101 protein-coding genes and 1 pseudogene are annotated in these 98,827 nt (G+C 70.8%); 63 read left to right on the top strand and 39 right to left on the bottom strand.

The genetic code is table 11. From position 1 onward, the window contains the following. The 4 genes and pseudogenes from ACGFK0_RS24755 to ACGFK0_RS24770 all read left to right on the top strand — a co-directional run. Positions 1–424 (top strand): annotated as a pseudogene (locus tag ACGFK0_RS24755) (hypothetical protein); the annotation flags it as partial. Between the two features lie 291 nt (positions 425–715). Then, a complete protein-coding gene (locus tag ACGFK0_RS24760) occupies positions 716–1,378 on the top strand; it encodes a hypothetical protein (RefSeq protein WP_392908620.1) in 663 nt (220 codons plus the stop codon). 50 nt (positions 1,379–1,428) lie between these two features. Continuing rightward, entirely contained in the window at positions 1,429–2,382 is a 954-nt protein-coding gene (locus tag ACGFK0_RS24765; protein ID WP_392908622.1) for a hypothetical protein, read from the top strand. 165 nt (positions 2,383–2,547) lie between these two features. Next, positions 2,548–3,969 carry a hypothetical protein gene (locus ACGFK0_RS24770; RefSeq protein ID WP_392908624.1) on the top strand — a complete coding sequence of 474 codons (1,422 nt, stop codon included), beginning with the start codon at positions 2,548–2,550 and terminating at the stop codon, positions 3,967–3,969. Positions 3,970–4,081: 112 nt separating this feature from the next. Here the strand turns inward: ACGFK0_RS24770 and ACGFK0_RS24775 are convergent, their stop codons facing one another. Beyond that, positions 4,082–4,975 (bottom strand): hypothetical protein, encoded by an 894-nt coding sequence (locus ACGFK0_RS24775; protein ID WP_392908626.1) that lies wholly within the window; start codon positions 4,973–4,975, stop codon positions 4,082–4,084. A gap of 456 nt (positions 4,976–5,431) precedes the next feature. On the opposite strand from ACGFK0_RS24775, the gene ACGFK0_RS24780 reads away from it, so the two are divergent. Next, entirely contained in the window at positions 5,432–6,571 is a 1,140-nt protein-coding gene (locus tag ACGFK0_RS24780) for a helix-turn-helix domain-containing protein (protein WP_392908628.1), read from the top strand. 252 nt (positions 6,572–6,823) lie between these two features. After that, positions 6,824–8,041, top strand: a complete 1,218-nt coding sequence (locus tag ACGFK0_RS24785) for a helix-turn-helix domain-containing protein (RefSeq protein WP_392908630.1) — start codon at positions 6,824–6,826, stop codon at positions 8,039–8,041. 148 nt (positions 8,042–8,189) lie between these two features. On the opposite strand, the gene ACGFK0_RS24790 is transcribed toward ACGFK0_RS24785, so the two are convergent. Then, on the bottom strand, positions 8,190–8,678 hold the full coding sequence (locus ACGFK0_RS24790; protein WP_392908632.1) for a hypothetical protein: 489 nt from the start codon (positions 8,676–8,678) through the stop codon (positions 8,190–8,192). A gap of 1 nt (position 8,679) precedes the next feature. Here ACGFK0_RS24790 and ACGFK0_RS24795 point away from each other — a divergent pair, with 1 nt between their 5' ends. Then, positions 8,680–9,420, top strand: a complete 741-nt coding sequence (locus ACGFK0_RS24795; RefSeq protein ID WP_392908634.1) for a hypothetical protein — start codon at positions 8,680–8,682, stop codon at positions 9,418–9,420. 25 nt (positions 9,421–9,445) lie between these two features. Here ACGFK0_RS24795 and ACGFK0_RS24800 read toward each other — a convergent pair whose 3' ends face one another. The 4 genes from ACGFK0_RS24800 to ACGFK0_RS24815 form a co-directional block, all read right to left on the bottom strand. Then, a complete protein-coding gene (locus ACGFK0_RS24800; protein WP_392908636.1) occupies positions 9,446–10,093 on the bottom strand; it encodes a TetR/AcrR family transcriptional regulator in 648 nt (215 codons plus the stop codon). A gap of 137 nt (positions 10,094–10,230) precedes the next feature. Further along, positions 10,231–10,890 carry a TetR/AcrR family transcriptional regulator gene (locus tag ACGFK0_RS24805; RefSeq protein ID WP_392908638.1) on the bottom strand — a complete coding sequence of 220 codons (660 nt, stop codon included), beginning with the start codon at positions 10,888–10,890 and terminating at the stop codon, positions 10,231–10,233. An 81-nt stretch (positions 10,891–10,971) separates the two neighbouring features. Beyond that, positions 10,972–11,670, bottom strand: a complete 699-nt coding sequence (locus ACGFK0_RS24810; RefSeq protein WP_392908640.1) for a lytic transglycosylase domain-containing protein — start codon at positions 11,668–11,670, stop codon at positions 10,972–10,974. A 71-nt stretch (positions 11,671–11,741) separates the two neighbouring features. Beyond that, positions 11,742–12,332, bottom strand: coding sequence for a MarR family winged helix-turn-helix transcriptional regulator (locus ACGFK0_RS24815; protein ID WP_392908642.1), 591 nt, complete (start codon positions 12,330–12,332; stop codon positions 11,742–11,744). A 325-nt stretch (positions 12,333–12,657) separates the two neighbouring features. On the opposite strand from ACGFK0_RS24815, the gene ACGFK0_RS24820 reads away from it, so the two are divergent. From ACGFK0_RS24820 to ACGFK0_RS24870, 11 genes are all read left to right on the top strand, one after another. Then, the gene (locus ACGFK0_RS24820) at positions 12,658–13,461 is read left to right on the top strand and encodes an MlaE family ABC transporter permease (RefSeq protein ID WP_392908644.1); all 804 of its coding nucleotides are present in this window, start codon (positions 12,658–12,660) and stop codon (positions 13,459–13,461) included. Then, complete coding sequence (locus tag ACGFK0_RS24825) at positions 13,461–14,315, top strand: MlaE family ABC transporter permease (RefSeq protein WP_392908646.1); 855 nt, start codon at positions 13,461–13,463, stop codon at positions 14,313–14,315. Before ACGFK0_RS24820 ends, ACGFK0_RS24825 begins: the two co-directional genes overlap by 1 nt. Beyond that, positions 14,312–15,352, top strand: a complete 1,041-nt coding sequence (locus tag ACGFK0_RS24830) for an MlaD family protein (protein WP_392908648.1) — start codon at positions 14,312–14,314, stop codon at positions 15,350–15,352. Before ACGFK0_RS24825 ends, ACGFK0_RS24830 begins: the two co-directional genes overlap by 4 nt. Beyond that, positions 15,349–16,428: an MCE family protein gene (locus ACGFK0_RS24835; protein ID WP_392908650.1), complete on the top strand. Its 1,080-nt coding sequence runs from the start codon at positions 15,349–15,351 to the stop codon at positions 16,426–16,428. Before ACGFK0_RS24830 ends, ACGFK0_RS24835 begins: the two co-directional genes overlap by 4 nt. Next, positions 16,428–17,450: an MCE family protein gene (locus ACGFK0_RS24840; protein ID WP_392908652.1), complete on the top strand. Its 1,023-nt coding sequence runs from the start codon at positions 16,428–16,430 to the stop codon at positions 17,448–17,450. The genes ACGFK0_RS24835 and ACGFK0_RS24840 overlap by 1 nt, the downstream gene beginning before the upstream one ends. Next, a complete protein-coding gene (locus ACGFK0_RS24845; RefSeq protein WP_392908654.1) occupies positions 17,450–18,535 on the top strand; it encodes an MCE family protein in 1,086 nt (361 codons plus the stop codon). Before ACGFK0_RS24840 ends, ACGFK0_RS24845 begins: the two co-directional genes overlap by 1 nt. Further along, positions 18,535–19,644, top strand: coding sequence for an MCE family protein (locus tag ACGFK0_RS24850; protein WP_392908656.1), 1,110 nt, complete (start codon positions 18,535–18,537; stop codon positions 19,642–19,644). The genes ACGFK0_RS24845 and ACGFK0_RS24850 overlap by 1 nt, the downstream gene beginning before the upstream one ends. After that, positions 19,641–20,939, top strand: a complete 1,299-nt coding sequence (locus ACGFK0_RS24855; RefSeq protein WP_392908658.1) for an MCE family protein — start codon at positions 19,641–19,643, stop codon at positions 20,937–20,939. The genes ACGFK0_RS24850 and ACGFK0_RS24855 overlap by 4 nt, the downstream gene beginning before the upstream one ends. Positions 20,940–20,961: 22 nt before the next feature. Further along, entirely contained in the window at positions 20,962–21,954 is a 993-nt protein-coding gene (locus ACGFK0_RS24860; RefSeq protein WP_392908660.1) for a hypothetical protein, read from the top strand. A gap of 105 nt (positions 21,955–22,059) precedes the next feature. Then, positions 22,060–22,554: a MarR family winged helix-turn-helix transcriptional regulator gene (locus ACGFK0_RS24865; protein WP_392908662.1), complete on the top strand. Its 495-nt coding sequence runs from the start codon at positions 22,060–22,062 to the stop codon at positions 22,552–22,554. 487 nt (positions 22,555–23,041) lie between these two features. After that, on the top strand, positions 23,042–24,229 hold the full coding sequence (locus ACGFK0_RS24870; RefSeq protein WP_392908664.1) for a trans-sulfuration enzyme family protein: 1,188 nt from the start codon (positions 23,042–23,044) through the stop codon (positions 24,227–24,229). On the opposite strand, the gene ACGFK0_RS24875 is transcribed toward ACGFK0_RS24870, so the two are convergent. Together ACGFK0_RS24875 and ACGFK0_RS24880 are read right to left on the bottom strand one after the other, a co-directional pair. Then, positions 24,220–25,383: a DUF5925 domain-containing protein gene (locus tag ACGFK0_RS24875; protein WP_392908666.1), complete on the bottom strand. Its 1,164-nt coding sequence runs from the start codon at positions 25,381–25,383 to the stop codon at positions 24,220–24,222. The genes ACGFK0_RS24870 and ACGFK0_RS24875 overlap by 10 nt on opposite strands. Before the next feature lie 73 nt (positions 25,384–25,456). Further along, the gene (locus ACGFK0_RS24880; RefSeq protein ID WP_392908668.1) at positions 25,457–26,236 is read right to left on the bottom strand and encodes a lysophospholipid acyltransferase family protein; all 780 of its coding nucleotides are present in this window, start codon (positions 26,234–26,236) and stop codon (positions 25,457–25,459) included. Between the two features lie 135 nt (positions 26,237–26,371). Here ACGFK0_RS24880 and ACGFK0_RS24885 point away from each other — a divergent pair, with 135 nt between their 5' ends. Next, positions 26,372–27,223 (top strand): hypothetical protein, encoded by an 852-nt coding sequence (locus ACGFK0_RS24885; RefSeq protein WP_392908670.1) that lies wholly within the window; start codon positions 26,372–26,374, stop codon positions 27,221–27,223. Positions 27,224–27,242: 19 nt separating this feature from the next. Here the strand turns inward: ACGFK0_RS24885 and ACGFK0_RS24890 are convergent, their stop codons facing one another. Beyond that, on the bottom strand, positions 27,243–27,920 hold the full coding sequence (locus ACGFK0_RS24890; protein WP_392908672.1) for a uracil-DNA glycosylase: 678 nt from the start codon (positions 27,918–27,920) through the stop codon (positions 27,243–27,245). Positions 27,921–28,169: 249 nt separating this feature from the next. On the opposite strand from ACGFK0_RS24890, the gene ACGFK0_RS24895 reads away from it, so the two are divergent. After that, positions 28,170–29,630, top strand: coding sequence for a wax ester/triacylglycerol synthase family O-acyltransferase (locus ACGFK0_RS24895; RefSeq protein WP_392908674.1), 1,461 nt, complete (start codon positions 28,170–28,172; stop codon positions 29,628–29,630). Positions 29,631–29,663: 33 nt separating this feature from the next. Here ACGFK0_RS24895 and ACGFK0_RS24900 read toward each other — a convergent pair whose 3' ends face one another. Beyond that, the gene (locus ACGFK0_RS24900) at positions 29,664–30,659 is read right to left on the bottom strand and encodes a hypothetical protein (RefSeq protein ID WP_392908676.1); all 996 of its coding nucleotides are present in this window, start codon (positions 30,657–30,659) and stop codon (positions 29,664–29,666) included. An 82-nt stretch (positions 30,660–30,741) separates the two neighbouring features. Next, positions 30,742–31,650, bottom strand: a complete 909-nt coding sequence (locus ACGFK0_RS24905; RefSeq protein WP_392908678.1) for an NAD(P)/FAD-dependent oxidoreductase — start codon at positions 31,648–31,650, stop codon at positions 30,742–30,744. Positions 31,651–31,714: 64 nt separating this feature from the next. Between ACGFK0_RS24905 and ACGFK0_RS24910 the strand changes: the two genes are divergently transcribed. After that, on the top strand, positions 31,715–32,287 hold the full coding sequence (locus ACGFK0_RS24910; RefSeq protein ID WP_392908681.1) for a helix-turn-helix domain-containing protein: 573 nt from the start codon (positions 31,715–31,717) through the stop codon (positions 32,285–32,287). Between the two features lie 16 nt (positions 32,288–32,303). Next, a complete protein-coding gene (locus ACGFK0_RS24915; protein ID WP_392908684.1) occupies positions 32,304–33,584 on the top strand; it encodes a nitrate/nitrite transporter in 1,281 nt (426 codons plus the stop codon). Here ACGFK0_RS24915 and ddaH read toward each other — a convergent pair whose 3' ends face one another. The 3 genes from ddaH to ACGFK0_RS24930 all read right to left on the bottom strand — a co-directional run bounded on the left by ddaH (position 33,585) and on the right by ACGFK0_RS24930 (position 35,394). Further along, positions 33,585–34,415 carry a dimethylargininase gene (gene ddaH, locus ACGFK0_RS24920; protein WP_392908840.1) on the bottom strand — a complete coding sequence of 277 codons (831 nt, stop codon included), beginning with the start codon at positions 34,413–34,415 and terminating at the stop codon, positions 33,585–33,587. A gap of 140 nt (positions 34,416–34,555) precedes the next feature. Beyond that, the gene (locus tag ACGFK0_RS24925) at positions 34,556–34,852 is read right to left on the bottom strand and encodes a hypothetical protein (RefSeq protein ID WP_392908687.1); all 297 of its coding nucleotides are present in this window, start codon (positions 34,850–34,852) and stop codon (positions 34,556–34,558) included. 29 nt (positions 34,853–34,881) lie between these two features. Further along, complete coding sequence (locus ACGFK0_RS24930) at positions 34,882–35,394, bottom strand: ATP-binding protein (RefSeq protein WP_392908689.1); 513 nt, start codon at positions 35,392–35,394, stop codon at positions 34,882–34,884. 147 nt (positions 35,395–35,541) lie between these two features. On the opposite strand from ACGFK0_RS24930, the gene ACGFK0_RS24935 reads away from it, so the two are divergent. Continuing rightward, entirely contained in the window at positions 35,542–36,846 is a 1,305-nt protein-coding gene (locus tag ACGFK0_RS24935; RefSeq protein WP_392908692.1) for an XRE family transcriptional regulator, read from the top strand. Positions 36,847–36,874: 28 nt separating this feature from the next. Here ACGFK0_RS24935 and ACGFK0_RS24940 read toward each other — a convergent pair whose 3' ends face one another. From ACGFK0_RS24940 to ACGFK0_RS24950, 3 genes are all read right to left on the bottom strand, one after another. Beyond that, positions 36,875–37,246: a hypothetical protein gene (locus ACGFK0_RS24940; RefSeq protein ID WP_392908694.1), complete on the bottom strand. Its 372-nt coding sequence runs from the start codon at positions 37,244–37,246 to the stop codon at positions 36,875–36,877. Continuing rightward, positions 37,243–37,587, bottom strand: coding sequence for a hypothetical protein (locus ACGFK0_RS24945; protein WP_392908696.1), 345 nt, complete (start codon positions 37,585–37,587; stop codon positions 37,243–37,245). Before ACGFK0_RS24945 ends, ACGFK0_RS24940 begins: the two co-directional genes overlap by 4 nt. Before the next feature lie 99 nt (positions 37,588–37,686). Further along, positions 37,687–39,240 carry a PucR family transcriptional regulator gene (locus tag ACGFK0_RS24950; RefSeq protein ID WP_392908699.1) on the bottom strand — a complete coding sequence of 518 codons (1,554 nt, stop codon included), beginning with the start codon at positions 39,238–39,240 and terminating at the stop codon, positions 37,687–37,689. Positions 39,241–39,268: 28 nt separating this feature from the next. Here ACGFK0_RS24950 and ACGFK0_RS24955 point away from each other — a divergent pair, with 28 nt between their 5' ends. The 3 genes from ACGFK0_RS24955 to ACGFK0_RS24965 all read left to right on the top strand — a co-directional run bounded on the left by ACGFK0_RS24955 (position 39,269) and on the right by ACGFK0_RS24965 (position 42,369). Next, entirely contained in the window at positions 39,269–40,615 is a 1,347-nt protein-coding gene (locus ACGFK0_RS24955) for an NAD(P)/FAD-dependent oxidoreductase (RefSeq protein WP_392908701.1), read from the top strand. Positions 40,616–40,720: 105 nt separating this feature from the next. Next, the gene (locus ACGFK0_RS24960; RefSeq protein WP_392908703.1) at positions 40,721–41,701 is read left to right on the top strand and encodes a DUF2637 domain-containing protein; all 981 of its coding nucleotides are present in this window, start codon (positions 40,721–40,723) and stop codon (positions 41,699–41,701) included. A 59-nt stretch (positions 41,702–41,760) separates the two neighbouring features. Further along, positions 41,761–42,369, top strand: a complete 609-nt coding sequence (locus tag ACGFK0_RS24965) for a hemerythrin domain-containing protein (RefSeq protein ID WP_392908705.1) — start codon at positions 41,761–41,763, stop codon at positions 42,367–42,369. A gap of 49 nt (positions 42,370–42,418) precedes the next feature. Here ACGFK0_RS24965 and lpdA read toward each other — a convergent pair whose 3' ends face one another. Then, positions 42,419–43,822, bottom strand: a complete 1,404-nt coding sequence (gene lpdA, locus ACGFK0_RS24970) for a dihydrolipoyl dehydrogenase (protein ID WP_392908708.1) — start codon at positions 43,820–43,822, stop codon at positions 42,419–42,421. A 289-nt stretch (positions 43,823–44,111) separates the two neighbouring features. On the opposite strand from lpdA, the gene ACGFK0_RS24975 reads away from it, so the two are divergent. The 4 genes from ACGFK0_RS24975 to ACGFK0_RS24990 all read left to right on the top strand — a co-directional run bounded on the left by ACGFK0_RS24975 (position 44,112) and on the right by ACGFK0_RS24990 (position 47,811). Next, positions 44,112–44,717, top strand: coding sequence for a hypothetical protein (locus ACGFK0_RS24975; RefSeq protein ID WP_392908710.1), 606 nt, complete (start codon positions 44,112–44,114; stop codon positions 44,715–44,717). Between the two features lie 137 nt (positions 44,718–44,854). Further along, positions 44,855–46,189, top strand: coding sequence for an MFS transporter (locus tag ACGFK0_RS24980; RefSeq protein ID WP_392908712.1), 1,335 nt, complete (start codon positions 44,855–44,857; stop codon positions 46,187–46,189). 90 nt (positions 46,190–46,279) lie between these two features. Next, the gene (locus tag ACGFK0_RS24985) at positions 46,280–47,389 is read left to right on the top strand and encodes a family 2 encapsulin nanocompartment cargo protein polyprenyl transferase (RefSeq protein WP_392908715.1); all 1,110 of its coding nucleotides are present in this window, start codon (positions 46,280–46,282) and stop codon (positions 47,387–47,389) included. Positions 47,390–47,559: 170 nt separating this feature from the next. Next, positions 47,560–47,811 carry a hypothetical protein gene (locus tag ACGFK0_RS24990; RefSeq protein ID WP_392908717.1) on the top strand — a complete coding sequence of 84 codons (252 nt, stop codon included), beginning with the start codon at positions 47,560–47,562 and terminating at the stop codon, positions 47,809–47,811. A gap of 140 nt (positions 47,812–47,951) precedes the next feature. Here ACGFK0_RS24990 and ACGFK0_RS24995 read toward each other — a convergent pair whose 3' ends face one another. Next, the gene (locus tag ACGFK0_RS24995; RefSeq protein ID WP_392908720.1) at positions 47,952–49,103 is read right to left on the bottom strand and encodes an ABC transporter substrate-binding protein; all 1,152 of its coding nucleotides are present in this window, start codon (positions 49,101–49,103) and stop codon (positions 47,952–47,954) included. A 267-nt stretch (positions 49,104–49,370) separates the two neighbouring features. Between ACGFK0_RS24995 and ACGFK0_RS25000 the strand changes: the two genes are divergently transcribed. Genes ACGFK0_RS25000 through galT form a run of 4 tightly spaced genes read left to right on the top strand, consistent with a single transcriptional unit; the run spans position 49,371 to position 53,823 of the window. Next, positions 49,371–51,758 carry a nitrate- and nitrite sensing domain-containing protein gene (locus ACGFK0_RS25000; RefSeq protein ID WP_392908722.1) on the top strand — a complete coding sequence of 796 codons (2,388 nt, stop codon included), beginning with the start codon at positions 49,371–49,373 and terminating at the stop codon, positions 51,756–51,758. A gap of 6 nt (positions 51,759–51,764) precedes the next feature. Then, positions 51,765–52,145, top strand: coding sequence for a DUF742 domain-containing protein (locus ACGFK0_RS25005; protein WP_392908724.1), 381 nt, complete (start codon positions 51,765–51,767; stop codon positions 52,143–52,145). Further along, the gene (locus ACGFK0_RS25010; protein WP_392908726.1) at positions 52,126–52,758 is read left to right on the top strand and encodes an ATP/GTP-binding protein; all 633 of its coding nucleotides are present in this window, start codon (positions 52,126–52,128) and stop codon (positions 52,756–52,758) included. Before ACGFK0_RS25005 ends, ACGFK0_RS25010 begins: the two co-directional genes overlap by 20 nt. A 12-nt stretch (positions 52,759–52,770) precedes the next feature. Further along, positions 52,771–53,823 carry a galactose-1-phosphate uridylyltransferase gene (gene galT, locus ACGFK0_RS25015; protein WP_392908728.1) on the top strand — a complete coding sequence of 351 codons (1,053 nt, stop codon included), beginning with the start codon at positions 52,771–52,773 and terminating at the stop codon, positions 53,821–53,823. A gap of 3 nt (positions 53,824–53,826) precedes the next feature. Here galT and ACGFK0_RS25020 read toward each other — a convergent pair whose 3' ends face one another. Next, positions 53,827–55,284 (bottom strand): hypothetical protein, encoded by a 1,458-nt coding sequence (locus ACGFK0_RS25020; RefSeq protein WP_392908730.1) that lies wholly within the window; start codon positions 55,282–55,284, stop codon positions 53,827–53,829. Between the two features lie 163 nt (positions 55,285–55,447). On the opposite strand from ACGFK0_RS25020, the gene ACGFK0_RS25025 reads away from it, so the two are divergent. Beyond that, positions 55,448–56,353, top strand: coding sequence for a WD40 repeat domain-containing protein (locus tag ACGFK0_RS25025; protein ID WP_392908732.1), 906 nt, complete (start codon positions 55,448–55,450; stop codon positions 56,351–56,353). A 27-nt stretch (positions 56,354–56,380) separates the two neighbouring features. Here the strand turns inward: ACGFK0_RS25025 and ACGFK0_RS25030 are convergent, their stop codons facing one another. Genes ACGFK0_RS25030 through ACGFK0_RS25040 form a run of 3 tightly spaced genes read right to left on the bottom strand, consistent with a single transcriptional unit; the run spans position 56,381 to position 59,453 of the window. Further along, the gene (locus ACGFK0_RS25030; protein ID WP_392908734.1) at positions 56,381–57,181 is read right to left on the bottom strand and encodes a sugar phosphate isomerase/epimerase family protein; all 801 of its coding nucleotides are present in this window, start codon (positions 57,179–57,181) and stop codon (positions 56,381–56,383) included. Next, positions 57,178–58,305, bottom strand: coding sequence for a dihydrodipicolinate synthase family protein (locus ACGFK0_RS25035; RefSeq protein WP_392908736.1), 1,128 nt, complete (start codon positions 58,303–58,305; stop codon positions 57,178–57,180). Before ACGFK0_RS25035 ends, ACGFK0_RS25030 begins: the two co-directional genes overlap by 4 nt. Beyond that, positions 58,302–59,453: a Gfo/Idh/MocA family protein gene (locus ACGFK0_RS25040; protein ID WP_392908738.1), complete on the bottom strand. Its 1,152-nt coding sequence runs from the start codon at positions 59,451–59,453 to the stop codon at positions 58,302–58,304. Before ACGFK0_RS25040 ends, ACGFK0_RS25035 begins: the two co-directional genes overlap by 4 nt. Positions 59,454–59,637: 184 nt before the next feature. Here ACGFK0_RS25040 and ACGFK0_RS25045 point away from each other — a divergent pair, with 184 nt between their 5' ends. Beyond that, positions 59,638–60,696, top strand: coding sequence for a LacI family DNA-binding transcriptional regulator (locus ACGFK0_RS25045; RefSeq protein ID WP_392908740.1), 1,059 nt, complete (start codon positions 59,638–59,640; stop codon positions 60,694–60,696). Positions 60,697–60,803: 107 nt separating this feature from the next. On the opposite strand, the gene ACGFK0_RS25050 is transcribed toward ACGFK0_RS25045, so the two are convergent. Beyond that, entirely contained in the window at positions 60,804–60,929 is a 126-nt protein-coding gene (locus tag ACGFK0_RS25050; protein WP_392908742.1) for a hypothetical protein, read from the bottom strand. Positions 60,930–61,074: 145 nt separating this feature from the next. Between ACGFK0_RS25050 and ACGFK0_RS25055 the strand changes: the two genes are divergently transcribed. Further along, entirely contained in the window at positions 61,075–61,602 is a 528-nt protein-coding gene (locus ACGFK0_RS25055) for an NADAR family protein (RefSeq protein WP_392908744.1), read from the top strand. Here the strand turns inward: ACGFK0_RS25055 and ACGFK0_RS25060 are convergent. Next, a complete protein-coding gene (locus tag ACGFK0_RS25060; RefSeq protein WP_392908746.1) occupies positions 61,570–62,364 on the bottom strand; it encodes an ATP-binding protein in 795 nt (264 codons plus the stop codon). The two genes, ACGFK0_RS25055 and ACGFK0_RS25060, sit on opposite strands and share 33 nt — an antisense overlap. Positions 62,365–62,542: 178 nt before the next feature. On the opposite strand from ACGFK0_RS25060, the gene ACGFK0_RS25065 reads away from it, so the two are divergent. Further along, entirely contained in the window at positions 62,543–63,412 is an 870-nt protein-coding gene (locus tag ACGFK0_RS25065; protein ID WP_392908748.1) for a helix-turn-helix domain-containing protein, read from the top strand. Next, positions 63,409–63,633, top strand: a complete 225-nt coding sequence (locus ACGFK0_RS25070; RefSeq protein WP_392908750.1) for a DUF397 domain-containing protein — start codon at positions 63,409–63,411, stop codon at positions 63,631–63,633. Before ACGFK0_RS25065 ends, ACGFK0_RS25070 begins: the two co-directional genes overlap by 4 nt. Positions 63,634–63,693: 60 nt before the next feature. Here the strand turns inward: ACGFK0_RS25070 and ACGFK0_RS25075 are convergent, their stop codons facing one another. Both ACGFK0_RS25075 and ACGFK0_RS25080 read right to left on the bottom strand, forming a co-directional pair. Further along, complete coding sequence (locus ACGFK0_RS25075; RefSeq protein WP_392908752.1) at positions 63,694–64,557, bottom strand: hypothetical protein; 864 nt, start codon at positions 64,555–64,557, stop codon at positions 63,694–63,696. Then, positions 64,554–65,126 carry an RNA polymerase sigma factor gene (locus ACGFK0_RS25080; protein WP_392908754.1) on the bottom strand — a complete coding sequence of 191 codons (573 nt, stop codon included), beginning with the start codon at positions 65,124–65,126 and terminating at the stop codon, positions 64,554–64,556. The genes ACGFK0_RS25075 and ACGFK0_RS25080 overlap by 4 nt, the downstream gene beginning before the upstream one ends. A gap of 321 nt (positions 65,127–65,447) precedes the next feature. Between ACGFK0_RS25080 and ACGFK0_RS25085 the strand changes: the two genes are divergently transcribed. The 8 genes from ACGFK0_RS25085 to ACGFK0_RS25120 all read left to right on the top strand — a co-directional run bounded on the left by ACGFK0_RS25085 (position 65,448) and on the right by ACGFK0_RS25120 (position 74,854). Continuing rightward, complete coding sequence (locus ACGFK0_RS25085; protein WP_392908756.1) at positions 65,448–65,828, top strand: hypothetical protein; 381 nt, start codon at positions 65,448–65,450, stop codon at positions 65,826–65,828. Next, positions 65,825–66,181, top strand: coding sequence for a hypothetical protein (locus ACGFK0_RS25090; RefSeq protein WP_392908758.1), 357 nt, complete (start codon positions 65,825–65,827; stop codon positions 66,179–66,181). The genes ACGFK0_RS25085 and ACGFK0_RS25090 overlap by 4 nt, the downstream gene beginning before the upstream one ends. Before the next feature lie 240 nt (positions 66,182–66,421). Then, positions 66,422–69,811: an AAA family ATPase gene (locus ACGFK0_RS25095; RefSeq protein WP_392908760.1), complete on the top strand. Its 3,390-nt coding sequence runs from the start codon at positions 66,422–66,424 to the stop codon at positions 69,809–69,811. A 62-nt stretch (positions 69,812–69,873) separates the two neighbouring features. Further along, on the top strand, positions 69,874–70,260 hold the full coding sequence (locus tag ACGFK0_RS25100; RefSeq protein ID WP_392908762.1) for a phage holin family protein: 387 nt from the start codon (positions 69,874–69,876) through the stop codon (positions 70,258–70,260). A gap of 37 nt (positions 70,261–70,297) precedes the next feature. Continuing rightward, on the top strand, positions 70,298–71,164 hold the full coding sequence (locus tag ACGFK0_RS25105; protein ID WP_392908764.1) for an aldolase: 867 nt from the start codon (positions 70,298–70,300) through the stop codon (positions 71,162–71,164). 53 nt (positions 71,165–71,217) lie between these two features. After that, on the top strand, positions 71,218–71,778 hold the full coding sequence (locus tag ACGFK0_RS25110; protein WP_392908766.1) for a 2Fe-2S iron-sulfur cluster-binding protein: 561 nt from the start codon (positions 71,218–71,220) through the stop codon (positions 71,776–71,778). Next, complete coding sequence (locus tag ACGFK0_RS25115; protein WP_392908768.1) at positions 71,775–72,752, top strand: FAD binding domain-containing protein; 978 nt, start codon at positions 71,775–71,777, stop codon at positions 72,750–72,752. The genes ACGFK0_RS25110 and ACGFK0_RS25115 overlap by 4 nt, the downstream gene beginning before the upstream one ends. Beyond that, entirely contained in the window at positions 72,749–74,854 is a 2,106-nt protein-coding gene (locus ACGFK0_RS25120) for a xanthine dehydrogenase family protein molybdopterin-binding subunit (RefSeq protein ID WP_392908770.1), read from the top strand. Before ACGFK0_RS25115 ends, ACGFK0_RS25120 begins: the two co-directional genes overlap by 4 nt. 45 nt (positions 74,855–74,899) lie before the next feature. On the opposite strand, the gene ACGFK0_RS25125 is transcribed toward ACGFK0_RS25120, so the two are convergent. Next, complete coding sequence (locus ACGFK0_RS25125) at positions 74,900–75,145, bottom strand: DUF2630 family protein (RefSeq protein ID WP_392908772.1); 246 nt, start codon at positions 75,143–75,145, stop codon at positions 74,900–74,902. A 119-nt stretch (positions 75,146–75,264) separates the two neighbouring features. On the opposite strand from ACGFK0_RS25125, the gene ACGFK0_RS25130 reads away from it, so the two are divergent. After that, positions 75,265–75,678: an STAS domain-containing protein gene (locus tag ACGFK0_RS25130; protein ID WP_392908774.1), complete on the top strand. Its 414-nt coding sequence runs from the start codon at positions 75,265–75,267 to the stop codon at positions 75,676–75,678. Between the two features lie 19 nt (positions 75,679–75,697). On the opposite strand, the gene ACGFK0_RS25135 is transcribed toward ACGFK0_RS25130, so the two are convergent. Then, positions 75,698–76,297 (bottom strand): RDD family protein, encoded by a 600-nt coding sequence (locus tag ACGFK0_RS25135; RefSeq protein WP_392908777.1) that lies wholly within the window; start codon positions 76,295–76,297, stop codon positions 75,698–75,700. A gap of 58 nt (positions 76,298–76,355) precedes the next feature. Further along, on the bottom strand, positions 76,356–77,576 hold the full coding sequence (locus ACGFK0_RS25140; RefSeq protein ID WP_392908779.1) for a PucR family transcriptional regulator: 1,221 nt from the start codon (positions 77,574–77,576) through the stop codon (positions 76,356–76,358). A gap of 97 nt (positions 77,577–77,673) precedes the next feature. Between ACGFK0_RS25140 and ACGFK0_RS25145 the strand changes: the two genes are divergently transcribed. The 3 genes from ACGFK0_RS25145 (at position 77,674) to ACGFK0_RS25155 (ending at position 80,531) form a co-directional block, all read left to right on the top strand. Further along, positions 77,674–78,525 (top strand): SGNH/GDSL hydrolase family protein, encoded by an 852-nt coding sequence (locus ACGFK0_RS25145; RefSeq protein ID WP_392908781.1) that lies wholly within the window; start codon positions 77,674–77,676, stop codon positions 78,523–78,525. A gap of 38 nt (positions 78,526–78,563) precedes the next feature. Continuing rightward, a complete protein-coding gene (locus ACGFK0_RS25150) occupies positions 78,564–79,361 on the top strand; it encodes a maleylpyruvate isomerase family mycothiol-dependent enzyme (protein ID WP_392908783.1) in 798 nt (265 codons plus the stop codon). A gap of 105 nt (positions 79,362–79,466) precedes the next feature. Next, a complete protein-coding gene (locus ACGFK0_RS25155) occupies positions 79,467–80,531 on the top strand; it encodes a hypothetical protein (protein ID WP_392908785.1) in 1,065 nt (354 codons plus the stop codon). A 32-nt stretch (positions 80,532–80,563) separates the two neighbouring features. On the opposite strand, the gene ACGFK0_RS25160 is transcribed toward ACGFK0_RS25155, so the two are convergent. Beyond that, a complete protein-coding gene (locus ACGFK0_RS25160; RefSeq protein ID WP_392908787.1) occupies positions 80,564–81,061 on the bottom strand; it encodes a nuclear transport factor 2 family protein in 498 nt (165 codons plus the stop codon). Then, positions 81,058–81,273, bottom strand: a complete 216-nt coding sequence (locus ACGFK0_RS25165; RefSeq protein WP_392908789.1) for a hypothetical protein — start codon at positions 81,271–81,273, stop codon at positions 81,058–81,060. Before ACGFK0_RS25165 ends, ACGFK0_RS25160 begins: the two co-directional genes overlap by 4 nt. Positions 81,274–81,496: 223 nt before the next feature. Here ACGFK0_RS25165 and ACGFK0_RS25170 point away from each other — a divergent pair, with 223 nt between their 5' ends. Continuing rightward, a complete protein-coding gene (locus ACGFK0_RS25170; RefSeq protein WP_392908791.1) occupies positions 81,497–82,402 on the top strand; it encodes an IclR family transcriptional regulator in 906 nt (301 codons plus the stop codon). Between the two features lie 20 nt (positions 82,403–82,422). On the opposite strand, the gene ACGFK0_RS25175 is transcribed toward ACGFK0_RS25170, so the two are convergent. Then, positions 82,423–83,022 carry a flavin reductase family protein gene (locus ACGFK0_RS25175; RefSeq protein WP_392908793.1) on the bottom strand — a complete coding sequence of 200 codons (600 nt, stop codon included), beginning with the start codon at positions 83,020–83,022 and terminating at the stop codon, positions 82,423–82,425. A 321-nt stretch (positions 83,023–83,343) separates the two neighbouring features. On the opposite strand from ACGFK0_RS25175, the gene ACGFK0_RS25180 reads away from it, so the two are divergent. The 8 genes from ACGFK0_RS25180 to ACGFK0_RS25215 are packed head-to-tail and all read left to right on the top strand — an operon-like array spanning position 83,344 to position 92,327. After that, complete coding sequence (locus ACGFK0_RS25180; RefSeq protein ID WP_392908795.1) at positions 83,344–84,213, top strand: alpha/beta fold hydrolase; 870 nt, start codon at positions 83,344–83,346, stop codon at positions 84,211–84,213. Further along, the gene (locus ACGFK0_RS25185; RefSeq protein ID WP_392908797.1) at positions 84,210–85,946 is read left to right on the top strand and encodes an FAD-binding protein; all 1,737 of its coding nucleotides are present in this window, start codon (positions 84,210–84,212) and stop codon (positions 85,944–85,946) included. Before ACGFK0_RS25180 ends, ACGFK0_RS25185 begins: the two co-directional genes overlap by 4 nt. Then, entirely contained in the window at positions 85,943–86,962 is a 1,020-nt protein-coding gene (locus ACGFK0_RS25190) for a 2Fe-2S iron-sulfur cluster-binding protein (RefSeq protein WP_392908799.1), read from the top strand. Before ACGFK0_RS25185 ends, ACGFK0_RS25190 begins: the two co-directional genes overlap by 4 nt. A 21-nt stretch (positions 86,963–86,983) precedes the next feature. Next, positions 86,984–88,168, top strand: a complete 1,185-nt coding sequence (locus tag ACGFK0_RS25195) for an acyl-CoA dehydrogenase family protein (RefSeq protein ID WP_392908801.1) — start codon at positions 86,984–86,986, stop codon at positions 88,166–88,168. Between the two features lie 41 nt (positions 88,169–88,209). Continuing rightward, on the top strand, positions 88,210–89,118 hold the full coding sequence (locus ACGFK0_RS25200) for a VOC family protein (protein ID WP_392908804.1): 909 nt from the start codon (positions 88,210–88,212) through the stop codon (positions 89,116–89,118). A 4-nt stretch (positions 89,119–89,122) separates the two neighbouring features. Beyond that, entirely contained in the window at positions 89,123–90,610 is a 1,488-nt protein-coding gene (locus ACGFK0_RS25205; RefSeq protein WP_392908806.1) for an FAD-dependent oxidoreductase, read from the top strand. Further along, entirely contained in the window at positions 90,607–90,738 is a 132-nt protein-coding gene (locus ACGFK0_RS25210; protein WP_392908808.1) for a hypothetical protein, read from the top strand. Before ACGFK0_RS25205 ends, ACGFK0_RS25210 begins: the two co-directional genes overlap by 4 nt. 8 nt (positions 90,739–90,746) lie before the next feature. Continuing rightward, the gene (locus ACGFK0_RS25215) at positions 90,747–92,327 is read left to right on the top strand and encodes an AMP-binding protein (RefSeq protein ID WP_392908810.1); all 1,581 of its coding nucleotides are present in this window, start codon (positions 90,747–90,749) and stop codon (positions 92,325–92,327) included. On the opposite strand, the gene ACGFK0_RS25220 is transcribed toward ACGFK0_RS25215, so the two are convergent. The 3 genes from ACGFK0_RS25220 to ACGFK0_RS25230 form a co-directional block, all read right to left on the bottom strand. Next, positions 92,324–92,488, bottom strand: coding sequence for a hypothetical protein (locus ACGFK0_RS25220; RefSeq protein WP_392908812.1), 165 nt, complete (start codon positions 92,486–92,488; stop codon positions 92,324–92,326). The genes ACGFK0_RS25215 and ACGFK0_RS25220 overlap by 4 nt on opposite strands. 171 nt (positions 92,489–92,659) lie before the next feature. Then, positions 92,660–93,070, bottom strand: coding sequence for an ATP-binding protein (locus ACGFK0_RS25225; protein ID WP_392908814.1), 411 nt, complete (start codon positions 93,068–93,070; stop codon positions 92,660–92,662). Further along, positions 93,067–93,384 carry a hypothetical protein gene (locus ACGFK0_RS25230; protein ID WP_392908816.1) on the bottom strand — a complete coding sequence of 106 codons (318 nt, stop codon included), beginning with the start codon at positions 93,382–93,384 and terminating at the stop codon, positions 93,067–93,069. The genes ACGFK0_RS25225 and ACGFK0_RS25230 overlap by 4 nt, the downstream gene beginning before the upstream one ends. A 125-nt stretch (positions 93,385–93,509) precedes the next feature. Here ACGFK0_RS25230 and ACGFK0_RS25235 point away from each other — a divergent pair, with 125 nt between their 5' ends. The 3 genes from ACGFK0_RS25235 (at position 93,510) to ACGFK0_RS25245 (ending at position 95,111) form a co-directional block, all read left to right on the top strand. Beyond that, positions 93,510–94,352: a helix-turn-helix domain-containing protein gene (locus ACGFK0_RS25235; RefSeq protein ID WP_392908818.1), complete on the top strand. Its 843-nt coding sequence runs from the start codon at positions 93,510–93,512 to the stop codon at positions 94,350–94,352. 22 nt (positions 94,353–94,374) lie between these two features. Next, complete coding sequence (locus ACGFK0_RS25240) at positions 94,375–94,575, top strand: DUF397 domain-containing protein (RefSeq protein ID WP_392908820.1); 201 nt, start codon at positions 94,375–94,377, stop codon at positions 94,573–94,575. 128 nt (positions 94,576–94,703) lie between these two features. Then, complete coding sequence (locus ACGFK0_RS25245) at positions 94,704–95,111, top strand: HEPN domain-containing protein (protein ID WP_392908823.1); 408 nt, start codon at positions 94,704–94,706, stop codon at positions 95,109–95,111. Between the two features lie 169 nt (positions 95,112–95,280). Here ACGFK0_RS25245 and ACGFK0_RS25250 read toward each other — a convergent pair whose 3' ends face one another. The 3 genes from ACGFK0_RS25250 to ACGFK0_RS25260 all read right to left on the bottom strand — a co-directional run bounded on the left by ACGFK0_RS25250 (position 95,281) and on the right by ACGFK0_RS25260 (position 98,458). Continuing rightward, entirely contained in the window at positions 95,281–95,574 is a 294-nt protein-coding gene (locus ACGFK0_RS25250; protein ID WP_392908825.1) for a hypothetical protein, read from the bottom strand. 25 nt (positions 95,575–95,599) lie between these two features. After that, complete coding sequence (locus ACGFK0_RS25255; protein WP_392908827.1) at positions 95,600–97,417, bottom strand: toxin glutamine deamidase domain-containing protein; 1,818 nt, start codon at positions 97,415–97,417, stop codon at positions 95,600–95,602. 744 nt (positions 97,418–98,161) lie between these two features. Beyond that, the gene (locus ACGFK0_RS25260) at positions 98,162–98,458 is read right to left on the bottom strand and encodes a hypothetical protein (RefSeq protein ID WP_392908829.1); all 297 of its coding nucleotides are present in this window, start codon (positions 98,456–98,458) and stop codon (positions 98,162–98,164) included. Between the last annotated feature and the right edge of the window lie 369 nt (positions 98,459–98,827).

Consider the following 98,827-nt stretch of genomic DNA (forward strand, 5'->3'; position numbering starts at 1 on the left):
GGCGGTGTACGCCAAGGTCGAGTACGCCGGCTCCTTCGAGATGCCGGTCAGCAGCGACTTCGTGATCAACATCGGGCTGAAGGTCCGGCTGATCAACCCGTTCCTCGGGAGCCACTGCACGGTCGGCACCAACGACAACCCGATCAACGTGAGCCTGACCACCGGGACCACCAGCCCGCCCGCCCCCAACACCCCCATCACCGGCGAGAGCATCTCGATCGTGCGGTCGGACCCGCCGCCCGAGGTGCTGCAGGCCAAACACGTCGGCAACTCGTTCGCGGTGCCCGGCGCCAAGGGCTGCGTATTCGGCGGCGGCATCGCCGACTGGCTCGTCAACCAGATCGGCGGGTTCCCCTCGCCGGCCGGCGAGAACACGATGATCCAGAACGAGTACATCGTCTCGAAGAACTACACCCAGCTCTGACCTGGAGCCTGCCCGACCGGTCCGTGCCCGCGGCGACCCCGCGGGCACGACACTTCCTCCGAACGCGAACGTAAGAGCCACCCAAGAGCAAGTACGACCAGGGGATCGCGGTCTACCCCATCACCTGACACCCCACAGGAAGGAAACGGCCGACGTGTCACAAAGGAGGTAGCGCGATATCCGGTCCTCTCGAAGAAGGGCCATCGACTCAGCGGGCGCCGACATCTTGCTCGGCGGGGCACTCGCCCCCGGTCGCAACGAAGCGAAGCACAGCGTGGAAGGGAGCCTGCCATGCGCTACAAGGAGAGCACGGTCCTCGGGACCACAGCGGCGGCCGTGCGACGTTTCTCTGCACGCCGAGGGGTACTGGGAGCGGTCGCATTGGCGGCTGCCTCCGTGTACGCGCTGCTCCCGGTGAACGCCGCGGCGGCGAAGTTCACGTCTTGGACGGTGACGCCAGGTGGACCGGCGAGCCTCGGCGGCCCGATCTCGATCGGCCCCTTCTCCTGCCCGAGCTGGGGACTCTCGGGGTCGTTCATCTCGGGAACCGGCCTGCCCGGCAACGGGCTGCTTACGATCACGTCCGTAAACGGCTCGGGTCCGTGTAGCGATGGGGTGAACTCCGTATCCGTCTCCCCTGGAAACCTCCCCTGGTCGTTCAATGCCGTGAGCTATCAGAGCGGCGTGGCCGTCGGCAACGTCAGCGATGTGAGCCTGTCGCTGCAGTACGGCTTCCTGTGCATCGCGACGGTGACGGGACCGGGGAGCGCGCCGGGAACCATCGATGCCTCCTACAGCAATGGCTTCGGCTCCGCCGCGCTCACGCTTGCCGGTGGCAATATGGAGGTCACGGCCGCGAGCGGTTGCGATCCAACGGTGATCAAGGTCGGTGACCCGATGCCGGTCTATGCGAACCTTCACGTAACTCCTGTCCAGACGATCACGAGCCCCTGACACCCGCTCACAGTTCTGCCGCCACGAATGCTGGAGAGCAGCATGGAGAGTTGTTCAGCGATGGGGCCTGGTTCTACTTCGGTTCGGTCACAGCCGGGGCGCAGTTGGTGTTGCTGGGGACGCTGGCCGCCGGGGTCCGGTTCGTCCATATCGGTGCGCCGGGCGCAGGAGCGGTGCTGATCGGGACGGGACTGGGCGCTCAGGTCTTCGGCGCGTCCACCGATGTGTGGATCGTGCACATCGCGATCGTGCGGCCCGGCGGTTTCCCGATCGATTTCGCGGAGGCCGTCCAGGTCATATGCCATTTCGCGCTGCTGACCACCGCGGTCGGCGGGGCGCTTCTGGCGCTGGCCCTTCACCATCGCTATGACGGACGCCCCGAACTGGCCGGGCCGTCCGGCGCCGAGCCCCGGATGGGGGCCCGCACGGCGTCCGCCGGCGCGGCGGCGACCCTGGTGTTCGTCCCGGCCGCCCACCTGGACACGGTCAAGGGCGGGTTCAGCGTCACCGCATGCTGGCTGCTGCTGGCGGTGGGCCTGGCGGCGGCGGCCCTGGCGGGGCTCCGCGCGGCGGTCGGTACCGTCGTCGCGTCGGCGATCGTCGTAGGGGTCTCCGCCGTCCTTCCGGGGAAGCGCGGGATGCGACCATTTCGATTGATGGCACTTACCGCTGTCGGGGGAGTCGGCCCTGGCTCCCGGGGCCGCGGCTGGGGCATCAGGGGCTTGCAACAACGAAGCCGCACCGAAGACGGCGAGGCTGTCCATGACAATGAGGCAGCGCTGGTGCACGGCGAGTCCTCCTCACCGGGAGTGGTCATTGGCGTGCGAAACGCGTTCGCATTCCATGCGGCAGATCGAAGCGATCCGAACACGCGATGGCCAGGTCGTCAACCAACCGGACACCGCCATCACTCGTTGACAATTGAAGGGCCGGCGTGGTCTTTGATTCTATCAGCCAATAATAATGTACGTCCGTTTCCCGGCAGTGATTTGGTGCGGGAATGACCGGGCGGGTTAGCCTGCGTACGTTGACCGTTCTGCGACTGCCCGGCGAGGGACGGTGACCCGATGCCGGACCACGGAGAAGCTTCCAAACTTCTCCCGTGAAGGCGATACATGCCGTCGACGTCCGGTCACCCCCCAAAGTGTCACGAAATGCGGGTGGGCAGCATGAAGAGTTCCGCAGCGCCTGCGAAGACGGCGTTCGAGCCGAGCCGGCCCTGGGTGATCGGGGCGGTTCTGCTGTGCGCGGTCGGCACGCTCGGGACGGTGGTCGTCGCTGCGTCGCCCGGGCACGAGAGCGGGAGCGACATCGGAAGCGGCATCGGGAGCGAGGTCGGTCGCGCGGCCGGGTTCGCCGACGTGTTCCGCATCCATCCCGGCCTGGTGTCGGTCGAGGCGGCCGCCGTGATCGCGGGGGTGACCGTCGCCGGGATCGCGGCGCTGTGGTGGTCGCCGCGTCGAGCCTGGCCGTGGCTGCTGGTCATGGGCGTCGTGCTGACGATCCCGGGAGAATTCGTGGACCTCATGTCGCCGCCGGAACCTATTCACCCCAGGTGGCCGCAGGAAACGGCCGGGGACAGGGACTGGCTCATCTACGGGTCCGTCACGGCAGGGGCGCAGTTGGCGCTGCTGGGGACGCTGGGCGCGGGGCTCCGGCTCGTCCACATCGGGGCGGCGGGCGTGGGGGCGGTGCTGGTCGGCGCGGGTCTGGGCGCCCAGGTGTTCGGCGCGTCCACCGACGTGCGGATCGTGGAACTGATGCTGCTCCGCCCCGGCGTCTCTGCGTCCGGCGTCCAGAGCCTCCTGCATGACGGGATGCTGCTCGCCGCCGTCGGTGGGGCGCTGCTGGTGATGATGCTGTACCGCCGCTACGACGGGCGGCCCGAGCTGGCGGCGCCGTCGTCGCGTGCCGAGCCCGCGATGGGGCGCGGCACGGCGCTCGTGGGGGCGGTCGCCGCCGCGGTGTTCGTCCCGGCCGCCTTCATCGGCGACGACGAGTTCGACGTGGCCGCCTCCGCACTGCTGCTGGCGGCGGGTCTCGTGGCGGCCCTCATCGCGGGTCGCCGGGCGTTCGCCGGGACGGCTGTCGCGTCGGCGGTCGTCGTCGGGATCTCCGGTCCGACGGATGCGCTGATCCAATCGGCCGAACCCATCGGCATGTGGTTCTGGATCGCGGTCGGAGTGGCGGCAGGGGCGGCCGCCGCGTTCCCGTCCTGGCGGCGCTGGACGGCCGTGGGCGCGTGCGGGCTGTGCGGTGCGGCGCTTGCGGTGACGATGGTGATACGTCCGGACGAGACGACCGTGCTGATGCTCGCCCTCCTCGCCGCCGGCACCGCCGCGATCGGTTCGCTCGGGGTGTGGCTCGCCAGGGACGGGCGGCTGCCCGTCGTGCTGGGGCCGCTGGTGTTCGCGACGGTCACCGGCGGCTGCAGCCTGCTCGCGCACTGGCAGGGACCCGAAAGGCGCGGGACCGGTGACGATCTGTTCCGCGAGCCCGGTCACCTCTGGGTCTACACCGCCCTGCTCCTGGCGGCGGCGGTGGCCTTCGCCGCCCTCGAACGGCTGAGGGCGCGGCCCCGGTCGGACTGAGACCGCGCCCGGAGCCGACGATGTCGCGGCGCGGATCCCAGCCGTCATCGGACTCACCCGGTCACTGCGATGGCCGGCCTCGTTCGCCTTCGCGTACGAGGCCAGTTGCCCGTCAGGTGAAGATCTCGTGGAGCGACTCGGCGGTCACCGCGTGGCGGGCCCAGGCGTGGATCTGTTCGAGGTTTTGGCAGGAGCTGATGCGTTCCCTGACGTCGTCGTCGATGGTGAAGCCGCGCGACTCAAGGACGATGAGGAGCAGCTCGATCTCTCCCTCGACCCTGCCCTTGGCTTCGCCCTCGGCCCGGCCCTCGGCCCGGCCCTCGGCGATGTGCTTGAGGGCGAAGTCGCTCTTCCACTCGTAGACGCCGGCCTGCATGATCTCCTCCAAGCAGTGTCGTGCGGCGGCGGAGAGCTGCGACCGCACGTAGTCATGGTACAGCTCGCCCCTGTCACGGTCCGTGACCTCCAGGGCTTCGGCGAAGGCCGTCAGGATGGCCCTCTGGTCCGGGCCGTCGGCGTGCGCGACGGTACTCAGGATCGCCAGTTCCGGCAGGGACCGGGCTTTCTCCAGGTCGGTGACGGCGGGTGCTTCGGTGAGGTTCAGCACCCAGGGGCGCAGCACCCAGCCTTGATGCCCGCTCTCGATCGGTTCACGGCACCATGCGGTGGTGTTCTCGTCCGGGCACAGCACCAGCAACGTCACCGGGCACTCGCGGCGGGCCCGGAGCGTGGACAGATAGACGGGCCAGCTGAAGCGCTTGCGCCGGTCCGGTTTGAGCTGGACCTCGACGACGATCGCGAGATCCGGGCGCTTGGGGTCACCGAGCAGGACGGTCGAGTCGCATCGGTATTCGGTCGGGTTGCAGTCGGTGAGCGTCTCCGATCCCAGTGATATCTGTTCGTACTCGGGGGGCTTGATTCCGGACACCGCCTGAAGGAGTTCCGGGGCCAGCGCGGGCTGGTTCCGGAACAGGTCGAGCGGTACCTCGTGTTCGACGGAAGGCACGAGGTGGACGCTATCCGTGTTCATGTCACCACGAAGGGCGAAAGTCGTTACGTGGGGCATTGAGGTAGATGTTCGGCGATGTCCCCGTTCGTGGTGCGGGTGGCGTCGGCTCTCCGCCGGTCCTGAACACCGTGCGGCATGTCCCGGGCGGTAACGATCTGGGTGCGGGCCGGGCGTCGAGTTTATCGTCCGGTGATTGACGTGGACGGCCATTTGCTCGCCAAGTGAGCGTGAGTGTGGTGGGCGGGGCCGTGTTGGCGCAGATTACTCCGTAATGAACGCGTGGATAAGCCCGTACAGACTGTGAAAGTTTCTCAGGAATGGTGCGCGGTGGACGCGGCTGGGTTACGTTTCTTTGCATCGTTCCTCTATCGGCGCGAAGGAGGATGGACGATGACGGGGACCCTCGCTGGGCGAGGGCGTCCGGGGCCGGTCCCGCCACAGGTGATCGCCATTTTGAGTGCCGAGCTGCCGTCCCTCGCCGAAGAGATCATCGGTGAGGTCAGGCGTTCGGTGCCCGAGGACGCGCGGCAGGGCGGGAAGGTGCGGCAGCCGACCATCCGGGCCAGCGTGGAGCAGGTCATGGCCGCGTTCGTCGACCAGGTGACGGGGATGGGCGACACCCACGAGCACCGCGACGAGCTGTGCCGGGAACTCGGGCGCAGCGCGGCGTACGAGGGGCGCAGCCTGGACGCGCTGCAGGCCGCGTACCGGGTCGGGGTCCAGGTCGCGTGGCGGCGGGTCGCCGACGTGGCGCAGCGGCGGCGGCTGCCGTCGGGGGTGATGACGCAGCTCGCCGACGCGCTGTTCTCCTACATCGACGAGCTGGCCTCGCTGTCGGTGCAGGGGTATCTGGAGGCGCGGTCGCGGTCGGCGGACGAGCTGGCGGGGGAGCACCGGCGGCTGCTGCGGATGGCGCTGCGTTCCGGCGCGCCGGGCGGCGCGCTGGCGGAGGCGGCGGAGACCGCGGGCTGGCCGCTGCCGGAGGAGGCGACGCTGGTCGCGCTGCCCGCCGGGGCGCGGTGCGTCCGGGCGGCGCTGGACGAGGACGTCCTCGCCGACCTCGGCGACGCCGAACCCCATCTGCTGGTGCCCGGCCCGTTCGACACGGCGCGCAGGCAGATGCTGGTCAACGCGCTGCCCGAACGCCGGTCCGCGGTGGGGCTGACCGTCCCGCTGGCGGAGGCGGCCCATTCGCTGCGGTGGGCGCGGCGGGCGCTGGCGCTCGTCGAGGCCGGCGTTCTGGAGGACGCCGGTCCGACGATGTGCGAACGGCATCTGCTGGAGCTGTGGCTGCTGTCGGACGAGGCGCTGCTCGACCAGCTCTCGCGGCGCCAATTGGGGGCGCTGACGGGGATGAGCCGGACCCAGCGATCTCGCATGACCGAAACCCTCGGTGCGTGGCTGGAGGCACAGGGAAACGCGGTCGAAACCGCCCGGCGGCTGCGCGTGCATCCGCAGACGGTGCGGTACCGGATGCGGCGCCTCAGCGAGACGTTTGACGAGCAACTGGCCGATCCGGCGTCGCGTTTCGTACTGGACGCGGTGCTCCGGGCGCACCGGTTGCGGCAGGTGCGGAGGCCGTCAATGCGGTGAGTAAAACCACGCCGGACGGTGCGTACCTGTACTAACAACAGTGAGTGATTTTACTTTCTATTTGCCTTGAGGTGCGGTGTATTCGATCTACCTTCGGTGTGTCTCAGTTCACAGCCTGTCGGGGGCGCACAGGGGTCCCCGCTCAGTGCGCTCTTGGCGTTTCCGTAGTAGAGCCGTTCGTCCGGGACGCCGGGTGCCCCCGCCCGGTCACACGCCAGGACCCGTGACGGCGGCGTTCTCGGAGGTGTCCCGATGACAAGGACGCTCACGCCGGGGGCGGTGCAGCCGCGGCCGAGGCTGCCACGTCGCCTGGCGTTGATGATGCGCCCGGAGCTGCCCACTCTCTCCAAAGAGATCATTCATGAGGTGCGGAGGTCGATCCCCGAATACGGCAGGCCGATGCAGGGTCCGTACGTCGAGGCCCTGCAGATCGGCGTCGAACGGGCCCTGACCGACTTCGTCGAGCAGGTCGCCAACCCCCGCGCGCCGCGCGAACGCTACCGCGAGACCTATCGCAGGCTCGGCAGGTTCGAGTCCCAGGAGGGCCGCACGCTCGACACGCTGCAGGCCGCGTTCCGCATCGGCGCGCAGGTGGCGTGGCGCCGCGTCATGAAGGTCGGCCCTCGCCGGCACCTGTCCAGCGACGTCATGGCGCAGCTCGCCGACGCGCTGTTCGCCTACATCGACGAGCTGGCCGCGCTGGCACTCGAGGGCTACATGGAGGCGCAGCCGGATGGGGAGGTCGAGGCGCACCGGCGGCGACTGCTGGAGCTGCTGCTGCGGCCCCTCGGCTCCCACCGCGTCCTGTCCGACGCCGCCGGGCGGGCGCAGTGGCCGATCCCGGAGGAGATGATCGCGGTCGCGGCCCCGTCCGGTGCCCCGTACGTCCGGGCGGCCATGGACGATGACGTGCTCGCCGACCTCACCGCGGAAGAGCCGTTCCTGGTGGTACCGGGCGGACTGACCGCCGAGCGGAGACGGGCGCTGCTGCGGGTGCTGCCCGAGGGGCGGCTCGTCGCGGGCCCCAGGGTGCCGGTCGACGGCGTCGCCGACTCGCTGCGCTGGGCGCGGCACGCGCTCAGGCTGGTGGACGCGGGCGTCCTGGGCGACGGCCCGGTGACCGACTGCGACGATCACCTCATCACGCTGTGGCTGCTGTCGGACCAGGCCCTCGTCGACCGGCTCGCGCACCGGCATCTCAGCGAGCTGGCGGAGTTCCCGATCCGGCAGCGCGACCGGCTGATGGACACCCTGCGCGCGTGGCTGGTGAGCCGCGGCACCGCCGCCGAGGTCGCCGAGGAACTGAACATCCACCCGCAGACCGTCCGCTACCGGATGCGGCAGCTCGAAGGCATTCTGGGCGACCGGCTGAACGATCCCGACGGGCGTTTCGCGATCGAGGCCGTGCTGCGCGCGACGTCGCTGCGGCGCCGTGCCGCGGAAGGCGCCGGCGACGGTCGGATGAACTGATCCTTTTCGTCCCGGCGTCCTCCTTCCGGAGGGCGCCGGGACCCGTTCCGGTGGGCAGCAGAAAAGGCTCACTCGTTGATAATCGATGAATGCCGGGACGCCCGTTCATGAGCAGTGGGCTATGACATTGCCAGGCGGCCTTGATTGCCTATTCTCCGCATGCTTCCATCCAATTCAGAGCAATTCGCGGGATGGTGCGACGGGGTGGAGGTGCGATCAGGGTGCGCTCACGTTCGGCGCGTTCGTTCCTGGCGGGACTCGGCGTGATGGCGCTCATCGGCCTGACGGGCGTGCACCCGGTGTACGCGGACACCACCCCCGCACCCACCGCGACCACCACCGCGACGCCGACCGAGACTCCCACGGAGACGCCGACCGAGACTCCTACGGAAACGCCCACCGAGACTCCGACTGAGACACCGACGGAGACGCCGACCGAGACTCCTACGGAAACGCCCACCGAGACTCCGACTGAGACGCCCACGGAGACACCGACGGAGACGCCCACCGGGACACCGACCGAAACCCCCACGGAGACGCCGACGCCGGCCCCGACCGACCCGCCGGGGACCCCGGGCACTCCGAGCAAGCCCAAGACCCCCGTGCTGTCTCTCGGGCTCACGGTGTCGTCGGCCACGATGCGTCCCGGCGGTTCGGTCACCGCGACGGTCGAGGTGTGGTCGGCGCACGCCACCGCGCAGAGCACCGTCCTTCGGATGTCGGCCTCGGACGCCTCGGTGAGCCCGCGGACGCAGAACCTCGGTGCCGTCGGCGGCGGCGGGGCCGCGGCGATCGCGACCGTGCGCGCCCCGTCCGGTGCCGAACCCGGCATCGTCACGGTGAAGGCCGCCGTCTCCGCGGCCAAGGCGAGGAGCGTGTCCCGCAGCTACAAGCTGATCATCACCGACTCCACCGGGGCCCCGCCGCCGGGGGTGAGCCTGGCGAGCCTGCCGCCCGGCGTCCCGCCGCTGACCCCGTCCGACTTCAACCCGCTCAAGGGGATGAAGGGACCGCAGGTGGCGCTGCCCCCGGTCGCCTCACCGCAGATCGCGGCGAGCCCGATGCCGCTGGTGCCCGTCGCCGGCCTGCGCACGATCGAGGACGAGATGTTCACCGTGCAGCGGCTCTCCGCCCTGCAGGCGGGCTTCCTGGCCGCGATGACGGCGGCGGTGACGCTGCTGCTGCTCCGGCTGCGGCTGGCCCGCCGCGCCTACACCGTGCGGATTCCGCTGCCGCGGGCCCAGCGCAGGCGCCTGCTGCACACGGGCAAGCGGCTCACCGCGGCACGCCTGCGCGCGCTTCCACCGCAGCCCGCACGGGTGCGTCCCGTCCGGCTCGTCTGGCTGCCCGTCAGGCCGGCCCGCGCCGCCCGCCTCTGAACGCGCCTTCAGACGCGGGCACCGGTCACTTGCCCGGGGCGAACATGGGGCGGAAGCCCGCGATGAGCTGCCGGATCACCGGACGCTGCTCGGCCGGGGTACGGCCGCGCAGGTCGTGGATCGGGTCGAGGCCGTCGTAGTACGGCGCGAGCGCCAGGAACGGCAGGATCGTCAGGATCAGCGTGGCGAGGACGTCGAGATCGGCGTCCTCGCGGATCGCGCCCTCGGCCTGCCAGAGCTGCAGCGTCGGGTGGACGACCTGCAGGTAGTGCTGGTTGGCGGTGTCGCGGACGACGGAGCGGACGCTGTTGTCGAGTTCGAAGTTCGTCGCGGCGGTGACGCCGCGCTCCAGCGGATGGTCCGACATGTACTCGGTCCAGTCGCACAGGACGTCGAACAGCCACTCGTCGAAGGACTGGTCGAAGTCGATCCGCTCGATGCGGCGCTCCATTTCCTCGCGGATGCGGCGGGACGTCTCGTCGCAGACGAACGCGAAGAACTCCAGCTTGTCGCTGAAGTACTGGAACAGGGAGCCCTTGGCGATGCCGGCCTCGCGCGCGATGGTGTTCAGGCTGCCCGTCGAGTACCCGTTCTCCCCGAACTCGCGCATCGCCACCTCGAGCACCCGCTCGCGCTTGGCGACGTTGAGGCGGAACCAGGTGGACGTTGGCATGGACCCTTCGACTTTCCGTCAGGAACCGGTAACCCGGTGGTCAAGGATAACGGTCCGTCGCGTCCCGTGTGACCCGAAAGGTCACCCGCGCACCGCCCGTCCGCCGGTGCCGGTCCCCCCACCAGGCCGATCGCGGTTCAGTGGGCCAGCCGGATCAGGATGCGGCACACCTCTTCGATGATCTCCGTGGCCTCGGTCTGGCTCTCGGCGGTGGCGATCTCCCGTCCGGCCTCGCCGATCACCGTGGTCAGCACCAGGCTGAGCACCTGCTCGGGCCGGCCCGCCGGGTCGCCGGCGGAACCGCGCAGCAGCTTGGTGTTCTGCGCGATCCAGTGCTGGGCGCGGCTGCGGCGCATCAGCGACGACCCGGACGGTCCCTCGCCGTCGAGGAACAGCCGCGCCGCATCCCGCCGCTCCCAGCACACCAGGAGGTAGGCGCGGGCGCCGGCGATGAACAGCGCGATCGGGTCGGACTCGCCGTCCTTGCGCGCGGCGGACACCGCCTGCGCCGCGGCCCCCTCCTGCTCGCCGCTCAGGTCCTCCCACAGCGCCACGTACAGACCGGCCTTGCCGCCGTAGTGGTGGTAGAGGCTGCCGACGCTGATGCCGGACCGCTCGACGATCTCGGCGATGCCCGCGTCGGCGTAGCCGCGGTCGGCGAAGACCTCCAGCGCCGCGGTCAGCAGGGACTGCCGGGTGGCGTCGGCCCGCGCCCACTGGCGGCCACCGGTCGCACCCTCGCCGCCGTTGCCGGCCTCGCCCGCGCCGTTCGCCTGCCGCACCCTGCTCGTCCGCATCCCTCCATGGTGCCAGGCCACGCGCTCCCGCACGGGGTATAGCGCCTCTGGGGGCCGGACGAGCGGCTCGGAGCGTGCGGCTCAGTACCAGTTGTGCGACTGCCAGAACGACCACGCGCCGCACGGGTCGTCGTAGCGGGCCTTGATGTAGCCGAGCCCCCATGCGATCTGGGTCGGGGAACTGGTGCGCCAGTCGGATCCGGCGCTGGCCATCTTGGTGCCGGGCAGCGACTGCGGGATGCCGTAGGCGCCGCTGGACGGGTTCTCGGCCCGCTCGTTCCAGCCGCTCTCGTGGTTCCACAGCGTCAGCAGGGACGGCCAGCAGCGGTCCCACCCCTTGAGGGCGTTCATCTTCTTGCCGTACGCCTTGTTCTGCTTGGAGCTGGGGTTGGACTTGGCGAGCCGCTCCCGCTCCTGCTGGGCCTTCAGCTTCGCCCGCGCCTTCGCCTCGCGCTTGGCCTTCTCCTTGAGCCGCTTCAGCTCGCGCTGGTGCTGCTCGTAGGCGCGCTTCTTGGCCGCGGCGACCGCGTCGGCCGCGACCGGGTCCATGTCGGACGCGGACGTCAGCTTGGCGAGCATGTCGTTGGTCGACAGCCCGGCGGCGGCCATCTTCGGGGGCTTGGTGCCGTCCTTGACGAACCTGTCGATGTCCACCAGGACGACCGCCGCGCCGATCGCGCCGATCGCGACGATCATGATCGTGACGTTGCTGGTCAGCGCCCGCAGCAGCCGCCGCTTGCCGGTGCCGGGGCTCCTGCGCGTGCCGTGACTCTTTGGCATGGGGGAAGACTGCCTATCGCCCGGGGTCGATGTCCTCGAAGAGGAAGTACGCCGACAGGGTCGCACACGGTTCACCCATCGCGGTGCCCCCGGTGCCGTCCCGCGCCGGGATTCAGCAGCTCCACGTCGCCGGCCGCCAGCCGCGCCGGCTGCAGAGCCTCGAAGATGTCGCGGTGCATCCCCTCGAAGGGCTCCAGCGCCCCGCCGGGCGCCTCCAGCGCCAGGCCGACCTCGTTGACCCGCTCCCGTCCCGCGGCGGTGACTTCGACGAGCGTCGCGCGCCGGTCACGGGGATGCGGGGTGCGGGTGACGAGCCCGGCCGCCTCCAACTGGTCGACGGTGAGCTTCACCGTCGTCGGATGCATCATCAGGACCCGGCCGAGCGTGCTCAGCCGCGCCCGGCCCCGGGTGGACAGGGCCAGGGTGGTCAGCAGGAAGTAGCCGGTCCGGGTGAGGTCCAGCCGTTTCAGCTCGACGTCCAGTGCCTTCGTGAGCAGCTGGTTGAGCCGCCCCACCGCGCAGATCGCCATGAACGGCCAGGGTCCGCCGAGGAGCCCCTGCCCCTCCCAGCGGTCCCGGACGCCCATGACGAGCGGGTCGACACCGTCGTCCATCTCGGGTTTCACGTCCTCTATCGCGCCTCGTCGCGCCTCGGTTCGCACCGGCCGATCGTAGCTTCGGACAAATCAACATGTAAGTACTCGCTTCTTAGACCTTCTTCCAATAGAGTGCCTCAGATCACAGGCGGTACCCGAGTGCTTGCAAGGGCGCGCGGCATCGTGTGTGATCCCGGTCTCGGCCGAGACCACCGTGGCGCGCGCGAACGAGCAAGAACCTGGGCGCCGCCTGTGGGCCGGTCGAAGCCGGTGCATCGGATGAGCGCCGACGTCCGAGAACGAAGGAGGCTGGAATGGCCCTTCCTCAACCCCGTTCCGGGGGCCCGCCCCCCGGGAGTGACCGGCCCCCCTCGGGGGAGGTCGCCGGCTGATGGCCATGAGCCTGACGAAGGCCCCAGACCTGGCACGCAGACGCGTCGGGCGCGCGCTCGACGAGACCGGGCTGCTGTGCGTGACCCTCCTGGAGGGGCTCCGCCGCAGCTGGGACATCCGCCAGTGGTGGGGCGAGTTCATCGAGCAGTGCTGGTTCCTCGCCCGCGTGACGAGCGTCCCGGTGATGCTCATCGCGGTGCCGCTCGGCGCGACCATCTCGCTGCAGGTCGGCGACATCGCCCGGCAGCTCGGCGCGCAGTCGGGCACCGGCGCGCTGCTGACCGCCGCCATGATCCAGCAGGTGGCGCCGCTGGCCGCGGCGCTGCTGGTCTCCGGCGTCGGCGGCTCGGCCATCACCGCCGACATGGGCGCCCGCAACATCCGCGACGAACTCGCGGCCATGGAGGTCATGGGCATCAACCCGATCCACCGCCTGGTCACCCCCAGGCTGTGGGCCGCGAGCATGGTGTCCGGGCTGCTCTGCTCAGTGGTGATCCTGGCGGGCGTCCTGGGCGGCTACTACTTCAACGTCATCCAGCAGGGCGTCAGCCCCGGAGCGTTCTTCGACGGCGCCACCACCCTGCTGCAGTTCTCGGACCTGCTGATCACGCTGTTCAAGGCGTGGGTGTTCGGGTTCATCGCCGCCGCCGTCGCCTGCTACATGGGCATGAACTGCGACTACGGCCCCGTCGGTGTCGGCCGCGCCGTCAACAGGGCGGTCGTCGTCACTTCGATCGTGGTGTTCGCGACGAACTACATCCTCACCATGATCTACCAGGTCCTGTTCCCCCCGAGGTTGTGATGGTCGCCATTTCCCCCGTCCGCAAGCTGGGCCGTGCCGTCAGAGGCCGGACCGCGGGCCTCGCCGCGTCGGCCGATCTGCCGGTCTTCCTCGGCCGGGTCCTCTACCACCTGTTCGTCGACATCATCTTCCGGCGCAAGTACGGCAAGACGCTCGCCAAGCAGGTCAGCGACATCACCGTCGGCGTCGGCGCGCTCGTCATCGGCGGCGGCATGATCTTCGTGATCGCGACGATGTCGCTCGCCACCGGCGCGATGGTCGGCCTCCAGGGCTATCCCGGTCTGGAGCGCATCGGCGCGGAGGCGTTCACCGGGCTGATCGCGAGCTACTCCAACGTCCGCGAGGTCACCCCGATCATCGCGGGCGTCGCGCTGGTCGCGCAGGTCGGCACCGGCTTCACCGCCGAGATCGGCGCGATGCGGATCTCCGAGGAGATCGACGCGCTGGAGGTCATGGGCATCAACTCCCTGGCCTACCTGGTGTGCACCCGGGTCGCCGCCGGCGTCATCGCGCTGGTGCCGCTGTACCTGGTGTCACTGTTCATGGCGTTCTTCGCCACCAGGTTCATCACGATCCAGTATTTCGGTCTTTCGCCCGGCATCTACGACTACTACTTTCACCTCTACCTACCGCCGATCGACGTGTTCTACAGCGTCATCAAGGTCGCTGTGTTCGCCTTCATCATCATGTTCATCCACTGCTACCGCGGCTACTACGCGGCCGGCGGCCCGGTCGGCGTCGGCGTCGCCGCCGGTCGTGCGATCCGGGAGTCGACCATCCTGATGATCCTCATGAACCTGGTCCTGTCGTACATCTTCTGGGGCCACGGCAGCACAGTGAAGTTGACCGGATGAGCGAGGAGACGCTGTCCAGCCGCTCCCGGACGATCTTCGGTCTGGTGGGCGCCGGCGTCATCGCGGCCGCGGCGGCGTTCGTCGCCGTGGGCACGACGCCGTCGCACGAGGGCTCCACCTACTTCAACGCGACGTTCGGGCGAGCGGGCCAGGGCCTCGACCCCGGCAAGTCGGATGTGAAGATCCGCGGCATCGCGGTCGGCACCGTCGACGAACTCACGCTCGACGACTCCGGCCGCGTCAAGGTCCGGTTCCGGGTCGACGAGGGCGTCAAGCTCGCCGACACGACGGCCGCGGCGATCGAGCCGGTCTCGGTGTTCGGCCCGAAGGACCTCGCGCTCAACCTCGGCGCGCACGAGGTGACCGGCCCCTACCTGAAGGACGGCGGGACGATCGCCAAGACGGAGGATCCGGAGGAGCTGTCCGAAACCGCCTGGCCCGCCTACAAGCTCACCAAGGCGATCAACCCGGACGAGGTGGCGACGATCCTGCACACGTTCGGTGCCGGCCTGTCCGGGCAGGGACCGGCGCTGCGCCGGACGATCGACAACGGCGCCACGGTCGTCGACGCGACGTACCGGGACCGGGCGGCGATCAACGCGCTGCTGAACGACATCAACGGCCTGTCCGGAACGCTCGGCCCCCGCGGCGACACGATCGTCCGCATCACCACCGACTTCACCAAGCTGGCGCAGGTCATCAACGAGAAGCCGGACAAGATCGAGCAGCTGCTCACCCAGACGAGCGAACTCGGCGACAAGGTCGGCAACTCCCTGCACGACCACGGCGCCAACCTCGGCAGGATCGTGGACGGCGGCGGTGACGCCCTCGCGGTGGTCAACGACGAGCGCCGCAACCTCCCGGTGCTGATGGACGGCCTGATCGGCTTCTTCGCCCTGCTGTCGCGGATCATCCGCGTCCCCGGCCCCGAGGGCACGGTGATCGCCCAGGCCCGCGCAACGCTGCCGCTGGACCTGTGCCAGATCTTCATCGACGTCTGCTCACCCACGCAGAACAACAACGGGGGGCGGCCATGAGCACGCGGCTGCGCGGCAAGACCGCGCGCGGGCCCGACCACGCGACGCTGCTCAAGTTCGTGGTGTTCGTGGTCCTGACCACGCTCCTCACGTTCTACATCGGCCAGATGATCCTCGGCACGAGCTTCAAGGACCGCTACGCGCTGACGGCCACGTTCGACGACGTCACCGGCCTGCTCGAAGGCGACGACGTGAAGGTCGCCGGAACACCCGTCGGGCGGGTCCAGGGCATCGAGGTCGTCCGGGGCAAGGCCGTCGTCGAGATGGAGGTCGACAAGGGGGTCCGGATCCCGGACGACTCCACCGCCGCGATCCGCTGGCGCAACGTGATGGGCCAGCGGGTGATCTACCTGGAGCCGGGCAGGAGCGGGAAGAAGCTCGGCGACGGCGGCCGCGTCCCGCACACCCGGTCGGTGGTGGACCTCGGCGCCATCGTCAACGCCCTCGGCCCGCTGACCCGCAACCTGGACCCGAACCAGCTCAACAAGATCCTGTTCTCGTTCACCCAGGCGCTTGAGGGCAACGAGCAGAACATCTCGCAGCTGACGAACAACCTGGACGCGCTGCTGCAGACGTTCGCGGTCCGCAAGAAGACCATCGAGGGGATGATCGAGAACTACGAGACGGTGAGCCAGGCGGTCGCGAAGCGGGACCAGCAGATCGCCGCCAGCGTCGACAACCTCCAGTCGCTGACGAAGGTGTTCGCGAACAACCGCACGCTGCTGGAGAACGCGGTCGTGGAGATCTCGGGCGTCACTACCAACCTCAACGCGGTGCTCGGCGGCCAGGACGCGCAGCTCGCCCGCATCATCGGCAACCTCGGCGAGTTCGCCGAGACGTTCCGGCTCAACGTCGACCAGCTGGAGAAGATGGTGCAGCAGCTTCCGCTGACGCTGCGGCAGCTGTTCGCGTCCACGAACGGCGGCCACTACCTGCGCTCGAACGCGCTGTGCCTCAACCTCGTCCAGGGGCCCTGCCCCTTCGAGATGGAGCTGCCGAGGGCGCCAGGGACCGACAAGCCCACCCCGGACGAACTCGCCAAGCTGCGGAAGATGCTGCAGGGGGGTCGCGGCTGATGGCGCTGAAATCCCTGCGGGACGTCAACCACAAGATCGTCGCGATCGTCACCCTTACCGCGCTCGGCGCCGCCTGCGTGTTCGCCTTCGCCGTCGGCCAGCTGCACCTGTTCGACCGCGGCTACTCGATGAGCGGTGAGTTCAGCGACCTGTCCGGCCTGAAGAAGGGCCAGGACGTGCGGGTCGCCGGCGTGAAGGCGGGCCGGATCACCGACGTGCGGCCCGACTTCCGGCGCGGCAAGGTCATCGTCACCTGGCACGTCGACGCCGGAATCGACCTCGGGCCGCAGACCAGGGCCGAGATCCAGACGACGACGCTGCTCGGCGGCCGGTACCTGCGGCTCGCGGGCCCGGTCGCCAAGCCCTACATGGCGGACGTGCCGGAGTCGAAACGGCGGATCCCGCTGTCGCGCACCAGCGTCCCGTTCACCGTCCCGGAAGCCCTGGAGGGCGCGCAGAACATCGTCGGCAAGCTCGACCAGGAGAGCATCGACAAGCTGCTCACCCAGGTCAACAAGATCGAGTCGCCCGGCGCGAAGAAGCTGCACCGCGTCCTGACCAACGTCCAGGAACTGTCGCAGATGCTGAACGACTCCTATCCCCAGATCGAGAAGCTGATCGAGAGCAGCAAGACGATCACCGGGACGCTGGCGAGCAAGGACCAGCAGCTCCGCGAGATCATCGACGCCAGCCAGGTGCTGCTGGACACGCTCGTGAGACGCCGCAACGAGCTGGCCGCGACGATCGGGCAGGGCAACCGGACGGTCCAGACGCTGTCCAACGTGATCTCCCAGAACCAGAAGAAGCTCGACAAGCTGCTGGACAACCTGCACCTGCTCACCACCCGGCTGGCACCGAACATGGACGCGCTGAACACCAACTTCTCGCTGCTCGGGCCGACGTTCGCGCAGGTCGCCAAGCTCAAGGGCAACGGCGCCTGGGTCGAGGGCCTGCTCGTCGGGCTCGGCCCGCTCCAGCCGCCCGGCCCGCACTCCACGCCGCGGCACCCGGGAGGCAACTGATGAGCCGAGCCATCGGACGCACCCCCACACCCTCCGGCGAAAGCAGCACGCCCTCCGGCAAGAGCAGGGGGAGGGGAATCGCCGTCGCGCTCTGCCTCACCCTCACCGCCTCCCTCGGCGGCTGCTCGCTCGCCCCGTCCGGCGGCGAGCGCACCATGGTCGTCTACGTCCCGAAGGCCCGCTCCTTCTACGAGGAGTCCAAGGTCAAGGTGATGGGCGCCGACGTCGGCCTGGTCGACAAGGTCGAGAACCAGGGCGACAAGGTCAAGGTGACGTTCCACCTGGACGGGGACATCCCGCTCCCGAAGGGCGTGCACGCGTCGATCGTCCCGCTGAACCTGATCGGCGAGCGCAACCTCGTCCTGCACCCGGCGTGGAAGCCGGGGCAGCCGAAGGAGACCGCGGACGTGATCCCGATCGAGCGGACCCACGTTCCGGTCGAAGTGGACGACGCGCTCAAGTCCTTCACCAACCTCGCGAACGCGCTCGACCCGACGAAGATGCAGACCGCGCTCGGCACCGCCGCCGGCAACCTCGGCGGCAACGGCAAGCAGTTCAACGCCACCCTCGAACAGAGCGCCCGCCTCGTCGAGAACGTCGCCGGGCAGGACAGGGAGCTGATCCAGGTCGCGCAGAACCTCAGCCGCCTGGCCGGGGTGGTGCGGGGACGCGAGCAGGTCCTCGGCACCCTGATCCGCGACTTCGGTGAGGCGTCCCGGGTGCTCAGCGCCGAACGCGGCGACCTGCAGCAGCTCATCAAGGGCATCCTCGAACTGTCGAAGAACGGCGACAAGCTGCTCCAGAAGTACAAGGGCAAGCTGCCGTACGACCTGGCCGTCCTCACCAGGGCCGCGCTGATGCTCAAGGGCAACGCCAAGCAGGTGGCGCAGCTGGTGAACGCGCTGCCCGCCATCGGTGACGCGCTCATCGGCGGCTACCACGATGACGACAAGTCGCTGCACATCAGGTTCGCCACCGACGCGTTCGTGCGGACGTGGCTGAAGGGCCTGATGGACACCGACGAGGTCGGCTGCCCGCTGCCCCCGCCCAACTCCAACTGTCCCTGGGATAACGGAGGCAACTGATGAGCAGAGTCACCGCGGGAGGGCGGACCTCCGCACCCCCCGCGACAAGCAGGGTGATCCTCATGCTCGTCGCCGCCGTGGCGCTGGCGGTCTCGGGCTGCTCCTACCAGACGGCGGGCGCCCCGAAGGGCGACCTCACCCTGACGGCCACGTTCAGCGACGTGCAGCAGCTCGTCGCGGGGCACAGCGTGAAGATGTCCGACATCACGGTCGGCACCGTCACCAAGGTGGAGCTCGACGGCTACCGGACCAAGGTGACGCTGTCCATCGAGGACGACATCAAGATCCCGGAGGGCACCGGCGCCGAGATCAAGGTGACGTCGCTGCTCGGCGAGAACTACGTGGAACTGCAGATGCCGCCGGGCACGAGCATGAACCGCGGTCCCTTCCTCGCGGACGGCGCGGCGATCGCCCAGACCAGCGTCCAGCCGTCGTTCGAGCAGGTCGTCGGGCAGGCCGGGCCGCTGATCGAGGCGCTGGCCGGCGACGACGTCGCGACGGTCGTCAATGCCGGGGCCACCGCACTGGACGGCAACGGCGAGAAGCTCAACAAGACGATCGCCCAGGCGGGCAGCCTGCTCAAGATGTTCACCCAGCAGCGGCGCGAGCTGGGCGAGTCCATCGACCGGTTCGCCCGGCTCGGTGAGTCCCTCGCCAAGGGCGGCGACGCGCTGGACCAGGCGCCCGTCGAGCTCGAACGCACCACCCGGCTGCTGGACGACAACAAGGAAGAGATCATCAAGGCGGTGGACCGGCTCACCCACCTGGCCCGCGAGCTGAACGACAAGGTCCTGGAGCGGCGCATCGGCCGGTTCCGCGCGCTCCTGAGCGACCTCGACCCCGTCCTGCGGGATCTCGGCAACAACCGCAAGCGGCTCACGGAGCTGGTGAACGGCCTGGAGACCTTCTCGCGGAAGCTGCCCCTGGCGAGCTATGACGGCCAGCTGCTGCTCTACCCGATCCTGCGGTTCGTCTGGCCGGACGGGTCGCCGGTCATCCCGGGGGTCGACTACCCGGCCGGGCCGGCGAGCACGAGCAGCACACCGATCCCGAAGGGGCTCGAGAGCGCCCTGCCCGGCATCGAGAAGATCCTGGAGCGGCCTCGATGAGCACACGAATCACGATCAACCTGGCGGTCTTCGCCGCCCTCGCAGTGGTCATGGTGGTGTGGGCGTTCAACAACGTCGTCCGGTTCGACTTCATCGACCGCCCGTACCAGATCACGGTCGAGTTCGAGTCCTCGCCGGGCCTGCACCCGAACTTCGAGGTCGACTATCTCGGCCTGCGGATCGGCAAGATCGATTCGGTGGACCTGGTGAAGGACAAGGTCGTCGTCCGGCTGGACATCGAACGCGGCGTCAAGATCCCGCAGGGGGTCACCGCCGCCGCGGCCCGCAAGTCCGCGGTCGGTGAGCCGGTGGTCGAGCTGACCCCCGCGCCCGGCAAGGCCGGCGCGCCGCCGATGGAGCCGGGCGCGCGGATCCCGGTGTCGCACACCAGCGTCCCGCCGAAGTACGGCGACCTGTTCGGCGCCGTCATCGACAGCCTGAAGGCCATCGACCCCGACGACGCCCGGGTCGTCACGCACGAGCTGGCCGAGGGCTGGTCGGGGCGCGAGGAGTCCCTCCGCCAGATCATCAACGGCGGCGACCAGCTGACCGCCACGTTCGCCGAGAACACCGAGCTGCTGGACGGCCTGACCAACGACCTCGCCAGGATCACCCACGTCCTGAACCAGAACCGCGGGTCGCTCGGCGCCGGGGTCGACAACCTGGCCGCGCTCACCACGGCGCTCAGCCAGGTCCGCGGCGAGCTCGCCGAGCTGCGCGACGACGGGCCCGGCCTGCTCGCCACCGTCAACGACCTGCTGGACAAGACCGGCCCGAACTTCGAGTGCACCGTCGACGTGCTCGGCAACTGGGGGCTGAGGAGCCACAACCCCACGCTCCTGAGCGACCTGCGCGAGACGCTCAGGAAGGCACCGAAACTCGCGGTCGTCCTGGACAACGTCGTCGGGCTCGACGAGGGCGCACCCGTCCTGAACGTGTTCTTCGAGCTCACGCTGAACACCCCGGCGGCGCTGGAGTACAAGTACCCGCTGCCGCAGCCGCAGACGGGCAAGATCCCGAACTGCCCGGACGGCAGGTCCCCGGCGGTGACGGAACAGGAGCCCTACAAGGCCAAGGGGACGGGCGACACGATCCCGACCCACGACCCCGCGATCGACCAGCGGAAGGTCCAGGCGGAGAAGGCCGCGAACAACGAGGACTCTTCTGACGGGCCGCCGATGTGGCTAGTGTACGTTCCCCCGATCATCGCCCTGTTGGTGCTGATCAGGGTCATGATGGGCTCGGTGCCCGTGCTCTCCCGCCTGACCGGCCGTCTGCGCCGGGACAAGGACTGACCCAACCTCTAGGAGTTCCGAAGTGACAGCCAAGACCGGCAAGGACGAGGCCGACGAGGTCGAGGCGGTCCCGGCCGAGGCGGAGACCGAGGAGACCGAGGCCGCGCCGAAGCCGGCGCGGCCGGCCGCCAAGCGCAAGCGGCGGGTGCGGGTGATCGAGGTCATCGACGACGAGGACCTCGACGAAGTCCTGGAGGCCCTCGACGCCGAGGACGCCGCCGAGGCGGAGGAAGAGGCCGAGGAGGAGCCCCCGGCCCGTCCCGCCAAGACAGTGAAGACGGCGAAGACGGCGGTCAAGCCCGCCGCGAAGCCCCGTCCCAGCCGCCTCGAACCGCCGGAGGAGGCGGACGAGGACGCGGAGGAGGCGCCGAGGAAGGCGCCGGCCCGCGCGAGCGCGGGGACCTCGGGGGACGCCGCGTCCCAGCCGATGATCTTCGGTCTCGGCATGACGCAGGCGATCGTGGCCGTCGTCCTCGTCGCGCTGCTGGCGAGCCTGGCCATCTGGCAGTGGCGGAGCGCGAGCGGACTGTCGGCGGAGAAGGAGGACCGGGAGGCCGTGAGCAAGGTCGCCGCCTCGTACGGCGACGTCGCGCTCAACTACAACGCGCAGAACTACCAGTCGCAGATGGACAAGGCGCAGAAGCTCATGGGCGGCGACCTCCTGGAGAGCTTCAAGAGCACCACGCTCCCCAGCCTCGGTGAGACGTTCAAGAGCAACCCCGGACTGGCGCTGACGTCCAAGACCAACCAGGTGTTCGTGGGAAGCGTCGACAACAAGTTCGCCACGGCCGTCGTCATGGTGGACATCGACGTCAAGACCAAGGACGGCGCCACCTCGGCCCCCGCCACGCTGCTCCGGCTGGCCCTCGCCAAGATCGACGGCGAGTGGAAGGTGACCAAGCAGTACGCGTCCGGCGCCAACGACCAGAACCAGGGGCAGGGCCCGCTTCCGACCCCGACCGGCGGCGCGTCCACGTCGCCGGCCCCGGACAAGAGCGAGAAGCCGGGCGACTGAGGGTTCCCCGGACGGCACGGGCGCCCCGCACGGAAGGTGTGCGGGGCGCCGCGCGTTGTGCTGATGGAGGAGTCCGGGGGACGGAGGCGCGGCATCATGTCGACCGTGACGAGGCAGGACGGACACGGGACGGACACGGTCGTCCCGGACGGGGTGGTCCACGACTTCGGTGTGCTGCTGGGCGCGGCCGCGGTTCTGGAGCGGATCGCGGGGCGCGAACTGGAGCGCCGCTGCGGTATCCGGCACGCCGTGTTCGAGGTGCTGCTGAAGCTGTCGGGCGCCACCGGCGGCCGCCCGCGGACGATGGGCGATCTGGCCGGTGAGCTGATCCTGACCAGCGGCGGGATGACTCGGATCATCGACCGGATGGAGGAGGCCGGCCTCGTCCGCCGTGAGCCGGCGCCCGGTGACCGCCGCCGCCAGCTGGTGGAGCTGACCGCCGCGGGCCGCGCGAAGCTGGACGAGGCCCTGCGGGTCCACGCCGAGACGCTCCGCGAACACTTCGCCGGCCCGCTGACCGGCGACCAGCGCCGCGTTCTCGTCGACGCCCTGAGAACACTCCGGACCACGGCCCGCGAAGAGCTCGGCACCCTCCACTGATCAGCGGGAGTAGTGCTCCACACCAGCTGCTCGTCGCAACTGGGGGTCGCGCAGGTCGAGGTCGACGACGCGGCGGCTCCCGTTCGCGGAGCCTGTCAGTGATCTCCACGGTCTCCGCCGCGTGTACCGGCGCCTGTTCGCCCGCGCCACCCCGTAATGACCCGTAGTACATGCCGCCCCGGCCCCGGACATACGTATCGATTTTGGCGGTGGTCTCCCGGATGGCGGGCGGGGGTCTCGGTGGGCGATGCTCAGGTCTCCGGCCGAGGGACGCCGAGCGTCACCCGACCGGACGGCCCCGATCACCGGCTCGCCCTCGCGGGGTGGGAGAGCCGGTGGCGGGGAACCGTGCCGGGGCGCCGGGGGCCGCCGACGCCCACGGCCGGGCCGGTGGTCCGGCGCCGCGGGGGCGTGCCGGGGGCGTGGTCCGGGCCACTGGTGACAATTGGCCGTTCCGCTGCGGCGGGTCTCGCCGCAGGCTGGAGACATGACCGGACACCATCCGCAGACCCGCGCCGTCCACCCGCCCGTGATCTCACCGGCGGGCAGCCACCCGCTCGGCATGCCGATCTACCAGGGCCACCTGTTCTCCTTCGACGCCGCCGACGACCTCGCCGCCGCGTTCCAGCGCCCGGACGAGGCGTTCTTCTACGCCCGGATGGGCAATCCGACCGTCCGCTCGCTCGAACAGGCCGTCACCGAACTGGAGGGCGGCGCCGGGGCACTCGCCACCGCGTCCGGCATGGGCGCGATCAACGCCGCGCTGATGGGGCTGCTGCGCAGCGGCGACCACGTCATCGCGCAGACCGCCCTCTACGGCGGCACGTACGCGCTGCTCCAGGGCCTCGCCGAACGGTGGGGCGTCGAGGTCACCTACATTCCCGGCGACGACCCCGCCGAGGTGCGCGACGCGATGCGTCCCACCACCCGGCTCCTTTACCTGGAGACGATCGCCAACCCCACCACGCACGTCACGGACCTGCCCGCGTTCACCGCGGCCGTCCGCGGCACGGACGTGCTGACCGTCGTCGACAACACCTTCGCCCCGCTCCTCTGCAAGCCCATCGGCCACGGCGTCGACGTCGTCGTCCACTCGACGACGAAGTACCTCGGCGGGCACGGCGACGTCATCGGAGGCATCGCCGTCTTCGCCGACCCGGACCTGCACCACCGCGTCTGGGCCCACGCCCTGGAACTCGGGTCCGTCGCCGACCCGTTCGCCGCGTGGCTGACCCTGCGGGGGCTCGCCACCATGCCGATGCGCGTGGCCCGCCAGAGCGCGACCGCGCTGGATCTCGCCGGCCGTCTCGCCGCGCACCCGTCCGTCTCCCGCGTCCACTACCCGGGACTCAGCGACCATCCGCAGCACGAGGTGGCGCGGCGGGTCCTGCCGGACGGAGCCGGCGGCGTCCTCGCCTTCGAACTGGCCGGCGGCCGCGACGCGGGCGGCGCCTTCTCCGAGGCCGTCCGGCTCATCGGCCTCGGCCCGTCACTCGGCGCCGTCATGTCGCTGGTCATGCACCCCGCGAGCACGTCCCACCGGCAGATGGACGCGGAGTCCCTCGCCGCAGCGGGGATCGGCGAGGGAACCGTGCGCCTGTCCGTCGGCCTGGAACACCCCGGCGACCTGTGGGCCGACATCGAGCAGGCCCTGGGCAAGGCCGGTCAGAGGTAGAAGCCGGTCGCGGAGGCGGGGGCGTCCTCGTTCTCGGGGCGCTTCTCGCCCTTGCGGAGCGCGACCAGCTCGGCGAGCGTCGCGCCCTCCGCGCCGATCTCGCCGGGCGCCGCGTCCGTGCCGTCCAGCCACGACACCGCCTCGGCCTGGGTGAGCCGGCCCACCTCGATCTGCGCGAGGCACCGGCCGGGGCGGACGACCGCCGGGTGCAGCATGGCGAGGTCCTCGTTGGTGGTGATGGCGACGAGGACGTCCCGGCCCTGCCCGAGCATCCCGTCGGTCAGGTTGAGCAGCCGCGACAGGCCCTGGCCCGTCGACTGCTTGGCCTCACCGCGGATCAGCTCGTCGCAGTCCTCGAGGATGAGCAGCCGCCAGCGGCGGTTCTCGTCCTCGTCGTCCCCGACCGCCACCTCCATCAGGTAGGCGGGCGTGCCGAACAGCGCCTCCGGGTCGAGCACGCAGTCGGACTGGCACCAGCCGTTCCAGGCGCGGGCGAGGGCGCGCAGCGCCGTGGTCTTGCCGGTGCCGGGCGGGCCGTGCAGGAGCAGCAGCCGCCCCGACACCTCCTCGCGGGTGAGGCTCATCACGTCGTCGAGGGCCTCGGCGACCGGCGCGGTGTAGTTGCGCCGGATGTCGTCCCACAGGTCGGCGGTGATCGCGCGCTCGCTGCGCACCGGGCCGTGCGTGCCCATGTGCCAGAAGCCCATCTCGACGCTGGACTCGTCGGCCTTCGGCGGGTCGGTCGCGTCCTTCACCGACTCTTCGAGGACGGACTCGGCCATCTCCTCGGTGACGGCGGACACCGCGACGTACGCGACGCCGCTCTTCCACCGGTTCGCCAGCAGGGTCCAGCCGTCGCCCTCGGCGAGCACCGACTCCTTGCCCTTCTCATGCGCGACCCGCACGAGCCGGGCGCCGTCCGGACGCAGCGGCGCGTCGGCCCGGACGTGCTCCAGCCGCGTCGAACGCGACCACGGCTGCTCCCCGGACGCGAACGGGCGCAGCGACAGCACGTCCATCACGTCGGCCGGCGAGTTGTTGTCGCTCAGGTTGAAGACCACGGGCAGCGTCGACTCGGGCCCCGGGTCGGTGACGTTCTCCCGGGGGCCGACGAGATGCAAGAACTCCTGGGTCCTCTCCTGCGACATGGTCATGCCATTGATGATCAGGGCAGGCGGCGGACCGCGTCCACCGAATAAGCCGGGCGACGGGCATCGGGCGCCCGCGTCAGGAGCCCTCCTGAGCCTCCCGCGCCTCGCGGGCCGCCTTGCGGGCCTCCGCCTCTTCGAGGTCGAGCTTCTCGGCCTCCTCCGGCGTCGGCGCCGTCCCGCCGAGGTAGGCGGGCTGCCACCACGTCTCGTCCGACTGCGGGACGTCGGGGTACTCGCGCTGCGCCCTCTCCAGCAGCTCCGACATCCGGGCGTGCAGGTCGCGGGTGACCTGCTCGTAGTCGTCGCCGCGCTTGGGGTACATCGGCTCGCCGACCAGGATCGTCACCGGTACGCCCCGTTGCAGCAACCGCCGCTTGCGGCCTTTGGTCCACAGCCGCTGCGGGCCCCAGATCGCGACCGGGACCAGCGGTACCTTGCCCGCGACGGCCATCCGCACCGCGCCGCTCTTGATCTCTTTCACGGTGAACGAGCGGCTGATCGTCGCCTCGGCGAACACCCCGACGATCTCTCCGGACTTCAGCGCCTTCAGCGCCGCCGCGTAGGACGAGGCGCCGGCGTTGCGGTCCACCGGGATGTGGTGCATGCCGCGCATCAGCGGCCCGCCGATCCGGTTGTCGAAGATCTCCTTCTTGGCCATGAACCGCACCAGCCGCTTCGCCGGATGCGCGGCCAGGCCGGCGAAGATGAAGTCGAGATAGCTGACGTGGTTGCTGACGAGCACCGCCCCACCGGTGCTGGGGATCTGGTCCGTTCCCTCCAGACGGATCTTGATCTTCAGGGTCTTGAACACCCCGAGAGCCGTCTTGATCACCGGCGGGTACACGATTTCGGCCATGGGAGCACCGTACTTGAGCAGCTCATGATCAGCGAGTGCGGGCGGGGATCGCGATGGATCACACAACGGGCCCGAACTCTGAGAAGGTGGGGTTGTGACGTGATCCGCTGATGGGTGAAAGGGGATGAGCACCATATGGAACCGTTGGACGCGGCGGCGGACGTGCACGCGCTCATCCGCGACGTGCTCCCCGCCCTGGCGCCCAGCGCCTGGTTCGACTCCGGTACCTCCGAGGTGGTGCTGCCCGTGGGCCGGTCCGAGGCGCGGGCCTCCAGCTGGACGGTACTGGAGCGCTGTGCCCGCGAGCCGCGGTCGGCGTGGCCGCAGGTGGTGGACGAGTGGGTGCGCGAGGTCGGCGACCGCGCGTTCCTCGCGGTCGGTGAGATGGAGCTGTTCGGCGACGTCCGGGAGCTGCTGCGGCTGCGCATAGTGCCCAAGCTCGCGCCCAGCGACCGTGAGGGCCTCGTCGTCGTCCCCGCGGGGGACCATTTCGACGCGATGGTGATGATCGAGCATCCCCGCTACGGCGGCCCGCTCACCAAAGCGCGCGCCGGGCTCCTCGGCCTGCACAAACTCGGCTACGTGATGACGAACACCCACGACCGCGAGCTGGCCGACGTCGCCGTCCGCACCCAGCCGCTGCTGCCGGGCCGCAACGTCCGCGTCGTCACCAAGCCGGGCAGCCGCTACGTGTCGGCGCTGCTCAGCGAGGTCGACCAGTTCCTCCCGGGGCCGAACGAGCACGGCGCCCTCGTCGGCGTCCCGTGCCACAGCACGCTGCTGCTGTACCCGATAACGTCCGCGGCGGTCCGCGAGGTCCTCCCCGTGTTCGCCGACGTCGTCCGGGAGATGCACGCCGACGCCGACGACCCGTGCGCCCCCGGCGTCTACTGGAGCCATGGCGAACGCCGCCTGACCCCCCTCCCCGCGTCCCCCGAGGGCTCCGCCGAGTTCTCGACCCTCCTGCACCGCCTCCCCGAGGACTGAACCTCGGCCCGTTCGTGGGTTAAGGCAGCTTCCAGTCCACCGGGGGTGCGCCCTGCTGCTCCAGGAGCTGGTTGGCTCGGGAGAAGGGGCGGGAGCCGAAGAAGCCGCTGTCGGCGGAGTAGGGGCTCGGGTGCGGGGACTCGACGCACGGGACGCCGCCGAGCATCGGCTTGAGGCTGCGGGCGTCGCGGCCCCACAGGACGGCGACGAGGGGGCCGCCGCGGGCGGCGAGGGCGCGGATGGCCTGCTCGGTGACCTCTTCCCAGCCCTTGTTCCGGTGCGAGCCGGGCTTGCCCGGCATGACGGTCAGCGACCTGTTGAGCAGGCAGACGCCCTGCTCCGTCCACGGGGTGAGGTCGCCGCTGGACGGCTCCGGATGGCCGAGGTCGTCGCAGTACTCGCGGAAGATGTTGACCAGGCTGGCGGGCAGCGGGCGGACGTCGGGGGCGACGGAGAAGCTGAGGCCGACGGGGTGACCGGGCTTCGGGTAGGGGTCCTGGCCGACGATGAGGACGCGCACGCCGTCGAAAGGCTGGGTGAACGCCCGCAGGATGTGGTTCCCCGCGGGAAGGTAGCGGCGTCCGGCGGCGACCTCGGCGCGCAGCCAGTCGCCCGCGGCGGCGATCGTGCCGGCGACCGGTTGCAGCGCGGTGGCCCAGCCCGCTTCGACGATCTCCGGGAGTGGTCGTGCCGTCATGGCGCACCACCCTAGTGCGATGATCATGGCATCGTCGGCTTGATCGGGCATGTGAAGTTATCTGACCGCATTAGGCCGGAAGAAAGCAAAATCTTTACAGGCTTTCTTGAAACCGGCAGATGAACCCGGTGAAACGCCCTGTTAAGTGCTGGTTACTTCCTATCGGCCCACGTTGACCTGCACTCCAGAACGGCATAACTCCTTGGAGGTAGGGCAGGCGCACGCAGGACGAGCGGACGGGACGAGAGCATGAGCCAGCTGACCACCGTGGACGCCACCTTCCTCCACGCCGAGACCGCGACCACCCACGCGCACATCGCCGGGCTGGGCATCGTCGACGCGGGGACGTGCCCCGGCGGCCGGCTCACGGTGCCGCTCGTCGCCGAACTGGTCCGCGGCCGCGCGCACCTGGCCGCCCGCCCGCTGCGGCAGCGGCTCGTCCAGGTGCCGCTGGGCCTCGACCACCCCTACTGGGAGGACGACCCGGACTTCGACCCCGAACGGCACATCACCGAGATCGGGCTCCCGTCCCCCGGGACCGACCGGCAGCTCGCCGACATCGTCGGGATGCTCCACGAACAGCCCCTCGACCGCTCCCGCCCGCTCTGGGAGATGGTCCTCATCCAGGGCCTGCACGGCGGCCGGACGGCCGTGTACGTCAAGGTGCACCACGCGGCCGTCGACGGCGTGATGGCGGCCGAGACGCTCGCCGCGCTGCTGGACCTGTCGCCCGAGCCCCGCGACCTGCCCGCCGACGAGTCCGCCCCCGCCCGCGCGCCCGGCACGGCCGGCATGCTCGGCGCCGGGCTGCTGAAGACCGCGCTGCATCCCGTCCGCAGCGCCCTGTCGGTCGCGCGCACGGCCCCGTACCTCGACGAGATCCCCGGCCTCGCGTCCATCCCCGGGGTCGGGCTGATGTCGGCGGCCGTGCAGGGCGCGCTGCGCCGCCCCGGGCTTCCGAGGACGCCGCGCAAGAGCGCCCCGCCGACGCCGTTCAACCGGCCGATCGGCCGCCGCCGCTCCGTCGCCTGCGGTGAGCTTCCCCTGGACGAGATCAAGCAGATCAGGCGGGGACTCGGCGGCAGCGTCAACGACGTCGTCATGGCGCTGTGCGCGACGGCGCTGCGCAAGTGGCTCGACAAGCGCGGCGACCTGCCGGACCGCCCGCTCGTCGCGGCCGTCCCGGTGTCGCTGCGCCGGGGCGGCGCCGCGGCGCAGCCGGGCAACCAGGTCTCGATCATGACGACGACGCTCGCCACGCACGTCCCCGACCCCGCCGACCGGTACACCGCCGTCCGGTGCGACATGGACGTCGCCAAGCGGCGGTTCGTCGGCTCGTCCGGGAGCTGGGTGCGGGAGATGAGCGGCATCCTCCCCACGCCCATCGCCGGCGCCGTCACCCGGTTCGCCCTGCAGGCCGCGCCGGCGATGTCGCTGCGCCCGGTCAACCTGCTCATCTCCAACGTGCCGGGCCCGCAGTTCCCGCTGTACCTGTGCGGCGCGAAGGTGCTCGACTACTACCCGATCTCCGTCATCTCCGACGTCAGCGGCGGCCTGAACATCACCGTCTTCTCCTACGACGGCAAGGTGGACGTCGGCATCGTCGCCTGCCGCGACCTCGTCCCCGACCCGTCGGAGATCGTCGACCACCTGGTGGACGCGCTGGACGAGTTGAAGGGCCTCAGCCGCGAGGCCCTCGACGAGGGCTGAACACACTTCGCCTGGGGGCGGCCCCGAGAACCGTCAGTGTGCACCGAGCGTCCGCCGGTGCCGCCACGCCAGTTCCAGCGCGGCGGCGCCGGCGGGCTGCACGGGCTCCGGAATCGTCCCGCCGAACGGCGCCATCGACACCTCGCCCTCGTCGTTGACCGCGACCAGTCCGCCGAAGAGGTCGCCGAACACGTCGCCGTCGATGACGACGACGGTGAGGAGGTCGAGCGCGAACGTCAGCGGATCGACGCCGAGCCCCAGGAGGTACGCCCGCAGATCCCCCCGCTCGCGGGCCGCGGTCATCGCCCGGTGGAAGGGCCACTCCTCCTGGACGAAACCGTCCCCGTAGTTCTCGTCCATTCCGAGCAGTTCTTCGGCGTACTCGCGGACCATGCACGGCCACAGGCCGGGCGGCTCGTCGCCGAGCGGCTGGAAGACCCCGACCGGCATCACGTGGTGGAGGCCGCCGGCGTGCGCGACCTTCGCCGGGTCCCGCCGGTGCAGGACGTACGACCCGGTGGTCGTGACGGTCACCGTCGTGATCGCCGTCAGGGCCGCCCGGCGGGTCAGGTCGCACGGGTCGCCGACCCGGCCGCGCAGCGGCAGCCCGTCCACCCCGGCCGCCAGTTCGTGCGCGACGGACTCGCCGACGTTCACGCCGTCGAAGTACCGGGCGGGACCGAACCGGAGCACCGGCGGGCGGGCGGCGAGGAGACGGTGGCTCGGGCGGTCCTCGAAGAGCCTGGGCGGCGCGAGCGCCGCCATGGCCTCCGCGTACGTGCGGTGGCCGCCGGGCAGCCCGTCGGACGGGTCGGCGACGGCCGGAGCGGCGGGACGCGCGTCCCACTCCAGCCGGACCGACTCCAGCGGAATCGGCACGGCCGGAATCCACTCCTCGCGGCACAGCAGCGACGTCCCCGCGACGCGCGGCGCGTCCGGATACAGCCCGCCGGCCACCTCCCCGAGCAGACCGCGCGCGGCGTTCAGCGCCGCCCGAACCTCGCGCCACCGCCGCTCATCCCCTCGCACCCCGCCACCGTAAACGTTGACCCGCGGCGCGTCGCCCTTGCGACCGGCTTGGCGGCACGCCGCGGGTGAACGGGGTCCGGGGTCAGGCGGGCAGCTTCTCGGCGATCTCCGCTTCGATGAGTTCGAAGTTGATCATCGCGGCGGCGGTCGCGCCTGCCGCGGCGGCCATGATGACCTGGCCCCTCGGGTTGACGACGTCGCCCGCCGCCCACACGCCGGGAACGCTGGTCCGCCCGGTCGGGTCGGCCTTCACGAAGCCGTCCTCACCGGTCTCGCAGCCGAGATCGGCCAGCGGACCGGCCTTCGCGACGAACGTCGGGGCGACGAACACGGCGTCGCAGCCGAGGACCGAGCCGTCGTGCAACTCGATGCCGGTGACGCGGTCGTTCTCGATGACGACGCGCCGGGCATCGCCTTCCACGACGCGGATGCCGCGCACGTCCAGGCGGGCGGAGTCCTCCCCGTCCGGGGCCTTCCGCGTAAGGAAGGTCACGTCCGGCGACCACTGGCTCAGCAGCGTCACCTGGTGCACGGACTGCGGGGACGAGGCCAGCACGACGAGCCTCTTGTCGCGGACCTCCCATCCATGGCAGTACGGGCACATCTGTACCTCGCGGCCCCACCTCTCCTGAAGGCCGGGGACATCGGGCAGGACGTCGGTCACGCCGGTGGTGACCAGGAGTTGCCGGCCCTTGAGCCGGGTGCCGTCGGCCAGGGTGACGGCGAAGCCCTCGGCGGCGTGCTCGACCCGTCCGTCGATGATCTCGCCGCCGTAGCCGCGCACCTCGGTGCGGCCGGTCTCCCGCAGGAGCGCCGGCGGCATCCCGTCGCGGGTGAGGAACCCGTGCATGTGCTCGGCGGTCGCGTTCCGCGGCTCGCCCGCGTCGACCACGGTGACGCTGCGGCGTGCGCGCGACAACACGAGGGCGGCGCTCAGCCCGGCCGGGCCGCCGCCGATGACCAGTACGTCTCGTTCAGCTGTTTCCGTCATGCCGGGAGGATGCGCGACGGCCCGCCGACTTGACAAATGTCTTTGCCGATCCTGCAATGAGCGCATGGAGACCACGGAAGACGTCCTGGCCGAGGTGGGGCCGAGGCTCAGGAGGCTGCGGCAGGAGAGGAACGTCACGCTGGCCGCGCTCGCCGAGGCGACCGGCATCTCGGTGAGCACGCTGTCGCGGCTGGAGTCGGGCAAGCGGCGGCCGAGCCTTGAGCTGCTGCTCCCGCTCGCGCAGGCCCACCACGTTCCGCTGGACGAGCTGGTCGGCGCCCCGGAGGTCGGCGACCCGCGGATCAGGCCGCGCCCCCGCACGATGCACGACATGACCGTCCTGCCGCTGTCCAGGCGACCCGGTGGCCTGCAGGCGTTCAAAATGATCATCCCGGAGCGGACGCCGCCGCCCGAGCCGAAGACCCACGAGGGCTACGAGTGGCTGTACATCCTGAACGGGCGGCTCCGCCTTCACCTGGCGGGCCGCGAGCTGATCCTGGAGCCGGGGGAGGCCGCCGAGTTCGACACCCGGCTGCCGCACTGGTTCGGCGGCGAGGGCGGGCCGGTCGAGGTGCTCAGCCTGTTCGGGCCGCAGGGGGAGCGGATGCACCTGCGGGCCAGACCCCGGCAGAAGTGACATAAATTGGCTATCCGTGCAGACCGCCCAACCTCCCCTGGATCCCCCGGGTAAACAGAAGGCCGCCCCGATCGCGTGGGCGCTGTGGGGCATCGGCGTCCTCGCCTACGCCGTGGCGGTACTGCACCGGACGTCCTTCGGCGTCGTCGGCCTGGACGCCGTCCACCGCTTCGACGCCTCCGCCGGCATCCTCGCGTCCTTCACCGTCCTGCAGCTCCTCGTCTACGCGAGCATGCAGATCCCCGTCGGGCTCATGCTCGACCGCATCGGCCCGCGCCGGATGGTCGCGGGCGGCGCGCTGCTCATGGCCGCCGGGCAGGCGCTCATGGCCGTCTCCACCGACATCGGCACCGCCGTCGCCGCCCGCGTCATGGTCGGCGCGGGCGACGCCATGACGTTCATCAGCGTCCTCGGCATCGTCGTGACCTGGTTCCCCGGCCGGTACGTCCCGGTCGTCACGCAGTTCACCGGCCAGCTCGGCCAGCTCGGCCAGATTCTCAGCGCGATCCCGCTGGTCGCGCTCCTGCACGGGCCCGGCTGGGGCACCGCGTTCGGATCCGCAGCCGCCCTCGGCGTCCTCATCGCCGTGCTCGCCTTCGCCACCCTCCGGAACGGCCCGGCCCGCGCCGACGTGCCGACCCTGCGCGAGACCGGCGCCAACCTGGCGGGGGCCTGGCGGCACCCCGGCACGCGACTCGGCCTCTGGTCGCACTTCGTCACCCAGTTCTCGTCCAACACGTTCGCGCTGATGTGGGGCTACCCGTACCTGGTGTCGGGGCAGGGGATGAGCCACGCCGCCGCATCCACGCTGCTGACGTTGTTCGTGCTGGTCAACGTCGTGTCCGGGCCGTTCATCGGACGGCTCGTCGCCCGCTACCCGCTGCGCCGGTCATGGCTCGTCCTCGGGATCGTCGGGCTCAACATCGCGGCCTGGGCGGCCGTCCTCGCCTGGCCGCCGCCCGCGCCGACGTGGCTGCTGGTGCTGCTCATCCTGTGCGTCGCGCCCGGTGGGCCCGGCTCGATGATCGGCTTCGACTACGCCCGGACGTTCAACCCGCCCGGACGGCAGGGCACCGCCACCGGCATCGTCAACGTCGGCGGCTTCTTCGCCTCCCTGGTCACGATCCTGCTGATCGGCATCGTCCTGGACGCCCTGTCGCCGGACGGGGAGTTCACGCCCGAGGCGTTCCGGGCCGCGTGGACCGTCCAGATCGGGATCTGGGCGATCGGCATCGCGGGCGTCCTGCGGACCCGCACCCTGGCCCGCCGCCACCTCGGCCTGACCGGCCGCCGGTGATCAGGCGCGCAGCTCCAGCGTGCAGCACTTGGGCCCGCCGCCCGCCTTGCGCAGCTCCGACAGGTCCACCGGGACGGGCTCGTACCCGCGGCCCCGCAGCGTCCCGATCAGCTCCGCCGCCTCCGCGTTGATGACGACGTTGCGCCCGTCGCACACGGCGTTGAGGCCGAGCACCGCCGCGTCGCCCTCACCCGCGAGGATCGCGTCCGGGAACAGCCGCTCCAGCACCGCGCGGCTGCCGGGCGAGAACGCCCCCGGGAAGTAGGCCACGTTCCCGTCCCCGAGCGGGAACAGCGCCGTGTCCAGGTGGTAGAACCGCGGATCGACGAGCCGGAGCGTCACCACGGGCCGCCCGAGGAACTCCTGCGCCTCCTGATGGGCCGCCATGTCCGTCCGGAACCCCGTCCCGGCCAGGATCACGTGATCCAGCGTGAGGAAGTCGCCCTCGCCCTCATTCGTGTGCCGCGCCTCCAGGACGTCGGCGAACCCGTTCTCCTTCAGCCACCCGGCGTAGGCGGGCCCCTCGGCGTGCCGCTCCGGATGCGTGAACCGCGCCCCGTACACCCGTCCGCCGACCACCAGCGCGCCGTTCGCCGCGAACACCATGTCGGGCAGCCCCTCGATCGGCTCGATGAGGCTCACCTCGTGCCCGAGCGCCAGATACGCCGCCCGCAGCGCCTCCCACTGCTCCACGGCCTTCCCGGCGTCGGCGCCGCGCGCCGGGTCCATCCACGGGTTGATCGCGTACGTGACGGCGAAGTGCTCCGGACGGCACATCAGAAAGTGCCGCCGCAGCGCGGTGCGGGCAGTGCTCGGCTCCATTGCCGGCATGACGCTCATGCGTGTCTCCAGGGGAACGTCCGAAGGGATCGACTCAATCGGAAGCCTAGGAACAAAGCGCCTACGATCCAATGCGCCAATCTTGCTCTGAGCTGGCACTTCGTTGCGTGTTTCCCCTGAAAGAGCGCTATTCATTGCGCGGCTCCGCCCGCACGCCGCCCGGCGTCCGCCAAGGCCCTGCCGACCCAAGGCCCGAGCAGCACCCGCACTCCCTCCGCCCCCCTCACAGGATCGGCGCACGGCCCCAGAAGCACCCCCGCCGACGACCGGAACCACGCCGCCCGGCCACCTCCGGCGTCCGGGACGAGGACCACGGCGACGCTCTCGCCGACCACCGGCACCCGAGCGTCCACGACCCGCAACAGCGGCTGGCCGTCCGTGATGCGCAGCGTGCACGTCCAGCCGTCGTCCGCAAGGACGCTCGCCAACCGCCTCAACCGCGCTTCCGCAGGCCCCGTCACCGAGACGTACTCCTGGACAGGACGCGCTTGAGAACCGGCGCCTCGGACTGTGGTTCGAGCACCTCCAAGACCTGCGTCCACCACACCGTCTTGCCGCCGCCGGCCCCGGGATGCCAGCCCCAGCGGTCCGCGCATCCGGCGACCACGGCCATGCCCCGGTGCCCCTCATCGGTGTCGGACGCCGCCACGAGCCGAGGGAACCCCGGCTCCGGGTCGGTCACGTCCACCCGGAGCCGCCCGTCCATCAACCGGACCCGAACCCACACCACGCCACCGGCCCGCAGCTCGGCCCGCACATGCCGCACGGCGTTGGTGACGACCTCGGACGTCAGCAGCACCGCGACATCGATGTCGGCCTCCGTGACACCCCACCCGGCCAGCGCCTCCCGCACAGCCCGCCGAGCGTCCCCCGGCGCCCGCTCGTCCAACCTCCACACATACGTCCGCGCGCCCTGACGCGCGCGCGTGATGCCGCCCCGCCTCAGCGTGGTGTTCCGGTGTTCGTCCATGGTCGCCCTCTCGTCTTCTCGGACGCGGGACGTGCAGTCCCGCTTTACTCAGTGAAACCGTGCGCACACGGACCGAGAAAGGCGACAATGGAGGCGTTGGAGGGACACAAGTCCGCCCCGCCTCCCCGGTCGAAGGGTGCCCATCCCATGACTGATCAGCCACGTCCCCATTGGGCTGCACGTCTTGAAGCCGAACGCCGTGCCCGCGGATGGGGTCCGTTCAAGGCGGCCCGCCGTCTCTACGCGGCCGCCGGCATCGACCATCCCGACCTGAGCCAGGTCAAGAACCTCTCCCGGCAGATCAACCGCCACGAGAAAGGAGAGGTCTTCCCGGCGGACTGGGGTTCGGCCTACGCCACCGCGTTCGGAATGGAGGAAAAGGACCTCTTCGGGCAGGGATCGACCGATCACCCGATGGGTACCGTAGACCCAAGCCCTATTCCCGACGATGGGGACGACGACGTGAAACGCCGCGCCGCACTCCAACTGCTCGCAGCCCTCGGCGCCGGAACGGCCGTCCCGCCGGGAACCCTGGAACAGATCCTCTCCAGCATCGACCGCGCGACCGGCCAGACCGCCGATCTGGCCGAATGGGAGCGTGCCGTCCATGAGTACGGCCAAAAGATCATGGTCCGGCCGACCGGGGCGCTAATCGGCGATTTGACGGCCGACATCATCGCCGTGGGACAACTGCTCGAACAAGTTCGTGCCCCGCAGGAGCAGGCCGGACTACTCCGCGTCAGCGCGGGACTGTCAGGCCTCTTGGCGATCGAGTTGGGCGATGCCGGTGAAGAACGTTCCGCCCGGATAACGTGGGTCGCCGCCCGCCGCGCCGCCGACGCGTCTGGCGATCGTGACCTGCAAGTATGGACGCGCGGCAGAGCGGCGCAGGACGCGTTCTGGGCGCGACGGCCATGTCAGGTTGTCGACGCTCTGACCGATGAAGCCATTGCCATCGCTGGTGGCGTGCCGTCTGCCGGGTTGGCCCGCGCGCACGTTGCACGCGCATATGTCGCGGCGGACCGGGGTGACAAAGGCCAGGCCCGCGCCTCGCTGGACAACGTCAAGGGCACGCTCGACTACCTGCCGCACCGGACCGAGCAGACAGTCCTGGAATTCCGTGAGAGTCAGATGCGGTGGGCTGAGTCTTATGTGTTCAGCCAGCTGGGTGACAACCAGGTGGACGAGACGCTCGCGCAAGCTACGGCTCTCTACCCGCGAACCGCCCAGGGGCCGATTATGAACCTGAACGTGATGAGAGCGATGGCACTCGTGAAGGCCAGGGAGATCAACGCTGGCCTTCAAAGTGCTGTGGCCACCCTGCATAACCGACCGGAAGCCGTGACCGCCGGTACCAGGCACCTCGCGGGCCAGATGCTCTCCGCGCTCCCCGACCAGGCGCGGGTCCTGCCGACGGCGCGGGAGCTGCGGGCCCTCACGTCCGCCACCTGAGTGACCGTGCGGAGCGCTCGTCAGCAGCCTAGGCGGGGAGCGTGAACGACAGGTTCGCGGCGGAGTGGTGGTGGATTCGCTGGCGGCCGTTGTGGATGCGCATGCGGAAGGACTCGGGGCCGGGACGGTCCGCTTGCCGCCACGCTTCCCAGACGGCCTTAACGGCGTCCCATAGCCGTAGCGGACCGGCTTGCTGGACGCGCCACCCCCCGTCGTCCGGTGCGAGGGTGGCGGCGGAGCCAGATGTGACGTCTGTGACGTGCATGGCATCCCCGGCCGTCACGACTTGCGCGTTGGGGACGGCGAGCTGGGCGAGGAACCGTCCGAAGAAGCCCTCCTCGGTCGCCTCATCGAGGCGTTCCGGGCTATGCCGGACGGGACGGGCCCAGGGCGATTTCAAAGTCGTCGGCGACGGATTGTTGTGACGCTATGTGAGCATGAGTAGTGGGGCTGCGCGGTCGTGGTGCGGCCGATCTTCTGGACGGTTTCGGTGATCTTGGTGATGCCGTTGATGGCCAGGGCGCCGAGGGCGAGGTTGCGCAGGGCGGCGGTGTTGCGGGGGCCGTTGCCCAGGTAGGCCTGCTGGTCGCCTTCTTGCCACACGGTGTCGCGGGGCCGGTGCTCCAGGTTCTCGATCGACCAGTGCCCGCGGGTGCTGGTGTGGAAGTCTGCAAAGCCGACCCGGCAAGAGGCCGATGTGGTCCGAAAGCCGCGCTCCCCTTTAACGTCCCGTGAGAGCACGGCCGCGCAGGGCAACGCTTCACTCGGAAGCCACGGATATGGGGATGGTGGCCACGGCTGTGCTCGGCGATGCCTGCCGATGGTTACGCCACCCACGTCTTAAACACGGCTCGCGTGGTTGTGGAGGGCGTTTAGTTGGAGGCGTAGGGCTAGGCGGGTTTGGGGGGACGACAGGTCTAGCGGGGTTACCTCGGTCATTCTTCGTAGGCGGTAGCGGAGGGTGTTGGGGTGGACGTCCAGGGCCTGTGCCGTGCCCTTCGGGTCGCCGTAGTGGTCGAGCCAGGCGGCGAGCGTGGGGAGGAACGACGTGCCGTGGGTCTCGTCGTGGGTGCGTAGGGCGGGGAGGGGGCCGCCGAGCAGGCCGAAATCGGTTCCCATGGCTTTGCGGGCGCGTTCGAGCACTACGGCGTCCCAGGCGTCCTCCAGCAGGATCAGGCCGGGGGTGAGGCGGCCCGGCGTGACGAGGGCGGCCAGTTCGGCGGCTTCGGCTCGGGAGCGGGGGAGTTCGGTGTGGGAGTCGGCGGGGCCGCCCGCCGTTGCGTACAGGTTGGGGTCGTGTGCGCGGACCTGGGTGAGGACGTGGTGCAGCCAGGGCATCGATCCGGCGTCCGTCGCGTGCGGGCGGTCGGTCAGGACGGCGTAGAGGGCGTCGTCGAGGTCGACGAGGAGGGGGCGGTGCCAGCCGAAGCGGTGGGTGATCGCGTCCCACAGGTCGAGGTGTTGCCGGGTGTCCTCGGGTTCGCCGAGGGTTGCGAGGGCCACCACCCGCCAGGGCGGGGTGGGGGCGGTGACCTCGGCGCCGTCGCGGAGAGCGGCGCGGAGCTGGTCGTCCGACACCCGGCGGGCCACCCCCGCCTCGGCGCGCAGGCGCAGCAGGTGCAGGGCCAGGACGGACGCCAGGTCGGTGAGCCGCTGGACGCGGTCCGGCGGGATCGGCGTGCGGGCCACGGCCCAGATCGAGCCGAGCCATTCGCCGCCGGCCCGGACGGGGATGACGAGGCGGGGCAGCATGCCGTCCGGGCCCTCGGGGACGAGGACGGGGTCGCTTGAGCGGGCCAGTCTGCGGAAGACGCCGGAGGCGCGGAGGTGCGCGGTGACCTGGGGCGGTACGCGGCGTCCCACGATGGTGGAGACGCGGGCCGGGTCGGTGGTGTCCTGGCGGCCCGAGTACGCGAGGACGCGTGAGCGGGCGTCCTCGATGGTCACCGGCGCGTCGGCGATCTCGGCGGCCGTGTCGGCGAGCGCGTACAGGTCGTTGTGGACGCCCTGCGCGCCGGGCGGCCCCGGGAGGGGCGCGTAGGCGCGGTCGATGGCGCCGCGCACGAGCCAGACGACGTGCGTCCAGGACGTGTCGGGCTGCAGTTCGATGAGCGCCGGCCGCAGCCTTCTCGCGGCCGCCGTGACCTCCGGGGCGCCGGCCAGGGGAGCTTTCAGGACGACGCCGTCCGCGCCCGCCGCGTCGGCCCGTTCGAGGAGGGCGACGGCGGCGGCCGGGCCGGTCACGCCGACGCCGAGGACGATCTCGCCCGGCTGCCCGGCCGGTTCGCCCGGTTCGGCCAGGACGACGTCGTGCACCTGCGCGTCGTGGCCGTCCACGACCATCCGCAGCAGCCCCGGGCCGAGGGATTCGACGAGGTCGGTCAAGCTGATCATCCGGCGTCCCCCTTGTGCTTTTCACACTATGCGGCTCGCCTCGGTTGGCCGAACGCGACAGAGACTCCGTTCCTGTGGCGGGCGACCATCGAAGTGTCGTTCATCACAAGGGGAGGAAGGCATGGCTCTCGACACGCGTCCGGGCCGAGTCGCCGTCGTAGGCGCCGGGATGGTCGGTCTGTCCACCGCCTGGTTCCTGCAGGAGCACGGCGCCGACGTCACCGTGTTCGACCGGCGGGACGTGGCCGCGGGTGCGTCGTGGGGCAACGCCGGCTGGCTGACCCCCGGCCTGGCGACGCCGCTTCCCGAGCCGGCCGTCCTCTCCTATGGCGTGCGCGCGGTGCTCAGCCCGTCGTCGCCGGTCTACGTCCCGCCGAGCGCCAGCCCGCGCCTGCTCAGGTTCCTCGCCGGGTTCGCCCGGAACAGCACGGCGCCCCGGTGGCGGCGCGCGATGGAGTCGCTGGTGCCCATCAACGACCGGGCACTGCCGAGCTACGACGCGCTGATCGAGGGCGGCGTCAGGGCGAAGACCAACGACGCCCGGTCGTTCCTCGCCGCGTACCGGACGGCCGATGAGCGCCGCGTGCTGCTGGAGGAGATCGAGCACATCCGCGAGGCCGGGCAGACCCTGGAGTACGAGGTTCTCAGCGGGTACGAGGCGCGCGGGGTCGAGCCCGCCCTGTCCGACGAGATCGGCGCGGCGGTCGTGCTGCGAGGGCAGCGTTTCATCGACCCCGGCGAGTTCGTGCACGCCCTCGCCGACTCCGTCCGCGACCGGGGCGGCAAGATCCGGGTGGGCGCGGACGTCGGCGACATCCGCGACGAGCCCGGCGGCGTCGCCGTCCGCACGACGGGCAACGACTTCGAGACGTTCGACACGGTGGTCATCGCGAGCGGTGTGTGGCTCGGTGAACTCGCCCGGCGCTTCGGTGTCGGCGCCCTCGTGCAGGCCGGTCGCGGCTACAGCTTCAGCGTGCCGGTGGACCGCGTCCCGGACGGCCCGGTGTACTTCCCGTCCCAGCGGGTGGCGTGCACGCCGCTGGGCGACCGGCTGCGCGTGGCCGGGATGATGGAGTTCCGCCGTCCCGACGCGCCGCTCGACCCGCGCCGGATCAAGGCGATCGTCGAGGCCGTCCGACCGCTGCTGCGCGGCGCCGACCTGGACGACCGGCGCGACGAGTGGGTCGGGTCGCGTCCCTGCACCCGGGACGGCCTGCCCCTGATCGGCGCGACCCGGTCGCCGCGGGTCTTCGCCGCGGGCGGGCACGGCATGTGGGGCATCACGCTCGGACCCGCCACCGGGCGCCTCCTCGCCGACCAGATCGTCACCGGCGAGCGGCCCCCGGAGCTCGCCCCCTTCAGCCCACTCCGCTGACGACCTGGGGGTTTGGGCGGTTCCGACGCTTTCGTCCGGACGGGACGTTCCGGCGCGCTACCTTCACTGGGTGATCTGGACACCCCAGTGGCGGGAGGGACGCCGATGGACGAGGTGCGCACGGCCACCGCACCGCTGACCACCGCACCGCTGACCACCGTGCCGCTGACCCGGGCGCAGAGGGTCCTGGCCGGGGTCGGCGGGCTGTTCTTCGCCGGGCTCGCCGCCCTGGGCGGCTACGGCTCGTTCGCCTCCGTCCGGGACGTCGCCGAGCCGTGGTTCGGTGCCCAGGCGTGGATCGTCCCCGCCGGGGTCGACCTCGGCATCCTCGCCCTGGTCTCGGTCGCGCTGCTGCTGGAATGGCTGGCCATGCCGATGCCAGCGCTGCGCTGGATGGCGTTCGCGTTCACCGGCGCCACGGTCTGGCTGAACGTGTCGGCCGCGCACGGCGACGCGACCGGAATGGTGATGCACGCCGCCATGCCGATCCTGTTCATCACGTTCATCGAGGCCGTCCGGCACGCCATCCGCCGCCGCGCCGGCATCGCCGCCGGAACCGTCCGCGAAGGCATTCCGGTCGCCCGCTGGCTGCTCGCCCCGTTCTCGACGTTCCGGCTGTGGCGCCGCATGGTCCTGTGGCAGATCACCTCCTACCCGCAGGCCCTCGTCGCCGAACAGCGCCGCCGCCACGCCCTCGCCCTCCTCGGCGACCACTACGGCCGCACGTGGAAGACCGACGCCCCCGCCGACATCGTCTGGATGCTGTCCGACGGTGTCATGCTCGACCAGGCGTTCACCCGCGTCAGCGAACTCACCGCACCGAAACCCGAGAAAGAGGACGTCCCGGCGCCACCTCCCCGCCGCCGACCGCAGCGCAAGGCCCCGCCGCGCAAACCGGCCCGGCAGCAGATCCCGCGCAGCGTCGCCACCGACAACGAGGCCCGCGCCCTGTCCATCATCGACGCCGAACCCGGCATCACCGGCGCCGAACTGGGACGGCGGCTCGACATCAGCTCCCGCCAGGGCCAGCGCCTCCTCAGCCGCCTGACCCGCCCCGCCCCGGCCTCGACGTCTCAGGCGTCCTGAGCCGTCACCTTTCCTCCTCGTGCTCCGTCAATGCGGTGAACCCACGAGGAGGAGAGATCGTGAGCAAGCTGGACATGACCCCGATGTACGTGATGCACGACGCGCTGAGGCGTGAACTGGAGCACCTCGCCAAGGCCACCGCCCGCATGACCGGCGACCCTCGCCGCGTCCTGGCCGCGGCCGCCGGATGGGAGCTGTTCAAGAAGTCACTGCACATCCACCACACGTCCGAGGACGACGCCCTCTGGCCGGTCATGCGCGAAACCCTCGCGTCCCGTCCCGACGATTTGGCCCTCCTGAACGCGATGGAGGAAGAGCACGCCGCCGTCGACCCCATCATCGAGGCCATCGACTCGGGCACCGACCCCCTGGGCGACCTGGTGGACGCCTTGACGACGGCTCTCACCGCCCACCTCAAGCACGAGGAGAAGGAGGCGCTGCCGCTGATGGAGGCCACCCTGACCCTCGAACAGTTCCAGCACTTCGGCCAGGTCCACGGCAGCCGGGTCGGCCCCGACGGCCCGCGCATCTTCCCGTGGCTCCTGGACGGCGCGAGCGACGAGGTGACCGCCAAGATGCTCGCCGCGCTGCCCGACCCGGTCCGCGCCACCTTCGAGACCGACTGGCGCCCCGCCTACAACGCCCTCGACCGCTGGGCGACCTCCTAACCCCGCTCACCCGGCGTGCCCGCACCCCCGGGCACGCCGGACGGTGAGGTCAGAGGTTGATCATGTGGCCGGCCAGGCCGTGGACGGCTTCCTTCATGGCCTCGCCGAGGGTGGGGTGGGCGTGGACGTTGCGGGCCACCTCGTTGACGGTGAGGTCCCACTGCTGCGCCAGGGTCAGTTCGGGCAGGAGTTCGGTGACCTCCGGGCCGATCATGTGGGCGCCGAGGATCTCGCCGTACTTGGCGTCGCTGATCACCTTGACGAACCCGTCGCCCTCGCCCATGCCGAGCGCCTTGCCGTTCGCGCTGTAGGGGAACTTGGCGGTCTTGACGTCGTAGCCCCGCTCCTTGGCCTGCGCCTCCGTCCAGCCGAAGCTCGCGACCTGCGGCTGGCAGTACGTGGCGCGGGGGATCATCACGTACTCCAGCTCCATCGTCTCGGCGTCGCCGATGGTCTCGGCCGCGACGACGCCCATCGCCTCGGCGGCGTGCGCGAGCATCAGCTTCGCGGTCACGTCGCCGATGGCGTAGATGTGCGGGACGGACGTGCGGCAGCGGCCGTCCACGTCGATGGCGCCGCGCTCGGTGAGCCGGACGCCGGTCTTCTCCAGCCCGTAGCCCTCCACGTTCGGCTGGAACCCGATCGCCTGGAGCACCTTGTCGGCCTCGATGACCTGCTGGGCGCCGTCCTTGCCGGTGACGGTGACCTTCACCTTGCCGCCGGAGTCGTCGATGGCGTCCACGCGGGTGGAGGTCAGCACGTCCACGCCGAGCTTGCGGTACCGCTTCGCCAGCTCCTTGGACACGTCCGCGTCCTCGTTCGGGACCATCCGGTCGAGGAACTCGACGATCGTGACCTTCACCCCGTAGTTGTGCAGGATGTAGGCGAACTCGACGCCGATGGCGCCCGCGCCCGCGATGACGATGCTCTCGGGCAGCTCGGAGCTGAGGATCTGCTCCTCGTAGGTGACGACGCGTTCGGACAGCTCCGTGCCCGGCAGCAGCTTGGTGTGCGCGCCGGCCGCGATGATGCAGCTGCCGAAGGTGACGGTCTCGCTGGAGCCGTCCGCCCGGTCGACCCGCAGGGTGTTCGGGTCGGTGAACGTGCCCCGGCCGTCATAGGACGTGATCTTGTTCTTCTTCATCAGGAACTGGACGCCCTTGACGAGCTTGTCCGACACCTGGCGGCTGCGCTGGTGGGCGACGCCGTAGTCGAACGAGACCCGCCCCTCGACGTTGATGCCGAAGGTCTGCTGCTCCCGGGTGAAGATGTGCGCCAGTTCGGCGTTGCGCAGCAGCGCCTTCGAGGGGATGCAGCCGACGTTGAGGCAGACCCCGCCCCAGTACCGCTCCTCGATGATCGCCGTCTTCAGCCCGAGCTGTGCCGACCGGATCGCGGCGACATATCCACCCGGGCCCGCGCCCAGGACCACGACGTCAAAGTGTTCGCTCATATCCATGGACGATATTCGGCGCCGCCGTTACTCGCATCCCGGCGGCGCGGGGGACCCGTTCCGGATGGGTGCCGTTCGTGAGGCGGATGTCACCTGCTGTTAGTGTTTCAGTGGCCTTCCGCTGGTCAGTGATCCCGGAAGGCGGGGCGGCGCGCGAGCGGCGCGAGCCCCTACCGTCCCGGCCGTGGAGCCCGGTGGCGTCCCACGAGGAACCGCCCGTCGAGCCGATGGAACACCGTGCCACGGCCCGGTCGTTGTCCCCGTCCTGAGCTGAGTGGAGGAAAGACGAGTGCGGATCCCGAAGCGCGTCAACACCGTCCTGGACTGGATGGAGCAGCACTATCCCGCGCTCGGTGTGGTCGTCGCGCTGGTCGTGGTCGCGCTGCTGGCGACCCTCGTACCGTCGTCGGTGGGCGTCCCGGCCGCCTGCTTCATCCTGGGGCTCGCCGCAGGTGGTCTCGTCGTGCACGTGCGGTCGAGCCGCCGCGTGGCCCGGGCCCGCGCCGAGATGGACAACCTGCTGCGTGAGAACGGTGCGCTGCGGCACCGCAACACCGTCCTCGCCAGCGGCGTGATCGCCCGGGAGGCGCAGGAGACGCAGGCGCTCGTGGCGATCCCCGAGGACGACCTGCTCGACGGGGACGGGGCCGGGGACGGGAACACGCAGAGCACCGCAACCCTCGACGAGCTCCTGGGCGGTGATCCGCAGAGCACCGACGAACTGCCCGACGAGTTCGGCGACCCCGGCGAAGCCGGCGAGGCGGACGACGGCGCCGTCGACCGGCGCGACGACGATCCCCAGCGCACCATCGTCCTCACCGAGCTGCCGGACGATCTCTTCGCCGAGGTCGCCGAGGACGCCGAGGACACGGCGAGGAACTCCCGGAGGGCGTGACCGCGCCGTTCCCCTGAGTGATCGGGAGCCCGTGACCGGAGTTAGCTTTACCGATCTTCGGGCAGGTGGAGCCCGTGGGGACGCCGACGAACGCACACTCCGGAGATGGGCCGGTCCGGGACGGCGCCGGTGTGAACATGACGAAGGACGAGTCCGATCCCGAGGCCGTCCGCAAGGCCGTCGTCGCGTCCGCGATCGGGAACTGCATCGAGTGGTTCGACTTCGGCGTGTTCAGCGCCGGGGTGATGACGGCGATCGTCGGCAACGTGTTCTTCCCGGGCGGCGAGTCCGGTGCGACACTGCGCTCGTTCGCGCTGATCGCGGCGGCGTTCATCGCCCGTCCGTTCGGTGGGCTGTTCTTCGGCCCTATGGGCGACAAGCTGGGCCGCAAGCGGGTGCTGGCCGCCACGATCCTGCTGATGTCGGGTTCCACGTTCCTGATCGGGGTGCTGCCCGGATACGACACGATCGGGATCGCGGCGCCGCTGCTGCTGCTCGGCGTCCGGCTGGTCCAGGGTTTTTCGACGGGCGGCGAGTACGGCGGCGCCGCCACGATGATCGCCGAGTACGCGCCGACGCACCGGCGCGGGTTTTTCGGCAGCTTCCTGGAACTCGGCACGCTGGTCGGCTACATCCTGGGGGCGGGGCTCGTCTTCGGCATGGACCTGCTGCTCAGCGAGGAGGCGATGTACGGCTGGGGCTGGCGGATCCCGTTCCTGATCGCGCTCCCGCTCGGCGTCGTCGGCCTCTACGTCCGGACGCGCATCGAGGACACCCCCACCTTCCAGCGCATGGAGGAGGCGGGCCAGAAGTCCCAGTCGCCGCTGAAGGACACGCTGACGCACTACTGGCGCGTCATCCTGATGCTGATCGGGATCGTGTTCCTGCTGAACGTGGCGGACTACACGCTGCTGACGTTCATGCCGTCCTACCTCGTCGACTACCTGGAGATGAACGACAACACGGCGCAGTTCATCACCATCGGGGTCGAGGCGGCGATGATCACGGTGATCGTCCCGCTGGGCGCGCTGTCGGACCGGATCGGCCGCAAACCGCTGCTGATCACCGCGGCGGTCGGCTACATCGTGCTGGCGTGGCCGGCGTTCGCGCTCATGCAGACCGGCGACCCGCTCGGCGTGGCGGCCGGCTACACCATCATCGGCGGTCTGCTGGTGCTGATCCTCGCGGTGATCGCGGCGACGTTCCCGGCGATGTTCCCGACCAGGGTGCGATACGGCGCGTTCGCGATCGGCTACAACATCTCCACGTCGCTGTTCGGCGGGACGGCGGCCGTGCTGATCGGCTCGATGATCGACTTCACGGGGTCCAACTACATTCCCGCGTTCTACATCATGTTCGCCGCGATGGTGGCGCTGTACCCGATCCTCAAGATCCCGGAAACGGCCAGGGTGCCGATCGAGGAGGCCGGGGAGAAGCTCGCCCCGGAACCGGCGGGTTCCGGGGCGAGGTAGCGCGCGAAGGGTCATGGCTCCTTGCGATCAATAGATCACCGTCTGTAGCCTCGCCGTTCGGTGCCGCCCGGCCGAAGGAGAGGGGACGACATGCCCGTCTGGGGAGACGACCCGGCGGTGCTCCGCTGCGACCACCGTCCACCAGCCCCCACCCACCCAGCCTCCACGCGCCCAGCCCCCGCCCGGATCCGCCCGGCGGCCGAGGTGCTCGGCTGGAGCCGCCGCCTGCTCCAGCCGGCCCTGCGCGACGCGGTCGAGACCCTGCCGGAGGCGGCACGCGGCATCGCCGCCTACCACTTCGGCTGGCGCGACGAGCGGGGCCGGCCCGCCGCGGACGGGGGCGGCAAGACGATCCGTCCCGCGCTGACGCTGCTGGCGGCGGAGGCGGTCGGCGGTACGGCCGCCGCCGCGCTGCCCGCGGCCGTCGCGGTCGAGCTGGCGCACAACTTCTCGCTCCTGCACGACGACGTGATGGACGGCGACCTCACCCGCAGGCACCGGCCGACCGCCTGGAGCGTCTTCGGCGCCAACGCCGCGGTCCTGGCGGGGGACGCACTGCTCGCCGCCGCCTTCGAGGCGCTCGCCGGCGAGCCGTCCCCGGTCGTCGCCCCCGCCGTCCGGAGCCTCAGCCGGTCCGTCCTCGACCTGATCGCGGGCCAGGGCGCCGACCTCGCCTTCGAGGGACGCTCCGACGTGACGCTCGACGAATGCCTGGCCATGGCGGGCCGCAAAACCGGTGCGCTGCTCGGCGCGGCCTGCGCGCTGGGCGCGGCCTACGGCGGCGGCACCACCGATCAGAGTGTCCGCCTGCGCGCCTTCGGTGAACGGCTCGGCCTCGCGTTCCAACTCGTGGACGACCTGCTCGGCATCTGGGGCGACCCGGAGGTCACCGGCAAACCCGTCCACTCCGACCTGCACAGCCGCAAGAAGTCGCTGCCCGTGGTCGCCGCCCTCACCTCGGCCACCCCCGCCGGCGACGAACTCGCCGCGCTGTACCTCCGCGACGACGCACTCACCGGCGACGACCTCTCCCGTGCCGCCGCCCTCGTCGACGCCGCCGGCGGCCGCACCTGGGCCGCCACCCAGGCCGCCGCCCTCCTCACCCAGGCCGTCGCCGCCCTCGACGCCGCCGGCCTGGTTCCCGCCGCCGCCGCCGAACTCCGGACCCTCGCCCGCCTCATCGCCCACCGGGATCACTGACGCGGCCTGTACCGCTGCCGTGCCCCTGGATCCCGCCGACCCAGGACGTCGCCGAGAACGGTCCCCGCGCGGTCAGCGCCCCGAGACCGGCGCGTACTGCGTCCAAGCGCGAGGGCGGAACGATGAAGCCGCCCTCGTGATCGATCATTTGTTCGAGTAGTGTTCGTGCCGTGCAGGCGAACCGGGCGGGCAGCACCCGCGAACACGTGCCGTTCCTGTGCCCGGCCGGGCATCGGCTGGACGGGGGGCGGGTCCTGGTCGGCTGGTCGCCGTGCGTGTGCCCGCCCTGCGACGAGCGGGGCCGCGGCCTGCGCGGCCACCGGACCTACCTCTGCCTCGACTGCAAGGACGAGCACGTCACGACCAAGTGCTACCTGCCCCACCACGTCCCTGCCAGGGGTGCCGCGTACCGCTGGCCGTGACGCGGGTCCCGCCGCGCGGACGCCCTGCCCCGGCGGCCGGTCTCCGTCAGACGCCGCGTTCCTGGGCGACCTGCGCGCGGACGGCCGGTACGACCTCCTCGGCGAAACGCCTGATCTGTTCCCGTGCCGCCCTGCCGTGGTCAGCCCTTGATCTGCGTCCAGGCCTGGGCCCAGCGGGAGTACTCGACGCACGTGTTGCCGCGGTCGTCCCCGCAGTCCTTCACCGGGGTCTTCCAGAACGCGAGGCGCTTGTAGAACTCGGGGTCGCCCACGTGGTAGGTCGAGCAGAAGCCCTTCGCGGTGTACTTGCACGCCTCGGGGTTGGCGGGCGCCTCACCGAACCACTGCGCGACCTCGGCCTGCACCTTCGGCTCCGTGATCCAGTTCATCCACTTGTACATGCAGGTGGGATGCTTGGCCTTCGACGAGATCATCCAGGTGTCGGACCATCCGGTCGCGCCCTCCGACGGGAGGGTCGTCGCGACCGGCGTCTTCTCGGCGAGCGCGAGGTTCGCGGTGACCTGCCATGCGGTCCCGGCGTAGTTGTAGCCGCTCTTGAACGACTGGAGTTCGTCCAGGTAGTTCGCCCAGTACTGGTTGACCATCGGGCGCTGCTGCTTCAGCAGGTCGACCGCGGCCTCGAACTGCTTCTCGTCCAGTTCGTACACGTCGGTGATCCCCAGGTCGGGGCGGTGCGCCTTGAGGTAGAGCGCGGCGTCGGCGATGTAGATGGGGGAGTCGTAGGCGACGACGTGCCCGGCGGCCGGGGAGTCCTTCTCCCACACCACGCTCCAGGACGTGGGGCGCTGCGGGATCTTGTCGGTGCGGTACATGAGCATGTTCGCGCCGTAGCCGTGCGGGACGCCGTACATCTGGCCGCCGACGGAATTGTACGGCTGGTTCTTCAGGTAAGGGGCGATGTCGCCGTAGTTGGTGAGCAGCCCCGTGTTGACCGGCGCGACCAGCCCGCCGTAGATGAGGCGCAGGCTCGCGTCGCCGGACGCGGAGACGCCGTCGTACCGCCCGGTCTTCATGAGCGCGACCATCGAGTCGGACGTGTCGGCCACCTTCGTGTGGACCTTGCAGCCGGTCGCCTTCGTGAACGGGGTGACCCAGTCGACGGTCTTGTCGCTGGAGCCGTCCTCGGCGTACCCCGTCCAGGCGACGAGGTCGAGCCGGCCTTCGGGAGGGCCGACCTGCTGCAGCATCGGGATGTCGGGCGGCGCGGCGCGTTCCGCGGGGCCGTCGCTGCACGCGGCGGTCAGCGCGGCGACCGTGGACAACGCGCCCACGGCGAGCGCGCCACGCGACCACCCGGTGCGGGACCGTCGGGGGAGCTTTTCTGTCGCGGGTGGAGTACGAGCCATCACGGTGAGGCATCGTAGGGGTATTTCGGACCGTCCGTGCGTACAAACTGTGATGATTCGGAAACTGTCGACACATGGCGGCGTACCGATCTAGGCTCTTCTCCGTCCCGTGCGGCCCCTCCGGCTCCGCGCGCACCCCCGTCCCCCGTCCCCGCCGCCCCCGTCGTCCATACGAGTGAAGGTTCAGTCGCAGTGCCAAAACGAGGCCGCCCCGCGGAACCGGCCGCCGATGACCGGCGCGCTCCCAAGGCCGGGCGGTTGCGCTCCATCCGCTTCAAGGTCGTTCTCATGGTCACCGTGTCGGTGGTCTCGCTCGGCGGGCTGTGGGCCTTCGCCGCGAGCATCGCCCTCGGGGAGGGCCTCAACCTCCGGCACGTCAAGACCGTCCAGGACCACTACGGGTACCCGTCCGGCGCGCTGGGCAGCGCGCTGCAGGCCGAGCGGCGGCTGACCCTGGTCTACCTCGGCAGCGCCGCGGAGGGCGACCGGGCCGCGATGGAGTCCGGCCGGCTGGTCACCGACAGGCAGGCCGACCTGTTCCGCCGGCTGGCGGGCGACGAGGGCGCCCGCGCCGCCGCGCCCGCCGGCGCCCGCGGGCTCGCCGACCGGATCCTCACCGAGCTGGACGGCCTCGACGACCGGCGCCGCGCCATCGACACCGGCAAGACCGGCCGGGGACGCGCGTTCACCGACTACACCGCCCTGCTCACCGACGTCGGATCCCTGCAGGGCTCGCTCGCCACGCTGGACAACTCGCAGGTCGCCAAGGACGCCCGCAACGAAGCGGCGCTGGCCCGCGCCCGCGAGGCCCTCGCGCAGGAGGACGCGCTCCTCGCCGGCGTCCTCGCCGCCGGGCGGATGACGCCCGACGAGCACGCCCGTTTCATCCAGCTCGTCGGGACGCAGCGCGCCCTCTACGAGTTCGCGGCGTCCGAGCTGCGCTCCGCGGACCAGACCTACTACCAGCGCGTCGTCGGGATGCCCGAGTACGGCCGGCTCCGGACGCTGGAGGACCGCTTCGTCGAGTCCGGCCGGCTGTCCAAGTCCGCGACCGGCTCCGGTGTGCTGTGGAAGACGACCGTCGGATCCAACCTGACCCGGCTGCGCGGCCTGGAGCTGGCGGTGTCGGCGGGCGCCGAGAAGCGCGCCGAGCCGATCGCCGACGGCATCATCACCCGCGTCGTCGTCGCCGGCGTGCTGGGGCTGCTCGCCGTCGCCGCCTCGCTGGTCATCGCGGTGTGGGTCGCGCGCTCGGTCATCCGGGAGCTGGCGCGGCTGCGCCGCGAGGCGATCGACCTGGCCGACGTCCGGCTGCCCGGAGTGATCCGGCGGCTGCGCCGCGGCGAAGAGGTCGACGTGGCCGCCGAGGCGCCGCCGCTGTCGTTCGGCACCCGGGAGATCGCCCAGGTCGGCGACGCGTTCAACGCCGCGAGGCGGACCGCGATCCAGGGCGCGGTCGAGGAGGCCGTGCTCCGCCGCAACGTCAGCGACGTGTTCGTCAACCTCGCCCGGCGCAGCCAGACGCTGCTGCACCGCCAGCTCAAGCTGCTGGACTCGATGGAACGCCGCATCGAGACGCCCGACGACCTCGAAGACCTGTTCCGCGTCGACCACCTCGCCACCCGCATGCGCCGGCACGCCGAGGGCCTGATCATCCTGTCCGGGCAGGCGCCGGGACGCGGCTGGCGCAGCCCGGTCGCGATCGTGGACGTCGCCCGCGCCGCCGCGTCCGAGGTCGAGGACTACACCCGGGTCAACGTCACGCCGATGGCGCGCGCCGCGATCGTCGGGCCCGCCGTCGCCGACGTCATCCACCTGCTCGCCGAGCTGATCGAGAACGCCACCGCCTTCTCGCCGCCGCACACCACCGTCCAGGTGCACGGGCAGGCCGTCTCGCACGGCTTCACCCTGGAGATCGAGGACCGCGGCCTCAGCATGGACGAGCTGAACCTCGCCGCCGCCAACGAGCGGCTCGCCACCGCCGCCGAGTTCGACCTGTCCGACAGCACGCAGCTCGGCCTGTTCGTCGTCGCCCGGCTCGCCCGCCGGCACGGCATCAAGGTCACGCTGCGGACGTCCCCGTACGGCGGGATGACCGCGATCGTGCTGCTGCCCGAAGACCTCGTCGCCCCCGACGACGGCGACCCGGGGCAGCCCGCGCCGGCGCTCGCGACGCGCCGTGCCGAGGACGCGCTCGTCCCCGTCGGCACGGTCGTCGGCGGGCGGCACGCCCTCAAGGCCGCGCCGCCCGTCCAGCCCGACCGATTCGCGGAACCCGCGCAATCCGCGCAATCCGTGCCGTCCGCCCAAGCCGCCCCCGAGCCGAGAGTGCCGCGCTCGCCCCGGGAGGTGCGACGGCGCTCCGCCGGATCCGGTGCCGCTCCGCGGCCGGCGCTGCCCAAGCGCGTCCGGCAGGAGAACATGGCGTCCCAGTTGCGCGACGCGCCCGCCGCGCCGCAGCCCGCCGCGGAGCCGCGCGCCACCCGGACACCCGAGGAACTCCGGGCGATGATGTCGTCCATCCAGCAGGGCGTGCGGCGCGGCCGCGCCGAGGCCCTCGACAACGACGAGGACATGTGACGGGCCATGACGGGTCCTGGCAGCCAGTGGCTCGATGACGAGGCCGGGCCGATCGTCCGCTCGTACGCGCTGACCCGCGGCCGGGCCAGGTCGGCGACCGGCGAGCCGTTCGACATGATCACGATGGTGTCGACCCTGGCGCAGCCCAGGTCGGGCTCGCCCGGCATCGGCCCCGAGCACCTCGACATCCTGGAGATGTGCCTGCGGCCGCAGCCGGTGGCGGAGATCGCCGCGCGGCTGCGGCTCCCGCTGGTCGTCGTCCGCGTGCTTCTCGGCGATCTGCTGCACCACCGGCTCATCACCGCCACCCGTCCCCAACCGGAGAGCGGCACGCTCTCCAAGGAACATTTGCTGAGGGAAGTGCTCGATGGTCTCCAAGCCCTCTGAAGAACCGGGGTCCGCCGAGGACGCGGTACCGGTCCCGGCCGCCCCCGTCGCGGTGAAGATCCTCGTCGCCGGGGGATTCGGGGTCGGCAAGACGACGCTGGTCGGCGCCGTCAGCGAGATCCGGCCCCTGCAGACCGAGGAACTGCTCACCGACCGGGGCGTCGGCGTCGACGACACCGCCGGCGTCGAGCAGAAGACCACCACGACCGTCGCGATGGACTTCGGCCGCATCACGATCCGCGACGGGCTCGTCCTGTACCTGTTCGGCACGCCCGGCCAGGACCGGTTCTGGTTCATGTGGGACGAGCTGTCGTTCGGCGCGCTCGGCGCCGTCGTCCTCGCCGACACGCGCCGCCTCGCCGACTGCTTCCCCGCCGTCGACTACTTCGAGAACCGCGGCCTGCCGTTCGTCATCGGCGTCAACTGCTTCGACGACGGCTACGACTACACGGCCGAGGAGATCCGGGAGGCGCTCGACGTCGGCAGCGGTGCGCCCGTCGTCCTCTGCGACGTCCGCGACCGCGCGTCCGGCAAGGAGGTCCTGACCACGCTGGTGAAGCACCTCCTGGCCGTGCACGAGCAGCAGAGCCGGGCGGACGTGCCGGCGCTGTAGGCTTCCGCCGAGATGCACAGGACACGCGCGCGGCTGTCGGACGGCCGCGAGATCGTCTACTACGACGAGGCGCCGGGCCGGACGCCCGTCCCCGACCCGCGCGGGCTCCCGCCGGTCGAGCCCGTCTGCGAAGTGCGCCGCGACCCGCTGACCGGCGACCGCGTGACCATCACCGCGCACCGCAACACCCGGACGTTCCTGCCGCCCGCCGACCAGTGCCCGCTGTGCCCGGGCGGCCCCGCCTCGGAGATCCCCGACCCGTCCTACGACGTCGTGGTGTTCGAGAACCGCTTCCCGTCCTTCGACGCCCGCACACCGCCCGTCCCGCCCATGATCGACGGTGTCGAGCGGGCGCGCGGGGACGGACGCTGCGAGGTCGTGTGCTTCACCGACGACCACTCCGCGTCGATGCCGCTGCTGCCCGTCTCCCGCGTCCGCACCGTCATCGACGCGTGGGCGGACCGCACCGCCGAACTGTCCGCGCTCCCCGGCGTCCGGCAGGTGTTCGTGTTCGAGAACCGCGGTGTCGAGATCGGCGTGACCCTGCACCACCCGCACGGGCAGATCTACGCCTACCCGTTCGTCACGCCCCGTACCGAACGGATGCTCGCCCAGGCCGCCGCCCACGGCGACCTGTTCGGCGACGTGCTGAAGGCCGAGGCGGCGGGCGGCCGCGTCGTCCTCTCCGGCGAGCACTGGACGGCCTACGTCCCCGCCGCCGCACGCTGGCCCGTCGAGGTGCACCTCATGCCGCACCGGCACGTCCCCGACCTCGCCGCCCTGGACTCCGCCGAACGCGACGAACTGGCCGTCCTCCACCGCGACCTGCTGCGCCGCTGCGACGCCCTCGACGACGACCCGCTCCCGTACGTCGCCGGCTGGCACCAGGCGCCCGTCGGCGACGGCCGCGACCTCGTCCGCCTCCACCTGGAGCTGTTCTCCGTCCGCCGCGCCCCCGGCAAGATCAAGTATCTGGCGGGCTCGGAGTCGGGCATGGCGGCGTGGATCAACGACGTCCGGCCGGAGGACATGGCCGCCCGCCTCCGCGACGTCGCCGCCGCCTGACCGTCACTGGCGGCGGAGCGTCCGGGTGATCCCGGCCGCGATCGTCGTCGCGAGCACCCACCCAGTGATGATCAGCGTGTAGGCGAGCCACTGGTGGCCGCCGGTCGGCTTGAACGCCTTCTCCTGCCCGAAGTCGATGATGGGCAGCATCAGGTCGAGCGTGTAGAACAGCGCGTTGAACGGGGGATGCTCATCCGCCTTCAGCGGCGCCGGATGACGCACCCCGAACACCGTCGTGCCGACGGCCAGCAGCCCGGCCAGCCAGCCCGCCGCCCGCTTGGGCCGGAAGCCGTACCCGACCGTCACGTCCTGCAGGTAGCCCCACAGCCGGGCGTACCACGGACGCGTCGAGCGGTGCCGGCGCTGCTTGGCGAGCTGCACGTTCCGCGCGGCGCGGTCGTCCCCGGCCTGCAGGTAGGCGGCGGCGAGCTGCTCGTACGCGTGCGGGACGTAGCCTTCCGCGTCGCGCTCCAGCATCGCGATGCGGACCTTCGGGGGGAGCCGCGGGGTGAGCAGGCCGTACGTCAGGCCGTCCAGCCACACCTCGCCGCCGAACGCGCCCGGCGGGACGTGCAGAAGACCGAAACGGCCGCGGAGCAGGTTCACCGCACCGTCGACCCGCCCCTCCCGGAACCACACCTCCCCGATCGAGGAACTCGTCGCCCGCAACGCGCACCCGCCGGGCGCGGACAGCCGCGCCTCCGTGAAGACGAGCAGTCCCGGGATCGTCGCGCCGCGCACGCTGACCTCCCCCTCGAACCGCGCCCGCGTCGCGTTCACGTCCGAGCCGACCGTCAGGTTCTCGCCGTCGAAGACCCTCCCGCCCGGGTTGCGCAGAACGGCGCCCTCCAGGTTCACCGTGCCGGCCACCGACGCGCCGCTCATCCGGACCTCCCCGCGCGCCGCCAGCCCGGGAGCCCAGATGTCGTCCTCGAGAACGGAATGGTTGAGGTGCAGGACCTCCTTGTCCTGCACGCCCTCCCTCCCGAGCCGCGCCCGCTCCATGAAGAAGGCACCGGACAACCGCGCCCCGCCGAGCCGCACCTGCCCCGGCACACGGCAGTCGGTGAGGCGCAGCACCCCGTCCACGCGCAGCGTCGCAGCGTCGAGCCCCGGCAGATGGGACTCACTCAGGTTCACCTGCCGGGCGCGTGCCCCGTACAGGACGGGCGTCTCCTCGAAGTGGCACGCCCTCAGCCCGACCGGATGCTCGATCGTCGCGTACTGCAGGTCCAGCACCCCGGTGATGCGCGCCCCCACCACCCGCAGCGCCGCGACCTCGCCGTCCACCGGCGGGCTCAGCAGCAGCTTGCGCAGCACCCGGGCCCGCACCGTCCGGCCGACGCCCCACGCGTCGCCATGCTCGGGGTCGTCCGTGCCGTCCCGGAGGTCGACCGGCGTCCCGGTGGGGAACGCCCGCCAGATCCGCCGCTCCACGGGTGTCAGATCGATCGGCTCCACGATCCAGGAACCTAGTCCAAACCCACCTGTCCCTTGACGCACCGGACACCCGTCGCGGGACCCGGGGGCCATATCAGCACCCCGGCGCAGAGAAGTGTCACACCTCGACCGACTTTCCGGGACTCCGTGGAGGATCCCCGCCGGGTGCCTTACGCTCCCTCGCATGCCGGAAAGCGTGCTGGCGGACCTGCTGGCGCACGGAGCGTTCGACAGCGTCGCCGCCACCGCCGAGGGGCCGCCGCTGGCCTTCGCCTCCCAGGCCGGATTCGGCGCGAACGCCGGCCAGGCATGGGACCCGGCGACGGGCCTCGCGCTCGGCCCGCCGGTCCCCGACTTTCCCGCCGAACGCGCCGAATGGGCCTTCGGCGCCCCCGCCGGTTCCCCCGTCGTCGCCTGGACGCACCGCGACCGCGTCCACGTCCACCACCTGGAAACGGGCCACGAACTGTCCCTGGACGGCCAGCCCGAACTCGTCGGCCTCGCCGTCCACACCGGCCGCGGCGCCGTCGTCGCCGTCTTCGGCCCCGCCAACGACGCCGAAGTCGTCGTCTGGGACGCCCTCACCGGCGACCGCCTGACCGAGTTCCCCCTCTGGCTCGGCCACCAGACCGCCATCGACCGCTGGATCCTGCACGCCACCCCCTCCACCGGCCCCCTCGTCGGCCTGCCCGGCGACTCCGCCGTCACCGTCCTGGACGTGGAACGCGGCGACGAGATCACCACCCTCCCGGCCCACGCGGTACTGGCCCCGTCCCCGGACGGCCTGGTCCTCGTCCAGCCGGCCCCTTCGGCCCTGCACGTCCGCGGCCTCGACGGCGACCGGCTCGCCGACCTGGCGGCACCGTCCCCGTGCGACCAGATCGCCGCGGCCCTGACCGGCGGCCGCCTCCTCGTCACCGCCGCCCTGCGGGACGACCCCGGAACCGTCCTGGCCTGGGACACCGCGACCTCGGAGCCGTCCCACCGCATCAAGGTCCCGGCCCCCGTCAACGACCTGGCCCTGACCCCCGACGGCACCCTCCTGACGGCCACCGACGAAGGCCTCTACACAACCCGCCTATGTGGCTAGGCGAAGCACCCCGCCCCGGCACGGGCGTCATAGGACGTGGTGGGTGTAGCGGGAGAGGGTGAGGGCGAGGGCGGACGGGCCGGGCATGGCCCACAGGGCGTCGTTGAAGATCTCCACTTCGATCGGGCCGGTGTAGCCGGTGGCGTCGACGGCCTCGCGGAAGCGGCGCAGGTCGACGCAGCCGTCGCCGAGCATGCCGCGGCCCGTGAGGACGCCCTCCGGGAGCGGGGTCACCCAGTCGGCGACCTGGAAGAGGGCCAGCCGGCCCTCCGCGCCCGCGCGGGCGATGCCGTCCCAGGCGTCCGGGTCCCACCACAGGTGGTAGGTGTCGATCATGACCCCGACCTGGGTGGACGGGTGCGGTGCGGCGATGTCCAGCGCCTGGCGCAGGGTCGAGACCACGCAGCGGTCGGAACAGTACATCGGGTGCAGCGGCTCGATCGCGAGCTGGACGCCGTGGTCCCCGGCGTACGGTGCGAGTTCGGCGATGATGTCGGCGACGCGGGCGCGGGCGCCGTCGAGGTCGCGGGTCCCGTCCGGCAGCCCGCCGCTGACCAGGCACAGGACGGGTGCGCCCAGCGCGGCGGCCTCCTCGATGGCGCGGCGGTTGTCGTCCAGTGCGCCCTGCTCCTGGAAGAAGCCGCCCCGGCAGAGGGACGTGACCGTCAGGCCGTGGTCCTGGACGAGATTGGCCGTGCGGGCCAGGCCGTACTCGGCGACGGGCTCCCGCCACAGGCCGACACCCGTGACTCCGGCCGATGCGCAGCCGGCGGCGAGGTCGGGCATGGGCCAGTGCCGGGTCGTCCACTGGTTGAGGCTGAACCTCATCGGATGGCCCCCTGGACGGTCAGCCACGCGCGCATCCGGGTCGCGGCGAGGTCGGGGTCCGGGTAGAGACCGGCGGCGTCGGCGAGCTGGAAGAGGCGGACCATGTGCGGGACGGACCGTGCGTTCTCCAGCCCGCCGACCATGCGGAAGTGCCGCTGATGGCCGGTCAGCCAGGCCAGGAAGACCACACCCGTCTTGTAGTAGAGGGTCGGGGCCTCGAACAGATGACGGGCGAGCGGCACCGTCGGCGCGAATATCTCCGCATAGGACGCGGTGTCGTCGTCGTCGAGCGCCTGCAGGGCGGCTGCGGCGGCGGGGGCGATGGGGTCGAAGACGCCGAGCAGCGCGTCGCTGTGCCCTCGGCCGTCCCCCTTGATCAGTTCCGGGTAGTGGAAGTCGTCGCCGGTGTAGAGCCGGACGCCGGACGGCAGGCGGCGGCGGAAGTCGACCTCGCGTTCCGCGTCCAGCAGCGAGATCTTGACTCCGTCGATCCGGGACGCGTGGTCGGTGATCAGGGCGAGGAGCGCGTCGGCGGCGGCGTCCAGGTCGGGTGAGCCCCAGTAGCCGTCGAGGGCCGGGTCGAACATCCGCCCCAGCCAGTGCAGCACGGCCGGGCGCCTGACCTGGGACAGCAGCCGCCCGTACACGGAGGCGTAGTCGTCCGGGCCGCGTGCGGCGGCGGCCAGGTGGCGGCTCGCCATCAGGACGGGGACGGCGCCGACCGAGTCGATCACCGCGAGCTGCTCCTCGTAGGCGGCGACGACCGAGGCCGGCGAGGCCGGTCCCGGGGGCAGCTGGTCGGTGCCGGCGCCGCAGACGATCCGGCCGCCGTCCGAAAGCGCTTCCCGGCCGCTGCGCACGATGAGCTTCCGGGTCGTCGCCCAGTTCAGGCCCATGCCGCGCTGCGCCGTGTCCATCGCCTCCGCGACGCCCAGCCCGTACGACCAGAGGTGGCGGCGGAACGCCAGCGTGGCGTCCCAGTCGAGCGAGTCGCCGGCCGGATCCGGGACGACGTGCGCGGCGGCGTAGGCCACCCGCGACGTGCTCGGCCCCGGCGGAGGCGGATAGGTCCGCGGCTCGTTCATGGTGTGCGGGGCGGCCAGGCCCGGAAGTTCGATCTTCATCGGGTCAGCTCCGGAACCTCCAGGCGGCGGCCCTCGCGCCACGCCCGCAGCCCCAGCTCGGCGAGCTGAACGCCGCGTGCCCCGGCGTAGAAGTCCCACGGGAACGCCTCGTCGCCGGCCACATGCCGCAGGAACATCTCCCACTGCGCCTTGAACCCGTTGTCGAACTCGCCGTTGTCGGGGATCTCCTGCCACTGCGACCGGAAATCCTCGGTGGCGGGCAGATCGGGATTCCACACCGGTTTCGGCGTCATCGACCGGTGCTGGACGCGGCAGCGCCGCAGCCCCGCGACCGCGGAACCCTCCGTCCCGTCCACCTGGAACTCCACCAGCTCGTCGCGGAACACCCGGGTCGCCCACGACGAGTTGACCTGCGCGACGATCCCGCCCTCCAGCTCGAAGATCCCGTACGCGGCGTCGTCTGCGGTGGCGGCGTACGGCTTGCCGTCCTCGTCCACCCGCTCGGGAATGTGCGTCGCCCCGAGCGCCTGGACCGACCGCACCGGCGCGATCACGCCGTCCAGCACGTACCGCCAGTGGCAGAACATGTCGAGGATGATCCCGCCGCCGTCCTCCGCCCGGTAGTTCCAGCTCGGACGCTGCGCCTCCTGCCAGCCGCCCTCGAACACCCAGTACCCGAACTCGCCGCGCACCGACAGGATCCGCCCGAAGAAACCGCCGTCCACCAGGCGTTTCAGCTTGAGCAGCCCCGGCAGGAACAGCTTGTCCTGGACGACGCCGTGCTTCACGCCCGCCTCCTCGGCGAGCCGCGCCAGGGCCAGCGCGTCCTGCAGGTCCTCGGCCAGCGGCTTCTCGGTGTAGACGTGCTTGCCCGCCGCGACCGCCGCGCGGATCGCCGAGGCCCGCGCGCCGGTGACCTGCGCGTCGAAGTAGACCTCGGTCTCCGGACGCGCCAGCGCCTCGGCCAGGTCGGTCGTCCAGGCGGTGAGGCCGTGCCGCTCGGCGAGGTCGCGCAGCTTGGCCTCGCTCCGCCCGACGAGCACGGGCTCGGGCCACAGCACGGTGCCGTCCTCCGTGCGCACCCCGCCCTGCTCCCTGATCGCGAGGATCGAGCGGAGGAGATGCTGGCGATACCCCATCCGGCCGGTGACGCCGTTCATGATGATCCCGATGGACCTGCGTGCCATCCCGTTCCTTCCCAGCCTGTCGTGCATCTCCCGGTCGGCCCGCTGCGCCGGCGGCGCCCGGAGCGGGGATCGGGAAAGCGCGTTCAGAAAGCGCTTTCTGATGTACCGTAGGAAGCGTCGCACGCGCGGTCAAGAGGGTCTCTCCGCAGGACCCGCCGCGCAGGCCGGCGTCGAGGGAGCGGTGATGACGGAAGCGGCGGAGGAACATCGGGCCGCCGACCGGGCCTACGTGACGTTGCAGGACGTCGCGCGGGAGGCCGGAGTCTCGCTCGCCACCGCGTCCCGCGTCCTCAACGGGACCGCGCAGGTCCGGGCCGACCTGCGCGAACGGGTGCTCGCGTCCGCGGCCGGCCTCAGCTACACCCCGAACGCGCACGCGCAGGCGCTGGCCAGCGCGTCCAGCACGTCCGTCGGCGTGATCTGCCACGACGTCAGCGACCCCTACTTCGCCGCCGTCGCCCACGGCGTGATGCACACCGCCGCCGAGCACGGCATGCTCGTGATGCTCGCCAGCACGTTCCGCGACCCGGCCCGCGAGATCCAGTACGTGGCGATGCTGCGCGCCCAGCGGGCCCGCGCGATCCTTCTCATCGGCTCCGGCTTCGAGGACCGCGACTGGGAGCGCTCGATGGCCGCCGAACTCGACCCCTACCAGCGCACCGGCGGCCGCGTCGCCGTCCTGTCCCGGCACCGCAGCCTCAAGGTCGACGCCGTCCTGCCGCAGAACCGCGAGGGCGCCGCCGACCTCGCCCGCGCCCTGCTCGACCTCGGCCACCGCGACTTCGGCGTGCTGACCGGCCCGCGCGCCCTCACCACCGTCTCCGACCGCCTCGCCGGCTTCACCGGCGCCCTCGCGGACGCGGGCGTCGCCGTCCCCGCCGAGCGCATCGTCGAGGCCGCCTTCACCCGCGACGGCGGCTACGCGGCCGCGACCGGACTGCTCCGCGCTGAAACCCGTCCGACCTGCGTGTTCGCGGTCACCGACGTGATGGCGGTCGGTGCGCTCGCCGCGTTCCGCGACAACGGCGTCTCCGTGCCCGGCGACATCTCCCTCGCCGGCTTCGACGACATCCCGATCGTCCGCGACCTGACCCCGCCCCTCACCACCGTCGCGCTCCCGCTCCGCACGATGGGCGAGACCGTGATGGGCCTCGCCCTCCGCGAACCCGCCACCCGCCGCAGCCGTGTCGAACGCATCGCCGGCGACGTCGTGCTGCGCGCCAGCACGGCCCCACCCCGATGACCCGCGGCGCGCCCGCCGTCCCCCCCGTCCAGGACCCGCCGGGCGCGCCGCCCCCACACGACGAAGAACCCGCCCGGAGATCCGGACGGGCCCTCATCTATGACCGTTCAACGCGCGGCGAGGTCGTCCTCTTTCGCCTCGGCCTCCGCGGGACGCTCGGAGTCCGATTCCACAGGACGCTCGGGCCACGCGACGATCTTGGTGCGACGAGGGTTCGCCAGAGGGTTGCTCATTGCTACTGATGTCCTCCTGTTCGGGCCGATCGGAACAGATGTTCCCGATGACCGGCCCGTTTCCGCAAAATGGTCTAGACCGCAAGCCCGCCCAGGCCACAAAACCGAGTCGCCCCCGCCTCCGCTCCGTGGCACTCTCCCTGCCATGGACGTAGCCGAGCTGACCCGCCTCCAGAACCAGGGCACCCGCCTGAAGTTCCTGTTCTTCTGGGGACATCAGACCCCCGGCCCCGGCTACCTCAGCCAATGGTGGCCGTCCCCTTTCATTGTGGAAGGGGTGACCTACGCCACTGCCGAGCACTTCATGATGGCCGAAAAGGCCCGCCTTTTCGGCGACGAGGAAACGGCCGCGGCCATCATCGCCGCCCCTCACCCCGGCCGCGCGAAAGACCTGGGCCGCAGCATCCGGAACTTCGACGAGCAAACGTGGCAAGACCACCGAGTCGCCATAGTCGCGAGAGGCAGCGAAGCGAAGTTCGCCCAGAACACAGACCTGCGCGACTACCTTCTCGGCACCCGCAACCGCGTCCTCGTAGAGGCAAGCCCCCTCGACCGCATCTGGGGCATAGGCCTGACCGTCGACGACCCCCGCGCCGAAGACGTGACCGCCTGGCGAGGCCAAAACCTCCTGGGCTTCGCCCTAATGACCACCCGCGACACCTTGACCCCCTGACGGAGGCCCAAGCGTGCTCACAGGGGGCGAGGTGTAGACGCTGTCCAGGTAGTGGACGATGTGTTCGGTGGTCTCCTGGAGGTCGATGAGAGGGCGCCGGAGGTAGCGGCGCGGGCCGGAGCGCCAGCAGAAGTGCTCGGGGTGGACCCAGACGTTGAGGCCGGGGAGTATGACGACGGATATGCCGTCCTCGCCGGTGTTGCGGGTCCCTTCGAAGCCGCGCCGGGTGACGTTGAGCAGGAGGCATTGCGCGGCCGTCCCGGGATGGACCTTGTAGCCCAGGCCGGGCCAGGTCCGGGGCAGCGGGAGCGCGAACCAGACCACCTTGCCTGGGACGGACCCATCGGCCAGGCGAGACCGTGTCGGCGCGCTGCCCCAGTCGGCCGTGACTTCGCGGACGAGTTGCAACCCCTTCCCGCACACGTCGAGCAGCCCGGCCGTGGACGCGCGGGGGAGCGACGTCCGTGCGCAGTCGAAGACGGAGACGACGAGCTGCGGGGCGGGGACGGTTCGCGCCCAGATCCACAGCTCGGGCACCGTCGGTGGACGGTCGCTCGGCGCGGGCCTGCCGTGGCGGAGCGCGTTGGTGGCGATCTCGGACACGGCGAGTTCCCCGTCCTCGACCACGTCCCGGCCGAGGTCGAGTTGCGCCATCGTCCGCCGCAACAGCCTCCGCGCCGTCGCCGGGCCGCTCTCGTCCTCCGGCAACCGCCACGCACACGCCCCACCCGCGGCCAGATTGGGAGCTCGCTCGATCAGCATCGGGGCATCACCTCCTTGAGGCCGCTCCTTGCGGCCATGACCCTTTGGTCACTCTTCGTGTGCATCGCGTCACATGGTGCGCCCTCGAAAGCAGTGCCGCAACGGTTTTAAGGAAAGAACCCAAGATTCTTCTGTGGAGACTTGCCCAAACCGCTTGAGGGGTGACTACGGAGTGGGCATGCTCGATCACATGACAGCCAGACCGCCCACCATCCGTGAACGTCGCCTCGCCGGCGAGTTGCGGAGACTTCGAGAGGCCGACACGCCGCTGAATCTAGAAGAGGCCGCTGCGCAACTCAGTTGGAGCAAGACCAAGCTGTCGCGCATCGAGAACGCGCTCCGCAGGGTCACAGCGGCCGAGGTCCAGCAGATGCTCGCTCTCTATGGTGTGAGCGGACCGCGCTCCGAGGCTCTCGTCAGCTTCTCTCGGACGACGCGGCAACGCGGCTGGTGGGACACGTACGAGAACAGCCTGCCCACGGATTACGCCACGTACATGGGCCTGGAGGCCGAGGCCGAGTGGCTCAACTCCTACACGATGGGGCTTGTGCACGGTCTGATGCAGACCGGCGACTACACACACCACGTGGCGAAATCGATCTTGATGCGGTTCTCTCCCGTGTCGGAGGTCGAGCGCCGCGTCGCGGCTCGGATGGCGCGGCAGAAGGCCTGGGTGGAACGCGAGGAGCCGACGCGACTCTGGACGATCTTGGACGAGACGGCGCTGAGGCGTGTCATCGGTGGCCCGGAGGTGATGCGGGCTCAGTATCGCCGCATCATCGAGTTGACCGACCTGCCTAACGTGATGTTCCAGGTCATGCCGGTTGCCGCAGGTGGTCATCCTGGCGTTGTCGGCAGCTTCGCCGTCTTGGGGTTCCCCCAGCGCTTCACGCCGAATGTCGTGTACGTCGAGAATATGACCAGCGCTCTGTACATCGAGGACGAGAAGGAGGTGCATACGTATTCGCTGGCGTTCGAGCAGATGGCGGCCATGGCGCTGAGCCCCGAGGACTCACTGGCTATGCTCGAACGACTAGCGCGACAATGAGTACATGGAGGGACAAAGTGTCCAACCTCCCTCTCGACCGGACTGTCTTCCGTAAGAGCAGCCACAGCGAAGGCGCCAACGGTTGCGTTGAGACATGCGTCCGCGATTCACACCACCTGGTGCGTGACTCCAAGGATCCGGAGGGTGGCGTCCTGGCCCTGGAGCGGGACATGTGGTCCGCCCTGATGTCGCAGATCAAGCGGGGCGCGTACGACCTTTGACGGCTACGGCAACGCCCCTCGCCGGATTCGCGAGGGGCGTTGCCGTGTTCGTTGTGCGGGTCAGCGGGACGGGGTGGGGCCTACGAAGAGGAGGACCTGGTCCTTCGCCCACGGGACGCCGTCATGGACGTACCACGTCGGGGGGACCTGGCCGGGACGCAGGACGTTCCTCGTGTTTCCCGTCATGGAGCGGTACTCGGGCACCGTTACGTCGCGCTTCTTCAGGGCTGCCAGTACTTCGCTCACGCGGTGGTTCCGGAAGGTCATGCCGTGCATGGCCTCTCCGGGTGCCGTCACCGGCGCGCTGCTGCCGTACTGCTCGCCCGGTCGGGCCGCGCGGCCGAAGACGATCTCGGCCTTGCCCTTGAAGTCGGTCCGGACCCGGATGCCGACCGGGCATTGGTCGCCCCCGCCGCCGGTCTCGCATTCGCCCTTGGCGGTGAGGGTCGTGATGTCGCGTTCTCCGGTGCCCTTGCTCGTGCTCATCATCACCACCGTGCCGACGATGGACGGGGACGCCGGCACCAGGTTCAGGCTGACGTCCAGTCCGAGAGCCGCGAACTCGGTGCGGTAGCGCTCCGGGTCGGCCAGCGGGTCGCGGACCCGGACCTCGATGTACTCGCCCTTGGGCGTGACGGTGAGCGCCGCCGCGGCCAGCGTGATGTCATGGGTCGGCTTCCCCGGCCGGGGGTCATCATCGTCCGGGATGGTCGCGGCGAGCGCCACGCCCGCGCAGACCGCGGCGGCCGTTGCCAGGGGGACGCCGATGATGAGGCGCAGCGGGCGCCGCCGGTTCCGCTCGGCCGGGTGGGCGGTGATGCGGTCGGCCAGGTCGGCGGCCGTCTCGTCCGTCAGCAGTTCCCCGGCCCGCCGGTCGGTGATGGGGGCGAGCCCGGCGATCATGGTGTCGATGTCGCGGTTCATGCGTGCTCTCCGTGCGGGATCGGGGTGCCTGACGGGGACGTGGCGCTTGTGCGTTCCAGGGCGCGGGCGAAGCGGCGGCGGGCGCGGTGCAGCCGGATGCGCACCGCGTTGCGGGAGCAGCCGAGGACGGTCGCGATCTCACCGTGGTCCAGGCCCTCCCAGCCGACCAGGGACAGCAGCTCCCGGTCGGCGTCCGGCAGGCTCCGGAACGCGGAGGCCACGTCGGTCAGGTCTCCGCCGGCCAGTTCGTGGACGGCCAGGCCGTCGCTGAGCCGGGAGCCGAGGTCGGCGGCCAGCGCCGACCTACGGCGCTCGCCGCGGTGGTGGTTGGCCAGCACCCGGCGGGCCACCCCGTACAGCCACAGCCGCGCCTGCTCGCCCGGCGGGACGTCGTCGAGCCGGCGCCAGGCCGTCAGGAACGTCTCCGCCAGGACGTCGGCCGCGTCTTGCGGGTCGGCGGTGCGGCGCAGCGCGTACCCGAGGATCCGGGCGCGGTTGGCGGTGTAGATCTCCTCGAACCGGCGCCGCCTGTCGCCGGGCGGATGGGAGTCCTCCAAAGGGGATGGCAAGCCCTCTCCTTTCGTCGCACGCCCCGGGGGCGGCGGAATGACCGGACGCACAGCACATGTCCGGACCCCGCCCAGCATTTCGCCCGAGACGGTGAGCGCCGAGATCCCCCCCGCGATCGTTACCGGACGCAGCATGGGCGGTGCGGCCGTATCGCCCTCGCCGAGTGGGTGGCAAGCCCAAGTGCGCGCGAGGTCAGACATCAGAATACGTTCTGATATCCTTGTGGCATGAGTGCGACGCCCCCTTCAGATTCGGTGACCTTCTCTGACCTGTCTCGTAATCCGCGAGCCGTCGCTGAGCGAGCCTCTAGGCTCGGGCGGGTGCGTATCACCCATCGGGACGCGCCGGATTTCTACCTGACGGATGCCGACCGGGAGGAGCAGCGGGATGAAACGCTGGCGACCGCCTCCCGGATCTTTCTCGCTCTGATGAAGCGCGATGCAGGCGCCCGTGACCTGCTGCTTGCCATGCCCGATGTGTTTCCGTGGGTACGCCACCTCAGCACTGAGGAGGTGCGTGCGTTCACCGTGGAGCTGGTCGAGGCCCTCTCGGATGCGGCGGAACTCGACCTTGGTTCGTCCATCGACGAGGTGATCGCTGGATGGCGAGCCACGGCGCGAATCAAGGCCGACCCCCGGCAGTACGAAGACGCCGTGCGGCCTACCAGCGGGGACTTCGGCCCGGTGGAGGTCCACCCGTGAGTCCCAAGCGAGGCGACAGGGTCACGGTTCCGCCTCCGGATGGCGAATGGGACGTACGGTTCGGTACCGGCGATGCGGCGCGGGGGTGGGAGGAACTGTGCCGGCTGGCATTGGCCAACACGCGCCGCTGCCTTGACTTACTTCGCTCCGATCCGCGTTCCTGCGCCAATCACGGACGGCAGCATCGGCTTCGCGGCGAACTCGCCACGCGTAAGCACAATGGTCGTGATCTGGAGCAGTGGGAGTACGAGGTCACGAGTGGCGGCCGCGTCCGCTACTTGATCGACGGTGATGACCGCACCGTGTGGATCGTGTACGCGTCGCCCCGTCGTCCCAAGGACACCGACGGCTGACAGCTCCGCCCTTCTCAGACGCGGGTGTGGTGATCATTTGGGGGGGTGCGGACGTAGCATGGGGTGAGCTCTCGGTTCGCATTGCGGGGTGGAGGACGGTTGATGCGGCGGCGGCAGGGGCCGGTTTTTCCCGGGTATCTGATGATCCTGCTGGTGGCGTTGCTGGGGCTTGCGTTGCAGGCTTCGCCACAGACCACGCATGTCGTTCAGGAGTGAGCGCTTCCGGTCATCGTGGTGTGCATGCTGCTGATTCCGCTCGTGCTGGCCTGGGAGAAGGGGCAGGAGCGGCGGAACCTCGCGCGGCCGGGGTGGAAGGGCGACCGGTCGCCGTACCCGGGGCTGGACGCGTTCACGGAGGACGACGACGGCGTCTTCTTCGGGCGTGACGGTGAGATCCAGGAGCTGGTGGAGCGGCTGAGGCCGGGGAGCGAGCCGCGGTCGATCCCGGTGACGGGGCCCTCGGGTGTGGGGAAGTCGTCCCTGCTGTACGCGGGGCTGCTGCCGAGGCTGGTGCAGCAGCGGCGGTGGGTGGTGGTTCCGCCGATGACTCCGGAGGACGATCCGTTCCGGTGTCTGGCGTACTGCCTGGCGGACGTGCTCGGCGCGGATGCCGAGGAGATCGCGGAGGAGCTGCGGCGGGAGCCCGGGCGGCTCCGGCGGCGGGTGGACGCGCTGCGGCGGGGGCGCCGGAACCGGTCCGTGCTGATCGTGGTCGATCAGGCCGAGGAGCTGCTGACGCTGACGGAGGACGGTCAGCGTGACGCCTTCCTCGCGATGCTCCGCGACGCGCTTGACGCCGATCTGAAGTTGTGGGTCGTCTTCGTGTTCCGAGCGGAGTTCCTGACGGCGTTCCTGAGCGGCGGGTCCGCCGGCATGTTCCGGCATCCGTTCACGGTGACGGCGCTCGACCGGGCGGCGCTGCGGACGGTGATCCGCGAGCCGGCGGAGCGGGCGGGCATCACGTTCGAGCCTCCCGAGCTGGTCGCGCAGATGGCCGACGAGACCGGGGACGGGACGGCGCTGCCGCTGCTCGCGTATCTGCTGCACGAGCTGTACCTGCACGTCGGGCGGAACGGAACCATCACGCTGGAGGACTACCGCCGGACGGGCGGGGTCGACGGCGCGCTGACGCGGCGGGCCGACCGGCTGATGCGGGAGCTGGAGGACGTGGAGCCGGCGCCGCCCGTCCTGCAGACGCTCTTGAAGTTCGTCAGGTTCACCGACGGGCGGCCGACGCGGAGGCCGGTGCCCGGCGGTGAGCTGGACGAGGCGGGGCGGCTGGTCGTGGACGCGTTCGTCCGGGAGCGGCTGTGCACCAGCGGGCGGGACGGCGAGGACGCGGTGTTCGAGGTCTCGCACGAGGCGCTGTTCTCCGCGTGGGCGCCGCTGCGGCAGACGATCGCGCTGCACGCCGAGGTGCTGCGCCGGATCGCCGATCTGGAGCAGTGGGCCGCCGAGTGGGACCGCTACGGACGCCAGGAGGCGTACCTGCTGCGCGGGGAGCGGCTCACCGGGGCGCGCAAGTGGATCGACGAGGCGGAGGGGCTGGCCGCCGTCGAGCCGCTCGTCATCGAGTTCGTCGAGATCTCCCACCGGTCGGACGGAGTGGCGATGCGGCGGCTCGCCGACTCGATCGCGAGGCAGGCGCTGACCGCGTTCCAGACCGATCCCGAGCACAGCCTCCTGCTGGCCCTGGCGGCGCATGAGGAGTGCGCGCCGACGCCGCTGGCGAGGCGGGCGCTGTCGGCCGGGTTCGCGGTGTCCCGGATGCGCGGCGTGCTGCGCGGCCATGACGACAAGGTCTGGGCGGTGGCGTGGTCGCCCGACGGTTCGCGGCTGGCGACCGCGTCGTCGGACCACACCGTCCGGGTGTGGGGGCTGGACGGGGGTGAGATCGCCGTGCTGAGAGGGCACGAGCACACGGTCTCGTCGGTGGCCTGGTCGCCTGACGGGTCGCGGGTGGCGTCCGCCTCCGACGACGGCACGGTGCGCGTGTGGGACGTGGCGTCCCGAGCCCGGGTCGCGCTGCTGCGCGGGCATGGCGACATGGTGTGGTCGGTCACCTGGTCACCGGACGGCACGCGTGTCGCCTCCGCGTCCCGTGACGGCGACATCCGGATCTGGGACGTCCCGGACGGGACGTCCTCGACGCTGAGCGGTCACGGGGGCTGGGTCAGGGACGTGGCCTGGTCGCCGGACGGCACCCGGATCGCGAGCGGCTCCGACGACCGGACGGTCCGCGTCTGGGACGCGGAGACCGGCCGCGAGTTGGCGGTGTGGCGCGGGCACGAGAACACCGTCCGGATGGTCGCCTGGTCGCCGGACGGCGCCCGGCTGGCCAGCGCCTCCTACGACCGGACGGCCCGGGTGTGGGACGCCGAGACCGGCGCGTCCGAGCCGGTGCTGCGCGGGCACGGCGACATGGTGTGGTCGGTCGCGTGGTCGCCGGACGGCGGGCGGCTCGCCACCGCGTCCCATGACCGGACGATCCGGCTCTGGTCGGCGGCCGACGGCACCGAACTGGGCGTGTTCCGCGGGCACGGCGACGCCGTGCGCTCGGCGGCGTTCGCGCCGGACGGCGCCCGGCTGGCCAGCGGCTCCGACGACCAGACCGTCCGGTTCTGGGACACCGAGCGCGCCGCCGAGATCACCGTGCTGCGCGGCCATGAGGGCGCGGTCGTGGCGGTCGGCTGGTCCGCCGGCGGCCGGCTCGCGTCCGCGTCCTACGACGGCACGGCCCGGATCTGGGCCGATGGCGGGCCCGTCGTCCTGCGGGGCCACACCGACGAGGTGTGGGACGTGGCCTGGTCGCCGGACGGGGAACGGGTGGCGACCGCGTCCCGCGACCGGACGGTGCGGATCTGGAACGCCGCCGACGGCGGTGAGGAGACGGTGCTGCGCGGCCACGGCGACTCGGTCCGGGCCGTCGCGTGGTCGCCCGATGGCGAACGTCTCGCCTCGGCGTCCGACGACCGCACGATCCGGGTGCACGGGCGCGGCGACGCGGAGCCCCTCGTGCTGCGCGGGCATGAGGACACCGTGCGCGCCGTCGCCTGGTCGCCGGACGGTGAGCGGATCGCCGGCGCGTCCCATGACGGGACGGTCCGGATCTGGGAGGCCAGGACCGGTCTGCAGGTCATGCTGCTGAACGTGCCGCAGAGTGCGGTCCGGGCCATGGCCTGGTCGCCGGACGGCGGATACCTCGCGGCCCTGTCCAAGGATCGCGAAGTGCAGGTCTGGGACGCCGCGCAGGGCACCGAGACCGCCGTCCTGACCGGGCACGACGGCTGGGTGTGGTCGATCGCGTGGTCGCCCGACGGTGAGGTGATCGCGACCGCGTCCGCCGACCGGACCGTCCGGCTCTGGGATCCCCGGGCGGGACGGGAACTGTGCGTGGCGGCCGTCCACACCGACGAGGTGTGGGACGTCGCCTGGTCACCCGACGGGACGAAGCTGGCCACCGCCTCCCACGACGAGACCGTACGGATCTGGGAGCCCGTGACCGACGGCGCGGCGCTCGTCGAGCGGGCGAGGAGCCGCGTGTTCCGGCGGCTCACCCGGGATGAGCGCCACACCCTCATGATCCCCGGCCCGCGTCCCGCGCCGGAGGGGGAGCGGTCACCGGCCTGACCGGGGGAGGCTGCTCCGGGTTCGTCAAGATTCCTTCGTATTCCTTTGGGTAAGGCGAGGTCATGACGGAGTCGCGCGAACCCGCGGAGGTCGACGGCCCGCTGGAGCAGAACCTCCTGCTCGCAAGGCGGGTGGTCGACGCGGCGCAACAGGAGATGCTGGACAAGGCGCGGCAGCGCATCCCGGCGCTGCGGCTGGGCGCCGTCGCCGGCGCCTTCGGGATGCTCGCGACGGCCGCCACCTACCGGATGAACGTGCTCCTGCTGGAGAAGAAGCTGCCGCCGGAGATCGCGTCGTTCGTCGCCGCCGCCGTGTACGGGAGCGGGGCCGGCGCGGCGGCGATGGCCGCGTCCCGCAAGTGGAAGGGGCTGCCGGCGCCGCTGCCCACCGACACGGCACGCCAGGTCGTGGAGATCCTCTCCGACACCGGCGACTCCGACGCCGGCTGATTGACACGCGTCTGTGATCATCAGCAGACTCGGCGGCGTGCGCATCAGCGAGCTGGCGGACGTGCGGGCCGAGCGGCCGGAGGCGGTCGCGGAGGCGGCGGCGGGACGGACGCGCCGGGACGCGCCGCCCGGTGCGTCCGGCAAACTGATGATCATCGCGGCGGACCATCCGGCGCGGGGCGCGCTCGCGGTGGGCGGCGACCCGGTGGCGATGGCCGACCGGGGCGAGCTGCTCGACCGGCTCTGCGTCGCGCTTGAGCGTCCCGGAGTGGACGGCGTGCTCGGTACCCCCGACATCCTCGAAGACCTGATGCTGCTCGGCGTCCTGGACGGCAGGCTCGCGATCGGCTCGATGAACCGCGGCGGGCTGGCGGGGACGGCGTTCGAGATCGACGACCGGTTCACCGCCTACGACGCCGACGCGATCGCCGCGTCCCGGCTGGACGGCGGCAAGATGCTGCTGCGGATCGACGACGCGGACCCGGCGACCGCCCGGACGCTGGAGTCCTGCGCGCGGGCGGTGTCGGGGCTCGCGCGGCACCGGCTGATGGCGCTGGTGGAGCCGTTCGTCTCGCACCCGGTCGACGGCCGCGTCCGGAACCTGCTGACGCCGGAGGCGATGATCCGGGCGGTGTCGGTGGCGTCCGGGCTGGGCGTCACGTCGGCGTACACGTGGCTGAAGGTCCCGGTCGTGCCGGAGATGGAGCGGGTGATGGCGGCGACGACGCTGCCCGCGCTGCTGCTCGGCGGCGACGTCGCGGGCGACTCGCGGGAGGTGCTGGACGGCTGGCGGCGGGCGATGCGCATGCGGGGCGTGCGGGGCCTCGTCGCGGGCCGGTCGCTGCTGTACCCGCCGGGCGGCGACGTGCGCGCGGCCGTGGACGCGGCCGTCGAGGTCCTCTGACCGGCGCCCCCCGGCGCCCGACTCACTCCTGAGATCCCGGGTAGGGGCGGGTCATGGACACCGAAGCCACCCCGGTGAACGCCGAGATCGCCGTGGTCGTGAACGGGACGGAGCACCGGCTCAGCGTCGACACCCGCGCGTCCCTCCTGGACGTGCTGCGCGAGGACCTCGGGCTGACGGGCTCGAAGAAGGGCTGCGACCACGGGCAGTGCGGCGCGTGCACCGTCCTCATCGGCGGGCGCCGCGCCAACGGATGCCTCGCGCTGGCCGTCGCCCACGACGGAGCCGAGATCGTCACCGTCGAAGGGCTCGCGCGGGACGGACGGCTCAGCCCAGTCCAGGAGGCGTTCATCGAGCAGGACGCGTTCCAGTGCGGGTACTGCACTCCCGGCCAGCTGTGCTCTGCGACGGGTGTGCTCGACGAAGCCGGGCAAGGCTGGCCCAGCGCGGTGACCGAGGACCTCGGCGCCGACCCCGTACTGGACGACGACGAGATACGCGAACGGATGAGCGGCAACCTGTGCCGGTGCGGCGCCTACACCGGCATCGTCGCCGCGCTGAGGGAGGCGTCCGAGAAGGAGCGGGCACGGCGCGGAGAGGCGGCGGAAGCATGAGGCCCTTCGCGTATGAGCGTGCCACCAGCGCCGAAGACGCCCTGGCGCGACACGACGGCGAAACCCTCTACCTGGGTGGCGGAACCAACCTCGTCGACCTGATGCGGCTCGGCGTCGAAGAGCCGGCCAGGGTCGTCGACGTCGCGCACCTTCCGTATGACCAGATCCAGCTGCAACCGGACGGCGGCCTCAGTATCGGCGCGGCCGTGAGCAACAGTGCCCTCGCCGCAGACCGGACGGTGCGTGAAGGGCATCCCGTGCTGACACAGGCCGTCCTGTCAGGGGCGTCCGGACAGATCCGCAATCTGGCGACCGTCGGCGGCAACCTCCTCCAACGCACACGGTGCTCCTACTTCCAGGACACGTCCAAGCCGTGCAACAAGCGGCGTCCAGGCAGCGGATGCCCCGCACGCGAGGGCGAGCACCACAACCTGGCGATCCTCGGCCATTCGGAGGCGTGCGTGGCGACCCACCCGTCCGACATGGCGGTGGCGTTGACGGCCCTGGACGCATCCGTCCGGGTCCAGGGCCGCGCGGGCGAGAAGACCATCCCCATGGACGAGTTCCACCGCCTGCCCGGCAACGAGCCAGAACGCGACACCGTCCTCGAACCAGGCGACCTTGTCACGGCGGTCGAGGTTCCGCCGATCGGCATGCCGTCCCGCTACCGCAAGGTCAGGGAGCGCGCGTCGTTCGCGTTCGCACTGGTGTCGATAGCGGCGGCGCTGGACGTGGACGGCGGCGAGGTACGGGACGTCCGGCTGGCGCTGGGCGGCGTCGCGCACAAGCCGTGGCGTGCCCGCCGCGCCGAAGAGGCCCTGCGGGGGGCGGCGGCGACACGGGAGTCGTTCCTGCGCGCCGCCGAGGCCGAACTGGAGGCCGCCGAGCCGCTCCGCGACAACGCCTACAAGGTGCCGCTCGCGCGCAACCTGATCGTCCGGATGCTCACGGAACTGGGGGAGGGGGCGTCATGACCGAACGGCTGGAGAGCCGCGAGAAGGTCACGGGGGAGGCGCTCTACGCCTTCGAGTACCCCGTCGAGGACGTCGCGTACGCGGCCGCCGTCCAGGCGGGCATCGGACGAGGTGAGGTCAGGTCCGTCGACACCGAGGCGGCGCTGAGGCTGCCCGGTGTGCTCACCGTCCTGTCCTGCGAGGACGCCCCCCGGCTCGACGGCGAACCGGAAGGCGAACTGGCCCTGTTCCAGTCTCGGACGGTCTCCTACCGAGGCCAGTTCATCGCGGCCGTGGTGGCCGAGACGCTCGAAACCGCCCGGGAGGCGGCACGCCTCGTCCAGGTGGACTACGCATCGGAGACACCGGATGTGCGGCTGCGCGACGACCATCCCGGACGCTACAAGCCCGACAAGGTGAATCCCGTCTTCCCCGCCGACACCGAGCAAGGCGACCCGCAGGCGGCGTTCCGCAGCTCGGCCGTGCGCGTGGACGTCACCTACACGACCCCCGCCGAACACAACAATCCGATGGAGCCGCACGCCACCCTCGCCGACTGGAGCGAGGACGGAACCCTCACGCTCTACGACTCGACCCAGGGCTCATCCACCGTCCAGAGCACGATCGCCAGGACCTTCGGCCTCGACCGGACGCGGGTACGGGTCGTGGCGCCGCACGTCGGCGGCGGGTTCGGCTCCAAGGGGGTCCCCAAGCCGAACGTCGTCCTCGCGGCGATGGCCGCACGCGCCGTGGGACGTCCCGTCAAGTTCGCCGTGCCCCGCCAGCAGATGTTCGCGACAACCGGCTACCGGACGCCGACGATCCAGCACATCAAGCTCGGCGCGGACGTCGACGGGCGGCTGAACGCGGTGCTCCACGACGTGGTCGAGCAGACGTCCACCGTCCAGGAGTTCGCCGAGCAGACCGCGACGCCCACCCGCGTCATGTACCGGGCCCCGAACCGGCGCACGTCCCACCGCCTCGTCCGCCTGGACGTCCCCACACCGTCGTGGATGCGCGCCCCGGGCGAGACCCCGGGCATGTACGCGCTCGAATCCGCCATGGACGAACTCGCCGTCGCCGCCGGCATCGATCCCATCGAGCTCCGCATCCGCAACGACACCGACCACGAACCGGACAGCGGCCTGCCGTTCAGCTCCCGCAACCTCGTCGCGTGCCTCCGGGAGGGCGCCGACCGGTTCGGCTGGGCCGGACGCGCCCCTTCGCCCGGCACGCGCTGGGAGGGCCGCAAGCGCATCGGCATGGGCGTCGCCGCGTCCACCTACCCCGCCTACATGTCCCCGAACAGGGCGACGGCCCGCGCCGAGCCCGACGGGACGTTCACCGTCCGGATCGCCGCCGCCGACATCGGGACGGGCGCCCGCACCGCCCTCGCCCTGATCGCCGCCGAGACGCTCAAGGCGGACCTCGGCGACGTGACCGTCGAGCTCGGCGACAGCTCGTTCCCCAAGGCGACCGTCGCGGGCGGCTCGTCCGGGACCGCGAGCTGGGGGACGGCCGTGGTCCGCGCATGCGAGGCGCTGCGCGAGAGGATGAACACAGCGGTTCCCGGGGGGCGTGGGGGGTCGTCCCCCCACACGGTGAACGGCGCCGTGCAGCCGGAGGGCCTGGAAGCGTCCGCCGACACCACCGCGGAGCTCAAGGACCGGGAGGAGTACGCCCGGCACGCGTTCGGCGCGCAGTTCGCCGAGGTGGAGGTGGACGCCGACACCGGCGAGGTCCGCGTCCGCCGCATGCTCGGCGTGTTCGCCGCCGGGCGGATCATCAACCCGACGACGGCCCGTTCCCAGTTCATCGGCGGCATGACGATGGGCATCGGGATGGCGCTGCTGGAGGAGAGCGTCATGGACGCGGAGTTCGGGGACCACCTCAACCGCGACCTCGCCCAGTACCACGTCCCGGTCTGCGCCGACGTCCGCGACGTCGAAGCCGTTTGGGTGGAGGAGTCGGACCCGCACCTGAACCCGATGGGCTCCAAGGGCATCGGCGAGATCGGCATCGTCGGCGCCGCGGCGGCCGTCGGCAACGCCGTCCACCACGCGACCGGCATCCGCGTCCGCGGACTGCCCATCACCCCGGCCAGGCTCCTCCCCGACCTCTGACCGGCGGCCGGACGCCCGGTTCGGCCGAGCCGGCCGGGTGGCCGCCTACTGCCGGTAGCCCTCGACCTCGGCGGCGGGACGGACCTGGGCCTCGTCGGGGTTCTGTCCCGCATCGATCCGGGCCCGCCGCTGGCGGAGGAGGTCCCAGCACTGGTCGAGCGCCACTTCGAGCTGCCGCAGCCGCTGCCGCGTGTCGGCGTCGCCGGTCTCCGCGCGCTCGTGGGCCCTCCGCAGCGCGTGCTCCTCCTCGATGAACTCGTTGATCCGTTCCAGGATCGCCTTTTCGTCCATGAATTGGCTCCCGATGATGGTTTTCCGGGCCGGTGGGGTTCAGAAGGTGCCGACAGATGAGAGCCTGGCACATACGGGGCCGCCACCGGTAGCGGCGCCCCGGCCGAGGCGAGGAGCGGATGACGGTCTGGCGGATCACCGACGGTGAGGGCGGCCTCGAGTCCGGGAAGCGGGCGTCTCCCCGCTACGACATGGTCGAACACGACACCGCGCTGCTGCGCGTCGCCACCGCGGCGTCGGCGCCCCGGCTGCTGATGACGGGGGAGATCGACGTCTCGAACGCCCCCGACGTGACGCGGGTCCTCCACACCGTCCAGGACCGCGGGCCCGGCGACGTCCACGCCGACCTGGCCGGCGTCGACTTCATCGACGTCGCCGGCCTGCGCGCCCTCGCCCTCACCGCCCGGGACCTGGACGCACGGGACCGCATGCTCGTCCTGCACGGGGTGTCGTCGCACATCGACAGGCTCTTCAGGCTGATCGGCTGGAACACGACCCCCGGCCTGCAGATCCACTGCCGCCCCCGCACCTGACGACCCGGCCCCGCGGACCTCAGCCGATCAGGAGGAAGCCGGGCACGATCGCCAGCCCCATGACCGGGAGGGTCGCGGCGAGAAGGGCCCGGCGCACCGGCTCGTCCCCGGCGAAGCGGATCACCACGGTTCCGGCGGCCCGGTCGTGCAGGCAGCGGCGGGTCCGCTCGTCCCGGCGGTAGGCGAGCAGGTCGCTCCACGGGCCGGTACCGGGGGAGACGTGGGACCCCCAGGTGGGCTGCCAGCGGCGGAACGACTCCTTCCAGCCGGGGAACCGGAGGTCGGCCAGCCTGACCACGCGGAGGCCGGCGATCCGCTGCCCGACCGTGCAGCCCCACAGGACCAGCCGGAAGACCCTCAGGAACAGACAGAGCCAGATCATGACGAGCAGGGCCGCCAGCGCCATGGCCATCATCAGCCCGGCCGGGATCTCATGGCCGTCCAGCCCGATGATCCCGCCCATCAGCAGGGACTGCGGTGCCATCATCGCCATTGCCACGGCCACGACGTCGATCAGGCGGGCCGCGGCCCGCTGCCGCCCGCTCGCCAGGACGATGACGGGACCGCCGTCCCCGGGCGAGGGGGCACCGGGCTCGACGAAGATGGGTGGGGAGCTCACGGTCGTTCATCAAACCATCACGCTCGCGTGAAGCGCGCGCGAACGGCACACGCCGGCCCTAACCGAGTGACCGGCGGGCCACCAGGGCCGCGTTCAGCAGTTGCAGGTCGCCGGGGCGCGCCGGGTCCAGGCCGGTCAGGTCGCTGATGCGCCGGACCCGGTAGGCCACCGTGTTCGGGTGGACGTGCAGCGCCGCCCCCGTCGTCCGCCGGTCCAGGTCGAACGCCAGGTAGCGCTCCAGGGTGTGCAGCAGCTCGGGTTTGCGGTCGAGCGGCGCCAGCAGGCCCGCCAGCCCGGCGAGGGCGCCGCTCGGCCGGCTGAGCTGGTAGTCGAGCAGGACGTCGGCGAGCCGGTACAGGCCGGGCGGCCGGGCGGCGCGGCGGACGAGATCCATGATCTCCGCGGTCTGGGCCACGGCGGCGCGAACGCCCGCCGGGCCGGTGATCTCCGCGGCCGCCGTGATGCGGATGCCGGCGGCCTCGGCGGCCTTCGCGACCATGTCGCGCAGGACGTGCCAGCCGGCGGAGAAGGGCAGCAGGGCCGTCCCGCCCGTGGCGTCCAGGGCGGTGAGGGCGGGCTCGTCGGCGACGTCGTCCAGAACGGTGCGGACCCGGCGGATCTTGCGGCGGGCGGCGACCCTGGCGCGCTGGCCGGAGCCCCGCTCATCGGGGTGCGCGCCGAACGCCAGGCTCAGCACGGCGTACCGCGGCGCCGGCCGCCGCCCCGTGTGCTCCACGGTCTCCCCGGCCAGGAGCGCGGTCATCAGGGCGTGCCGCCCGCCGTGCTCCTGGCTGTCGATGATCTGCCGGACCTCCAGGTAGGCGGAGCTGACGGCCGAGATCAGCAGCCGCTGGAAGTCGAGGAAGTACCCCAGCGTCTCCTGGACCGCCGCCAGGTCGGACGGCTCCGCGCCGGCGGTCAGCTCGTCCCACGCCATGGCCGCGCCGATGTTGTACGCGGTGAGGATCGCGTCCAGCGGGACGCCCTCTTCGGCCCGCAGCGCCGCCGAATCGCGCTGCCGGCCGAACTCCCCGGGACGGGCGGGACGGCGCCGCTCCACCACGTCGGCGAACTGCCGCAGGCTGTGCTGGACGATCCCGGCGATGTCCCCGGCGATCTCCTCCTGCGGAAGCTCCGCGTAGACGGGCAGCTCGGCGAGCAGCCGCGCGAGGACGCCGCGCGTCAGCCGCGGGACTCGCGCGCGCAGACGGGGCGCGATGGGCCGGCCAGCGACGCACAGGGCCGGCCCGCCGTTTTGAACCGTGTTGTCCCGCGTCACAACGGCTCCCGAAAAAGTCTGATTTCAGGCCAATTGAACGGTCTGTGCAGATTCTGGACGATCACGGCGACATCGTCCATGACGCCGGGAGTTCGGTATGAAGCGTCTGTTCAATGGCATGGTCGGCGCGGTCGTTCTGGCGGGAGCGGCCCTGGGTGTCACCGCGGCCCCGGCGCAGGCCGCCTCCGTGGAGTACGTCGCCCTCGGCGACTCGATGGCCTCCGGGCCGCTCATCCCCGACATCACCGGCCCGATCGGATGCGGGCGGTCCACCGGCAACTACGCGCACGAGCTGGCGGACAAGCTCGGCGCGAACCTCCGCGACGTCACGTGCAGCGCCGCGAAGACCAAGCACATGACCGAGCCGCAGAGCACCAGTGTGGGCGGCGTCGACACCGGGACGGTCCCGCCCCAGCTCGACGCGCTCACCGCGTCCACGACACTGGTCACCCTCACGATCGGCGGCAACGACGTCGGCCTCGTCGGCGTCGCCGAGGACTGCATCAACCTCGAGCCGTGGGCCACCCCGTGCAAGGGGGAGTTCGAGGACGAGGTCGCCCAGCGCACCGCCGAACTCGGCCCGAGGCTGTCGGCCGTCCTGGACGGCATCCGCGCCCGTTCCCCCAAGGCCCACATCGTCGTCACCGGATACGGCCTCTACATCAAGCCGAACGGCTGCTGGCCCCTCCAGCCCGTCCTGCCCACGGACGCCAACTTCCTCCAGGGCGCCGTCAACGCGATGAACGGCGTCATCCGGCAGCGGACGACCGCGCACGGCGGCACCTACATCGACCTCGTCACGCCCAGCGCGGGCCACGACGCGTGCCAGTCCGGGTCCAAGCGCTGGATCGAGGGCTACGTCCCGGTCAACCTCGCCGCCCCCCTGCACCCGAACGCCCGCGGTGAGGCCGCCTACGCGAACATCATCCACAGTGCCCTCAACGCCTGACGGACCGTAGGCTCTGAGGCCCACGAAGGGGGCCTCCCATGAACGAGCCGATGCGCGCCGCCACCGCCGCCTACGAACAGACGATCCGCTCCACGCTCGGCCTCGCCGAAACCCTCGGCGAGGCCGACTGGCATCTGCCGACCGAGTGTCCCGGCTGGACGGTCAAGGACCAGTTCGCCCATCTCGCCGGGGTCGAGCTCGACCTCCTGGGCGACCCCTCGCCCGACATCGACCTCCCCGAGTTCGACCACATCCGCAACGACTTCGGCCAGATGCTGGAGAAGGCCGTCCACGTGCGCCGCGCCGTCCCGGGCCCGCAGGTGGCGGCCGAGCTGGCGGACGCCCTCGAACGCCGCCTGGCCGAACTGCCCGGCATGGACCCCGACCGCCTCATCATGTGCCCGGACGGCAGGGAGGGCCCCTACTCCCGCTTCATGAAGTTCCGCGCGATGGACTGCTGGACCCACGAACAGGACATCCGCCGTGCGGTCGGCCGCCCCGGGAACCTCGACGCGCCGGCCGCGCACTGCTTCTGGGACCTCATGAGCGCCGCGCTGCCCCGCATCGTCGCCCGCACGGCCAAGCCCGGGCCCGGCCGGTCCGTGGCGCTCAGGGTCTCCGACCCGCTCGACTTCCACGTGGCCGTCCGGGTGGACGACGACGGCCGCGGCCACTGGGCCGAGCCCGGGAAGCCGACCGCGGAGCTGGCCATGAGCTGGGAGACCTACGTCCGCCTCACCGCCGGCCGCTGCACCCCCGACGCCGTCGCCGTCGACACCGCCGGCGCCCAGGACGTCGCCACCCGGGTCCTCACCAACATGGCCATCACCCCGTAGCCGCTTCCGGCCACACGGGACGGACGTCTTTACAGAATGACCTTGCCACTCAAAACTGGCGCGGAGTGTTCGGTCACCCCGTTCCTCTTGGGAGGAGTCCGTCTCATGAAATCCACGCTCGTCCGGCGTGTCGTACCGCTTGCGGTCGCCGCCGTGCTGGTGAGTCCCGTCCCCGCGTTCGCCGACGCGCCACCCGGAGAATGGAGGCACGTCCCGGTCACCGGGCTGGTGGGCCCCGCGCTGTACGGCGTCACCGCGCCGAGCCACGGCAACGCCTGGGCGGTCGGCAGCCAGGCGTCCGGCGGTGAACCGCTCGTCCTGCGCTGGAACGACGGCGCCTGGACGCCCCAGGCCGTCCCCGAGGGAACGGCACCCGAACTGGTGGACGTCGACGCCCGCCACTTCGCCGACGCGTGGGCGGTCGGGCAGGGCGGCGGTGACGCCACGACCAAGTCCCTGCACTGGAACGGACGCGCGTGGACGGCCGTCCCCCACCCCTCGGACACGCCCATGGCGGTGTCCATCGACCGCTGGGGCTCCGCCTGGTCCACCGGATCCGGCGCCGACGGCTCCAAGGTGTTCCGGTATCGCGCCGGGGGGTGGGCCGACCAGGGGTTGACCGTGCCCAGCGGTACCCTGCTGGACGCCATCGCCGCGCGCACGCCGAGGGACGTCTGGGTGGGCGGCACGCCTTCGTCGGGCGGCGAAACGGCCCTGTGGCACTACGACGGCGAGTCGTGGAACCACATGACATTGCCGAGTGAATGGCCCCACTGGATTCTGCAGATCGTCCCGGTGGGCCCGGACGACGTGTGGTTCTACACACTTCCGATGGACCCGCTGTTCTCCGGGCCCCAACTCGTCCACTGGGACGGCAGCACGTTCACCGCGACCAAGACGCCGTCGCCGTACGAACGGGTGGGCACGTTCGCCGACGACGCCGGGTTCCTCGGCGACATCGCGTCCGACGGCCGGGGCGGCATCTGGCTGCAGGACAGCCAGTCCCCGTACTACCGGCACTACGACGGCGCCACGTGGACCAGCGTGCCGCGTCCCCCCGCCCCCGGGTACCCCTACATGTACGACCTCGAGCAGATCGGCAACAGCAGTTCCCTGTGGGGCGTCGGCCTCGGCGCCGGGGACCTGCTCAACATCGACCGCTTCCGCTGACCTGACACCCGGCGCGGTTCCGCGCCGGGTGGTCAGTGGTGGCGGACGGCGTCCGGGAAGTGGGCCGCGAGGAGGTCGGGGGCCTCCTCGCGGCCGTCCAGGACGCGGCTCGTCCGGTTGACGGCCCGCCAGCCGCCGGGCGTGCGGCGCAGGCGCCAGCGGTTGGCGGTGGCGCGGCGCAGGACGAACCCGTCCGGGGAGTTGACGATCATGAGGGTGTAGCCGGCGGCGGTGGCCTCGTCGCCGTCGACGGTGACGTGGGGCGGGCCGGCGAAGTGGGCGCAGCCGCCGGTGATCCAGCGCTGGTGGTGCGCGGAGCGGACCATGGTCTCGATCTCGGCCCGGCCGGTCATCGGGATCTCGTCCACGTCGTAGACGCCGTCCTCGTCCCAGAGGGCGGCGACGTCGCCGGCGCAGCCGCTGTCGACCAGGGGCCCGTAGGACAGGATCAGGCGGGTGACCTCCCGCTCGTCCTCCAGGGCGCGCAGGCGCTCCTCGATGGCGGCCAGGCGGGATTCGGCGGAGGTCACAGCTTCTCCTCGAAGGTCAGCGCGTAGTCGCCCGCCAGGTCGCGGAGCGCGGCGAGCTGCTCGCAGTGGTGGCCGGGCGACGAGGACGCCAGCCGGACGCCCGCGATCGTGGCGCCGGCCTCGCGCAGCCGGGTCAGCGCGGCGCCGGCCGCCGATCCACAGCGGGACCCGGGCGACGTCCTCGATGCCCGCGTCGGGCTCCCAGGCGGCATGGCCGGGCGGCTGCGCCACCACCGGTGTGACCAGACCGACACGCATCGTTGCTCCCCTCTATGGCAGGAAAACGTTCTATCACGTTGCCCGGGAGGCCCAGGACATCGGTTCCGGTGACCTGGACCGTGCTGACCTGGCAAAACTTGCCCTCTTCCCATCTGACCAAGCGGTTGCTAGATTCTCTTAACAAGAATTCATTTCAGTCATGTTCTGGGAGACGCGATGACCGAGGCGATGATGGAGGCGGCTGCTCCGGCCCGCGGCGACTCGCCGCCGTCGATGATCGAGCGGATGACCCTGATCCTCGACGCGTTCAACGGGCCGACCGCCCGGCTGACTCTGGAGGACGTCGCGCGCCGCACCGGGCTGCCCCGGTCCACCGCGCACCGCATCCTGGACCAGCTCGTCCGGCAGGGCTGGCTCGCGCACCACTCGTTCGGCTACGGGCTCGGCCGGCGCGCCCTCGGACTCGGCGGGCAGGACGGCGGGCACGGCAAGATCCGCGAGGCCGCCGCGCCGCTGCTGCACGAGCTGCAGGTCACCACCGGGCTCGTCGCGCACCTGGCCGTGCTGGACGGCCCCGAGGTCCTCTACCTGGACAAGCTCGGCGGGCGGCTCGCCGCGTCCGTCCCGTCGCGGGTCGGCGGACGGGCCCCGGCGCACTGCACCGCGCTCGGCAAGGCGATGCTGGCGTGGCTGGAGCCCGAGCAGGTGGACGCGCTGCTCGGCGCCGGCATCAGCCGGTTCACCAGCCGCACCATCGGCGAGCTGGGCATCCTCCACCAGGAGCTGCACCGGGTCCGGCAGCGCCGCGGCCTCGCGTTCGAACGCGGCGAGTCGTTCCCCGGCATCGCCTGCGTGGCGGTCGCGATCCGCGGCGCCGAGGGGCCGGTCGCCGGGATCTCCCTCGTCGGTGACATCCGCACCCCGCTGGAGAACGTCGCGCCGCTGGTGGTCACCGCCGCCCGCGAGACGTCGCAGATCCTCTTCCCCGGCTCGTCCCCCCGCGGGGAGCGCACCGGCGGACGTGCCCGGCGCGGCACCGCCCGCGCGGGCCGGGAGACGACGTGGTCGCCGGAGACGATGAACCGGCTGCTCGCCGTGGACGGCCGCGGCGACTGGATGTGATCCGGTCGCCCGGCATGGGATCAGCCCCAGCCCCACCGGTCGCCGAGGCCCCACGGGTCCGGGGCGACCGGGGCGTCGGGCTCGCCGACGCCGAACCGGCTGCGGAAGAACACCATCGGACGCCGCCAGGCGCCGTCGCGCGCCTCGTGCCGGTCGACCGCGAGGACCCGCCCGATCACGATCTCGTGGTCGCCGGCCTCGTGGATGTCGTGCACGACGGCGTGGACGGCCAGCAGGACGTCCGGCAGCGCCGGGGTGCCCCACTCGGACGCCTCCCACTCCAGGCCGTCGAACTTGGCGCCCCGGCTCGACCCGAAGCGCTCGCACAGCTCGCGCTGCTCCTCGCCGAGCACGTTCACGCAGAACCGGCCGGCCGCGCGGATCCGCGGCCACGACCGGCCCCGTTTGTCCGCGCAGAACAGGATCAGCGGCGGCTCAAGCGACACCGACGCGAACGACTGGCACGCGAAGCCGACCGGCTCGCCGCCGTCGAGGGCGGTGACCACGGTGACGCCCGTGGCGAACTCCGCCATCGCCTTGCGGAAGTCCGCGGGGTCGGGCGCGGCGGCGTCGGCGGACGTGCGTCCGGTGTCGGCGGTGAGCGCTGGCTCGGCTGGCATCTGTTCACCTCGGGGCTCGGTGCGGGACACAATCCCTGTCATCAATGTCTTACTCAACAAAACGTCCAAGGAACAAAATCCACTAAGTGGCATGGACCCACCGCCGGTCAAGTGGTCCGGTCCGCCCGAAACGTAGGCATGGCCCGGACGGGACGGCGCGCGCCGATCCCGATGAGTGGAAGCGGGCGCCCGACCGGGCGCCCGACCGGGCACCCGGAGCGGGCGGTGAGACGTGCGTCCCGCTGATCGGGATCCACCGGGTGACCTTGCCGCCGCGCGGATTACGTTCCCGTCAAGCCACCGTCGAAGGACTGGGAGATCATGCCCACGGAGCTGACCTACGAGTCGACGCTGCGCGAACTCGCCACCGACCAGGGCGTCCTGCGCTATCACGAGGCCGGCGAGGGGCCGCCCCTGCTGATGCTGCACGGGTCCGGTCCCGGCGTGACCGGGTGGCGGAACTTCCGCGGCAACCTCGCCCGGTTCGCCGAGCACTTCCGGTGCCTGGTCCTGGAGTTCCCCGGATTCGGGGTCAGCGACCCGACCGACGAGCACCCGATGATGGCGGCCGGCGGCGCGATCGTCCGGTTCCTGGACGGGCTGGACCTCGGCCGGGTCGACGTGATCGGCAACTCGATGGGCGGCATCATCGCCGCCCAGACGGCCCTGAGGCACCCGGACCGCGTCCGGCGCCTGGTCACCATCGGCGGGATCGGCCAGAGCATCTTCAGCCCGTCGCCCGGCGAGGGCATCAAGCTGCTGATGGAGTTCACCGACGACCCGACCCGCGAGGGCCTGATCCGGTGGCTGCGCTCGATGGTCTACGACCCGAGGCTGGTCACCGAGGAGATGATCGAGGAGCGCTGGCGGCAGGCCACCGACCCCGACACCCTCGCCAGCGCCCGCCGCATGTACGGGTCGAAGGCGATGGCGGCCCGCGCGAAGGCGATGGCGCGGTCTGACGAGCCGCCGTACTGGTCGATGCTGCACAAGCTCAAGGCCGAGACGCTCATCACCTGGGGACGTGACGACCGGGTCAGCCCCGTCGACATGGTCCTCGTGCCGATGCGCACGATCCCCGACGTCCAGGTGAACATCTTCCCGAACTGCGGGCACTGGGTGATGATCGAGCAGAAGTCCGCCTGGGAGAGCGCCGTGCTGGCGTTCCTGACCCGGAAGGACGACGCGTGAGCGGCACCGAGTGGGACCACGAGTACGACCTGGTGATCGTCGGCAGCGGCGGCGGCGGGATGACCGCCGCGCTGGCCGCGCACGACGCGGGGATGAGCGCGCTCGTCGTCGAGAAGGGCTCGAAGTTCGGCGGTTCCACCAGCCTGTCCGGCGGCGGGATCTGGATCCCGAACAACCCGACGCTCAAGGCGCGCGGCCATGACGACAGCCGCGAGTCGATCCGCCGCTACCTCGACCTGCTCACCCAGGGCCGCGTCGCGGCGGAGCGCCTCGACGCCTATGTCGACAACGGCCCCGCCACGATGGAGCTGATCGGCAAGAGCAAGTGGATGAAGTTCTTCTGGACGAAGGGCTACTCCGACTACCACCCCGAACTTGAGGGCGGCCGTCCGCTCGGCCGGTCCATCGAGGCCAAGCCGTTCGACACCCGCAAGCTCGGCGAGGACGAGAAGTACCAGCGGCCGAACAACATGAAGGGCCCGCTGGGCCTGTGGGTGACGGCCAAGGACTACCACGACCTCGCGATGGCCAAGCGCACCTGGACCGGCCGGCGCGCGTCGCTGGTCGCGGCGTGGCGCGTGTCGTCCAACGTGATCCGCCGCCGCCACATGTCGACGGGCGGGCGGGCGCTCGCCGCCCGGCTGCGGATGGCCCTGAAGGACGCCGAAGTCCCGCTCTGGCTGAAGACCGCGATGACCGAACTCGTCACCGGCGAGGACGGCCGCGTCATCGGGATCGTCGCCGCGCAGCGGGACGGCACGACGATGCGGATCCGCGCCCGCAAGGGCGTCCTCCTGGCGACGGGCGGCTTCGACCACAACCAGGAGATGCGCGACAAGCACCTGCCGGAGGGCGGGCAGGCGGACTTCGCGATGGGCGCCCGCGAGAACACCGGCGACGGCATCCGCGCCGGCGAGGGCCTCGGCGCGGCGCTCGACCTGATGGACGACGCCTGGTGGATGCCCGCCGTCCGGCACCCGGCCGGCGCGACGATCCCGCTGGTGTCCGAGCGCGCCATCCCGCGGCAGGTCATCGTGTCCGGGGACGGGACGCGGTTCACCAACGAGGCGGCCCCGTACGTCAACTTCGTCCACGACCAGCTCGAAGGCGGCCACGTCCCGGCGTGGTTCGTGATGGACGCCAAGGCCCGCGCCCGGTATCCGTTCGCGCAGATCCTGCCGGGCGCCCCGATCCCGAAGGGGTTCTACGAGGCGGGCATCGTGTTCAAGGCTGACACGCTCGCCGGACTGGCCGGCAAGATCGGCGTCCCGGCGGACGCGCTCACCGGGACGGTCGAGACGTTCAACGGGTACGCCCGCGACGGCAAGGACCCCGAGTTCGGCCGCGGCGACTCCGCCTACGACCGCTACTACGGCGACCCGAACCTGAAGAACCCGAACATGGACGTGCTGGACACGGCGCCGTACTACGCGTTCCGGCTGGAGGTCGGCGACCTCGGCACCAAGGGCGGTCTCGTGTCCGACGAGCACGCCCGCGTCCTGCGCGAGGACGGCTCCGTCATCGAGGGCCTGTACGTGACGGGCAACTCGTCGGCGTCGGTGATGGGCAACGAGTACGCGGGGCCGGGCGCCACGATCGGCCCGTCCATGGTGTTCGGCTACATCGCGGCCCGCCACGCCGCGGCGGCCCCGGACGCGAGCGCGGAAACGAGCGCCGACGCGGACGCGAGCGCGGACGGAAACGCCGGCGGGAAGGCCGCGGGACGGTCATGACGGGGCTCAAGGTGCGGGTGGTGGAGGTCGTCCACGAGACGGCCGACGCCCACTCGCTCGTCCTGGAACCCGGTGACGGCGACCGGGACCGGTTCGGCTACCGGCCCGGGCAGTTCCTCACCGTCCGGGTCCCGTCCGGGGACGGCTGGGCGGCGCGCTGCTACTCGCTGTGCAGCTCGCCGGTCACCGACGACCGGCTGAAGGTGACGGTCAAGCGGGTCGGCGGCGGTCTCGGGTCCAACTGGATCTGCGACAACGTCACGGCCGGCGACGTCCTGGAGGTGCTGCGGCCCGCCGGCACGTTCACGCCGTCCTCGCTGGACGACGACCTGCTGCTCGTCGCCGGCGGCAGCGGCATCACCCCGGTCATGTCGATCCTCAAGTCGTGCCTGGCGGGCGGGGACGCGGCGGTCACCCTCCTGTACGCCAACCGGGACGAACGATCGGTGATCTTCGCGGAGGAGCTGCGGGAGCTCACCGAACGGCACCCCGGCCGGCTCACGGTCGTCCACATGCTGGAGTCGGTGCAGGGCCTGCCGACGCCCGCCGCCCTCCGGTCCCTGGCCGCCCCCTACGCCGGGCGGCAGGCGTACGTGTGCGGACCGGAGGTCTTCATGGACCTCGTCACGGACACGTTCACCGGCCTCGGCATGCGGGTCCACGTCGAGCGCTTCTTCTCACTCGACGGCGACCCGTTCGAGGAGCCCGACGCGCCCGAGGAGATCGCCGACGGCGGGGAGGCGGGCGAGATCGAGGTCGAGATGGACGGCGAGACGCAGACGGTGCCCTGGCCGAAGTCCGAACGCCTTCTCGACGCGCTGCTGCGCGCCGGCGTCGACGCCCCGTTCTCCTGCCGGGAGGGCAACTGCTCGGCCTGCGCCTGCATTGCCTTGGAGGGCGAGGTCACCCTGGACGCCAACACGGTCCTCGACGAGCAGGATCTCGCCGACGGACTCATCCTCGCCTGTCAGGCGAGGCCGGTCACCGACCGGCTGAAGATCACATACGACGGCTGACGACATCACGGGAGACAGGCGATGGCGAACCGCGTGCTTGACACGATCATGGAACGGGCGGACCAGATCCGCGAACTCGGCCCCGCCAACGAAGCCCTCGGCAGGCTCGACGACAAGGCCGCGACGATACTGCGCGACGCCGGGGTGATCCGGCTGCTGCAGCCGGAGGCGCACGGCGGCCTGGAGGTGCACCCCCGGGAGTTCGCCGAGACGGTGATGGGCATCGCCGCGCTCGACGGCTCCACCGGCTGGATCGCCGGCATCGTCGGCGTCCACCCGTGGGAGATGGCCTACGCCGACCCGAAGGTCCGCGAGGAGATCTGGGGCGAGGACCCCGACACCTGGATCGCGTCCCCGTACGCGCCCATGGGCATCGCCCGCCCCGTGGACGGCGGCTACGTCTTCAACGGCCGCTGGCAGTTCTCCTCCGGCACCGACCACTGCGACTGGATCTTCCTCGGCGGGATGCTCGGCGACGAGGAGGGCAAGATGGCGCTGCCGCCGCGGTCGCTGCACCTCATCCTGCCCCGCTCCGACTACCAGATCGTCGAGGACTCCTGGGACGTCGCCGGGCTGAAGGGCACCGGCAGCAAGGACATCATCGTCAAGGACGCGTTCGTCCCCGCCTACCGGACGCTGGAGTACTCGAAGGTCGTGGACGGGTCCGCGCCCCGCGAGGCCGGCCTGACCAACCCGTCCTACCTGATGCCGTTCTCCTGCGTGTTCCCGCTCGGGATCACCTCCGCGGTGATCGGCATCGCCGAGGGCGCCCTGCACCACCACCTGGCCTACCAGCGCAACCGCGTCCAGATCACCGGCACGAAGATCAAGGACGACCCGTACGTGCTGTACGCGATCAGCGAGGCGGCCGAGGAGATCAAGGCGTCCCGCACGGCGCTGCTGGACAACTGCTCCCGCATGTACGACATGGTCGCCGCCGGGCAGGTCCCGACGTTCGCCGAGCGCGCCGCCGGCCGCCGCACCCAGGTCCGCGCGGCATGGCGGGCGGTGCAGGCGATGAACGAGATCGTCGTCCGGTCCGGCGGGAACGCGATGCGGACCGACAACCCGATCCAGCGGTTCTGGCGGGACGCGCACGTCGGACTGGCCCACGCGATCCACGTCCCCGGCTCCGTCTACCACGTCTCCGCCCTGACGGACCTGGACATCGAACCCCCCCAGGGCCCGATGCGCTCCATGATCTGAAGGACGAGCTCGGCTCGACGGCATACGAAGGGATTACGACAGTGACGCAGATCCGAGGGCTGGGATATCTGAAGGTCCAGACCCGGCACATCGACCGCTGGCGCGAGTTCGCCCTCGACGGGCTCGGGTTCGCCGAGGGCGGCGGCCCCGACCCGGACGGCCTCTACCTGCGCATGGACGAGCGCCGGTCGCGGCTGCAGGTGCTGCCCGGCGACTCCGACCGGGTGCTGGCCGTGGGCTGGGAGGTCCGCGACCAGTTCGCGCTGGCCGCCGTCCGCGAGGCCGTCGAGAAGTCCGGGACGGCCGTGACGGCGCTGACGCGCAAGGAGGCCGCGGAGCGCGACGCCGAGGAGGTCATCGCGTTCACCGACCCCGGCGGCACCCCCGTCGAGGTGTTCTTCGGCCCGGTGCTCGACCACGGCCCCGTCCGCACCGGTTTCGCGCAGAAGTTCGTGACCGGCGCGATGGGCATGGGGCACGTGGTGCTGCCCACCCCGAACTTCGCCGAGACCGTCACGTTCTACAACGAGGTCCTCGGGTTCCTGCCGCGCGGCGCGATGAAGGTCGGCGGCGGCGCGGTGCGGATCCGTTTCATGGGCGTCAATCAGCGCCACCACAGTCTCGCGATCTGCCCGGCCCCGCACGACGGCGACCCGGGCCTCGTCCACCTGATGGTGGAGGTCGACTCCCTCGACGCCGTCGGCATCGCTCTGGACACCGTCAAGGAGAAGGGCTTCTCGATCTCCTCGACGCTCGGCCGGCACACCAACGACAAGATGGTGTCGTTCTACGTCCGGGCGCCCGGCGGCTGGGACGTCGAGTACGGCTGCGAGGGCCTGCTCGTGGACGAGACGTACTACACCGCCGAGGAGATCACCAAGGACAGCTACTGGGGCCACGACTGGTCGGGCTCCGAGCCGCTGGCCGCGTTCACCCCTCCCGGGAAGTGATCCCTTGCCTCAACGTTCTCCGGTCGAACCGGTCGCGCTGCGCGACATCGGCGAGTTCGACCACGAATGCGATGTGCTCGTCGTCGGCTTCGGCTGCGCGGGCGCGGCGGCGGCGTACGAGGCCGCCCGCGCCGGGGCGGACGTCCTGGTGCTGGAGCGGGCGAGCGGCCCCGGCGGCTCGTCCGCGCAGTCCGGCGGTGAGCTGTACCTCGGCGGCGGTACCGAGGTGCAGAAGGCGTGCGGGTTCGACGACGACCCCGACAACATGTACGCCTACCTGGAGGCGGCGCTCGGCCCCAACGCCGACACCGGGAAGCTCCGGCTGTACTGCGACGGAAGCGTCGAGCACTTCGAGTGGTTCCGCGAGTGCGGCGTCACGTTCAACCCCAGCCTCTACCCGGCGCCCGTGTGGATGCCGTTCTCCGAGGACGGGCTGATGTGGCTGGGCGAGAACTCCTGGCCGTACAACACCGTGGCCCGTCCCGTCCCGCGCGGGCACCGTCCGGCGGCGAGCGGGTTCGGCGGCAAGGTCCTGATGGACAAGCTGACCGCCGCCGCGACCGGGGCCGGAGCCGCCGCGCACGTCGACACCGTCGCCGCGAACCTCGTCCTGGACGAGGACGGCCGCGTCGCCGGCGTGGTGGCGCGCAAGTACGGCGGGCAGGTCACCTACCGCGCCCGCACGGCGGTGGTCCTCACGACCGGCGGGTTCGTCGACAACGAGGAGATGCTGGCCGACCACGCGCCGGTGCTGCTCGGCCACGACAAGGTCAGCGACGGCCTCGACGACGGCTCCGGCATCCGGATGGCGAGCGCGATCGGCGCCGCCACCCGCCGGATGGGCGTGGTCGAGATCGCGCTCACCGCGCTGCCGGCGATGGTGTGCCGCGGGATGCTGGTGGACGGGCTGGGCCGCCGCTTCATCAACGAGGACGTCTACCCGGGCCACTTCAGCGTCCACGCCATCCGGAACCAGCCCGGCCCCTACTGGACGATCATCGACGAGGAGGGGTACGAGTCCGTCCCCGAGGCCGACCGGTGGGGGGTGCTCCCCAAGTACGCCACCGAGACGCTGGCCGAACTGGAGGAGTCGCTGGGCATGCCCGCCGGGTCCCTGGAGAACACGGTCGAGACGTACAACCGGCACGCCGAGAAGGGCGAGGACCCCTACTTCCACAAGGACCCGAAGTGGCTGCGTCCGCTGAAGTCCCCGTTCGCGGCGATCGACCCCGGCGCGGGGTTCTTCGGCTCCGGCGGCACCGGCAAGGGCACCGGCGCGGGCGGGTTCACCCTCGGCGGGCTGCACACGACCGCCGACGGCGAGGTCCTGAACAACTCGGGTGTCCCGGTGCCCGGCCTGTACGCGGCCGGCCGTGCCGCCGCCGGCATGCACGGCGAGGGCTACATCAGCGGGACGTCCCTCGGCGACGGCACGTTCTTCGGCCGCCGCGCCGGACGCGCCGCCGCCGCACTCAAGAAGGGCTCTGCATGAAGTACGCCGTCCTGCTCCCCGTGGCGGCGGGCGTCACCGCCGATCCCGCGTGGATCGGCGCGTACGTCCAGCACGCCGAGGCCTGCGGGTTCGACCAGGGCTGGATGAACCGGCCCCACCGCGCCTAGGGAGTGCCATGCCCGCGCTGCACGACGACCGTCCCGCCCGCGAGGTCACGTTCGCCGAACTCGTCGCGGCCCGCGCGGACGACGACCGGACGGCCCTGAACTTCGAGGACGCGTCCTGGACGTGGCGCGAGGTCGTCACCGAGGCCCGCCGCCGCGCGACCCTGGCCCGCGCCGCGGACGGCCACGTCGGCCTGTTCCTGGAGAACGGCCCCGAGCATCTGTTCTGGCTGCTGGGCTCGGCGCTGACCGGCGTCCCGGTCGTCGAGTTGAACCCGACCCGGCGCGGCGCCGAACTGGCCCGCGACATCACCCACACCGACTGCGCGCTCCTGGTCACCGAGGCGTCCCGCGCATCGCAGCTCGACGGCCTGGTGGACGTCCCGGCGCTGACGGTCGACACCGCCGCCTACACCGACCACCTGGCAACGACCCGGCCGGCGGACGTTACCCAGGTCAGCCCCCGGACGATCTTCTCTCTGGTCTTCACCTCGGGGACGACATCGGCCCCCAAGGCGGTGATCTGCACCCAGGGCAGGCTCGGCCGGATCGCCGTCCAGCAACGCGACCGCCGCGCCCTGACCTGCGACGACGTGTTCTACGTCGTCATGCCGATGTTCCACTCGAACGCCCTGATGGCCGGGATCGCCCCAGCCGTCGCGACGGGCGGCCGCATCGTCCTGCGCGGCAGGTTCTCCGCCTCCGGCTTCCTCCCGGACGTCCGCCGCCACGGCGTGACGTTCTTCAACTACGTCGGCAAGCCGCTGAGCTACATCCTGGCCACCCCGGAGAAACCGGACGACGCCGACAACCCGCTCCGCATCGCGTTCGGCAACGAGGCCGCCGAACGTGACATCCACGAGTTCGCCCGCCGTTTCGGCTGCACCGTCATCGACTCCTACGGCTCCAGCGAGGGCGAGATCCGCCTCAACCGCGTCCCGGGCACACCCCCGGGCTCCCTGGGCGTCGCCGAACCCGGCACCCTGGTCATCGACCCGGCCACCCTCCGCGAATGCCCACCCGCCAAGTTCGACGAACACGGCGCACTTCTCAACGCGGAAGAAGCGATCGGCGAAATAGTCGACACCATGGGCGCCGCCAAGTTCGAGGGCTACTACAACAACCCCGAGGCCACGGCGAAACGCGTCCGCAACGGCTGGACGTGGTCGGGCGACCTCGCCTACCGCGACGCAGACGGCTACTGGTACTTCGCAGGCCGCGACGACGACTGGCTGAGAGTGGACGGCGAGAACATCGCCGCGGCCCCCGTAGAACGGCTCCTCGCCCGCTACGAACCCTTCTCGGACGTGGCGGTCTACGCCGTCCCGGACGACCACGTAGGCGATCAGGTAATGGCAGCCGTGATCCTGGCCCCAGACCAAGCCTTCGACCCGGCGTCCTTCACCGCGTTCCTGGCCGCCCAACCAGACCTGGGCACCAAGTGGACGCCCCGCTACATCCGCGTAGTGAAGGAGTTGCCCCGCACCCCCACCAACAAGGTGCTTAAGCGCTCCCTACGCGCCGAAGCCCGCAACACCACAGACGCCCTCTACGAGCACCACAACGGCACCTACGAACTCCGGACGCCCTAGCCGACCTGGCGCTCGTACTCGTCCCACAGGCCGAGCGACTCGATCAGCACGTCTTCGAGCTGTACGGCCGCCGCCCGGTACGCCTCGGCCCGCCCGGCGCACAGGCCCGCGTCCCATATCCGGCCGCGCCGCCGCCAGACCCGCGACCGCGCCGCCTCCATCTTCGCGAGCGTCCGCCACGCCCGCGCCTCGCCGGGGGAACATCTCGAACGCCCTGCGCGCCTCCGGTCCGACGGCGGCGAAGAGGAACACCGCCTCCGGATGCTCCGCTGGACGGCCCGCCCCGCGATGCCGTCGAGCCGCCCATGCAGCGCGCAGAGCACGCAAAGCGGTCATCGGACGACCTCGAACCACACGGTGTGGCGTCCGTCCTCGCCGCACAGGGTGCCCCAGCGTCCGGCCAACTCCTGCACCAGGAAGAGCCCGCGCCCGGATTCGTCCCAGGCTGAGCCCTGCGCGGGGATCATCGGACGGCCCCGTGCGCCGCCGTCGTCCTGAATCTCCACCCGGAGTCGTTCCGCCGCCACCAGCACGGTGACGCACACCCCGCCGCCGGGCCTGCCGCTGGCGCTGTGCCGGACGGCGTTGGTGGCGATCTCGCAGACCATCAGGTCCACGTCGTCGAGGTCGAAGCCGCCCGCGCATCCGCACAGCGCCTTCCGGACCCGCGCGCGAACCTCCCGGACGTCGAGGACACCGGGCGAGCACATGCGCTCGGTGCGTCCCGCTTCCCAGACGATCACCGCGCCACCCCGGCGATCAGCTCGGCCGCGACCCGCTCCGCCCCGGCCGGTGTCCGGTGAACGGCGTCCCACAGGTAGGACCACCCGCCACCGTCCTGGACGACGAGCACCGCCAACGACCGCCGCCGCGACAGAACCGGCACCGCCAGAACCGGCTCCGCCCGCCCGTCCAGATACAACACGGACCCCCGCCTGAGGCTCCGCAGGCTCATCATCAGCCTGACCAGCAACTCCAGCCGCTGAGCCGTCGTCGGCGCCACCGGCATCCACTCCTGGTGCCCACCATGAGGCGAGCACTTGGGTAGGTTCGACATAGGTCCGACTCCTTTGCAGTCGGGTCAAGGCCCCGGGCCGGTGGTGCAAGCACCGCCCCGGGGCCGCGTCCGGGTGGCTGAGAGGCACCGGCTGCGCCCGAAGCCGTCAACGGAAGGGAGTTGAAGTGGCACCGACGGTGCGTCTTCGACGCCTCGCGGCCGAGCTTCGCCAGCTACGCAAGATCGCCGAACTCACCCGCGAGCAGGTGAACGAGCAGACCGGCATCAACGTGGCCACGCTCTACCGGATCGAGACCGCCCGCGTCCGCCCCCAAGCACGGACCTTGACGAGCCTCTTGGACGCGTACCGGGTGACCGAGCCGAAGCGCTCCGAACTGAGGACCCTGCTCAAGCAGGCGGCGACGCGCGGCTGGCTGCACACCATCGCCTCAGACCTCCCAGAACGCTACGCCTCCTACATCGAGTTCGAGTCCGAAGCCCGCGAGGTGCTGAACTACGAGTGCCTGTTCATCCCTGGCCTCCTCCAAACCGAACGCTACGCACGAGCGGCGGTCACCAGCACTCTTCCGGAGTCCTCCCGAGAGGACGTCGAGAGCCGTGTCGAGACGAGAATGCGGAGGCAGGCAGCGCTCACCAAAGAGCAGCCGCTGAAGCTGTGGGCGATCGTGGACGAGGCGGCGATCCGTCGTGTCGTGGGCGGACGTGAGGTTATGCGAGAGCAGCTCAATCACCTGCTGGAGATCACTGAACTTCCCAACGTGCATCTCCAAGTGATCCCTTTCGACGCGGGCGGCCATCCAGGTATGACCGGTTCCTTTGTCGTCATGCACTTCGGTGAGGCGGTCGGTCCGGACATCGTGTACATCGAGAGTCACGCGGGGGATATTTTTCTGGAGGAGGAAGCGGACGTCGCCCGATATAACGTGGCAAGTACGCATCTTCGCGCCGGAGCGCTCAGCCCCAAGGCGTCCGCCTCGCTGGTCGCCGCGGCTGCGGAAGCTCTGTAACCAGGCAAGGAGCATGATGAGCATGGCGCACGGCACAGCGTTGCCCAGGTGGAGAAAGAGCAGTCGGAGCGGCGGCAACGGCAACTGCGTCGAGGTCGCCGACATTCGATCGGGCATTGGCGTGAGGGACAGCAAGGCCCCAGAGGTAGGCCACCTGGCTGTCACCCGTGAGGCGTGGACCACCTTCGTCGCCGAGGTGGAGGCTGGTCGTTACGACCGGTAGGCGCCAACGGCCGATCGCGAGGAGAGGCGCCGCGCCAAACTCACCGCAGCCGGGAGGTTCAGATCAATCGGCCAGGTGGGCCGGGTCGGGGATGTGCGCGACGGCGATGCGGGGGGCCAGGGCGCTGGATGAATCTCGCCGACAAGTACAGTCGCGGCATCAACCCTCTCGTGCAACTGCTGGACCTTGAGGGGGCTACAATCGACGCCCATGTTGCGCAGCTGGGAATAGCGATTGAAGCAATCGGCTATCAGGCGCTCATCGACTCTGGAATGATAGAAAGAGACGCAAACAGGAAAAGTGTCAAGGAACGCATCGATCATCTTCTTCTTGAGGTTGCCGGCGCGCTCGACTTCGACCACGCAACCTTCGTGCAAAACTTTGCCGACACCTACAACTCGGTCAAGCATGCAAATCGGGATATCGTGGGGCCGGAGGTGAAGGTTGAGAACTATCGCAAGGGTGTAACGCTGCTCCGGGCCTGGGTTGCAGTGCGACTCGGTGTCAAGAAGTCAGTATTGGTGACCCGGTTCTAGGTCAAGTGCATGCCCGTTGTGCCTCCTCGGTCAAGTGAGGTAAATCTCGGCCAGGGGATTTAGGCATTCGCTGATCACGCAGCGACCAGAGCGGCCGAGCGTGGACGTCCTTAAGGACCTCGGCGGCCTCGAACGGCAGGGCGTCGGCATAAATGTGAACAGGCCAAGGTCACTTCAGCGTCGGGCTCGGATTAGTCCTGCTCTGGATGGACGGGTCCGTGGCAATCATGACGGACGGCCGGGACTCTACCCGGCCGTCTTCCTTGAAGACGATCGATACCCCTCCCGCAGTCGCGAATGAAACATCGCCGTCCACGATGAATTCACGAGCGTCTATATTGAAAACGTAGAACTCATCGTTCTCTACGATCATGCGATCGTCCAGGCAGAAGGTGCCATTTGTCCATCCGGGCTCGAAGTGCTGCCGTACGATCTCCCGGGCTTGTTCGTAAGTTACTGGCATGTCTCCTCCAAGGAAATATGGTTGATCAGGGCTCTAGGAAACGTTCAATCGCCCTGTCGGTCGGCGTCGGACGGTTGTCGACCCTAAGATAGTGCGTGTTCCGGCCCAAGGTGAAATAGTTAGCGGCATCGGTCACCGAAGGTGTCGGTTGACCGTCGACGAAACGAACTTTTCCCCCAACGTTCTCTGCGTTGAACACATGTGCGCCACCGTGGTTCCACGCAATGTACACAATGCCGCGCGATCCTGGCTCTTTGAGTGCATCCTCAATCTGGTCCTTCGTGCCAGGAGTGAACTTACCACCCCAGACCTGTTCGATATCGCGCAAAGGTCGACCTCCTGGACCGCCTTCGTCTTTTCGTAGAGGTCGTTCCAATGGGCCGGCTTCCACCTCGGAACCTCGCCGCCGCAACTCGTTCGCCTGCACGACACCGGTACAGTTTTCGGAATAGGCGGACTTGGTTGGCTGGAATTTAGGGTTTACTAAATTCAAAGTCTCGTTGATTTCGATATTTATCTTCTTCTCGGCAGCTTCGGCGAGTTCTCGTCCGGTAGCGCGTTGAGAGGCGATCTCGCTTACGCCCTCACGGGCATCGTCCCTCCCTGTTTCTTCGTCAGTTCTGCCGGTGGCCTGGTCGGTGCTTTCAGGGCTGTCGCCGTAGGCTTCTCCCGTTGGTTCCGGTGAGGGCAGGAAGTTGTCGGTGATCCGGTGGTTGCCTGGTTCGCCGTCTCGAATGTCGCCGTCGCGGGTGTCGGGCTGCTCATCATGCAGATCCGGTCGTCGTTCCTCGCCGCGGCCAGGTTCTCTTGCGTCGCGCTCCTGGTCGGTGCCGTCGGCGAGAGGGGTGGGCTGCTCGGCTGGCTCGGGACCGGGTTGAGCAGCGTCGTTGTCGAGCCCGTCTGTGATCTGTGCGCCCTGTTCAGCGGTTCGCGGTGGGTCAGTGGTGCGCTTTTGGGGATCCAACTCGCCCGTTGTGCCTGAACGGGCTTCTTGTGGGCCGGCGGGCTGGCCGGTGGTTTCAATCGTCGGCTGGGGGGCGTGGTCAGGGACGGGTGGCGCCTCGGAGATGTCGGGCTTGGGTCCGTCCTCGGTCTTGGCATCGTCTGTCGGTGCGTCCGCGTCCTGGCCCTCTCCGCCGCCTTCGGCGTTGCCTGCCGGCTCCGCTTTCCCATCGTCGTTCTCGCGCTGCGGTGTGGCGGACTCGTTGACGCGCTGCTCAGTGGGACGGCTGCCGGTGTCGCTGCGCCCATTCCACTGTGCGGCGGCGGCCTGTTGTTGTTCGCGTGCGCGGGCGAGGCTTTCCAGGCGGGATGGCTGGCCGGGGGAGCCGGGGCTGTCAGGGGGCGGCGTCCACTGTCCTTCAAGCGAGGCGGGCCTGTCGGCGGTGTCGGTGCGGGTGTCGGCTCGGGGTTCGGTGGGTTGGGCTTGGGGCCGGTCGCGGTTGCGGTCGCCGGGTGTAGCGGTGTCGGTCTCGCGGCTGCCGCTGGTGCCCTGGTCTTGGATGCGTGGGTCGTCCTCGCGCTGGTCTTCGTCCTGGCGCTGCTGCTTGTCCTTGGCTCCGGGCCTACCGGATGCCTCTGCATTCTCGGCGGCGCGGCCGGGCTGTTCCGAGGTGGTTTCGTCGTCGCGTTGTTCGCGCGGTGAGCTGCCGGTGTCCTTTTCCTGGGCCTGCTGCGCTCTGGCTTCTTGCTGCTCGCGGGCGCGGCGGAGGCTTTCCAGGCGGGACGGCTGGCCGGGGGAGCCGGGGTTGTCGGGCGGTGGGGCGGAGGGGCGCTCCTGCGAGGTGGGCTTGTCGGACGTCTCCGTGCGTGTGTCGGTCTTGGTGGTATCTTCAACGCCCACGCCCGCGTCCCTTTCCTCGGGGGAGGCGGACCGTCCATCAGGGCAGTGGGGTGCGGACGGCTCGCCGGGGTGTGCCTTGACGCGCGGGGCTGACGCCAAGACCACACCGGCCCCCATGAAATCGCGCACGTCCGAACTTTGCACGTACACACCCAAGGAACGCGGCGCTGTTCATACGACTTCGTCCGCGCTGAGGCCGTCACACCATGACTTCGTCTCATCGAGACCCTTGATTCAGCACGAGCAGCGGTTTGACAACTCGCAATTCAAGGAAAACGAAGATGTCCCAATTGTCGGATCTTATGCACCGCGGCGGTTCCGGCGGCGTGCGGCCGACCAGTGGCAACCTTTCCCCTGACCGGGGATGCTGCGCCCAACCGGGAAAAGTCGAGCTTGACGACCAACTGCGTATCGGCGCCCCCTGGCCTGCGACTGCGACACCTGACCGATGGCTCCGCCCACGTTGGCCCGGGTACATGGCGGCCGCCCTCCAGGGCGCCAGCGTCCTTGAACCACTCCAGCCCGCCTGGCCGATATCCCCTCGCTCGCGGACCTTCGTTCACGGTGCCAGGCCGCAGTGCCGCGGCCAGACACACGCGCGGATCCGGCGCATGCGATGACCCGGCCGACTTCCACAGCGATCACACCGTCCCGCTCGACCGCCGTTGTTCAGGTCAGGTACGTCATCTACGGGCGACGCGGCCGCATGGTCGAGATGCGCGCCACCGCCCGCCTCCGCGGCGGTCACGGTTTCAGTGTCGGGTTCGGATTCGGCCTCCTCCGGATGGAGGGGTCTACGGCGATCACAGAGGATGGTCGCGATGCCACCTTGCAGTCTTCCTTGAACACGATGGACACCCCACCCAAAATCGCGTACGAATCGTCACCGTCCAGGATGAATTCGCGTGCTCCAATGTTGAAAACATAGAACTCGTCGTTTTCGACGATCATGCGGTCATCCAGGCAGAATGTGCCATGGGTCCATCCCGGCTCGAAATGCTTACGGACGATCTCGCGTGCCTGCTCGTAGGTCACTGCCATGTTGTTTCCTCCAAATGGAATCAGGCTCTCAAGGCTCAAGGAAACGTTCGGGAAGATCCACCCTAAGATAGCCTGTTTCGCGTCCCGCGATGAAATAATGAGAAGCATCCCGCAGAGAAGGCGTTGGCTGTCCGTCAAGGTGCTCAGCCTGGATCCACGGCGTGATTTCCGGTGATCCATGTTGGTTCCGATCTCGTCATGAGAGCCGGTCTGCTTGGCAGAGCGGCATTTCGGGGCGTGCGGGGTCTGCCACGCGCAGGTCCGTGGCCTGTCCGGGGGTGCGGATCGGGGGTGGGATGCGCCGGCGGGCGCGGTGACTGTGATGGTCGTCGGGAACGGTGACCGGGTCGGGGCGGGTCAGGCCACTGT

It is taken from the genome of Spirillospora sp. NPDC048823 (assembly GCF_043198445.1).
GTDB lineage: Bacteria > Actinomycetota > Actinomycetes > Streptosporangiales > Streptosporangiaceae > Spirillospora.

Excerpts from the sequence above, each read along its gene's own strand:
- ACGFK0_RS24960 (WP_392908703.1), top strand. The coding sequence starts at position 40,721 with ATGGACGAGGTGCGCACGGCCACCGCACCGCTGACCACCGCACCGCTG.
- ACGFK0_RS25120 (WP_392908770.1), top strand. The coding sequence starts at position 72,749 with ATGACCGAACGGCTGGAGAGCCGCGAGAAGGTCACGGGGGAGGCGCTC.
- ACGFK0_RS25215 (WP_392908810.1), top strand. The coding sequence starts at position 90,747 with ATGCCCGCGCTGCACGACGACCGTCCCGCCCGCGAGGTCACGTTCGCC.
- ACGFK0_RS24985 (WP_392908715.1), top strand. The coding sequence starts at position 46,280 with ATGCCCGTCTGGGGAGACGACCCGGCGGTGCTCCGCTGCGACCACCGT.
- ACGFK0_RS24840 (WP_392908652.1), top strand. The coding sequence starts at position 16,428 with ATGGCGCTGAAATCCCTGCGGGACGTCAACCACAAGATCGTCGCGATC.
- ACGFK0_RS25165 (WP_392908789.1), bottom strand. The coding sequence starts at position 81,273 with ATGCCGCCTGGGAGCCCGACGCGGGCATCGAGGACGTCGCCCGGGTCC.
- ACGFK0_RS24890 (WP_392908672.1), bottom strand. The coding sequence starts at position 27,920 with ATGACGGCACGACCACTCCCGGAGATCGTCGAAGCGGGCTGGGCCACC.
- ACGFK0_RS24895 (WP_392908674.1), top strand. The coding sequence starts at position 28,170 with ATGAGCCAGCTGACCACCGTGGACGCCACCTTCCTCCACGCCGAGACC.
- ACGFK0_RS24770 (WP_392908624.1), top strand. The coding sequence starts at position 2,548 with ATGAAGAGTTCCGCAGCGCCTGCGAAGACGGCGTTCGAGCCGAGCCGG.
- ACGFK0_RS25095 (WP_392908760.1), top strand. The coding sequence starts at position 66,422 with ATGCTGCTGATTCCGCTCGTGCTGGCCTGGGAGAAGGGGCAGGAGCGG.
- ACGFK0_RS25125 (WP_392908772.1), bottom strand. The coding sequence starts at position 75,145 with ATGGACGAAAAGGCGATCCTGGAACGGATCAACGAGTTCATCGAGGAG.
- ddaH (WP_392908840.1), bottom strand. The coding sequence starts at position 34,415 with ATGCCGGCAATGGAGCCGAGCACTGCCCGCACCGCGCTGCGGCGGCAC.
- ACGFK0_RS24825 (WP_392908646.1), top strand. The coding sequence starts at position 13,461 with ATGGTCGCCATTTCCCCCGTCCGCAAGCTGGGCCGTGCCGTCAGAGGC.
- ACGFK0_RS24810 (WP_392908640.1), bottom strand. The coding sequence starts at position 11,670 with ATGCCAAAGAGTCACGGCACGCGCAGGAGCCCCGGCACCGGCAAGCGG.
- ACGFK0_RS25100 (WP_392908762.1), top strand. The coding sequence starts at position 69,874 with ATGACGGAGTCGCGCGAACCCGCGGAGGTCGACGGCCCGCTGGAGCAG.
- ACGFK0_RS24905 (WP_392908678.1), bottom strand. The coding sequence starts at position 31,650 with ATGACGGAAACAGCTGAACGAGACGTACTGGTCATCGGCGGCGGCCCG.
- ACGFK0_RS24820 (WP_392908644.1), top strand. The coding sequence starts at position 12,658 with ATGGCCATGAGCCTGACGAAGGCCCCAGACCTGGCACGCAGACGCGTC.
- ACGFK0_RS25010 (WP_392908726.1), top strand. The coding sequence starts at position 52,126 with ATGGTCTCCAAGCCCTCTGAAGAACCGGGGTCCGCCGAGGACGCGGTA.
- ACGFK0_RS25115 (WP_392908768.1), top strand. The coding sequence starts at position 71,775 with ATGAGGCCCTTCGCGTATGAGCGTGCCACCAGCGCCGAAGACGCCCTG.
- ACGFK0_RS25245 (WP_392908823.1), top strand. The coding sequence starts at position 94,704 with ATGAATCTCGCCGACAAGTACAGTCGCGGCATCAACCCTCTCGTGCAA.
- ACGFK0_RS24785 (WP_392908630.1), top strand. The coding sequence starts at position 6,824 with ATGACAAGGACGCTCACGCCGGGGGCGGTGCAGCCGCGGCCGAGGCTG.
- ACGFK0_RS24875 (WP_392908666.1), bottom strand. The coding sequence starts at position 25,383 with ATGACCATGTCGCAGGAGAGGACCCAGGAGTTCTTGCATCTCGTCGGC.
- ACGFK0_RS25075 (WP_392908752.1), bottom strand. The coding sequence starts at position 64,557 with ATGAACCGCGACATCGACACCATGATCGCCGGGCTCGCCCCCATCACC.
- ACGFK0_RS24830 (WP_392908648.1), top strand. The coding sequence starts at position 14,312 with ATGAGCGAGGAGACGCTGTCCAGCCGCTCCCGGACGATCTTCGGTCTG.
- ACGFK0_RS24880 (WP_392908668.1), bottom strand. The coding sequence starts at position 26,236 with ATGGCCGAAATCGTGTACCCGCCGGTGATCAAGACGGCTCTCGGGGTG.
- ACGFK0_RS25070 (WP_392908750.1), top strand. The coding sequence starts at position 63,409 with ATGAGTACATGGAGGGACAAAGTGTCCAACCTCCCTCTCGACCGGACT.
- ACGFK0_RS25240 (WP_392908820.1), top strand. The coding sequence starts at position 94,375 with ATGGCGCACGGCACAGCGTTGCCCAGGTGGAGAAAGAGCAGTCGGAGC.
- ACGFK0_RS24795 (WP_392908634.1), top strand. The coding sequence starts at position 8,680 with ATGCGTCCCGGCGGTTCGGTCACCGCGACGGTCGAGGTGTGGTCGGCG.
- ACGFK0_RS25220 (WP_392908812.1), bottom strand. The coding sequence starts at position 92,488 with ATGGAGGCGGCGCGGTCGCGGGTCTGGCGGCGGCGCGGCCGGATATGG.
- ACGFK0_RS24950 (WP_392908699.1), bottom strand. The coding sequence starts at position 39,240 with ATGATCAGCTTGACCGACCTCGTCGAATCCCTCGGCCCGGGGCTGCTG.
- ACGFK0_RS24855 (WP_392908658.1), top strand. The coding sequence starts at position 19,641 with ATGAGCACACGAATCACGATCAACCTGGCGGTCTTCGCCGCCCTCGCA.
- ACGFK0_RS24800 (WP_392908636.1), bottom strand. The coding sequence starts at position 10,093 with ATGCCAACGTCCACCTGGTTCCGCCTCAACGTCGCCAAGCGCGAGCGG.
- ACGFK0_RS24955 (WP_392908701.1), top strand. The coding sequence starts at position 39,269 with ATGCGGCTCGCCTCGGTTGGCCGAACGCGACAGAGACTCCGTTCCTGT.
- ACGFK0_RS24870 (WP_392908664.1), top strand. The coding sequence starts at position 23,042 with ATGACCGGACACCATCCGCAGACCCGCGCCGTCCACCCGCCCGTGATC.
- ACGFK0_RS25190 (WP_392908799.1), top strand. The coding sequence starts at position 85,943 with ATGACGGGGCTCAAGGTGCGGGTGGTGGAGGTCGTCCACGAGACGGCC.
- ACGFK0_RS25045 (WP_392908740.1), top strand. The coding sequence starts at position 59,638 with ATGACGGAAGCGGCGGAGGAACATCGGGCCGCCGACCGGGCCTACGTG.
- ACGFK0_RS25180 (WP_392908795.1), top strand. The coding sequence starts at position 83,344 with ATGCCCACGGAGCTGACCTACGAGTCGACGCTGCGCGAACTCGCCACC.
- ACGFK0_RS25195 (WP_392908801.1), top strand. The coding sequence starts at position 86,984 with ATGGCGAACCGCGTGCTTGACACGATCATGGAACGGGCGGACCAGATC.
- ACGFK0_RS25130 (WP_392908774.1), top strand. The coding sequence starts at position 75,265 with ATGACGGTCTGGCGGATCACCGACGGTGAGGGCGGCCTCGAGTCCGGG.
- ACGFK0_RS25060 (WP_392908746.1), bottom strand. The coding sequence starts at position 62,364 with ATGCTGATCGAGCGAGCTCCCAATCTGGCCGCGGGTGGGGCGTGTGCG.
- ACGFK0_RS25055 (WP_392908744.1), top strand. The coding sequence starts at position 61,075 with ATGGACGTAGCCGAGCTGACCCGCCTCCAGAACCAGGGCACCCGCCTG.
- ACGFK0_RS24980 (WP_392908712.1), top strand. The coding sequence starts at position 44,855 with ATGACGAAGGACGAGTCCGATCCCGAGGCCGTCCGCAAGGCCGTCGTC.
- galT (WP_392908728.1), top strand. The coding sequence starts at position 52,771 with ATGCACAGGACACGCGCGCGGCTGTCGGACGGCCGCGAGATCGTCTAC.
- ACGFK0_RS25145 (WP_392908781.1), top strand. The coding sequence starts at position 77,674 with ATGAAGCGTCTGTTCAATGGCATGGTCGGCGCGGTCGTTCTGGCGGGA.
- ACGFK0_RS25170 (WP_392908791.1), top strand. The coding sequence starts at position 81,497 with ATGACCGAGGCGATGATGGAGGCGGCTGCTCCGGCCCGCGGCGACTCG.
- ACGFK0_RS25150 (WP_392908783.1), top strand. The coding sequence starts at position 78,564 with ATGAACGAGCCGATGCGCGCCGCCACCGCCGCCTACGAACAGACGATC.
- ACGFK0_RS24835 (WP_392908650.1), top strand. The coding sequence starts at position 15,349 with ATGAGCACGCGGCTGCGCGGCAAGACCGCGCGCGGGCCCGACCACGCG.
- ACGFK0_RS24845 (WP_392908654.1), top strand. The coding sequence starts at position 17,450 with ATGAGCCGAGCCATCGGACGCACCCCCACACCCTCCGGCGAAAGCAGC.
- ACGFK0_RS24760 (WP_392908620.1), top strand. The coding sequence starts at position 716 with ATGCGCTACAAGGAGAGCACGGTCCTCGGGACCACAGCGGCGGCCGTG.
- ACGFK0_RS24885 (WP_392908670.1), top strand. The coding sequence starts at position 26,372 with ATGGAACCGTTGGACGCGGCGGCGGACGTGCACGCGCTCATCCGCGAC.
- ACGFK0_RS25005 (WP_392908724.1), top strand. The coding sequence starts at position 51,765 with ATGACGGGTCCTGGCAGCCAGTGGCTCGATGACGAGGCCGGGCCGATC.
- ACGFK0_RS24935 (WP_392908692.1), top strand. The coding sequence starts at position 35,542 with ATGACTGATCAGCCACGTCCCCATTGGGCTGCACGTCTTGAAGCCGAA.
- ACGFK0_RS24850 (WP_392908656.1), top strand. The coding sequence starts at position 18,535 with ATGAGCAGAGTCACCGCGGGAGGGCGGACCTCCGCACCCCCCGCGACA.
- ACGFK0_RS25210 (WP_392908808.1), top strand. The coding sequence starts at position 90,607 with ATGAAGTACGCCGTCCTGCTCCCCGTGGCGGCGGGCGTCACCGCCGAT.
- ACGFK0_RS25065 (WP_392908748.1), top strand. The coding sequence starts at position 62,543 with ATGCTCGATCACATGACAGCCAGACCGCCCACCATCCGTGAACGTCGC.
- ACGFK0_RS24805 (WP_392908638.1), bottom strand. The coding sequence starts at position 10,890 with ATGCGGACGAGCAGGGTGCGGCAGGCGAACGGCGCGGGCGAGGCCGGC.
- ACGFK0_RS25030 (WP_392908734.1), bottom strand. The coding sequence starts at position 57,181 with ATGAGGTTCAGCCTCAACCAGTGGACGACCCGGCACTGGCCCATGCCC.
- ACGFK0_RS24930 (WP_392908689.1), bottom strand. The coding sequence starts at position 35,394 with ATGGACGAACACCGGAACACCACGCTGAGGCGGGGCGGCATCACGCGC.
- ACGFK0_RS25250 (WP_392908825.1), bottom strand. The coding sequence starts at position 95,574 with ATGCCAGTAACTTACGAACAAGCCCGGGAGATCGTACGGCAGCACTTC.
- ACGFK0_RS25050 (WP_392908742.1), bottom strand. The coding sequence starts at position 60,929 with ATGAGCAACCCTCTGGCGAACCCTCGTCGCACCAAGATCGTCGCGTGG.
- ACGFK0_RS24910 (WP_392908681.1), top strand. The coding sequence starts at position 31,715 with ATGGAGACCACGGAAGACGTCCTGGCCGAGGTGGGGCCGAGGCTCAGG.
- lpdA (WP_392908708.1), bottom strand. The coding sequence starts at position 43,822 with ATGAGCGAACACTTTGACGTCGTGGTCCTGGGCGCGGGCCCGGGTGGA.
- ACGFK0_RS25025 (WP_392908732.1), top strand. The coding sequence starts at position 55,448 with ATGCCGGAAAGCGTGCTGGCGGACCTGCTGGCGCACGGAGCGTTCGAC.
- ACGFK0_RS25175 (WP_392908793.1), bottom strand. The coding sequence starts at position 83,022 with ATGCCAGCCGAGCCAGCGCTCACCGCCGACACCGGACGCACGTCCGCC.
- ACGFK0_RS25230 (WP_392908816.1), bottom strand. The coding sequence starts at position 93,384 with ATGTCGAACCTACCCAAGTGCTCGCCTCATGGTGGGCACCAGGAGTGG.
- ACGFK0_RS25035 (WP_392908736.1), bottom strand. The coding sequence starts at position 58,305 with ATGAAGATCGAACTTCCGGGCCTGGCCGCCCCGCACACCATGAACGAG.
- ACGFK0_RS25260 (WP_392908829.1), bottom strand. The coding sequence starts at position 98,458 with ATGGCAGTGACCTACGAGCAGGCACGCGAGATCGTCCGTAAGCATTTC.
- ACGFK0_RS25040 (WP_392908738.1), bottom strand. The coding sequence starts at position 59,453 with ATGGCACGCAGGTCCATCGGGATCATCATGAACGGCGTCACCGGCCGG.
- ACGFK0_RS25155 (WP_392908785.1), top strand. The coding sequence starts at position 79,467 with ATGAAATCCACGCTCGTCCGGCGTGTCGTACCGCTTGCGGTCGCCGCC.
- ACGFK0_RS25110 (WP_392908766.1), top strand. The coding sequence starts at position 71,218 with ATGGACACCGAAGCCACCCCGGTGAACGCCGAGATCGCCGTGGTCGTG.